Genomic DNA, 115,343 nt, shown 5'->3' with positions numbered 1-115,343 from the left:
AAAGCCAATTCATAAGCTCCAGTGGCAATGCCCAATGCTTGAGATGCAATCCCAATCCTTCCTCCATTTAATACATTCATCGCAAAAGTAAAACCGAAGCCATCCGCGCCAATTCTGTTTTCTTTTGGAATTTTTACATCATTAAATAATAAGGAATGTGTGTCAGATCCACGAATACCCATTTTTTTTTCTTTGGGACCAATATCAAAACCTGCCCATCCCTTTTCTACAATAAAAGCATTGATTCCTTTATGTCCTTTTTCGACATCTGTTTGAGCCATTACTAAATAAGTTGATGCTGTTCCTCCATTGGTTATCCAGTTTTTGGTTCCATTCAATAAATAGTGATCTCCCATATCAATGGCCGTAGTTTTTTGAGAACTTGCGTCACTACCAGCCTCTGGTTCAGACAAACAAAAAGCGCCAATAACATCTCCTTTGGCTAATGGAACTAAATATTTTATTTTTTGTTCTTCACTACAATATTTTTCCATTCCGGCACAAACCAGAGAGTTATTTACCGACATAATTACTGCTGCCGAAGCATCTATTTTTGCAATTTCGGTTATGGCTAAAACATAGGAAATACTATCCAATCCTGAACCACCATATTTAGGGTCAACCATCATTCCTAAAAACCCAAGTTCCCCCATCATTTTTACTTGCTCGGTCGGAAATTTAGAATGCTCATCACGTTCAATTACACCGGGTAACAATTCAGTTTTAGCAAAATCTCTAGCGGCTTTTTCCACCATTAATTGTTCCTCGGTCAGATTAAAGTCCATAATTATTTGAAATAAAAGTTGTGATTTTTGTAATAATTTCAACAAAGATAAATTTTTAATTCTGTAAATTTGGCTAATGAAAAAAAATAACTACAACGTTATCGGAGTTATGTCGGGAACCTCACTTGATGGTGTTGATTTAGCCCATATTAAATTCTATTTAGAAAACAACAATTGGTCTTTCGAAATTATTGAAAGTGAAACCATTGGCTACAGCCAAAGTTGGATTAATCATCTGAAATTAGCTGTAGATTATTCTGAAATTGAACTGGAAAAATTAAACAAAGAATACACAAAACTTCTTGCTTCCATTATATCCTCTTTTATCGAAAAGCATAAAATTGAAAATCTAGATGCTGTTTGTTCTCACGGTCACACCATTTTGCACCAACCTCAAAATGGTTTGACTTTACAAATTGGCAATTTACCTGAAATAGCTACTTTAACAAATCAAACTGTAGTTTGCGATTTTAGAGTTCAAGATGTAAAATTGGGTGGTCAAGGTGCACCTTTGGTGCCCATTGGCGATAGAATTCTGTTTTCGGAATACGATTATTGTATGAACTTGGGTGGTTTTTCGAATGTTTCTTTCGAATTAAATGGCAAACGAATCGCCTTTGACATTTCGCCAGTAAATACGGTTTTGAATTATTATGCCAACAAATTGGGGCTGGATTATGACGATAAAGGGCAGCTTTCCAGAACAGGAAAAATCAATACTGATCTATTGAATAAATTAAACGCATTGGAATATTACCAACAAAAATTCCCGAAATCATTGGGTTTTGAGTTTGTAAAAGAAGTTGTTTTACCAATAATCGAAAGTTACGAAATTCCAATTGAAGACAAATTACGAACTTTTACAGAACACGTAGCTTTGCAAATCGCTTTGGCTTTGCAAGATAAAACTGGACAACTTTTAGCTACAGGTGGTGGTGCTTATAATGATTTTTTAATGGAACGAATTCAATTCCATTTGCCTGAAATGAAACTCATTATTCCGTCAAGAAAAATTCTGGAATTCAAGGAAGCTTTAATCTTTGCATTGCTTGGCGTTTTGAAATTAAGAGATGAAACCAATGTTTTGAGCAGTGTAACAGGTGCAAAAATGGATCATAGTTCTGGGGAAATTTATAAACCATAGCACCTAATGTTTTCTACTTCTAATAATTTTTAGTAATTTTCAACGTTTTACTAAAGTATCTTAAATTTTAAATTTAAATGAGTTCCACCATTTCATCTGACCAAAAGAAATCATTAGCAATATCCGTACTTTTATATGGAACACTATTGATGATTTTATTCTTCATCCGTTTTTGGCCACCCTCAAATTTAGAAGAATTGATTGGTGCCGGCGGCGGCGGCGGTGGCGTTACGGTAAACTTTGGCGATAGCGATTTTGGCTCAGGAGCTAATTATAAAAGTGAAGTTTTGAACGTAAAAAACCAAGCCAAACAAACGCCTGCAAAATCTACACCTGACGAATCTATTTTATCTCAGGAAAATTCCACCGAAGAAAGTGTAGTGATTCCGCAAAAAGAAAAACCATTAAAACCAACACCCGTTTTAAAAGAAGAACCAAAACCAGTTGTGGTAAAACCAAGGGTTTCTAACAATACCAATGATGCTCTGTCTAGTATTATGAAAGGCTCTAATAAAGGCGGTGACGGCGATGATAAAACCGCAGGAAATAAAGGAAAAGCGAACGGGAGTTTAAGCTCAAACGGATATTATGGATCAGGAGGCTCTGGCGGCGGAACCGGTGGAGGAAATGGAACTGGCAACGGAATTGGCACAGGAAGTGGTTACGGCGCAGGAAGTGGCGGAGGTTCTGGAAATGGAAGTGGTTATTCGTTAGGAAACCGAAAAGCTATTTCGAAACCTGCTCCAAAATATACCTGTAATGAATCTGGAAAAGTGGTTGTCGAAGTTTCTGTAGATAGAAATGGAAGAACCATTGATGCCATTGCCGGAATAAAAGGAACTACCAATACTGCAAAATGTTTACTGGATCAAGCGAGAATTGCCGCAATGAATACCCGATGGGATGCCAGCAGCGATGCACCGGAGAAACAAGTGGGCAAGATTGTTTATAATTTCAATTTGAATTAAAATTGGGACGAGGAAGCGGATTGACACAGATTTAAATAGAAAATGCCTCGGAATTTAAAACCGAGGCATTTCCATATAAAAACGCTATGAAATGAAATTATATTGATCGAGCCTATGGCTCTTTTTTTTCTATTCAATTTCATTTTGGACGGATTAAAATCCGTCCCTACAAAATATGTCGAGCCTATGGCTCTTGAAGATAAATATTATAAAAGTTCCGTAGGAACGACACATTTTGTAGTAACGGATTTTAATCCGTTGAAATGGAATATAAAGTTGAGTCCCTACAAAATGTGTCGAGCCTATGGCTCTTGAAGATAAATATTATAAAAGTTCCGTAGGAACGACACATTTTGTAGCAACGGATTTTAATCCGTTGAAATGGAATATAAAGTTGAGTTGAGTTCCGTAGGAACGACAGATCTCTTATCAACGTATTTCAATCCGTTGAGCCCCAAATAAATGACAAATCATTTATTTTGGACTAGTAGCAATCACAAACTTCAAGTTATTTCTAACGCCAATTTGTAACACATCAACTAAATCTTGAACTTGTAAATTGAAGGGAATTCTAACAATAACGGTTTGATCTTTTTCATTGTTCATTTTGGTCATTAAAGTCATTTCTAATTCTTCGAAAGCAACAGCTTGCTTGTCTATGTAGAATTTCTTGTCTTCGGTAACGGATAAACTAATGTATTGTTTGTTGGTTTTCTCGTTAGATTTGGCTTTTGGCAATGTCATCTTAATCACATTTGGATTCGCCAAAGTGGATATAATCAGGAAAAACAACAACAAGAAAAACATAATGTCACTCAGCGAAGACGTGGCGACTTCGGCGTGGAATCTTCTTTTTCGTTTTATTGACATCTCTATGATTTTTGAATAATATTAGCAAATTCTAGTATTTGCTTTTGAATTTTCAAAGCAAAATTATCAATCTTTCCGTTCAATAAATGGTATCCACTGTAAGCAATAATACCTACTAACAATCCAGCACCACTACTAATCATTTTTTCGTACAATCCTCCCGAAATATTGCCAATACTGATATTCTCGGTAACCGAAATACTGTAAAATATTTTGATTACTCCCGAAATGGTTCCGATAAATCCTAATGTTGGCGCAATCCCAGCGATAAGTCCGAGTTGTCCCAAATGTTTTTCCATTTCGCCAATTTCTATATCGGCAGCGCGATCCATATTCGATTCAATTTCTGCTATAGGCCTGCCAATTAATAAAATTCCTTCTTTTATAACATTTCCAGAAGATGTATTATTTCTCTCGACGATTGACAATGCTCTATCCAGCTTGCCAGAATTAAGATTATCTCTGACATCTCGCATCATAAGAGGATCTATTTTTGACGCTTTATGAATGAATAAATAACGTTCTATAATCAAATAAAAAGTGTAAAATAAGAGAAATGCAATTGGAATTAAGAAAAACCCACCTTTTAAAATAAATTCTAAAACGGATATTTCATTATTTGTTGCAATTTTTTCTATAACAACACTTGAAGTGGCATTTGCGATAGTATCGGCTTGTAATTGTATTAAACTAAACATATATTATTATTTTACTCATTAATTCTAAAAATTATTTGAAATTTGCACTAAAGATACTTTTCGATCTACTATTAAACTAAAAAAAACGAAAAATATTTTAAATACCCCTTATTTTATTAGAAAAATGAACTATCAAGAAACCATAAACTGGATGTTTAATCAATTGCCGATGTACCAACTTCAGGGCGCTTCGGCTTATAAAAAAGATTTGACAAATGCCTATTTACTGGCAAATCATCTAAACAATCCAGAGAAAGTCCTTAAATGCATTCACGTTGCAGGAACCAATGGCAAAGGTTCCACTTCGCATATGTTGGCTTCGATATTTCAGGAAGCGGGGTATACCGTGGGTTTATACACATCGCCCCATTTAAAAGATTACAGGGAACGCATCAAAATTAATGGAATTGAAATTTCAGAAAATTTTGTATGTGAATTCATTACTAAAAACAAAACTTTTTTTGAAGCCAATGATATGAGCTTCTTCGAAATGACGGTGGGTTTGGCTTTCGAATATTTTGCCAAAGAAAAAGTGGACATTGCCATTATCGAAGTGGGAATGGGCGGAAGATTAGACGCCACTAATATTATCACACCGCTAGTTTCAGTGATTACAAATATTGGATTAGACCACACTCAATTCCTAGGAAATACACTTGAAGCAATTGCATTTGAAAAGGCAGGAATTATAAAACCTAGAATACCAGTTGTTATTGGCGAATATACGAATGAAACAAAACCTGTTTTCTTGGAGAAAGCAAAATTGAATCAATCGGAAATTTATTTTGCTTCGGAATTAATAACTGTAGATACACCTTCAGATTTATTAGGAGATTATCAAATGCACAATAAGAAAACGGTGATCCAAACCATTGAAATAATAAATTCACAAAAAGAATTTATTATTTCGCAAGAAGATATTATTACTGGTTTATTGAATGTCGTTAAAAACACTGGACTTCTTGGAAGATGGCAACAACTGGGTACGTTTCCAAAAATCATTTGTGATACCGCTCATAACAAAAATGGATTGGAAATCGTGATGAAGCAAATCCAAAAAGAAAAATTTGATACTCTGCATATTGTTTTGGGAGTGGTAAACGACAAAGATTTAAATGAAATATTGCCATTATTTCCAACAAATGCCATTTATTATTTCTGCAAACCCAATATTCCACGCGGATTAAATACTAAAATTCTACAAGAAAAAGCGGCAATATTTAAACTCAAAGGAAAAGCATATAATTCTGTTTCAGAATCTTACACAAAAGCATTACAAAACGCTTCAAAAACTGACTTGATCTTTCTTGGGGGAAGTACCTTTGTTGTTGCAGAAATTTTATAGTTTTTTAATATTTTGCTTGTGAATATAAAAAAGAGATGTATATTTGCACTCGCAATAACGCAAGAAATTGCAACCCGAAAGGGCGATTAGCTCAGCTGGTTCAGAGCACCTCGTTTACACCGAGGGGGTCGGGGGTTCGAACCCCTCATCGCCCACAAAAAACTTCATTAGAAATAATGGAGTTTTTTTTATTTAGTACGTATAGAAGCCATGGTTTTGGATCAATCCCAAAACCTGTTTATCGATTTCAATTAAAGAAATTAAAATATAAAAACCCTATAAATCATAAGATTTATAGGGTTTTCTATTAAAAAGATTGAACTTATTCTAGTTATTTTGATTTTTAAAATCAGCAAAAAAGTTAGCCAAATCAAATCCGTCTTGGCAACAAACAATATCTGAATTGCGGAAAATAGTAAAGTTCAACAGGTTTTATTATTTACTTTCTTCGATGTATTTTAGAATTTCTTTTGAAGCACTTTCAGGATTGAATCCAAATTTTTGATCCAAAACACTTGCTGGTGCCGAATAACCAAAATGGTCTAATCCAATCACTTTTCCGCTATCGCCTATCAATCCTTCTAAGTTTACAGGAAGTCCAGCGGTGAGCCCGAAAACTAATTTCCCTTTAGGAATAACGCTTTCTTGGTATGCTGCTGATTGTTGTTTGAACAACCCTTCAGAGATGATAGAAGCTACATTCACTTTCAAATTATTCTCTTTTTCCAAAATCGCTGCAGCATCCATAAGTGTAGAAACCTCCGAACCGTTGGCAAATAAAGTAATATCTGGATTTGGTGTTGACTTCACTAAATAACCTCCTTTATTAGCTTCTGTTGCCTCTTGATATCTTGAAGCTCCTGTTGCTGGAATGTCTTTAATGTTTTGTCTTGAAAGTATTAAAGCGGTTGGTGTCGTAGTGTTTTTCAAAGCCATATCCCAAGCTACTGAAGTTTCGATAGCATCGGCAGGGCGAAGTGCCAATAAACTTTGGTGACCTGAATGGTTTTTGATTTTTTCCATCAAACGCATTTGTGCTTCTTGCTCAATGGGTTGGTGGGTTGGTCCGTCCTCTCCTACTCTAAATGAATCGTGAGTCAAAACATATTTCACTGGCAATTCTTGAATGGCAGCCAATCTTATAGCTGGTTTCATATAATCTGAGAATACAAAGAATGTAGCCACCACAGGAACTACTCCTCCGTGAAGGGCGATTCCGTTTGCGATAGCAGTCATTGTCAACTCAGCAACTCCAGCTTGTAAAAAAGCACCTTTGAAATTATTTTTTTGCAGAACAGTCGTTTTTTTCAAGAAACCATCCGTTTTATCACTGTTGGATAAATCCGCTGAAGAAACAATTACGTTTTCTAAATTTTCTGCTAAATATCCTAATACTGCCGAAGAAGCTTCTCTTGTAGCCACATTTGCTTTTTGAACTACTTGGCTCAAATCTAAATCAGGAAGAACACCAGAAAGGAACATTTCCATTTTTTGTGACAAAGCTGGGTTTGCTTTTTTCCAAGCAGCAATAGTCTCTTTTTTTATTGCAGCATTCGCCACTTTTTTAGCCAATACTTCTGAATAATACGCTTGAACATCTTCGTAAATATCAAAAGAACTTTCTGGATTGGCTCCTAAATTGATTAAGGTTTGTGTAAAATCGGCTTTAGTGTCACCAATTGGTTTTCCGTGCAATTCGCATTCGCCTTCGTACATATCACCATTGGCCAAAACGCAACCTTTACCCATAATGGTTTTACCAATAATCAAAGTAGGTCTTTCGGTTTCTGCATTGGCATCGTCTAATGCTTTTCGGATTTGCTCGTGATCGTGACCGTCGATATTGATGACTTTCCATCCCCAAGCTTCATATTTCATTGTTGTGTCTTCGGATGTAACTTCGTCAGTCATAGAAGAAAGTTGCACATCATTCGAGTCGTAGAACATGATAAAATTATTCAGTCCTAAATGTCCAGCAATTCGACCAACTCCTTGAGAAATTTCTTCTTGAACTCCTCCATCTGTGATAAAACCGTATATTTTATGTGTAAATAAACTTTCGAATCTAGCATCTAAAAATTTGGCAGCTATTGCAGCTCCAACTCCCATTGCGTGTCCTTGTCCTAGTGGTCCAGAAGTGTTTTCTATTCCTCTCAGAACATCTACTTCAGGATGTCCAGGAGTTACAGAACCCCATTGTCTGAAATTTTGCAAATCTTCTTTTGAATAATTTCCTAATAAACTATATTGTGAATACATCAAAGCCGATAAGTGTCCCGCATCCATAAAGAAACGATCTCTGAAAGGCCAATTCATCTCCGTTGGATCAAAATTTAAATATTCTGAATATAAAATGTGTAAAAAATCAGCGCCTCCCATTGCTCCTCCAGGGTGTCCTGAATTTGCCTTTTCTACCATCGATATGGCTAATGCTCTAATGTTGTCAGCGGCTAAATTGTCAATTTTTTTGTTCATGTTGTTTGTGAAATTTATCGTTTTTAGTCTCAATTTTTGTATGTAATTGTTCAAAAAAAATAGATATATCAATTAGAATATTTTAAATTATTTCTATTATTCATTCTTTGAATATAATTTATTATAAATATTTCTAACTATTTGAAAAACAAAAACCAATTTATTGGAAAGAGATTTATCAAGTCTAATTTATTATAATTCAAATCTTTCTGATAGAAATACTACATTTTTTAAACGGTGCAAAAGTAAGCAAATTAACCATTATAAAAAGTATAAAATACATAAATATTACAGATAGACACTTATTTAAATTGGACATAAAAAAAAACGGTTTAGATTGATCTAAACCGTTTTTTTACTCACTTTTTCTTAGTAGCGGGAACAGGACTCGAACCTGTGACCTTCGGGTTATGAGCCCGACGAGCTGCCTACTGCTCTATCCCGCGTTGTTTCGGGTGCAAAGATACGATGAATTTTAATAAATACAAGGGATTAATAAAAAAAAAATCATATTTAATGTATTTCACTGACTTGAAAGTACTTATACTAAAAAAGAGTTGCAGTTTTTTTAAGCATACACTTGTTATAAGAAATAAAAAAAACCGTAAAGAAGTACTTTACGGTTTGAAAATTATTAACATTATAAAAAAAACTATTCTTCTGAAACAATGGCTGTATTTTTATTTAATGAAACTTTTAAGGCTTGAGCTACTCCTTTATCATTTATCATAGTCATATTTAAAACATCTAATTTGGCTAAGTCTTTAGATACAAATCCGCTAAACTGATTGTACGAAATATTCATTTCTTTTAAATTATTCAACTTTGCAATATCAAATGGAACCAGTCCATTCATTCTATTGTCAAATAAACTTAACTGCTGAAGGCTAACCATATTTGAAATAGAAGGATTTAATGTTCCTGAAAGTTTATTACTATTTAAATACAACACTTTCAGGTTTTTCAATTCATAAATTGAGGAAGGAATTTGACCATCGATATCATTATTATATAAGGACAAGATCTCTAAATTACTTAATTTCCCAATTTCGGAAGGCAGATTTCCAGAAAGAGAATTCATAAACATTGACAATGTTTTTAAAGAACTTAATCCTCCTATGGAAGCTGGAATTGATCCTGATATTCTATTAAAAGATAAATTTAGAAATTCCAAAGATTTCAAATCTCCAATGGAATTAGGAAGAGTTCCAACTAAATTATTATTTTGCAACTGTATTGAAACAACTTTATCCTCCTGAACTTTTACACCATACCACGATGAAACTGGCGCTTTTAAATCCCATTTCGAAGTCCAATTTGCTCCATTTGTTGCATTATACAATTGAGTTAACGCATTCTTTTCAGCAATTGACACCTCTGCTTTCAGTATCAACGAAAACATTAATAGTAAGAATAATGTATATGTATATCTCATGACGTCCTTTATTTGATTAATGTGCAAGCTAAATTAGACAGTAAATAGATAACAAGCAAAAATAAACGATGAAATACACATAATTAATATAAATTATAAATTTATTCTTATAAATATTTATTCATAATAATTTCTATTTAAAAAAAAATGATTCTTTACTAAAACAAAAAAATAGTATATTTGAAATTCTAACCATAAACATAATAATATGGAATTTAACTTCTTAGCAATTTTAACTGCAGCTTTTTCCTCATTTGTAGTAGGATTTGTATGGTACAATCCAAAAGTTTTTGGAACAATTTGGATGAAAGAAGCGGGTTTCACCCAAGAACAGAGTGAGAAAGGGAATATGTTAAAAATTTTCGGCCTCTCATTTGTTTATTCATTTATGATAGCTTTTTTAATGCCCGCAATAGTTATCCATCAAATGGGAGCTATAGGAATGATAGGTGGACCTGCATTAGCAGAAACTGCCAAACCCTCCTATTTAGCTTTTATGGCGGATTATGGCGATGCTTTTCGAACTTTCAAACACGGCGCACTTCACGGTTGTATTACAGGCATTTTCCTAGCTTTACCAATTATTTGCATAAATGGTTTATTTGAACAAAAATCATGGAAATATATGGCTATACAAGCTGGATATTGGATTGTCATTTTGACAATTATGGGATCCGTAATTTGTGGCTGGAAATAATTTAACATTTAATTACAATACAATCCCTCTACATTTGTGAGCGATTTTTTTTATTTGAAAACACCACTATCCATAAAAATATATTCATCGGTTACAGAACTTCCAGCTAATTGGAATGATTTTGCTACTGAGAACATCTTTATGAGCAAAAAATACTTAGAGGTTTTAGAAAAATCAGCTCCATCCAATATGTTTTGCCACTTTATCGGATTGTTTGACAAAGACAAATTGGTTGGCATTTCACTTTCACAATTTTTAGATTTGAACAAATTAGAATCTTTCGGAGAGCGGGATCAATGCGTAAAAAATGCCATTCGAAATACAATTTTAAAAAGATTTTGTTCTCACATACTGATTATTGGCAACAATATGCTCACAGGCGAAAATGCGTTTTCGTTTTCTGATACAATTGAAAAAGTTGAAATTCTACTTTCCTTAAAAACGGCATCGGAAAAGCTACAAACCATTTTCAAAAAGAGAGGATTAAAAGTTCACATAACCACTTATAAAGACTTTCAAGAAGAAGAGTTAAAATCGTTTCATCAAGCTGGATTCAAAGATTATTTTCAATTTTCGGCTCAACCCAATATGTGTTTTGACATTCCAAATCACTGGAAATCAGAACAAGATTATATCGATGCTTTGTCAAAAAAATACCGAGACCAATACAAACGTGCTCGAAAAAAAGCCGATGGTGTAGAAAAACGAAAAATGCATCTGGAAGATATTATAAAGCACGAAGACACTATCTATGATTTGTATTTTCACGTTGCTAAAAATGCACATTTCAACACCTTTTTCTTAGCTAAAAACCATTTCAGAATTTTTAAAGAAATACTCAAAGACAAGTTCCTTTTTTACGGCTATTTTCTTGATAATAAATTAATTGGCTTCAATACAATCATCAAAAATGGAGAGGTAATGGACACTTACTTTTTAGGTTATGATGACAGTATTCAACGTGAAAAAATGCTGTATTTGAATATGCTTTATGACATGGTTGCTTATTCTATCAACAAAGGTTTTAAAGAAATTATTTTTGCCCGAACAGCTTTAGAAATAAAAAGTTCTATTGGCGCTAAGCCTCTGAAAATGTATAGTTTTGCAAAACATAGCAATCCAATTGCCGACTTAGCTTTCGAAAAAGTCTATTGCTATCTAGAACCAGATGTGGAATGGAAAGAGCGAAATCCCTTTAAATAATTAAGGACAAATCAAGGAATTGCTACTTTAATTTTGTTGGGTGAAATGCTGATTTTCAGTACCGATTCAAAGCCACAATATTCGCCATCCATCTGAAAATTTACTGGAAAATTAGTTTTTATGATTGCTTCATCTGTTGAAATAATTTCGAAATCATCAGGATTCAAAGGTGTATTTCCCATAATAAATTCACCGAAAATATATAAATCTAGATTTTTCAAAATCACCAATTCGAACATGCCATCATTCATAATACCGCCTGGATTGATGACAATTCCTGTCCCATATTTCTTAGAATTGGCAACAACAACCATTCTCGCTTCAGATTCAATTATTTGATTGTTTGCAATAATGGTAACTTTAAACGGAACTTCAATATCCAATAATGTATTAATGGATTGCAAAAAGTAACCCCATTTGCCGTGGATTTTGCTTTTTTCGTAGTTTTTAACCAATTCCGCATTCAACCCCAAATCACTCAAGTGAAAACATTTTTCGCCATTGATTACTATTGTATCCATTTCAATATACCGATTATGAAAAGCAATATCTAGATTATCCTCAAGAGTTCTCATTAAATCTAAATTAACCGCCAAACCATTGGACGAACCTGCAGGTAAAATACCAAGAATAACATCCTTATCCTCTGTTGCGTCAGCCACCATCTTTATGGTTCCGTCTCCTCCAATAATGATAATTCTTTTGGGTTTATTGATTTTATAAAGCGCTCTAATTTTTGAAACATCATCCTGTCCAGTAGTTTTATAAAGAATAATATTCAGGTTTTCTTTTGTTGCATAAGTGGCAACAGCATCAATAAAAACAGATTTATCAACAGCTCCAGAAACTGGATTTGCAACCAATAATATATTCTTTTTCAAAGTTTTAATCCTTTTATTGGTTAAAAACGACTAATTTTAACACACTACAAAATTACGACAATAAATGGAGCCTATTCTAAAATTATACCGCGGATATGCCAATGAGGAGGAGTTAATTGTGATGGGACACGTTTTCAAACCCACTAAGATTAAGGATTATGCTTTTGAGAAGAAAAAATTCAAAAATGCAACATCAATTATCCGGTTGTTCAGGTTAAAAACACACTCAAATGCCGATGTGTATTTGAAACACAATAACACCACAATTCACACCAAAACACTAATTGATGGCCATTTTAAATTTTGCATTCCGGTAGATCCAAATGTAGGCCACGGCTGGATTGACTATGAGGTAAGTATCATTCACGACCAGAAAACTATAGCAGTCAAAGAAAGTTACATTCGTCCCAAAAAAGAAAATTTGGGAATTATTTCGGATATAGACGATACTTTTTTAGTTTCCTATACGATGAATCCTTTGCGAAAACTCTACATTTTGTTGTTTCGAAACGTAAATTCTCGAAAAGTATTTGAAGATGTTGTCGCTCATTATCAAGCTTTGAGCAGTTCAGGAAGAACAACTAATGAGGAACAAAATGCTTTTTTTTATGTTTCTAGCAGTGAATGGAATTTGTATCGTTTTATTGTGAAATTTACCGAAATCCATAAATTACCAAAAGCAGTTTTATTGCTAAAAGACATTAAAACTAGCCTAACCGATTTTTTTTGGTCAGGAAGAGGGAACCACAATCACAAATTCGAAAAGATAAAACATATTCTAGAATTTTATCCCAATCTAAAATATGTTTTATTAGGTGATGATTCTCAAAATGATCCTTTTTTATATGAAGCCATTTGTAAAATATTCCCAGTAAATGTGATAGCGGTTTACATCCGAAAAACACGAGCAAATGAAAAAGAAAAGGTCTCAATTGTTATGAAAAACCTAGAAAGTCTGAACGTTTCGACCTGTTATTTCACCCATAGTAGCGAAGCAATTCAACATTCAAAAACGATTGGACTGATTTTATAAACCTGCTTTCTCAATTTCTTCTTGAACAATTTCCCAGTCTAAAAGCAGTTGATCTAAATCGGCTTTTTTCTTGTTGTAAGCCATAAAAAAAGCTGCATCTTCAATGTTTTTATCATAATTAGAAGCCAACATTTTGTCGTCGTGCAAAAGGTCTTTTTCCAATTGTTTGATTTGACTTTCGATTTTACTCAAACGATTCTGCAACGCTTTTCCTTTTTTCTGGTCTTCGTAAGAAGCTTTGCTACTGGTCTTTTGAGATTGAGATTGAGGAGATAATTTATCGATGTCTTTTTTCTCTACTTCACGCATATTTTCAAGGTTGCGTTGTTCTAAGAAATAATTAATATCGCCTAAATATTCTTTTATTTTTTGGTCTTTGAATTCATAAACAATGTTCGACATTCCTTGAAGAAAATCCCTGTCGTGCGAAACTAAAAGCAAGGTTCCTTCATATTTTTGCAAAGCCGCTTTCAAAACATTCTTAGATTTAATGTCCAAGTGATTCGTTGGCTCATCCATTACCAAAACATTGATGGGTTGCAACAGCAATTTACAAAGTGCCAAACGATTCCTTTCACCTCCAGAAAGTACTTTTACTTTCTTTTCGACATCATCTCCACGAAACAAGAAGGAGCCCAACATATCGCGAACTTTCGAACGATTGGTATCTGTTGCAGCATCTTCCATTGTTCGTAGTAAAGTGATTTCGCCATCCAAATATTCAGCCTGGTTTTGAGCAAAATAACCCAATTGCACATTATGCCCCAATTTGATACTACCTTGATATTCAAATTCGTTGACAATAGCTTTCATAAAAGTCGATTTTCCTTGACCGTTTTGTCCAACAAAAGCAATCTTGCTACCTCGCTCGACCAAAAGAGAAATGTCTTTCAAAATGGTTTTGTCACCATATTTTTTAGTCACATCTTCTGCTTCAATAACTACTTTTCCTGGTTCTTTTGAAAGTGGAAATGAAATATTCATAACCGAATTGTCGTCTTCATCCACTTCGATGCGTTCGACTTTGTCTAATTTCTTGATGAGTGACTGAGCCATTGATGCCTTGGAAGCTTTGGCACGGAATTTTTCAATTAATTTTTCGGTTTCTTCAATTTTTTTGGCTTGGTTTTTTTGTGTAGCCAATTGTTTTTCACGGATTTCGCCTCTCAGTTCCAGATATTCTGAATACGGTTTGTTGAAATCATACGCTTTTCCGAGAGAAATTTCGATGGTTCTATTGGTTACATTATCCAAAAACATTTTATCGTGCGAAACAATCACCACAACTCCAGGATAATTACGCAAAAAACCTTCTAACCAAATGATACTTTCAATATCCAAGTGATTCGTAGGCTCATCCAGCAGTAAAACATCATTGGCTTGCAATAATAATTTGGCCAATTCGATACGCATTCTCCATCCTCCCGAAAAAGTATCGGTTTGATCGTTGAAAACTTCTCTTTTGAAACCCAATCCAAGAAGGATTTTCTCGGTATCTCCAATATAATTATAACCGCCCAACAATTCAAAACGATGGGTGTAATCAGACAAATCTTCAATAATTTGACTGTATTCTTCACTTTCGTAATCAGTTCGAGTAACCAATTGATGATTGATTTGTTCTAATTTTTTTTCTACAATTTTAATATCTATGAAAGCTTCATAAGCCTCTTCGAGTACGGTTCTTCCTTGCTCAAAATCAATATCTTGACGTAAAAAACCCATTCGAACCTCTTTTTCTTGAGAAATTACTCCAGAATCTGGAGCAAAATCTTTGGCCAAGATTTTAAGCATCGTAGATTTTCCAGCACCGTTTTTCCCGACAAGACCTACTCGGTCTCCAGCACCCAATCGAAAGGTTACTTCTTCAAATAAATAAGTTCCTCCAAAAGAAACGGACAAATTGTGTATGTTAAGCATGTTTTATTAATAATGTTACATTATGGGAAGTACAAAATCGTACCTTCGCTAAAAATTTTTGCAAATGTTAAAAAAAGGATCCAAACTAAATAGTATTTTAACAGGAAGTTGTCCAAGATGTCAGAATGAGAGTATGTATTTGGACAAAAATCCGTTACATTTTTCTAAAATTCTAAAAATGAATGAAAATTGTAGCCATTGTGGGCTTAAATATCAAATTGAGCCTTCTTTTTTTTATGGAGCAATGTATGTGAGTTATGGACTAAATGTAGGACTAAGTATAGCCGTTTTTGTGATTACATATTTCTTTATTCATTCAAGTTTAAAAACAACTTTTATAGCAATTCTGATATCGAATATTATTTTATTCCCTTTTGTTTTGAGATGGTCAAGGAACATTTACATCAATATGTTTGTGTCTTTTGATAAGAAATATAAAAAATAAATCGTCTATTTTTTATTAAACCTCCGAATGTCAATTGTTCTATCGAGTGGCTTTTGGTATTCGATATTTTCGAACAACGCTTTTGCCATAGCTGGGCCAAGCATTACACCACGTGTTCCCAAACCATTGAGAATATGTATCGAATTGTTGTTTGAGTAAGTTCCAACCAATGGTTTTCTGTCTTTTACTGTTGGTCTAACTCCAGCTAAATGGTCTATAATTTCAAAATCGCATTTGATTATTTCTTTTATCTTTTCGATTAATTCGGCTTTTCCTTCTTCGGTTGGAATGTCGGTTTTATCTTTCCAGTTATAAGTTGCCCCTACTTTGAATAAATCATTACCCAAAGGCAAAATAAACACACTAGTATTCATAATAACATCTAAATCTAATGCTGGCGCTTTGATGACAAAAAGCTCTCCTTTTGTTCCATCCAATGGCAAATTATTAAAATAAGGATTGGCATGCATCCCGAAACCTTCGGCAAAAATGATGTGTCTCGCTTGAAAATCTTTATATCGAATACCATTGATTTCTTCTTGTAAAAGAGCATAATCAAATGATTCTTCCACAAACAATTTATTCGTTATAAGATAGTCTTTGTATTTCCTCAACAAAAATGCCGTGTCAACATAACCGGTTTGTAAAACTTCGCCATATCCAAAAGGTGAATCTATTGCCGAATACTTTCTAGAAATCAAATTCGTTGACAAAAAAGGAGCCAAATTCAATTTATCGGAAGCGGAGAACCAGTTATTTTGCTCTTCTATAGAAAAAAATTTTCTTAAAATAGGTAATTTATAATCTACTTTACAATCAAGCTTTCTTTCTAAATTTGCAAAGAATTCATTCATAATTAACAAATGCTCTTTGGCGTGACCTACTTCGCTAAATCGTTTTAAAATTACAGGATTATACAAACCGCCTGCAATTTTTGATGAATTCTGGGAATTATTATCCATTACCAAAATAGACTTATGGTTTAACAGAGCCATTTCGGAAAACGAAATGCCTGCTAATCCTGAACCTATTATTAAATAATCAACCATTTGAAGTGGGAAGTTAGAAGTGGGAAGTTAGAAGTTGGGAGTTGGGAGTTGGGAGTTTGAAGATTATAAGATTAAATCAATATACCTATAAAAAAAGAACTCTCGCTATTATGGCAAGAGTTCTTTATGTAAAGTTTTAAATGAAATTTAATAATTCCACATATCTTCTTCGAAATCACGAATTTTTTCTTTGACACGTTCCGCTTCAAGCAATTGATTTTGTGCATTATCTTTCATATAACTCACAATTGCTCTATCGCCATAAACATTTTCTTCTTGATAAATAACAGCATTAAAACGCCTTGAATTTAATATCTGGTCGAAAGAGATTGGCATGGCCGAATTTTTATCATTGAATGCTTTAGCTTCATGCAAAACATCCCGTGAAGCTGGGAAAAACACCCAGAACAATTCGATATAATCTTTTTCCTCACTGTTCATAGTATAAACATCTGGAGTTATAGGACAAATCCCCAATAATCTATACTTCAATTCACTTTGTCGTTTATCAAAATACCAGTATCCTTTGATTTTATACTGTGTAACATCTTGAGCGGTAAGATCTTGCTTAACAATATACTCTGGAGAAATTTGTTGACCAGCATTAATTTGTTCTCTACCTGCATCTGTGGTGTCAATTCGAGTCAAAGAAGCTTTAATGTCTTTGTATGATTTTTTTGTGTTGAAATAACTATCTGAATACACCTCTGTAATTTCTCCGTTTTTTATAGCTTTTGTCAAAACATCGTATAATGATCTTCTGTCAGGACCAATGTTTGCTGTATCAATTGGAAAATACAAAGGAAAATTAATTCTTTCGTTTAAATCAATAATTTCCCAAACTGTTTTACCCATCAAAACATCTCTATCATCAACATAGCCATATTCTAGTGGTCTGTCATTGTCTGAAATGAGTTGTGCATCTGACTTTAGTCCGATTTCTTCTGGAATTTTTGCATTGAGCAAATTAGGTTGCGCATAAGAAGCAACACTCCCAAAAAAGGAAATAACAACTATTAAAAAATTTCTCGTATTCATCATAATTTCATTATAAGTTATTGAAGTAGCTTTGTATCAAACTTCCTTATTTATTGTATTTCATAAATTACTGGTGCAGTTCTTGGCAATAAATAACTACCAGCTCCAACCAATTTCGTCTTAATTTCTGAAATAGTAACCTGATCGCCTCTTCCTACTTTTGAAAGAACAGATTTACATTGTTGATTTAATTTATTTCCTTGAACAACCACTGTAGGCATTCCTGTCACTTTAAAATTAAATCCAACAACATCCAAGCCAACCTCAAAATCAAAATCAACTAATTTAGCTCCAACTGTCGAAATTTCTAAACTTGATTTAGGTCCTTTTACGACACCCATTTCTCCTCTAATTGTCCCTGCTGGACTCGGAATTCCTTTAATTCTAAAAGTTTTTCTATCAGATACTTTAGAACCGTCTGGCAATGTTCCTGTTACATTTATTACTGCTTCAGTACCAGTACCTGGACGCATACTATACTTTCCACCTCCAGTAGAACTCAATCCTGGAGCAGATGCTGAGACTTTATCGGCAGATATTCCTGCAAATGAAATCGTCATTGGATTTACAACTCCACGATACACTACATTCATTTTATCGGCAGAAATAGTAGCTGATTTTGGTCTGGCTACAACTACATATTGATCTTTAATTGGCAAACTAATTACTTTTCCATTTTCATCAAAATTGAAAGAACCAGTTATTGGGTGTTCTCCAATATTTCCAGAACCGAAAGAAAAATTAGCTTGTCCAGCTTGTGCTTGAACACTTGTTCCATTAACCACTACTGATTTAGCTTTTAATGACGGATCAAATTTACCCAAAATAATTTTTCCTTTAACTGCTTCTCCTTGAAAGAAAACTGATTTCTCAAGAACAACAATCGGTTGGTAAGCTGTAAGTGAAGCCGCTGCAACCAAATCAGATTGAAACATTCCAGTCATTACATCACTTTCGGTAGTTTTAATATCCGCTTGCAATTGAGATAATTTGGTTACTGTTGCTATAAGAGGAAAACCTTTATAGTTATAATCAATCCAATCTAATTTAGCTCCTGCCTTTTCAGAATACACTTGATTCGTTGCAAATCTTTTCTCTATTTTTTTCATTTCAAACTCAGCAATTGAACTTCCTCCAATAGCTTTTATTTGAGCTGGAAAATTATGGATTTTGTCTAAAAACTCTTTACCTTTTGCAGAAACCTTGTCTCCAGTAAAAAACATTCTGTCAATCAAGTCGCCTTTGTCCATTTCTTCGTAAGGAAGATTTCCTTCGGCATCTCTTTCAAATTTTGTAGTAACGGTCGTTTTGATTCCTTCTATATAATCATTAAATTCTTTAGATAAAGCTCTAATTTTTTCAACTTTTGCTCTTTTCTCGCCAAATTGACCTGGTTGGTCTACTGCTTTTTGGGATAATTGTTGAAATGATGACTCATTTCTACCATCTGTGATTGAATTGGATTCAATAATTTTATTGTTCAAAATTCCAAATGCTGATAATACTTCTTTGGACATATTTAATGCTAACATCGCGATAAAAACCAGGTACATTAGGTTGATCATCTTCTGTCTAGGGCTTAATTTTCCTGCTGCCATATTTTCTCTAATAATTAGTTAATTTTTTTTATATAAGTCTGAACTAATTATCCTTTATTATTCATTGCAGAAAGCATTCCTCCATAAACATTGTTCAATGATGACAAGTTAGAAGTTAATGATTGCATTTGTTCTTTCAATTTTAAATTATTTTCTACAACTTCCTCATTGATTTGAGCATTTCTTGAAGAACTTTGAATTTGTATTTTATACAAACTATTCAAAGATTCCATTTGAGCTGCGGCCAATGATAATTCTTCACTATATTTTTTAGTAGAAGCAATAGAATCTGCTGTAGGCATAATACTTTTTGCAGCACCTTCAAAGTTTTTGATGCTATTACCTAAACTTACCATTAGTTCTCCGTCAATTTTTGCATCTTTAAGCATAGCGTCTAGTTTTTTAGACAATAAGCCTTGAGCATCTTCTGAAGAATCTTCAACTTTAGCTACTTTTTTTCTAGCTTCACCATTTTTAAGTTCAGGATAAACTAAAGACCAATCTAAATCTTTATCTACAGGTTCAAATGCAGAAAGTGCAAAAATACCAGCTTCAACGACAAGACCTATTGTAAGCATTAAATTTCCAGTTATAAAACCCCATTCGATATGGGTAATTTTGAATAAAGCTCCAATAATTACTACTGCTGCTCCCATTCCGTATGCAAAATTCATCGTTTGTTTACTTATCAATGCCATAATGTTTTTTTTTAGGTTAATTTGTTTTAATTTATGTAGGGGTTACTTTTTATTCTTTAATTTTTCAGTTGATTGGGTTCCCATATAATCCTGAACTGTTCTAAATCCGATGAAACTTCTAGCTGAATCGGCATATTCAAAAGTTCTGGTACTTACTTGAAGGAAATAAGCAACATCTTTCCAAGAACCTCCACGAACTACTTTACGTTTGTTTGAAGTATCAGTGTTATTTGGATTCATTGAAGAAACATATTCGTAGGCGTTTGGATCATATGCAGATTCTGTCCATTCTGCAACGTTACCTGCCATGTTATAAAGGTTATAGCCATTTGGTTCATATGATTTTGCTTCTACAGTGTATAAAGCTTCATCTGCTGCATAATCTCCTCTCATTGGTTTGAAATTAGCAAGGAAACAACCTCTATCGTTTTTAGTGTAAGGACCACCCCAAGGATAAGTAGCCGATTCTAAACCACCTCTGGCCGAATATTCCCATTCTGCTTCAGTAGGTAATCTGAAATTATTGGTTTGATCACGACCTTTCTTTTTAGATTTGATATAGATATTCTTATTCAATGTTCTCCAGGCACAAAATGCTTTAGCTTGTTGCCAATTTACACCCACAACAGGATAATCACCATAAGCTTGATGCCAAAAATAATCGTTGTGCATTGGTTCGTTATAAGAATACGAAAAATCTTTAATCCAAGTGGTTGTATCGGGATATACTTTTATTTGTTCTGTTCTAATAAAATCTTTTCTTTTTCCCACTTTTGCTTTAGCAGCAGCTTGAATATCCATCCAAGAATATCTAAATTTTAATTTATCTACGTCAATAGTTCTCAAACCATTATAGGAAGCTTCGAGAGGCAAATACATTGAATCCATAACTTCAGTATAAAATTCGTCTGGATATGATTTTGTATCTTTAATCAGTTTTACTTTTCGGTTGAGTTTCCTACCTGCGTAAATATCGTCAGCTGTACCTATACTATAATAGTTGTCGTACATATATTTATCGTAGGCGGTCATTTTTTCTGGATCTTGATCATTAAAAGCAAAATCACCAATACTTCCAGTATTTTTTCCTTTGCCTTTTGCTGATCCAGCACCCGGTTTTATACCCTGTTCATCGGCTAATATAGCTAAACGAACTCTCATTGTAGAGTCTTTTACCCATTCTACAAATTGACGGTATTCTCTATTTGTAATTTCCGTTTCGTCCATATAAAAAGACCGAACTGTAACAGTTTTTGTCGTTGCATCACCTACATTGGCAACATCCGCATCGGATTTTCCCATTATAAAAGAACCACCAGGAACTAATGTCATACCATAAGGTTTTTCAGGATGCCATTTAGCACCTTTAACTCCGACTAGTTCTCCTTTGTCGGAAATCTTACCACATCCAATTAGTAATGCTAAAATTGCAGCAAAAGCAATAAACTTCTTCATATCAATAGGGTTAATTATTCATTATTATTCAGTTTGTAAACCTATTTATTATTCTTTAATAAAACAATTATTTAGAGTACTATTTATTTCTAAGTCCAAAACTAAAATTAAAAACGGAAAGAAAAAAATATTTTATCGATAAAACACCAAAAATAACGATAAAAAACACAAAAAATTATTTTTTATAAGAATTTACATATCAATAGATCAGAAACTTTTTGAGTTATTTAATCTCTTTTAAAAAATTTGGGAGTCCTTCAACGTTGCTTTAGAGGATATTTTTTCGCTGAGCTTTCCACCATCTTTCAGGAATATCCTGATTACAAGCTCCTAAATATTCCTCATAAGAGCAAGGTAATAACGAGCTTTTCTTTAACTTATTATTGCCATATGAAATAAAAGGTATTTCAATCCACCATCTATCGGTTTTATTGCTTTTATAAAAAATCAACTCTTCCTCTAGAGGAATTATGTATTTTATATAGTTTTCTCGACTTCCAAAAGGATACTCATTCGAACGGTAATGAAACCCTTCGATAAAGTACCAAATAATTTGGGCTATTAAAACGGATTCCTCGTTGGAATTATTATGATTGAAAATACCTAAAAGCGAGACCTTATCACTAATTCCCGAATATCTCGACAGCGCACAAATTTCTTTTCCACTAAAACCATTGGGAGTAAATGGACTATTATTACCAGAATCGGATGATTTCACCGAAGTTAAGTCAATACTCACAATGTCTGCATCTCTAAATACAGGCTCCGCAATTGATATATTGTTAGAAATATCTCCCAAACGATACGCTTCAAAAAATAATTTATCGATTAAATCAATTTCTTCCTGCGAATTATAATAGGTCTGATACCCGATATTGCTAAAATTAAATAGATTATTGGGCTCCTCGATTATTATTTTAGTCAAATAGGAAGTAGCCGAAACAGCATCACTTTCTTTGCCAAAATCAAATTTACTATCAATGGAAACTAAGTTTACCATTTGTTCCAATTCATCATAAGCTCTATAAAGCGCATAAGTCAAATCTTGTGAGCCTCCTATAACAATAGGAATGATTTTCTTTTTAATTAAGCTTGAAACCACTTTCCGCAATGCAAAATGAGTGTCAGTAATCGAATTTCCTGCAAGAATATTACCCAAATCTGCAATCGAAGCATCCCAATTTCCAGGAAACAAACCGTATAATTCTTTGCGGATGTGTGATAAATCTATTTCTTCCGTTTGATTACTTTCTCCTCTGTTTTCTAAAACACCAATGATTGCTATTTTAATTTTATCTAAATCAGGAAAATCATCAGCAGTATGCACTATCACTTTACTTCCCAATTGCTGAGAAGAAACTTCCTCAATAAACTGAAGGATTTCACTATCTAAAGGTTTCAGAAAATCAAATTCCATATTTTTGTATCTTTTTCCTCACCCCGACCTTCTCCGAAGGAGAGGAAGGAGAAACTGGAATTTAGTGTTTTTTTACTTCTTTTTTAACACAGTTTTTTTTGCGGCAGGTTTTTTAGCTGCGGTAGCTTTTTTAGGTACTGTTTTTTTTGCTGGAGTTTTCTTAGCAATCATTTCTTGAACATCAGCTAAAGTCAATTTAGTAGCATCAATATCTTTGCTCAATTCAATTTTGATTTTCCCCTTGGTAATAACCGATCTTCCCCAACGGGCTTTTTCGACTAAAATCCCTTCTGCTGTCCAATTGTGCAAAACTTTGTCTATATTTTTTTGCAATTTATCTTCAATCAATTCAATAATATCAGATTGAGACAAATTATCAAAATTATATTTCTTGCTTACATTAATAAAAATGCCACCCCATTTAATAAATGGTCCAAATCGCCCTGTTCCTTTTTGAACTGGTTCACCTTTGAATGTCGCTATTGGAGCATCTGCTTGTGCTTTTTCATCAATCAATTCTTGAGCTCTATCTAAAGTAACATCTAATGGGTTTTCGCCTTTTGGCAAAGAAACAAAAACACTTCCGTGACGAACATAAGGTCCAAAACGACCGTTGCTCACCTCAACTTCTTCCTCTTTATATGTACCCAAGTTTTTTGGTAACAGAAATAAATCCAAAACTTCTTCCAAAGTGATGTTTCCAATATTTTGGTCATTCATCAAACTGGCAAATTTTTTCTCTTCATCATCCGCTTCACCAATTTGTGCCATTGGACCAAATTTACCTAAACGAACAGAAACTTGTTTCCCAGTTTTAGGATCTTTTCCAAGAATTCTTTCACCACTTTCTCTATCGGCATTGGCTTCTACATCTTTCACAGTAGGGTGAAATTTATCGTAGAATTCTTGCATCATTTTTGTCCATTCGATATTTCCTTCGGCAATTTCATCAAAATCTTGTTCCACTTTTGCAGTGAAATTATAATCCAATATGTTTCCGAAATTTTTGACTAAGAAATCGGTAACAATGGTTCCAATATCTGTTGGAACTAATTTTCCTTTATCAGAACCCGTATTTTCTTTTAGCAACTTCTCGTCTACTTTTCCGGATTGCAATATCAGTTGTGTATAATTGCGTTCCTGTCCGTCAAGATTTCCTTTCTCTACATAATTTCTGTTGATAATTGTGGAAATCGTTGGTGCATAAGTCGAAGGACGACCAATACCTAATTCCTCTAATTTTTTTACTAAAGAAGCTTCGGTATATCTTGCCGCTGGACGAGAATATCTTTCGGTGGCTGTGATGTAATTGTTTTGTAATTTTTCGTTAACCTTCATTGCCGGAAGCATTCCTTCTTGTTCCTCTTCATCGTCATCATTTCCCTCAAGATAAACTTTCAAGAAACCTTCAAAAAGTAAGACTTCACCTGATGCAGAGAATAGTTCACTATGATTATTAGCTGCGATTTTAACGTTAGTTCTTTCCAATTCAGCATCGCTCATTTGCGAAGCTAAGGTTCTTTTCCAAATCAAATCATACAAACGCGCTTGATCTCTATCAATGTTTACGGTGTGTCGCGACATATCCGTTGGACGAATCGCTTCGTGAGCTTCTTGAGCACCTTTGCTTTTATTAACAAAAGTTCTTGGTTTCGAAAATTCCTTTCCGTAGGATTTAATGATTTCGGCTTGTGCTGCTTCCATCGCGTCTTTCGACAAATTCACGCTGTCTGTTCTCATATAAGTAATGAGTCCAGCTTCATACAAACGTTGTGCTAATTGCATTGTGATTCCAACAGGCAAATACAATTTTCTAGCGGCTTCTTGTTGCAAAGTAGACGTGGTAAAAGGGCCAGTTGGTGATTTTTTTGTTGGTTTTGTTTCAAGATCTGAAACTTTATAACTAGAACCAATATTCTTTTTCAAGAAATCTTCGGCTTCTTTTTTGGTGCTAAAATTCTTTGGCAGCTTGGCTTTGAATGATTTTCCAGCTTCATTTGTAAATTCGGCAACAACCGAATAAGAAGCTATTGGATTGAAATTCTGGATTTCGCGTTCCCTTTCGACTATCAATCGAACCGAAACCGATTGTACACGTCCTGCCGAAAGTCCTCCTTTAATTTTCCTCCAAAGAACTGGAGATAATTCATACCCTACTAATCGGTCTAAAACCCTACGAGCTTGTTGCGCATTGACCAAATTATAATCAATTTCTCTTGGATTATCGATTGCTTTTAGAATGGCAGTTTTGGTAATTTCATGAAAAACAATACGTTTGGTTTTGGCTTTTACTAAATTTAATTCTTCGGACAAATGCCAAGAAATTGCTTCACCCTCGCGATCCTCATCACTTGCTAACCAAACCATTTCGGCTTTTTTGGCAAGTCCTTTGAGCTTAGTAACCAATGCTTTTTTATCGGCCGAAACTTCGTATTTTGGTTTGAAACCATTTTCTACATCAACACCAATTTCTTTGGATGGCAAGTCGGCAATGTGCCCATAACTCGACTCGACTTGATAGTCACTCCCTAGAAATTTCTCGATTGTTTTTGCCTTCGCAGGGGACTCAACGATTACTAAATTCTTTGCCATAGTTCTATTTTTCTGGGACAAAAGTAGAAGTTTTTTTTAAATATTGCACTTTTAGTGGTTTTAAAAGTGAATTTTATAAATCTTAAACGAATATATGTTACAACTAATTGCACCTATTTTCAACAATATATTCGAAAAAAAATTACTGTATTTGGCTACAGTTATTATTTGATAATGTTCCAGTCATTTAAGGTAGTTATAGTAAGGATAAGATAGTTATTCTAAAATTCTGCTTTTTACGTCTTTGCTGTAATTTCGCCCAATGGGTATTGCATAGGAATGTATTTGAATTCTATTTCCTTCGATAAATTTTACTTTATCTATGGCGATAGTGTAGGATTTATGGATTCGGATAAACAGCTCTGAGGGCAATTCTTCGGACAAGGAGGTCAAGGATTTATGGGTAATATAGGTTTTATCGATGGTCACCACTTTTATATATTCTTTCATACCTTCGATAAAAAGGATTTCGTCAATATTTATTTTCACCATTTTTTTATCGACTTTGATAAAAATGTGTGAATCAACTCGAAGTGGTTCTATTTTAAGATTATTTTTTAGGCTGAATTCAGTAGTAATTCTATTGATGCACTTTATAAATCGAGGTAACGGAATGGGTTTTACCAAATAATCTAAAACTTCAAGGTCATAACTTTCGGCGGCAAATTCTCTAAAAGCGGTTGTAATGACTACTTTTGGTTTATTTTCCATCAAACTTATTAATTCGAAACCGGTCATCATTGGCATATTGATATCTAAAAATACCGCATCAACAGCGTTGTTATTGATAAAATCCAATCCTTCTAATGAATTGTTAAATGTAGCAATAACTTCAAATTCTGAAAAATTTGCGAAATAATTTCGCAAGACTTTTATAGCCAAAGGTTCATCATCAACCAATACACATTTAATCTTCATTATATATAGGTATTTGCAATTGAATGATGTAATAGTTGAATTTCACTTGATGTTCTAAAGTGAAATTATTTTTAAAAATCAATTTAAGTCTCTTTTTGGTATTGGTCAAACCAATTCCGTTTGAGCTTTTTACACTTTGTGAAAGTACAAAATTATTTATGATTTCAAAATTCAAGAAACCATCAGCAAGTTTACAATTTATCTTTATTATAAGTTTACTATTGTTGTAACCCCCGTGTTTAAAGGCGTTTTCCAGTAGCGAAATAAATAATAAAGGAGGAACTTTTACATCATCAATATTCGATTCTATATTTATAGTTACTTCTACGTTTTCGAATCGGAGTTTTTCAATTTCAATATAATTCTGGATATAATCGATTTCTTTGATTAAAGGAACAAATTTGGTTCCTTCGATGTCGTACAAAACATATTCCATCAATTTTGACAATTTTATAATCACATCCGGAACTTTGTCTGACGATTCAAGTGACAAAGCATACAAATTATTCAGGGTGTTAAAGAAAAAATGAGGCTGAATCTGGTTTTTCAGGTATTTCAATTTTATTTTAAACTGTTCTTCCCTCAAAGCTCTGTTTCGATCTCTTTCTTTTAACCAAGTCAGTGTCAAATATACCGATGACGCCATTGCCAAAACGTACAATTCGCCAATACAAACGGCCACAATATGATTCATTTCGAAAGGTTTGTAATCTCTATTGGCTTCTGGCCAAATATTTTCAGAAATAATATAATAGGTCATTCCTGTTTTCAATAAATAGACCGCCATTAAACTCAACAGTAAAGCTATAGCAAATTTATAATAGTGAGATTTTAACACATAATGCGGAATCAAAACAAATAAATTAAAATAAACCAAAGGAATATGAAGCGCAAATTCAACTAAGTTGGATTTAAAAGAATAACCATAATCGTTAAAATAAGCTCCCCAACGCAAGAAGTTGAGTAAAAAATAAATGCCCCAAAACCAAAAATGGTTTTGAAGTTTTATTTCAAATTTCATGTCCGTTATTTTACTCACTTTTTACCAAACTAATTAATTTCTCTCTGGTGAATTCCTATAAAAACATTTTTACAACTTTAAACAATTTGGCAATTAAAAAGGCTTTTTACAAATATAAAAAAAAGAAAACGTTTTCAAAATACGCATTATGGATTAAATATTGTCGTTGGTTGAAACTTTTAGACAGTTGGGAGAATTTATTTTTTTGGGAATGAGATTAATGTTAAATTTACGCTGTAACTAACTTTAAAAACAAAGCGAAATAAATCTGAATTAGTGGGTTTAAAACCTTTTATAAAAATTTATTCTTTAAATTAGTAAAAAATAAAATAAAATCATGAAAACTGCTTTAGAAATTAAACCTGACATTAGCTATAAAAGCCCTGGTAAATTTGAAGAAACTAGATTTGAAAAAATCCACAACGAAATTTTCAAAAATTCAGCAGAAGCCTCTAAAATTGTTGCACAAGAAATAGCACAGTTAATAAAATCCAAACAAGCAAAAAACAAACCTTGCGTATTGGGCTTAGCAACAGGATCATCTCCAATAAAAGTGTATGAAGAATTAGTTAGAATGCACAAAGAAGATGGGCTTAGTTTTAGCAATGTGATTACTTTTAATTTGGATGAATATTATCCAATGTCAAAAGAGAACAATCAAAGCTATTTTTATTTTATGCACCAGCATCTATTCAATCACATTGATATCGAGGCTGAAAATGTTAATATTCCCGACGGAACTGTAGCTTTTGAAGATTTGAATCAATATTGCATTGATTATGAAATGAAGATTAAAAATGCTGGTGGACTCGATTTTCAATTATTAGGAATTGGTAGGACAGGTCACGTTGGTTTCAACGAACCTGGTTCCCACATCAATTCAGGAACTCGAATTATTACATTGGATCACATTACTAGAGTAGATGCTTCTTTCGATTTTAATGGCATTGATTTCGTTCCAAAAAGAGCAGTTACAATGGGCGTTTCAACCATTCTTCGTTCTAAAAGAATTGTGTTGATGGCTTGGGGACAAAATAAAGCCGACATTATCAAAAGAACCATTCAAGGTGATATTAGCTCCGAAGTTCCAGCTACATTTTTGCAAAATCACAGCAATGCCACTTTTATCTTAGACCAATCTGCAGCCTCAGAATTGACGCGATATAAAACCCCTTGGCTCGTTGGAGAATGTATTTGGACACAGGAATTAAAAAGCAAAGCAATTGTTTGGCTTTGCCAAAAAACAAAACAATCGATATTAAAACTCACCGATAGAGATTATAACAACAACGGAATGTCTGATCTTTTGGCATCTGGCGGTTCTGCATATGATTTGAACATTAACATGTTTAATGTATTGCAACACACCATTACGGGTTGGCCAGGTGGAAAACCCAATACAGACGACAGCAACAGACCCGAAAGAGCCAATCCAGCCAAAAAAAGAGTGATCCTTTTTAGTCCACATCCCGATGATGATGTGATTTCAATGGGCGGAACTTTTTCAAAATTAATAAAACAAGGTCACGACGTTCACGTAGTGTATCAAACTTCCGGAAACATTGCTGTAACGGATGATGAAGCACTCAAATTTGCCGAAGTTTGCTATGATTTTGTGGGAGAAGAGAAAAGCAAAATAAATTTCCAATCCGCAATAGATTTCTTAAATAAGAAATCTGAAAATCAAGTAGATTTACTCGAAGTTCGAAAATTAAAAGGATTGATTAGACGACGCGAATCCTTTGCTGCAGTAAGATACATTGGATTAAAAGACGAGAACATCCATTTCTTAGACATGCCTTTTTATGAAACTGGTCAGGTAAAGAAAAACCCAATTGGTGAAGAAGACATTAAACGGGTATCCGACATTATTGCCAAGATAAAACCACATCAAATTTTTGCAGCTGGAGATCTTGCTGATCCACACGGAACTCATGAAGTCTGTTTAAATGCCATTTTTGCTGCCCTGAAAAAACTCAAACCAAATCCATATATGGATGATTGTTGGTTGTGGCTATATCGAGGCGCTTGGCACGAATGGGACTTACACGAAATAGACATGGCGGTTCCATTGAGTCCAGACGAAGTAACCATCAAAAAACACGCTATTTTGTACCATCAATCTCAAAAAGACAGAGTAATGTTTCTAGGAAATGATCCACGAGAATTTTGGGTTAGAGCCGAAGATCGCAACAAAAACACTGCAAAACTGTATGACGATTTAGGTCTTGCCGAGTATGAAGCCATCGAAGCTTTTAAACGTTTTGATTATTAAAAATCTATCAAAAAACAACATATAAAAAATGAAATACATTTTCATCCTATTTGCCTCTTGCTTTTTAGCAAATTCCCAAGTCAAAACCGACGCCTTAAATCTAATGCCTTGGCCACAATCTATTAGCGTAACAAATGGCAGTTTTGCTTTAGACAAAAATTTTAAAGTAAATATTACTGGAAATCCAAATCCTCGAATTTTTGCCCGAACATCACAGTTCTTAAGAAGATTAGACGGAAGAACCGGACTGTTTTTTAATCAAGGTTTCGTGACCAAAATCAATGAATTCCCCTCTGCACAATTGCAAATAAATTGCTCACAATCTGGAAAAATTGGAATAAACCAAGATGAAAGCTATCAACTAGAAATTCAATCTAACAAAATAACTATCAATGCTAATTCCGATTTAGGAGCTATTCACGCATTGGAAACTCTATTGCAGTTACTTCAAAATAATAGCACTTCTTACTATTTCCCAACGGCTACGATTTCGGATTTTCCAAGATTTACTTGGCGAGGATTGATGATAGATGCAGCTCGCCATTTTCAACCTGTAGATGTTATCAAAAGAAATTTGGATGCGATGGCAGCTATGAAAATGAATGTTTTTCATTGGCATTTAACCGATGATCAAGGCTGGAGAATCGAATTGAAAAATCATCCCAAACTGATCCAATTGTCCTCAGACGGAAATTATTATACGCAAGAAGAAATCAAAAACATAGTGAAATATGCTGATGAAAGAGGCATTATGGTTGTTCCTGAAATTGATGTTCCAGGTCACGGATCAGCTATCCTAACCGCTTATCCTGAAGTGGGAAGCAAACTCAATTTTGATGAAAATACCTATTCTCTCGAAAGAAATTCAGGAATTTTTACCCCAACATTGGACCCTTCAAATCCAAAAACGTATCAACTATTGAGTGAAATTTTCGATGAAGTTTGCCCATTGTTTTTAGGAAATTTTTTCCACATTGGCGGAGACGAAAACGAAGGAAAAGATTGGGATTCGAATCCAAAAATTCAGGAATTCAAAAAGAAAAACAATTTTGCAAACAATCACGAATTGCAAACCTATTTTACGATGCAATTGATTCCAATGTTGAAAAAACACAACAAAACATTGATGGGCTGGGAAGAAATAATGACTAAAAACCTATCAAAAGAGGCCATAATTCATTCTTGGAAAGGTTCAAACGAAGGAATCGCAGCGGGACAATCTCTCGTAAATGCAGTGAAAAACGGCTATAAAACGGTTTTGTCTAACGGCTATTATATTGATTTAATGTTGGGGGTCGAAAATCATTATTTGAATGATCCAATGCCAAAAAACATTACGCTTACTACCGAAGAAAAAGCAAGAATTTTGGGTGGAGAAGCCCCAATATGGAGCGAATTGGTAACTCCAACAACCATAGACTCTAGAATTTGGCCAAGAACAGCTGCCATAGCCGAAAGATTATGGTCTAATGAAAACATCACAGATATGACTAGCTTACGCAAAAGAATGAACGTTATTTCTTTGCAATTAGAAGAGCTAGGAATCACTCATATCAGAAACAAAGAAGTCCTATTGCGACACATCAGCAACAATCAAACGAATACTGCTTTGGAGGATTTTTCCAATATTTGTGAACCGCTGAAACTATATTCCAGAAACAATGAAGGCACAGAATATAAAACTTATTCACCGTTTACCCTTTTTGCCGATGCTAGTACGCCAGACGCCAAAGATGCTTTAGGCTTTGACGCAGCAGTAACTAATTATCTAAAAAATAAAAGCTCAGAAAACCAGCTTTTAGTAACTGATTATTTTAAAAAATGGATTAATGTCAATGCTGAGTTGATCGAGTTGAGTTCAAATGCACCGCTTATTCAGCCTCTTTTACCATTATCAAAAAGTTTAAGCGATTTATCACAACAACTGCTTTTAAAAATAGAAAAAAAACAAATTGTAAATCCAACTTTAGTGAACGATTTATTAGAACAATGCAATTCAAAAAACCACGCCGATGTTGAGCTAGCAGTATATAACAGCCTAAAAAAATTAGTTTCGGCTGAATAAAAATGATTTTAAAAATAGTTTAGTTGATTTAAAATGTAATATTATGTCCTATCCTTTTCGGTAAATGGTAGTTTGAAAATAATAGTATAAACCTAGCAACCCTTTCAGAGTTTTGAACTTTGAAAGGGTTTGGTTTTACAATCATCAACTCGTCAATAAATTTCCAACTGCATACAACGGAACAATTTTTATTTTTTCCATTTCAGAGAAATTCTCTAATGACAGCCGTATTCCAAAGTCTAGTTTTTTTTCTTCAAGAAATAAATACAGACTTTGCATACTGCCTTTAGTTCCAGCTTTTACCTCGATTGGAATAATTTTATCTTGTTTTTGAATGACATAATCTACTTCAGCTTGGCTATTTTTAGCTTCTCGCTGCCAATAATACAAATGCGTTTTTTCGTAGCAAGAAGTGTTTTTTATCAACTCTAAACCCACAAGCAATTCGGCAATATTCCCCTTGTTAATGCTGTTGAAGTCATCTTCGATAAGCAATTGCGCAATATTTAAACCTTGAATTCTTTGGAATATTCCTGTATCAAAAAGCAAAATTTTTCTTTTTTTAGAATTTATTTCCGCTCCAATAGGAATGCCATTACTTGCCGAATGTGTAACAAAATAGACTAACCCAGCCATTTCTAAAAGAACTAATGCTTCCTTAATCTGAACATTGTTTAATGTGGCATTTGGATAGGAATAACTGAATTTATTTCCAACTTGCTTCACTACAGCATCAAATACTTCCCGAATTCTTGCTGGCGAAACCCTAATTTTATATTTTACGAAATCTGCTTGAATCGAAAGTATTAAATCATCTAAAACCCTTTGAACTTCCAACATATCTCCATTAGAAATATAGGTTTTCACAGCTTCGGGCATTCCTCCTATAATTAAAAATTTTTTCAAATAAGTTTTCAACTTTTGATGAAATAATTCGGGGAAAGCTGTTTTTGTTGTTGCCTTATTCAACGCTTCAACTAATCCATTTTCCTTGTTTGCCAATAAAAATTCCTCGAAGGAAAGTGGATACATAAAAATGGAGCGGACTCTTCCAACTCCAAAAGATGGGATTTCAGATAATGCAAACTCCAATAATGAACCCGCAGCAATAAGATGCAAATTGGGCATTTTTTCATAAAAATACCTCAAAGAAGAAATTGCAGGAATACAAGATTGAATTTCATCGAAAAATAATAATGTTTCTCCCTCGATAATTGGCGTATTTGAAATTACCGAAAGTTGTTCACAAATCCCAGCAGGATCTAATCCTTTCTCAAAAATAGTAGCATAGGTAGGATTTTCATCAAAATTTATTTCAATAAAATACTTAAATTTCGTAGATAGATTTTTCACACTAGAAGATTTGCCAACTTGCCTCGCACCTCTTAAAATCAGTGGCTTTCTGTTTGGCAATTGTTTCCAAATTTCTAATTCAACATCAATTTTTCTTTCTAAATACATACACTTTGATAAAAATCCAAGGCAAAAATACTATATAAATGATAAAAATCCAAATCAATAATGTGAAGTTATTGATAAAAATCCAAATCAATACACTTTTCACGCAAACATTAAAACAGGAGATTACTTACGCCACGACAAAAAGGTCCTATTTTGTAATGAAACTTTTCGTAATTCACAACCACTTAAAACATTGTTAATTCTTCATCTGACATCTTGTCATATTCATTCAAATAATTGTACCTTTGCATCCTTAATAAAATCACACTTTTGAAAGTGACTATGGAAAAGATTATAGAAGAAAGCAAGCAAGGCGAAAGTCTAGTTTTAGAAAACAAACCTGAAAATACAAAAAAACTTTTTATAGAAAGTTACGGCTGTGCAATGAATTTTTCGGACAGTGAAATCGTGGCTTCCATCCTATCGTCAAACGGATACAATACCACACAAATCCTTGAAGAAGCCGATTTGGTTTTGGTAAACACCTGTTCGATTCGCGACAAAGCAGAACAAACTATTCGCAAACGTTTGGAAAAATACAATGCCGTAAAACGCACGAATCCAAAAATGAAAGTTGGGGTTTTGGGCTGTATGGCAGAACGTTTGAAAGAAAAATTTCTTGACGAAGAAAAGATTGTGGACTTAGTTGTTGGTCCTGATGCCTACAAAGATTTACCCAATTTATTGGCCGAAGTTTCAGCAGGTCGCGATGCCATCAACGTTATTTTATCCAAAGACGAAACTTATGGCGATATCTCTCCCGTTCGATTGAACTCGAATGGCGTTTCGGCTTTTGTTTCCATTACTCGGGGTTGCGACAATATGTGTACGTTTTGTGTAGTGCCTTTTACCCGAGGTCGCGAACGCAGCCGTGAGCCACAAAGTATTAAGAAGGAAATTCAGGATTTATGGGACAAAGGTTTTAAAGAAATTACACTTTTAGGCCAAAATGTAGATAGCTATTTATGGTATGGTGGAGGATTGAAAAAAGATTTCGACAATGCTTCTGAAATACAAAAAGCAACCGCGGTTGATTTTGATCAACTGCTCAAAATGGCGGCTGTTGGTTTTCCAAAAATGCGCATCCGTTTTTCGACTTCCAATCCACAGGATATGCACGAAAGTGTTTTGCACGTTATTGCGAAACATTCAAACATTTGCAACCACATTCACTTGCCAGTTCAATCAGGAAGCAACAGAATTCTCAAGGAAATGAACCGTTTGCACACTCGTGAAGAGTATATGACTTTGATTGATAAAATCAGAACTATAATACCAGATTGTTCCGTTACACAAGACTTAATTTCAGGTTTTCCAACTGAAACCGAAGAAGATCATCAAGACACCTTGAGTTTGATGGAACACGTGAAATACAGTTTTGGTTATATGTACGCATACTCCGAACGCCCGGGAACATTAGCCGAACGTAAAATGGAAGATGACGTTCCCGAAACCACAAAATCGCGAAGATTACAAGAGATTGTCGATCTACAAAGAAGTCACAGCGCCTTAAGAACTCAGGAATTCGTGGGACAAATCGTGGAAGTTTTGGTAGAAAAAGCATCGAAAAAATCTGAAAAAGATTGGTCAGGAAGAAATTCCCAAAGCATTGTGGTGGTGTTTCCAAAAGAAGATTATAAAATTGGTGAATTTGTAAATGTAAAAATCACGAGTTGCACCAGCGGAACTTTGATTGGGGAAGCAGTTAGTTTGAGTGAGATGAATTAATTTTTTTCACCACAAATTACACAAATTTTCGCAAATTAATTTTAGTAAATACTGTTTTACCAAATTAAACCAAGTATCAAATTTATGGAATATTACAAACAAGAAGAGAATTATATTATAATTGGTATTTGTATGGAAGTTCATCGGATTTTAGGCCCTGGTTTATTGGAAGTTGTATATAAAGATGCTTTGGAAATTGAATTTAAAAATAAAAACATTCCGTTTGAAAGAGAAAAAGAATTTTCAATCGAATACAAAGGAAATATACTTCCTCATAAATTTTACGCTGATTTTATTATTTATGATGAGATAATTTTAGAAATAAAAACAGTCAAAGAAATCAATAACGAACATATTGCACAAACATTAAATTATATAAAACTTGCAAGTTCTCAAATTGGAATTATTGCTAATTTTCAAAATAAATCACTAACTCACAAACGATTAGTTCTATAAATAAATTTGTGAAAATTTGTGTAATTTGTGGTAAAAAAACAAAAAAATGACCAAAAAAAATATAATTATTACCATACTTACTTTCATTATTGGATTTGGTTCGACTTTCTATATCATTAGAACCTATTTTCCAAAAGACAAAGTAGAAAAAACAGCACCAGCAAAAGATACGTTGACAAAAACCAAGAATTAAAAAAGTTTAAATAGTTTAAAATAGTTTAAGATTGTTTAATAGGATTCTACCCAAACAACTTTAAACCTTTAAACAATTAAACCTTTAAACAAAAAAATATGGAAACAGTTCAATCAATAAAACAACGATTCGAGATTATCGGGAACGACCCGAAACTCAATCGCGCGATAGAAAAAGCCATTCAGGTAGCTCCTACTGATATTTCGGTATTGGTCGTTGGTGAAAGTGGTGTTGGAAAAGAAAGTATTCCAAAAATTATTCATTCGCTTTCGCACAGAAAACACGGAAAATATATTGCTGTAAACTGTGGCGCAATTCCCGAAGGAACTATTGACAGTGAACTTTTTGGTCACGAAAAAGGCTCTTTTACAGGAGCAACTTCTACTCGTGAAGGTTATTTTGAAGTCGCTAGCGGCGGAACTATTTTCTTAGACGAAGTGGGTGAATTGCCGTTGACAACCCAAGTTCGATTATTGAGAATTCTAGAAAATGGTGAGTTTTTAAAAGTAGGTTCATCACAAGTTCAAAAAACCGATGTGCGAATTGTAGCTGCCACCAATGTCAACTTATTTGATGCCATCGAAAAAGGGAAATTCCGAGAAGATTTGTACTATAGATTGAGCACTGTGGATATTACTTTACCGCCATTGCGTGACCGAAAAGATGACATTCATTTATTGTTTCGAAAATTTGCGGCCGATTTTGCCCATAAATACAAAATGCCTCCCATAAAATTAGAGGATAACGCGGTGCAATTATTGCAAAAATTTCGCTGGAGCGGAAATATTCGTCAATTGCGAAATGTAGCCGAACAAATTTCAGTTTTAGAAACCAATCGCGATATTACAGCAACAACTTTGCAATCCTATTTGCCTTCGGAAGCGAGTAATTTACCTTCGGTAATCAAGGATAAAAAAGCCGAAAATGATTTTTCGACCGAAAGGGATATTCTTTACAAAGTGCTTTTTGATATGAAAGGTGATTTGCATGATTTGAAAAAATTGACTTTGGAATTAATGAAAAACGGTTCTGCAAAAGTGCAAGATATCAACACGAATTTAATTCAAAAAATATACGGCTCAAAAGAATCCGAAAGCGAAATTTCGTTTGAAGAAGAACCAAGTAATGCTGTTTTTTCACCTGAATTTTCGAATCAAAATGAAAATATAAATTTCGTAGAAAACGATGATGAGTTTCAATTTGCCGAAACTGTAGAGGAAGAAGAAATTCTGAAATTAGAACAAAGAGAAATCGAAATGATTAAAAAATCATTAGAAAAAAACAAAGGAAAACGAAAAGCCGCCGCTGATGAATTGGGAATTTCCGAAAGAACTTTGTATCGAAAAATAAAACAATTTGACCTATAAATAAATTCCAAATTCCAAATTAGTATATTTGAAAAAAAATAGAGTTCACCTTTCAAAAATTGGAATTGACTAAACATCTTATGAAAAAAACATATCCTTTTTTATTTCTAATTATACTATTTTCAATAAACAGTTGCAATGTTTACAACTTCACAGGAACTGGAAAAATTGATGCTAACACATTTCAAGTAAATTTTTTCCAAAATAATGCCGAGTTAGTACAACCTGGAATTGACCGAACTTTTACATTGACTTTGCAGGATCTTATCCAAAATCAAACCAATTTGAATTTGGTGAAAAATGGAGGTGATTTAACTTATGAAGGTGAAATAACAGATTACAGAATTACACCTATGATGGCCACTGCCGATATTCAAGCGGCTCAAAATAGATTGACTATTAGAGTAAAAGTTCAATTTACCAATAAAAATAAAGAAGCCGATGATTTTGATAAAACATTCGATTTTTTTTACGATTATAGAGCAGATAAGCAACTTAGCGGAACTGATTTAGATGCCGCTGTAAAAATTATTTTCGAAAGAATCACACAAGACATATTCAACGAATCTTTGGCTAAATGGTAAACACAGTTTACAGATAGCAGATTTCAGCTAGCAACTGGAAACTGAAATCTGAAATCTGAAATCTGAAATCTAAAATCTGAAAATGAACGTAACCGATTATACTTATTTAATTAACAAACCCGATGCTGTCAACGAGAAGCAAACAGATGCTTTGGGTAGAGTGCTGGATGAATTTCCGTATTTTCAAAGTGCTAGAGCGTTGCGATTGAAAGGACTTTTTAATGAAAATAGTTTCAGATACAATTATGCTCTGAAAGTTGCTGCTTCGCACACCACCGACAGAACTGTTTTGTTCGATTTTATCACATCTGATACTTTTGTGGCCATACAAAAAGGTTTTTACGACAAAAAAATACTCGAACTTCATGACATCAGTGTAACCCATTATGAATTAATTAAGCCCGAAATTAGTCTAGAGCCCAAAATAAATACATTAGAACAATCTATTCTTACTACTATAAAAGGCGCTTCGGCAGTTAAAGAAGAATCAACGACAAAATTGGCAGAAGAAAATCTGGAAATTGGAAAGCCTATAGGGTTTTCTAAAGAGGAAAAACATTCCTTTCAAGAATGGCTTCAACTCGCCAGAACACAACCTATCGTTAGAGAAAAAGAAATAATAGCGCTTTCTAAAACAGCTCCATTAGAAGAAGAAAAAAAGAAAAAAGCCGAGTTGATTGATAAGTTTATTGAAGCCAGCCCGAAGATTCCTCCAATAAAACAAAGTTTAGACTCTGTAATTCAAATTGATCAAAATAAATCAGATAATTCTTATTTAATGACTGAGACTTTAGCAAGGGTTTATTTGGAGCAAAAAAAATATCAACGCGCTATACAAGCTTATGAGATATTAATTTTGAAATATCCAGAAAAAAGTAGTTTCTTTGCAGACCGAATCTCGGATATTAAGATTTTACAACAAAATAATAATTAAACAATGAGCACATTTTCGATTTTTTTAGTGTTAATAACAATAGTTTGCTTCCTACTTGTAGTAGTAATAATGGTTCAAAACCCTAAAGGTGGTGGGCTTTCTTCTTCATTAGGCGGGTCAACACAAATTGGTGGTGTACAAAAAACTACTGACTTTTTAGACAAAAGTACTTGGACATTAGGCGGAATATTAATTTTATTGATATTACTTTCTAGTTTAAGTTTTGGCGGTTCATTAGGAACTGATTCAAAAATCATTGACAAAACAGAAACTGTTACGCCAAAAGCGGCAACTCCTGCCCCAATGACACCTGCTCCTGCGACTGAGCCAGCAAAATAATAAGTAGTACATACAAAATATACTAAATGCCAGCCTGTCAAAGCTGGCATTTTTTTTAAGAAAAAATGTCAGTTTTTCTTTATTGGCATAATTTCTGAAATCCAATTATCATTAAATTAATAATAACATTTATTTTATCATTATGGCGTTAAATATTAAACCGCTTTCAGACCGTGTTCTTATCGAACCTGTAGCTGCTGAAACAAAAACTGCCTCAGGAATTTTCATTCCAGATACTGCAAAAGAAAAACCACAAAAAGGAACCGTTGTTGCTGTTGGTAAAGGCACAAAAGACCACGAAATGACTGTGAAAATTGGCGATTCTGTCCTTTACGGAAAATATGCTGGAACAGAATTAAAATTAGAAGGAAAAGACTATTTGATAATGCGCGAGGATGATATTCTTGCGATTGTATAATTAAAGTATTAAGACAATTAAAAGTTAAAAATAAAAATGGCAAAAGATATAAAATTTGATATTGAAGCACGTGACGGATTGAAACGTGGAGTCGATGCATTGGCAAACGCAGTAAAAGTAACTCTAGGACCAAAAGGTCGTAACGTAATTATTGGAAAATCTTTTGGTGGACCAACCGTTACTAAAGATGGTGTTACCGTTGCTAAAGAAATAGAATTGAAAGACCCATTAGAAAATATGGGCGCTCAAATGGTAAAAGAAGTAGCTTCTAAAACCAATGATTTAGCAGGAGACGGAACAACAACTGCAACCGTTTTGGCACAAGCTATCGTAAAAGAAGGTTTGAAAAATGTGGCTGCTGGTGCAAACCCAATGGATTTGAAACGTGGAATCGACAAAGCTGTTGAAGCCATTGTTGCTGACCTTGCCAAACAAGCCAAAGTAGTAGGAAGTGATTCTGAGAAAATCAAACAAATTGCTTCAATTTCTGCTAATAACGATGAAATTATTGGCGAATTGATTGCTAATGCTTTCGCAAAAGTAGGAAAAGAAGGAGTTATCACTGTTGAAGAAGCCAAAGGAACTGATACTTATGTTGATGTTGTGGAAGGTATGCAATTTGACAGAGGTTATCTTTCACCTTATTTTGTTACCAATGCTGAAAAAATGGAGGTTGAATTAGAGAATCCATATATTCTTTTGTATGACAAAAAAGTATCTTCTTTAAAAGAATTGTTACCCGTTTTAGAACCGGTAGCACAATCAGGAAAACCATTATTGATTATCGCTGAAGACGTTGATGGAGAAGCTTTATCAACTTTGGTTGTAAACAAATTGCGTGGTGCATTGAAAATTGCAGCTGTAAAAGCTCCAGGTTTTGGCGACAGAAGAAAAGCTATGTTAGAAGACATCGCTATCTTGACTGGTGGAACTGTAATTTCTGAAGAAAGAGGATATACTTTAGAAAACACTACTATCGAAATGTTAGGAACTGCAAAAAGAGTAACTATTGACAAAGACAATACTACAATTGTAAGTGGAGCTGGTGATGCCGAAATGATTAAAAATCGTGTAAACCAAATCAAAGGTCAAATGGAAGCTACAACTTCTGATTATGACAAAGAAAAATTGCAAGAACGTTTGGCTAAATTAGCTGGTGGAGTTGCTGTTCTTTATGTTGGTGCTGCTTCTGAAGTAGAAATGAAAGAGAAAAAAGACAGAGTTGACGATGCTTTACACGCTACTCGTGCTGCTGTAGAAGAAGGAATTGTTGCTGGTGGAGGTGTTGCCTTATTAAGAGCTAAAAACGCCCTTGCAGATTTAAAAGCAGACAACCCTGATGAAGCTACAGGAATCAAAATTATTGCCCGTGCGATTGAATCTCCTTTGAGAACTATTGTTGAGAATGCTGGTCTTGAAGGTTCTGTTGTTGTAGCAAAAGTTGCTGAAGGTTCAGGAGATTTTGGCTACAATGCCAAAACTGACGAATATGTAGATATGCTAAAAGCTGGAATCATCGACCCTAAAAAAGTAACACGTGTGGCTTTAGAAAATGCTGCCTCTGTTGCAGGAATGATCTTGACTACCGAATGTGCTTTGGTTGACATCAAAGAAGAAAGCGGACCAATGCCAATGGGCGGTGGGATGCCAGGAATGATGTAATTTGAAGTACGACATACGAAGTACGAAGTAAAATTTAATAAAAAATCCGAAGTTTTAAAGCTTCGGATTTTTTTGTGAAAAGATATTTTAAATATGAACTCTTTTTTTCAACAACTTCCATAAAACCGGGATGGTTGTTACGAGAACAATTCCTATGACGATTAATTCTATATGTTTTTTTAAATCAATACCGAATTTATCCAAAAACAAAGCCGATAAATAATGACCCGCAAAAATCATACTAAAAGACCATAGAACTGAACCCAAAATATTATTGAACATAAACTTCTTTTTGTCCATAGATGCAATCCCAGCAACTATTGGTGCAAAGGTTCTAAAAATGGGCAAAAATCTTGCGAAAATAATCGCTTTCCCACCATATTTATCGAAAAAATCCCTAGCCTGCAAAAGATATTTTTCCTTAAACCAAAAAGTATCTTCTTTTTTATAGAGGTATGTCCCGCCTTTTACTCCAAACCAATAGCCCACCATATTACCAAAAATTCCTGCAACAGAAACTAAAGCAGATAGCAATACTACATTTGCAAAATCATTACCCACTGATATTTGACGAGTCAATAATTCGCTGTAAATCCCTGCCAAGAACAATAAACTGTCTCCAGGTAGAAAAAAACCTGCAAACAATCCTGTTTCGGCAAAAATTATAAAAAGGATAACAAACAAACCAATTTCTACCCCTCCAAACTCCATCAATATATAAAACTCAGGATTTATCAGTTGTTTCCAATCAAAATTATTCATAAAAATGTTTTAAAAATTCTCGGTCGTGAAAGTAATTATAATTTAGCAAAACAGCACTATCTAGACAATGGATTTGCGTTTTTTTAATAAATAATTAATAAAACCCTCTTGATTTGAAAAGTTTCATATATAAATCGAAAAGGTCTTTTGAGCTGTTCAAAAATTACTTATTAGATTCTTCCCTATCGTATTTGCAGCAGCCATGAAGATTGTCGTAATCTTCTTGGGTAGCCTTTTCCCCTTCTGTATCATGACCTACTTTTGCAACAGCTTTTTTTACCTCAGTAATTGAAGTTTTTTCTTCATTTAGAGTAATGTCTAATTTATGAGTTTCAATACTCCAACTTGCCATTTTCACTCCAGTGACAGAAAAAGCCGCTTTTTGAATTCGTCTTTGACATTGTTCACAATTACCATTTACAGCTATTGTATATTTTGCATTTTTATTCTTTTTATCTTGTGCTTGTACAGAAAGTGTTACTACTATTAACATCATTCCTAAAAATAGATTTTTACTCACAATTTTAAAATTGTTTTTTTGGTGTTCGTGAATCGTTGATTTCATAATTTAATTTTTTTATTGTTATTGAAATTGATATTTGCCATTGACATTGTTTTTATTTAATTTTAAATCGAAGCCCTGCATAATACATTTGCCCAAAAACTGGCGCATAGGCAATTGAAGCATCAAATGTGGGACCAAAAGGATTTTCGGTGCCCAAAATTGCTTTTTCTTGTTTGTAATTTCCAATGTTTTCTCCACCAACATACACTTCAAAAACAGATGAAAAAGTTCGAGTAATTTGTGCATTCATCAAAGAAAACGAAGGCGAATACTCCGGAAGTTTATCCTCTATAGGATTCGAAGCTGTTTCAGGTAATTTTTGATCGCCCATCCAATTATAGGTGAAATCAAATTTCCACTGCTTACCCTTCTCTGCGATATGAGTTTCAAATCCTAAATTGGCAAAAAACCGATGTTTGGCTTGCAAAGGTCTTTCGCTTCTTCCACTCAAATAATCGGTTTGTATATCATAATATTTGTAAGCAGTTCGCAAATCAAGATGCTTTACAAATTCTAAATTAAAGTCCAACTGCAAACTATTAGCATATGATTTTCCGTTTAAGTTATAAAACAAAACCTGATGCATTCCTGGAGTTGCTGGCGCAGTATATAAATCGACTACGACTTGTTTTGTGAAATCAGTTTTGTAAAAATCGAAACCAGCATCAGCATTTCTTCCGAAGATTGTAAATTTTTGATTAAAACTCAGACCGTAATTCCAAGCGATTTCTGGATCTAAACCATAAATTTTTCCGTTAGTATCCAAAATATCAAAGGTTCTTGCACTCGCAAAAAGCGGTTGATTTTCGGCAAAAATATTTGCACTTCGTTTTCCTCTTCCTGCCGAAACACGAAGAACTGCTTTCTCCCAAGGATTATAGCGAATGTGCAATCGAGGTGTTATAAATATCCCTAAACGATTGTGATTATCCACTCTTCCTCCCGCTATTAAACTAAAATTAGAATCATTATCATACGTATATTCAAAAAAAGCACCAATCGAATTATCGATTCTACTGTAATCATTTACATGGACAAATTCTTGGTATTTATCGTAAGTAAAGTTCAAACCTGTGGCAAATTTGTGCATCGTATTACTGATAATCGAATTGAAAATCAAGTTCGAATAAAAACTACTTTGCTTGATATTATATTGATTTAAACCAAAATAAGATTCCTGATTGTGACTGTTAAAAGCATTTTGAAAACCAATACTTTGATATGGCATCTCTTTAAAAACATAGCCTACTTTAGACGAAACATCAAAGCGTTCGGTATTGATTTCTGAACCCCAAAAATTTGTTGTCCCTCTATCTACATCGGGGTCAAAGTCGATTTCGCCAGTTTGTTTCTTGTCATTCATATACCTTAAATTGATAAAACTCACCCAGCCAGTTTCGGCATTATAATATTGATAACGATTCAAAATATTGATTTGTTTAGCCAATGGATTGTCTAGAAAGCCATCATCATTCATGTCATTTTTGGCTATTCTTGTATTACCGTGAACAAACAAAGCGCTTGACCATTTATTCGAAATTTTAGCGTTGAAATGAGTGTTTAATTCAAACCTAGAATCAGTAGAGCCATAAGCATTCAGAAAAAAAGGAATATTGCCTATGGGTTTGATTAATTCAGTATTGATTTGTCCTGAAATACTTTCGTATCCATTGACAACACTACCAGCACCTTTTGTAATTTGAATACTTTCTATCCAAGTTCCTGGCGTAAATGACAAACCATACGCTTGCGAAGCACCTCGAACCGAAGGAATGTTTTCTTCGGCAATCATCAAATACGGACTGGTTAATCCCAGCATTTTGATTTGTTTGGTTCCCGTAAGTGCATCCGAAAAATTGACGTCGATGGAGGGATTTGTTTCGAAGCTCTCAGCAAGATTACAACAAGCAGCTTTGAGTAATTCCTTGCTGGTTACCAATGTAGTATTAGCAGTAATCTTAGAAGATTTTTGCAAGCCTTTGCTTTTAGAAATTACTTTTACAGCCTGTAATGTGTCTTGCGAATAGGAATTAAACGCAAACAACAAGCCCAATAAAAGCATTGAAATTTGTTTTTTCATAAATTAATAATTAATGTTTTTTAATAGAAATTTCTAACCAAAAAATAAGGATAGATTTTATAAAAACATTAAAATCAAGCGTAGAAAATGTATTGATGATATAATTTGAAAAGTGGCGGAGCATTAGCATCACAATAATAGGAGATAATGCGACTGTCTTCGAAATTTGAAAATTCAGTAAAAACGATAGGACTCCATTCTTCGAATAGAAATATAAAATCGGATTGAAAAGTGATTGAATTTATGGTAACATTTTCTTGTTTTTTCTCAAAATGAATTACTTTGTCTTTGCAACAACTTTCTTTCTTTTCAACAATACTATAAGATTCAGGAGCACAACAATTTTCTTCTGTTGCTAATAGGGATTCATAATTTTTCCAATAAATGGGCTTAACCGAAGCCACTTTTCCACCGCAATAATGCACATCAATTGCAAATCCCATATTGGAAACCAATAAGAAAATAGCAAGTAAAAAACTGATGTGACTTTTTAATTTCATAATGCAAAATTACGCATAAATACGACTCCATGAATAAAATTTTCATTAAAAGACCAACACACCAAACTACTATAATTCAAACTCTTGATTCATTGCTGGAGCAACACAATCAAACCCATATTTTTCTTTTATTTTTTCACCAAGTTCCTCAAATGCTTCGTTTTCTCCGTGTACTAAAAATACTTTTTTTGGAGTATTTTCCAATTCAGAAAGCCAATTGCACTTTTTGAGAATATTTTAGACGCACCAATTTGCATTTAAAAAGAATACACCCCCTAACCTCTAACTCCATTTTATATTTATTTTGGAGTCGTTAAATTTTCGATTCAAGTGGAGAATTAACAACCAGCAACATTTAGGATTTAGTGGTTAATTATTTAAAGCAAACGGGAATAATTTCCCCTTTGGCCAAACAATATTTCTCCACCAATTCAGGAGCAATTTTATTAGTGTAATCCTCTTCGATAACAGTGAAACCAATGCTTCGCAGTTTATCGAAATAATCGCGACCATAAATACGAACGTGATCGTATTGTCCAAAGATTTTGGCGCGTTCTTTTTGATCGGTAATTGTATCATCGGCAAAAGTCACATCTCTTTTTAAATCTTGTGGGATTTGAAGAATTGCCATTCCACCCGGTTTCAAAACACGATACAATTCCTGCATCGCTTTGGTATCGTCTGGAATGTGCTCCAAGACGTGATTGCAAAGAATAACATCGTATTGATTGTCTTCGAATGGCAAATTGCAAATATCTGCCTTTACATCGGCAAGAGGCGAAAACAAATCGGTTGTAGTGTAGTCGAGGTTTTTTTGCTTTCGAAACAATTTATAAAAAGCTTGTTCGGGTGCAAAATGCAATACTTTCTTTTTTGCTGTAAAAAAATCGGTTTGTTCGTTTAGGTACAACCATAGCAAACGGTGTCTTTCCAACGAAAGTGTGCTTGGAGAAAGCACATTGTTTCGTTGCTTTTCATAGCCATAAGGCAACATTGATTTGAAACTTTTTCCGTCAATAGGATCGGTGAAATTAGTTCCTTTTAAAGTAAAAGCGATAATTGGTCGTGCGACATAACTCAAACGAATTAATAATGGCCGAGGTACCCTGTTAAGGATTTTTTTAAAAAGTTTTTTCATTATAAAACAAGTGGGTTTTTTCTAAACTCATCTTCCTCATTACTCACGATTCCTAGAGCTTGATAAACATAAGCAAAAGTCGAAAGCAATTCTGGTTTTCCATCAATTATGGCTACATCGTGTTCGAAATGTGCAGAAGGTTTTCCGTCGGCAGTAAGGATTGTCCAACCATCTTTGAGTTGTTTGATGTTTTTGGTTCCCATATTGATCATTGGTTCAATAGCGACAACCATTCCTTCGATAAAAAGTTTACCACGACCACGTTTTCCGTAGTTGGGCATTTCGGGGTCTTCGTGCATTTTTTGACCAACACCGTGACCTACAAGCTCTCGAACCACTCCATATCCGTGACTTTCGGTATATTTTTGAATAGCATTCCCAACATCTTCCACACGGTTTCCGGCTTTAAATTCTCGGATTCCAACGTATAGCGATTCTTTGGTAACACGCAATAATTTTTTTACGTCTTCGGCAACTTCACCAATTTCGAATGAATAGGCGTGATCTCCGTGAAAACCATTTTTGAAAGCACCACAGTCAACCGAAATAACATCGCCACTTTCTAATGGTTTGTTGTTCGGAATTCCGTGAACTACCTGAGCATTTGGGCTCATACAAAGCGAGTTCGGAAAGCCATATAATCCAAGAAAACTTGGTACAGCCCCGTGGTCGCGAATAAATTCTTCGGCTCTTTTGTCTAAATATAATGTGGTAACTCCTTCTTTGATTTCGGAAGCTATCATTCCGAGTGTTTTCGAAACGATTAAGGCACTTTCGCGCATTAATTCTATTTCTTCTCTTGTTTTTTGGATAATCATAATTCTGTTTTCTGACGGCAAAAATACAATTTAATACTTATTTAATTCGGATTCGCCATAATTTTATAGAGTTCCGAATTTGAAGTGTAAAATCGGTTTTCTAAAGCGATTTGAGAAAGTTGTGCGCTCACCAAATTGTTTTCTCTTGTGTTAATAAGAAAGAGAGAACTCTCTCCTAATGTAAATAATCGCACCTCGGATTTTAGCATTGTGTCGTAATCCGTGACCAGGTTGTTGATTAATTTTTGTTGTTTGGTCAGAGACTGAATTTCTGTTTTTTGAGCGCTTATTTTGTTTGTTAATTGTACTTTTTCAAGATCTCGTGTAAACTCAGTTTCTTGGATTTTGTATTGTGCTAGTTTCAAACCGCCTCTTTCTTTTCGTAGAAATAAAGGAAAATAAAAATCGACACCTACTTTGTAATTGTCAGTACTGTTAGGTTTAGTCGGATTGGGTTGTGCTAAATACGAATATCCTACATCGATTTTAGGCAATAACATATTGGCTTTCATTTTTTTCTCTACAGTCAACATATCGATTTTGCTTTGTAGTGCTTCAATTTTTGGATGATTAATTAAGGATAATTCTTGATTGACCAAATCGCTAATATTGAGTGTTTCCTGAATGGTTTGCCCTAGTTTTTTTTCTGGGATTATGGCATCTGCCAATTCTAGTGGGATGTTGTTTTCTAGCCAAAGAAAATTGGACAATTCCAGTTTTGCTTTTGTTAATTTTAATTTTGAATCTTCAAGTGCCAGCAATCTGTTTTTAACAACAATTCCTGCTTCAATGCTGTCTATTGCGGGTTTGTCTCCTTGTTTTATTAAAGATTCAATTCCTTCATATCGCTTTTGGGCATTGGTACTGTAATTTTCATAAAGCAAATATTCTTCGTAATTTTTTTTCCAATTAAAATAGGCTACCGAAGCATCATATAGAACAGCAATGGCTTCTAGTTTTTGCTGTGCTTGACTTAATTTGACCTGAATTTTTGCTTTTTGCAAATCGGCCATTCTTTGATTAATTAGTAATCCTTGTCCAAGAGGAACACTAATTCCGAGGGAAGTTAATCCGTTGCTAGGGGTTTTGTTTTGGGGGTCAAGATAATAGCCTTCGTTTTCATCAAATCCTGCTTTTATGTCTATTCCGTACCAAGTTGGGATTTTGAAACTGCTATTCATTATCGAATAATATTCGGTTCCTTGAAATTGTTTTTTATTATAATTCAATTCCAATTTTGGATCAAATCCGCCACGTGCCATCATCAAGTTGGCTTGGGCTTTGCTGATTTCTAAGTTGGCATTTTTCACCAACGGATGATACTTTTTTACAAAACCCAAATACTCGTTATAACTTATTTCTTTGAGATTGGAAGGCAAAGAGGATTCGGCATTAGTCTGACTGTAAACTGTCGTTCCAAATACGATTAGTAATAAAATAAGCTTTTTCATTATTTCTTTTCTTTTGCAGGTTTCTCTTTTCCTTTGTAATAATTAGGCGGAAAGCCATTAAGTGTTCTCCAACATTCAAACCAAACTGGAACGGTATTAAGCAATGCTATGGTTTGTGCACCTGAACCAATACTTAATTGTTTAGGCCAAGAAGCTTCATTTTTGTCTGGTGCTATTAGGATTCTAAATTTCCCATTGTCACTGATGAAGTTTTCTATTGCTACAACTTCTCCTCCAAAAGTCCCATAAGACATATCTGGCCATCCAGAGAAAACGATTGTAGGCCAACCATCAAACCAAACTCTTACTTTTTCTCCTCTTTTAATTAAAGGTAAATCGATTGGATCTACAAAAGATTCTACAGCAATATCATAGTTGGACGGCATAATCGTAGCAATTGGTGTTCCTTCTTTGACAGTTTCTCCAATTCCAGATTGTAGTGTTCTGTTGATGTAACCACTTTGTGGCGCTTTGATGTAGTACATTCCATTTCGGATGCTGTAATTGGCGTATTGATTTTCCAATTTGCTTACTTGTGCTTCGGTATCGTATTGATTACTCAACGCCGTATATTGATCACTTTGTGCTTTGGATGTTTTCTCGGAATATTCGGCAGTTATTCTATTGATTTCTACTTCGGCATTGATAAATTCATTTTTACTGGTATAAAATTTATTCTCTTGCGTGATGATTTTAGCTTCAACTTCTTGCAGTTTTAAACGTTTTTCTTCGACATCAGACAAAGCTTTTAGTCCTTCTTTGTTTAATTGTAAAGAACGATTGAATTGAGTATTAGCAATTTTTAGCTGCGTTTTTACTGCGACTAAATCCATACTATCGCTTTTTATTTTCAAGCTAGCTTGTTTGATTTTATTATCAGCTTGTTTGAGTTTCAAACCTTTTTCTCTTTCAATGGCTTGTATTTGAACAGAGAGTGTTGCTACTTTAAAACCATAAGACTCTAAGGATTGTTTTTTGGCGTTCACTTGATTTTTAGTGTTTTTAACCAAATTAGGATCCATATAATCTTCTTTTATTTCTGAAATAAATAGAATCGTATCTCCTTTATTCACATAATTTCCTTCTTGAACATACCATTTTTCTATTCGACCCGAAATAACGGATTGAATAGATTGCGGTCTCTGATTGGGTTTTAAAGTCGTAACCGCTCCAGAACCCGATATGTTTTGTGTCCAAGGCAAGAAAAGTGCAATTATACCAATAATGGAAACTACAAGTATTATTCTGTTCAAAATTTTATAATGTGGTCGGTTGCTCAAATTCTTGACGGTAGAATATTTTTCAAGAGCCGTATTATTAATTGAATTTTTGTTGGATATATTTAGCATACTCTTATTTTTTGGTGTCTGAAAGAATTGTCCCTTTTTGCATCGTAATTTCTCGGGTACATTTGGTAAGCCAATATGGATTTTGTGAAGAGACCATTACCGTCCATTTGTTTTTTTCGGAAGTAATAAAGTCAATGATTTCATTGGCCACTTTTACATCCATTTTATCGGTCGGTTCTTCATAAAATAAAATATTGGGTTTGTGAATAATACTTCTTGCCAACAATATTTTTTGTGCATTGGAAGAGGATAATTCTTTACCTTCTGGGAATATTTTAGTGTCAAGTCCTTTCGGTAATGTTTTTATAAAACCTGTAAGTTGAACACCGTCAATTGCCCATTTTAAATCTTCGGTACTGATACTTTTATCATTGAAAGTGATGTTTTCAAGAATTGTTCCTTCAAACGGAGTTTCTCCTTGTATAATACTGCCAATTCTGGAACGGAATTGTTTAATGTCTATTTTCCTAAAGGTGTCGTCATTGATAAAAAAGTTTCCAGAAGTAGGGTGTAATAAACCGGAAAGCACTCGAATCAAGGTCGTTTTTCCGGAACCATTTTCTCCATCGATTATAATTTTTTCACCTGAGTCAATTTTTAAATTAATATTATTTAGAATACCAAAATTTGTTCCTGGAAATTGAAACTCCATATTTTCGGTTTCAAGACTGATATTGGTATAGCAACTTTTGTTTTCGACTGTAATTTCTTCCGCTAATTCCATATCAGTCACTTGACCAATTTTCTCTACTGCTGTCAAAACATCGTAGAAAGTTTCTAAACCAAGAATAATTTTTTCAACGGAATTGATTACTAACAAAATGATGATTTCTGCTGCAACAAATTGTCCAATATTCATTTCTTGACTCAAAACCAAGTAACCTCCAATGATTAATAAACTTGCCGTGATGATTACTTTGAAAATAATAAGATGACTGAATTGTCTTTTGATGACATTGAAATGATTTTCGCGACTGTATAAATAATCTTTTACAAAGCCATTATTTTTTTCTAAAGCAAAATCATAGTTAAGCTCATTTCTAAAACTAAAATTGTTTCGAGCAATTTCTTGCAACCAACCTGCTGTTTTGTACTTATTTTTGGATTCTTTTAAGCTGCTTTGAATTCCTTTGAAATATGAAAATCTAAAAATAACATACAAAAGAACTAATAATAAAAGCCCGAATACAATAAAGAAAGGATGATATAAGGATAATAAAACTACACCAAAAACAATTTGCAAAATAGCTGCTGAGAAATCCACCAACAATTTTGAAGTCCCTTTTTGAATCGTTAATGTGTCAAAAAAACGATTGGCTAATTCTGGAGGATAATGACCATAAAGCTCTTTAAATTCAATTTTTGGTAAACGAGCAGCAAACTCGAATGAAGATCGCACAAACATTTTTTGTTGTAAATTTTCAGTGATACGCAATTGCATTAAAGATAAGATCCCTACGAGTGCAACGCCCAATACCACAAAGATTACCAAGACAATCCACGATGCACTTACTCGACCCGATTGAATAAAGTTTACAATAGCCTGGATACCTAATGGCAAGGATAAACTAACGATTCCAGCAAAAATGGCGTAAAAAAAGATTTGTGAAACATCTTTTTTGTCCAATTCTAAAAGGTTGAATAGTCTTTTTAATGAAGTCATAGTTCTATTTTTTAAGTATGTTTTCGATCAGGTTTAAATAAAAATGAGTTGGACTTGTTGACTGACTACAATCGGTAATAGCCTGCATATGATCCTTAAGAAAATGTTGATGCATTGCGCCCTCAACAATACTAGAGGCAAGGCTTTTGGCATACAAATAGTCGGGATTTACCTCTTTTATTATGGATGTCAATCTATTAATGACTCTAATGTAAATGTAATAAAATCCTTCACTGTTTTCTTGATCTACTTCTTTAGTATGAAAGGTTTTAGTATGCTCTGCAATAATGATTTTATTCAAAACAGCTTCATTTATATGTATCGTGTTTTGATCGTCTTCTACTTTTTCAGTGACTATCGAAATTGCTTTTTTTAGTTTTTCAAAAGGATTAGAATAATTTGTCGTGGCAAATACTAGTTTATATTCCATCCAGCTCCAATACCAAGAAGATAAATACACTAATAATTTATGTTTGTTTTCGAAATAGCGATAAATGGAACTTTCATTAGAACCAATTTTTTCTCCCAATTTTTTAAAAGTAAACTCATCAAAACCAACACTGTCGATCAAAAGAATACTCTCTTGAATGATTTTTTTACCTAAAGCCGAGGTTTCAGGGTCTTTGACAAAGAGTTTTTCGTTGACTTGAATTTTGATATTTGATGAAAGTTGATCCATTGTTTATTATAATTCTATTAATTGATTTTTTAACTTATATAATTTTCACAATTACAAACTAATTTTGAATCCAAAATTAATGTTTTCAGGGACAAATAGTGTAGGTGCTATTTTATTGTGTTTTAAATCCAAATATTGCAAATGATCCAAACCTTTAAGTTCTTTTGGTATTTCTTTAAAACTATTTTGATTCAGGTACAAAAATTCTAGATTTTGAAGGCTTTTAATTTCTACCGGAAGAGAATTCAAATTGTCATTCTCAAGATGTAATGATTTTAGATTGGGAAGTTTCCCCAATAGTCTCAGCGTTATTGGCAAATTGATGTTTTTCTCATCATTTAAATACAATTCTTCCAAACTTGCAAGTTTATAAAAATCATCTGAAAGTTCTATAAAGTCATTTCCACTTAAATCAAGTACTTTTAACTTAACAAGCTGGGAAATCGATTTGGGGATTGATTTTAAATGATCGTTCTTTAAATTTAAATATTCTAAGTTTTTAAAAACTCCGAAATTTTGATTCTCTAAATCAATATTTTGACCACTCAAATTCAATCGAACCACCAATTCTGGCTCTAATAATGCTTCTTTTAAGTCCGTGTATTCCTCGTTTTTTTCTTTACTTCCTATTTGAGCCAAACCAAATTGAGAAAATAGTAAACTAAACAAAACTAATGAATATAGATTTTTCATAATTCTAAAATTAAATTATCAATAATAATTATTGCAAATATAATAGTATTACTATTGAATATAGGTTTTTAACTTTTATTTGTGTTTTTAGAATATGAGTTTTATCATATTCTACTTTTCAATATTTCTATACATTTGTTGCAAATATAGCAATTATGGAAAAATATATTACCGCAGAAGAAGCAGTAAAAATTGTAAAATCGGGTGACAGAATATACCTTCATGCGGCGGCGGCAGCTCCAACGATTTTGGCAAACGCACTAACAGAAAGAGCGTCCGAATTAAGAAATGTTGAAATTTGTCACCTGCATATTGAGGGAGAAGCCCGATATGCTGATCCAAAATTTGCTGATAGTTTTCACGTGAATTCTTTTTTTATTGGCTCCAATGTCAGACATACTTTGGCAGCAGGAAATGGTTCTTATACTCCTGTTTTTTTGAGTGAATTGCCTAATTTATTTAGAAAAAAAGTATTGCCTCTTGATGTGGTTTTTATTCATGTTTCACCACCAGATAGCCACGGATATTGCTCTCTGGGAGTTTCAGTTGAAGCAGTTTTAGCTGCAATTGAAAGCGCAAAAACTGTCATTGCACAAGTGAACCCGCAAATGCCACGAACTTTTGGAGACGGCATTCTTCATATTTCCGAAATAGATTTCATGGTGGAAGTTAATACGCCCATTTACAGCCACTCAATAGAAGAAACTTCCCCATTAGAAGACAAAATAGGAAACTATATCGCTTCCCTAATAGAAGATGAAAGCACATTACAAATGGGAATTGGTTCGATTCCAAATGCAGCTTTATCAAAATTAACCAATCATAAAAATCTAGGACTGCACACCGAAATGTTCTCGGATGGGGTGATCGATTTAATCGAAAGCAATGTAATTAATGGCAATTACAAAGGCGTATCAAGAGGAAGAGCCTTAGCCACATTTCTAATTGGTTCTAAGCGATTGTATGATTTTGTAAACGACAATCCTTTTGTCGAAATGAAAGAGTCGTCTTATGTAAATGACACGGCTAGAATTCGAAAAAATTCAAAAATGGTAGCCATCAATTCAGCCATAGAAGTAGATGTAACTGGTCAAGTTTGCGCAGATTCTATTGGGGCAAGAATGTATTCTGGAGTTGGAGGCCAAATGGATTTTATTCGAGGCGCTTCGTTGAGCGAAGGTGGAAAAGCAATTATTGCCTTGCCTTCGATCACAAAAAATGGCGATAGCAGAATTGTTCCTTTTTTGAAACAAGGAGCTGGTATGGTTACCACTCGTTCTCATATTCAATATATTATTACTGAAAATGGCATTGCCGATTTGTACGGAAAAACACTGCGACAACGTGTTGACGAAATGGTCAAAATAGCCCATCCCAACCATCAGGAATGGATTGACAAAGAATATTATAATTTGACCAATTGTAAATAAAAAAGTCCCGCAAATTGCGGGACTCATTATACAAACTCGGTTATAACTATTACAAAAGTGAAAATCTAGTCATAACTACAGGTTTTTCAATTTCCATCAATTCTAAAATAGTTGGAGCTAAATCTCCTAAAACACCGTCTTTTATAGATTTCAATTCTTTGTCAACCAAAATAATTGGCACTGGATTTGTGGTGTGTGCTGTGTTCGGACTTCCGTCAGGATTAATCATCGTTTCGCAGTTCCCGTGATCGGCGATAATTAATGTTGTATAATCGTTGGCCAAAGCCGCAGTAATCACTTTTTCTACACATTTATCAACCGCTTCACAAGCTTGAATTGCTGCACTCATTACGCCAGTATGACCAACCATATCGCCATTGGCAAAATTCAAACAAACAAAATCTACTTCGCCCTTTTCAAGTTCGGGAACTAAAGCGTCTGCCAATTCAAAAGCACTCATTTCTGGTTGCAAATCGTAAGTTGCCACTTTTGGAGAGTTTTTCAAGATTCTTGATTCGCCTTCAAAAGGTATTTCTCTACCACCAGAAAAGAAGAAAGTCACGTGAGGATATTTCTCAGTTTCGGCGATTCTTATTTGTTTTTTGTTGGCTTTTTCTAAGACTTCGCCAAGAGTTTCTGTAACGTTGTCTTTGTTATAAACTACTTTTACGTTCTCGTATGTTTCATCATAATTGGTAAGTGTAACATAATACAAATTGAGTTTGTGCATGTTTTGCTCGTGGAAATCTTTTTGAGAAAGTGTTTCGGTCAATTCGCGACCTCTATCAGTTCTGAAGTTAAAGAAAACAACAACATCACCTTCTTTTATTGTAGCCAACGGTTGATCGTCTTCATCTACGGCAATAATTGGATTGATAAATTCGTCGGTTACGTTATTTTCATAACTTTCTTTGATGCTTTTTACAACATTTTTAGAATGTGTTCCAGTTCCGTTTACCAATAAATCGTAGGCAATTTTCACTCTTTCCCAACGCTTGTCACGATCCATTGCATAATATCTTCCCACCACCGAAGCAATTTTTGTTGAAGTATTTGCAATATAATTTTCTAAATTTTGGATATAAGTTGCTCCCGATTTTGGATCCACATCACGACCATCGGTAAAAGCGTGAACGAATACTTTTTTCAATCCGAAAGCTTGTGTTGCATCGATCAAACCGCGTAAATGTGAAGTATGAGAATGCACACCACCATCAGAAACCAATCCAAGAAGGTGTAGATTTACATTTTTGTCTTTAGCATATTGAAAGGCATCAACAAGCACTTGTTCTTGTGCCAAGGAATTATTGGCTACAGCCAAATTGATTTTGGCTAAATCTTGATACACAATTCTACCAGCACCAAGGTTCATATGTCCCACTTCGGAATTTCCCATTTGACCTTCAGGCAAACCTACGTTTAAACCATCTGTTCGAAGTTGCCCAACAGGATATTTTGTATATAAACTTTTGATGAAAGGGATATTGGCATTATCTATTGCAGATACTTTTGGATCTGGAGAATTTCCCCAACCATCAAGAATCATAAGGATTACTTTTTTGCTCATTTTGTTATATTTTTATGCAAAGATAAAGTATTTATGAAAAAACAGTGTGTTACTAAAACTACTATTTTACACAAATAAAGTAGAAATAAACTAATAAATAATGAATGTAAATTATATGCAGAATTTTCTTAAAACAATAACGTTTTAGTGCTTTCTTTTCAAGGAATTATAGTCAATATAATACCTAAGGCTAACCGAGAAAATGGAAGTCAGATTAGTATCAAAAACATTGTTTAAGTTTGTTTGCATGTTTTTTTGCACAAGATTGGTACTTTCTACAGCATAATTTCGATACAAAACTGATATTTCGCTTGCGGGAGCAAACCACCACGAATACGAAAAATCGAAATTCCAAGAGTTAAAATTCCTGTTTTTATTTTCGGAATAAGTTGAGTTAGTCGTTAATTTACCATTGTCTTCCAGCGTAAAAAATTCGTGGTTCTCGGCATACGACCAGTAGTATCGTGCTACTAGATTAAAGGACATTTTATTTGTTATCGAATATTTCCCTGTAAAATAATGATCCACTATTTCACGATTGCGCTCTGCAAAAATTACATCATCACCAACATATCCTACCCAACCACGATCATTAACTCTTCGTGTGTAGATTAGATTATAAGACAACGAAAATTTATCACTGAAACGGTTACTAATTGCCGGTGAAATCATGTATATAATTCTGCCTTCCTCATTAAATTTTTCAATTGAGCCATCAATATCGATAGTGAACTTTTTGTTATCGTTTGAGGCAAAGTACAAATAAGAAACGATGCTCTGGGGCACAAAAACATATTTACCCTGCACTCTTGGTTCATAAAAATTATACCTATCAAATGGACTTACCTGTACTTTCCCTTCCCAAATTTGATTTTTTTTATTAATAGCAGCAAACACAGCCTGATACCAAGCTTCTTGGGTTTTTCCAGTAGTGTTATGTATTTCAACGTTTATATTTTGGTTGATCTTTAGTGAGTTAAAAGTCTTAGTTGGATTAATAATTCTATAGGTCATTTCTCCATAACCCGAACGGTAATTATTAACAAAAATAATTCCTAAGTCATTGACGTCATAATTTTCGGATAGGTATTTTCCAGAAAACATATACCTGTATTTTCCGCTAGTTTTGGCAAAGTTCAATTGGGTTTTGAAACCATTATAATTTTCTAAACCATTATTCAAAAGAGTATAAAAATCATTGTCTTTGATACTGCTGTATTTAAAATCACCCGATAATTTATAGGCGTTTTTTTTGGTGTTCAAATCAAATAATAATGCTGAAACATTGGCATCTCGAAAATCTACGTTTCTAATGGTATTTGTGTTTATAAAAGAAACCGATGAATTCTGATTAAAACGCTGATCGAGGACAAAAACATTATAGTTTGTCAAAGGTTGTACAACTTCTTCTCGAGTGGTTTCTGTAGTTGTTGTCGCTGTTGAGTTTGTAATCGGGTCAACACTTGTATTTGTAATTGTTTTTAAAATTGTGGCTTCCGTTTTAGCAGTGACAGCATTCAAAAAGCCTATCCCAAGGCCTTTTTCTGTTCGACCTGAAATTTTCACAGCATTTATTAAATCGACAGTGCTGGGAAAATTTATGATTTCTTCATTTGCTGCTAATTCATCCTGAAGAGTATAAATGTCTTTTATGGGACTCCCACCAATTCTTCTGGAATAAAACAGGTTTCCCTTAGAAAACAAATCGGTCGCTTCAGTAAAAAAGGATCTATTTTCATCAAATTGTTGTTCGAACGGCTCTAGATTAAGAATGGCTTTATCAAATTTTGTTTGACCAAAATCGGGCACTAATATAGCATCTAGCGTAAAGGCGTCATTAATGCCGTATTTAATATCCATTCCAACTTTAAAAGTACTATCCGAGGCAAAATCATCTTTCTGATAATAAGCAGATGAATAAGGAATAAAGAAGAGACGTGTTGGTGTTTTTATGTTCTCGATTCCCTCTAAAATCCCCGCTTGAACAATCACAGCACCTATTTTGGTGTCCACAAAATTCCAAGTATAACTTTGATCTATCGCACCACGTAAAATATCTCGCTTAAAATTTATACCCCAGGTTTGTTTGATCTCTTTTGAAAAACGAAGCGCAGCATATGGGATTTTCATTTCGACTACCCAGCCAAAATCGGTTATTTTTACTTCGCTATCCCAAATCGCATCCCAATTAAAATCTTCACCTCCTTCTGTAGCCAAACAATCCATTTGAACTCCAGCTGCACTTACAAAAAATCGAAAATCTTGTTGTCCGTCATTATTTCCGTTGATTGAAACCGAAAAAACATCAGCAACACCAAACTCATCTCTATTGGTTAATTCACGAGAAATTTTATTGGGTTCGTCATCGTATAAAACGGCCAAAACATAAACTGCATTATTATCATACAGAACTTTAACCTCTGTTTTTTTACTTTCGCTAATTGGCTTGCCGTTATCAGGCTCAAACATTATAAAATCAGTGGCAATTGGCGCTGTTTTCCATATCTCTTCATTTATTTTGCCATCTATAGTAATGTTTTCTGCAGAAAATTTAGCCTGAATGGTCTTCTTTTGACTATAAGTATCAAAACTTATAAAAACGAGAAGAAGGAAAAAAGAAGGGTAAATTTTCGGCATAAATTAAGATAATAGTTAAGCAAAAATAGTAAAATTAACACAAAAAACAAAAAAATACATATATTATAAGTTATAAACACCTCTAAATTAGCATCTAATTCATATTTATTTCTTAAAATTGGTCGGTAAATTATATTTCTGTTGTATATTTGCAGCCCCAAGTCCAATATCTAACCCAAACGTTATCAATGATTTATAAGATATTTCCCCATATATTTTTTTTGATTTTTTCAATGTTTTCAAGTGAAATAATTATTACTGAAACCGTAAAACCAAAAAAACCAGAAATCGCAAGTGTTTTAAGCCCAAGTTCAGATTCAAACATCGAAACAATTTATAACCACCTGAATTCCAATAATTTCAACCTTCCGAATCTCGAAAGTTTTAAGGAAGCCTTAAAAGGATATTATTCACTAAAGGAGAGAGGATTAATCCAAAAGGACATTTTGACCTTAGTGGATTTTAGCTTATCATCAAATATCAAAAGGCTTTGGGTAATCGATTTGAGTACCAATACTATTTTATACAATTCCTTAGTTGCCCACGGAAGAAATACTGGAGAGGAATATGCAAACAGCTTTTCGAATACCAACAGCTCTTACAAAAGCAGTTTGGGTTTTTATCTTACTGGTGAAGTTTACCAAGGAAAACACGGAATGTCGCTCAAACTTGACGGTATAGAAAAAGGTATTAACGACAATGCTAGACAAAGAGGCGTAGTTATACACTCGGCAAATTATGTGTCAAATTCTTATATTAAATCCAACAAAAGATTAGGAAGAAGTCAAGGTTGTCCTGCCATTCCACATGAATTACTTTCAGGAATTGTCAACACAATAAAAAACAAATCTTGCCTTTTTATTTACCATCCATCAAGAAGTTTCGAGAAAATTGCTGTCTTATCGTCCTAATTTTTGAAACAAATCGGCATCAAGATTATATATGTCGTCTCTAAAAATTAAAGTATTGTTTTCACTCCAAGCGGTCCAATATAAAACATGAACGTTAACTTCATTGTTTATTTTAATAGCCTTTGTCTTTCCGTTTTTCAGAGTTTCGGTAATTCTTTCTATATTCCAATTAGCTTCATCGGCCAATAGATATTGTGCCAATTTCAACGGATTTTCCACTCGCACACAACCTGAACTCAAGGAACGCTTTTGTTTTCCGAAAAAATCTCTATGGTTAGTATCGTGCAAATAAATCGAAAACCTATTTGGAAAAGAGAATTTAACCATCCCCAAGGAATTAAAAGTTCCTGGCGTTTGCACATAACGATACCCCTTAGCATTTGAAAGTTTCCAATTATTGAAAGAAACTTCATTTCCATTGCTGTCATAAACTTTCATATTGGTTTGAGCTAAATAGTTTCTATTTCTAGAAATAGAAGGAATCACGTCTTCCCGCAAAATTGTAGGCGGCACAGTCCAAGTAGGGTTCAAAATCACATTACTTAATCTTGACGAAAGCACAGGAGTTGCCCTTTTAGCTCTTCCAACAATGACTTTATGAGTTCTCAAAGTATCATTATTTTTGACCAGAATCAATTTGTAATCTGGAATATTTACAATTATATATTCCTTTCCCATTTGTTTTGGAAACCATCTCCAACGTTCGAGATTGGCCAGAATTTGTTCTTTTCGCTTCCTTTTTGAAAAATTTAGAGCTTCAACTGTTCCTTTTCCAATGATTCCATCAGCGGCTAAACCATGACGAATTTGGAATTTTTTCATCGCCTCTTTGGTTATACTGTCGTAAATACTAGAAAGACTGTCTATTGGCTTCATCTGTTTCCAATAAATCAATCTTTTTTTAATCTCAATTAATGATGGGTTTGTATCGTTCAACACAATTTTATTGGCTATTTCAATCGCTTTAAAATCATCATTTGGAAAAGAGTTAATGATTTTGAGTGCCTTTTTCAAACTTTTATAAACAATATAATTGGGTTTTAATTGTTCGATTTTATACTGAACCGAATCACTTTTTAGCATTAAAGCTATCGTTTTGTTAATGTCAATTGCATTTTCCTTTAAATCCCAATCTCTATAATAATTTCTGGGATTCAATTGCCCATTGCTCAAATGCAAGATATATTTTTGAAGGCAATGAGTAAGCAAAACATCATAACTTGCTCTTTCTTTATCTTTTAAAGTGGCATATTTTTTTTCGAATTTCTTTAAAATATTTACTTTATAATTATCCGAATTTAGACCTTCGTCATCGGAATTAGAAAGTTGTTCTAAAATAGTTGCCCTGTTTTTATTTGATTGCCAAACAGACTTATAACCTGCAGCTAAATAGAACTCTTCTAGCACTTTACTATGGAAAGGTTTTAGCAAAAGACTGTCAATTGTTACCACTTTACCCACGGCTAGAATTACAGGAATTGAAGTAGGAATTGGAGCCACAATTTTTTTTTTCGGCTCTTTATCACAACTAAAAAAAGTAAAAATTAATAGAAAAAATAAAAATTTATTCATTTTTATATATTTTTAAAATTAAATTGTTTTTGTGCTTTGGTTTTACAAAAGTTGAAATTATTAGAAAAATTGAATTGTCTATCAAATAAGCATCTGTAGTCACTGAATAATTTAAGAATGATGTTAAGATATAAAAATAATGAATTTATAATGATTTAGTTTTAAAATGGTTATAAAAAAATAATGCCATTTAGTAAGAATTTCAAAAAAAAACTTGCAAAGAAGCTAACTTGTTATGTATATTTGCACCGTTGTACTGCGAAAGTAGCTCAGTTGGTAGAGCTCCAGCCTTCCAAGCTGGTTGTCGCGAGTTCGAGCCTCGTCTTTCGCTCTAAAAACCTCAAACGAAAGTTTGGGGTTTTTTATTTTACATAACTTATGTCTGTTTCGCTTTCAATTTCGACCGGAATTTGATTTTGTAAAAAGAGGCGAGCGGTCAAATTTCCTTTTAAAACCACTTTGTCTCCTGTCACTTTTAACCAACTTCCCTCTCGTAATCCTAAAACAGGAACATTGTTGAACGAATGATATTCGTTTATTCTTGTTTCTCTAGTTTCTCCCATATGTTTGGATAGCAAATCAGCATCTAGATAATGTGGATTTATATTAAAAGAAATCACTCCTAATGTTTTAAAACTTGGCGGACAAACAATAGGCATATCATTAGTTGTTTGCATTGATAGTCCGCAAATATTACTTCCTGCACTTGTTCCTAGATAAGGTGTGCCATTTTTGACAGCTTCAGTAAGCGCAATCATACAATCCTTTTTATACAATTGAGCAACCAATAAAAAAGTATTTCCACCACCCGTAAAAATCCCTTCAGCATTTTTGATTGCAATAGAATAATCATCAAATTGATGAATTCCTTTTACTACCTTTCCTATTTTGGCGAAAGCCAATGCTACTTTAGCAGTATATTCCTCGTGAGTTATACCGCTTGGTCTTGCAAAAGGAATGAACAAAATCGTTTTGCAATTCTCGAAATGGATTTTTAATTCGGGTAATAAATACTCTAAATAATCACCATCGTGAAGCGTAGATGTACTGGCTATAATTATATTTTTACTCATAGTTTCAACAAAATAAGTTTGGGTTAAAGATATGAAATAGTGCTTTTAGTGTGGCAATTCAAAAATTATAATTAACATTTTCTTATAAAGTCCTTAATATTTAATTTGGAAGACATTGGAATAATTTTACAACTTTATAATATATGATTCATCCAATTAATGAAATTAGGAATCTGTGTGTTCTTTGTTTTTATTGCCAACACAGTTTTGGCTCAAGAATCTCCTAGAATTGTAATAAACGGTAAAATCAATGCCAATAGTATGGATCTCGAGGGGGTTTATGTCATCAATCTAAAGACAGAAAAATCGACGATAACCCTAAAGGACGGCTATTTTTCGATAACTGCAACACCAGGAGATACTCTTTTATTTTCGGCAATTCAGCTCAAAGAAAATTGCATTGTTTTGGAGTCAAACCATTTTCAAGAAGAATTATTTCTTGTAAAAATGGAAGCGAACATTACTATATTAAAGGAAGTAGTCATAAAAAGATATGACAATATTAATGCCGTTACTCTAGGGATTTCATCAATAGGCATTAAACATTTAACTCAGGTAGAAAAAAAATTATACACTGCTAAATCCACAGCTGGTGATGCTCTTTTAAATTTTATGTCTGGAAGAACTGCGATGCTCAAAAAAGAAGTTAAAGTGGAAAAAAAATGGTCATATATACAACTCATAGACAATATGTTTGACCAAAATCATTTTGTAAGCATTTTAAAAATACCTTTGGAATATGTAAAAGGTTTTAAATACTACGCCGTTGAAAACGATAAATTTACAACAATATTAAAAACGAACAACAAAACAACAACTGAGTTTTTGATGGGCGAATTGGCAACAAAATACATTGAAATTATTGCTAGTGAGAACGAATAATACACTGATACTTTTTTTGCTATTTCTACATCAAATTACTTTTGGTCAAACTGCTGGCGAGAAATTAATTCACGGAAAAATAATTGTAGAATCACGCACTATAGCTGGAGTTAGTATTATTAATTTGGTGAATGAAAAGAGCACTATTAGCAACAGTAATGGAGAGTTTTTTATTCTGGCGAAAGCCGATGATTTATTGGTATTCACTTCAGTAAATTTAGAATATCACCGAAAGATAATCGAAGAAGAAGATTTGAAACCAGACATTATAATCATTAAAATGGTTTCAAAAATCACAGAACTAGATGAAGTAATTATCAATAAAAATCCTGAAATAAATGCAGTTGCATTGGGAATTTCTCCCAAAGGCATAAAAAAATACACCCCTGCCGAAAGGAGACTAAAAACTGCTGGAGATTTCAAACCTATTCAATTATTAGGGATTTTGGGAGGTTCAATGCCTGTTGATCCTATTTTGAATGCTATCAGTGGAAGAACCACAATGCTCAAAAAAGAACTCGAAGTTGAAAAGAAAGAGCGTTTATTAGTGCTACTGGGTTCGCTTTTTGACGACACTTATTTTACAAAAACACTAAAAATCCCTTCGGAATACGTCAAAGGATTTCAGTATTACTGTGTGGAAGACAGCAGAATTTCAGAAGTTTTAAAATCTAAAAACAAAACAAAAATAGAATTTGAAATGGGAGAACTGGCAGTCAAATACAACGAAATTATTACAGATAAAAAACAAGGTTTTGAAACAAATTAATTTTTGATTCAAAAAATGATAAACCCATAAGTTTCACTACTTTTGAAAAATGAAAAAACAAATTATATCTATTTTATTACCAATACTTTTATTTACATTAACTGCTTCTACTGTCCATAAATTTCACATGGCTTTGTATCAAATAAATTATGCTTCGGACAAGAAAATGCTACAAATTACTTCTCGAATACACATCGACGATTTGAACAAAGCGCTTGAAAAAAAACACAAAAAGAAAATCTCTGTCGAAAACGAAAATAATAGTTCTGAAGAATTGTTATTAGAAGAATATTTATCCAGTTGCTTTTCAATAAAAGTAAATGGACAAGTTAGATCTTTAAGTTTTTTGAGTAAAGAAATAGATGGTGAAGAACTTGTTTGCTATTGGAACATTAGAAATATTTCTAAAATAAATTCTCTTGAAATTTACAACACTGTCTTAGTTGATTTGTTCTCTGATCAACAAAATATGATTAATGTTACTGTTTTGGAGGTGAAAAAAAGTTTTCTTTTAACCAATTCAATAACTTCCAAATCGTTAAAATATTAATTCCCAATCAATAATTATGGCTCAAATCACAAAGAACTTTCTTTCTATGAAAAATACTATCATACTACTGTTTATTTTTCCAATGCTTGCTTGGTCACAAAACATTCCTGAACAAAAGCCAACAAAAGAATCAGGAAGTTATGACGCCAATAAATTCAGTCAAATGTATGATATATTGGCAACTCCTAATATGTTTCGCACAGCATCAGGCGCTCCCGGACCTGCCTATTATCAGCAACAAGCCGATTATAAAATTGACATTGAGTTGGACGACAAAAATTCTAGATTAAGTGGCTCAGAAACTATCACTTATTACAACAATTCGCCAGACACTTTGTCGTATTTATGGGTACAATTAGACCAAAACCAAGCTGCAAAAAATTCACTATCTCCACTGGCAGAAAACCAAAGAACACAAGAGGTATTTACCCCAAATAATTTTGCTAATAAATTTTTAAAAAAAGAATTAGAACGTGGATTTAACATCGAATATATTAAGGATTCTAAAGGAAACCCGATGAATTACACCATCAATCAAACGATGATGCGTATCGATTTACCTGCGGCTATGAAGTCAGGCGAAAAATTATCTTTTTCTATAAAATGGTGGTATAACATTAATAATTACCGACAAGACGGAGGCAGATCTGGTTATGAATTATTCGAAAAAGACGGAAATAAACTTTATATAATCGCTCAGTTTTATCCGAGGATGGCTGTGTATAACGATGTTGAAGGATGGCAAAATATGCAGTTTTGGGGAAGTGGAGAATTTACACTACCCTTTGGGAATTTTGATGTGAATATTACTGTTCCAGCTGACCATGTGTTGAATGCAACTGGTGAATTGACGAATAGAAACGAAGTGTTTACTGCTGCTCAAGTTAAACGATATGAATTAGCTCAAAAAACATTTGACAAACCCGTTGTTATTGTCACACAAGGGGAAGCAGAAATTACTGAAAAAGGATTTTCAGACAAGAAAAAAACTTGGAAATTTAGCGCTAAGAATGTTAGAGATTTTGGAATTGCAACTTCCAGAAAGTTCATTTACGATGCAATGGCTGTGCAATTGAATGGAAAAATAGTAATGGCAGAATCGGTTTATCCAAAAGAAGCCAATCCACTTTGGGGAGAAACTTCAACTTTAACCGTAGCACACACTTTAAAAAGTTATTCATCTCATACTTTTGATTATCCATATCCAAAAGCAGTTTCGGTTTCGGCTGAAGATCAAGGCATGGAATACCCAATGATTTGTTGGAATTTTGGGCGACCTGACGAAAACGGCGTGACGAGTACACAAATCAAAAACGGAATGATTGGAGTTATAATTCACGAAGTGGGACATAATTTTTTTCCAATGATAGTCAATTCAGACGAGCGTCAATGGTCTTGGATGGACGAAGGAATCAATACTTTTATGCAATATATGGCTCAGCAAGAGTTAGGAACTAACTTCCCTTCTAGGCGTGGTTCCCCAAAGGGCATAGTTCCTTATATGAGTTCAGACAAAAAATTCTTAGAACCCATTATGTCTAATTCAGAAAGCCTTATCGATTTTGGGAACAACGCCTATGCAAAACCAGCAACAGGTCTAAATATTTTGAGAGAAACCATTATGGGAAGAGAATTATTTGATTATGCGTTTAAAGTATATGCAAATCGTTGGAAATTCAAACATCCCACTCCCGAAGATTTTTTTAGAACTATGGAAGATGCTTCGGCAGTAGATTTAGATTGGTTTTTTCGTGGTTGGTTTTACACTACAGACTATGTTGATATTGGCATTAAAGAGGTGAAACAATACTATGTTACAGAGAATGCACCAACTGAATTGAAAGATGTAACCATCAACAAAAGACGTTTTGGCAAAGAAAATGGACCTTACATCTACTTGATTTCTGAGAATAATGTAGATTTAAGTTTTGGCAAAAAACAAGCTTTCCAATTGGATTCTGCTAAATTACTTTCGGATTATGTGAATCAAAATTTTTCGGCTGAAGAAAAAGCAAGTATGAAGACTCCTAAATATTTCTATGAAGTAGAGTTTAACAAACCTGGAGGAATGCTAATGCCTATCATAGTAGAGATAACTTATGATGACAATACCAAAGAAAATTTTAAATTTCCAGCACAAATTTGGAGAAAAAATAATGAGACCGCTAAACGAGTTTTTGCAACCGAGAAAGCAATTAAAACGATTCAGATAGATCCAAAGCTAGAAACAGCAGATATCGATCTGACAAATAATACTTGGCCAAAGGCAGAAGTAAAATCAAAATTTGATTAATGTTAATTTATTTAAAATTACACTATTTTGTATCTGTACATCTTTGTAACTTTGCAACTTAAAAAATAGATTATGTTTGGAATTGGTGGAGGCGAATTAATTTTTATAATGTTTGTTGTTCTAATGCTTTTTGGATCTGATAAAGTTCCAGAAATGGCGCGTACAATGGGAAAAGCGATGGCACAATTAAAAAATGCCACCAACGACATCAAAAACGAAATTCAAAAAGGTGCAGAAGCCAATGGTTTCGACCAAAATATGTTGAGCGATTTAACCAACAATATCACAAAAGAAATCAATAGTGCCAAAACAAATTTGCTCGGAGACTCGGATCCTTTAAAAGGAATTTCGGATAATTTTTCGTCAGAAATTGACAAAGTAAAAAGTAGTATTGTTGACGAAAATCCTACTGCTGTAAAAGAAAATTTATCTCCATCTTCAGTTGAAATCGACAAACTCAAAACGGATTCAGCAACAGACGAATCCCATAAGGAGGATGAAATTGAAGAGGCTATCGGACCTATAAAACGTAAAAAATAATGTTGGATAAAATCCTATCGCTCGACGAAAAATTATTTATTTATTTAAACAGTCTAGGTTCAAATACTTATGATGAACTTTGGTTAATTATCACCAAACAAACTTCTTGGATTCCGCTTTTTTCACTTCTGTTATTTCTGATTTTCAAGGAATTGGGGACAAAGAAAACGTTGCATTTACTTTTATTTGTGGCTGTTTTATTGGTTTTTACTGACCAAATTACCAACTTGTTCAAAAATGGATTTCAAAGACTTCGCCCGTGTAACAATCCCGAAATAAATTCCATTATTCGAATAGTACAATCCCGTAATTCTTTTAGTTTTTTCTCTGGACACGCATCCAATACAATGGCAGTTGCCACATTCTTATACCTGATTTTCAAGACGAATTTCAAATACTTTTGGCTGCTTTTTTTATGGCCGTTAATCTTCGCTTATAGCCGGATTTACTTAGGATTACATTATCCTTTAGATATTATTTTTGGGTATTTGTTTGGTGCAATATTTGGGTTTTTGACATTCAAATTGTATCAAATTTTCCAAAAAAGAAATTTTACAGCTTAATTTTCCGGAGCTATTCCCGCTGTACACTATATCTTTTCCTGGCTAAAGGAGCCAGAAAAAGGATACCGTTTCCATCAGGGCTAGGGCATTCGTTTTTAACTATAAATCTGTTATTTTACAAAACCCTACTCACCGTCAAACCATCACGAATGGGCAACAAAACCGTTTCCACTCTCGGGTCATTTTTCAATAAAAGGTTGTACTCCAATACTATTTTGGTACTGATGTCTTTTGGATTTAAGGGTTCGAGCACCTTTCCGCTCCACAAAACATTGTCCGAAAGAATAATTCCTCCTTTGTTCATTTTTGGCACAATCAATTCAAAATAGTTGATATAATTTTCCTTGTCGGCATCAATAAAAACTAAGTCAAATTTGAGTTCCAAAGTTGGAATAATATCTAAAGCTTCGCCAAGATGTTGTACGATTTGATTTCCCCAAGGTGATTTGTCAAAATGTTTGCGCTGAAAATCGACCAATTCTTCCTTTATGTCAATCGTGTGAAGCGTTCCGTTTTCCTGCATACCTTCGCACAAACACAAAGCTGAATAACCCGTATAAGTACCTATTTCAAGAATATTTACGGGACGTATCAATTTGGACAACATACTTAAAACACGTCCTTGAAAATGACCGCTGAGCATTCGTGGCAACAAAACTTTTTGATAGGTTTCTTTGTTTAAAGCGGCCAACAATTCAGGTTCTTTTTCAGAATGTTGTTCGATATAATTTTCTAAATCTTGGGAAATGAAGTGCATTAAAGTAAACTTTTTATTGGATCGTGAAGGGAGTTGAAAATTTTGACTATTCTGATTTCATTGTTTTTAAATTGATATAAAATTTTGTAATTGCCTACGATTATTCTTCTGCAATCCTTTCGATAGTCATCAATTTGAAATTGTTCTCCAAAGATTATTTGTTTAGGCGCTATCGAAATGTTTATCAATTTAGATTTTGAAACATTATTTTTAATTTTTTTTAAATCTTTTTTTGATTCTGATGACCAAATTATTTTAAATTTACTCATCATACCAACTATCTATTTCTTTTTCTAAATCTTCCTGAGAAATATATCTTCCATTTTCAAAATCAGCAATTCCTTTGTCGATTTCCTCATTGTATTGTTTTAATGTCAAAGGTTTTCCTGACACATCATATGCAACAGTTGGTTCAGAAACACTATCAATAGTAGTTTCAACAAACTCATCTACATTCAAATAATTATCAAAAACCGAAGAAACGATACGCAATAAACGTTCATCCGCATTTTCGATTTGCATTTGAATTTTCTGTTTTAATTCTGGAAGTCCCATAGCATTTCATTTTTACAAAAACAAAGTTACAAAATAAAATTTTGAGCGTCAGAAAAATTCAAAATTATTCAAATTTGTAACTAACTTTGCACGATGATGGAGAAAAAAGACATTCGAGCCTTGTCAAAAGAACAATTACGTGATTTTTTTGTTACCAATGATGATAAAGCTTTTCGTGGAAACCAAGTCTATGAATGGCTGTGGAGCAAAGGTGCGCATAATTTTGATGATATGACCAATGTGGCAAAAGCGACTCGAACGATGCTCGAAAACCACTTTGTTATCAATCACATTAAGGTCGATACGATGCAACGAAGTGAAGACGGAACAGTAAAAAATGCAGTTCGTTTGCACGATGGTCTTGTAGTCGAAAGCGTTTTGATTCCAACCAATACTCGAACAACAGCTTGTGTTTCTAGCCAAGTGGGTTGCAGTTTGGATTGTAATTTTTGCGCCACAGCACGCTTAAAAAGAATGCGAAATCTGGAACCTGCTGAAATTTATGACCAAGTAATTGCTATCGATAAAGAAAGCCGTTTGTATTACAATCGTCCTTTGTCGAATATTGTTTTTATGGGAATGGGCGAGCCGCTTATGAATTACAACAATGTGATGAAAGCCATCGAAATGATTACTTCAAACGAAGGTTTGGGGATGTCGCCAAAACGCATCACGGTTTCGACTTCAGGTGTTCCAAAAATGATAAAAAAATTGGCCGATGATGATGTGAAATTCAAATTGGCGGTTTCTTTGCATTCTGCAATCGATGAAATTCGTTCTCGAATTATGCCTTTTAGTGAAAACTTTCCTTTGGCTGAGTTGAGAGAATCATTAGAATATTGGTATAAGAAAACTAAAAGCAAAATTTCCTACGAGTATGTCGTTTGGAAAGGAATCAATGACACTAAAGAATCTATAGATGCTTTAGTGAAATTTTGTAAATATGTTCCTTGTAAAGTCAATTTAATAGAATATAATCCGATTGATGATGGCGAGTTTCAACAAGCTTCTGAAGAGTCAATCAATGCTTATATCAAAGCACTTGAAGCCAATGGAATCGTTGTAAAAGTAAGAAGAAGCCGCGGCAAAGACATAGATGCAGCTTGTGGTCAATTGGCCAATAAAGAAGCATAAAAAAAAGGAGTTTATTGCGGTGAACTCCTTTTTTTATCGAATATAAATTTGGTCTTCTTTCCAAGCTCCCTCTCCTTTACTTGGCCAGTTCGCTGTCGCTCGTGTGAAGAGGGCTGTTGGGTCAGGATTCTATTTTCTCAGTACTATTTCTTTTGAAACACCTTGTGCAGTAATGGTTGCGAGTTTATCACAATCTCCATTTCCAAAATCTAACGTTGCTGTAGCATCATTTTTTACAATTTCAACAACACCAGAAACTGGGTAAGGCATTTTGCAACTCATTTTAATTAGAAGTGGAGTTGTTTTTTGAGTAGTACAAGTGTATTTTGAACCATTAGGAAAAGCAGTAATATGGTATCCCCAAACTTTGAAAACATAGTCTTCCCAATTGGTCATTGTCGCAAATCCCTCAACCATTTCACGAACTCTTGTTCCAATTCTTGAATAAATTTTTCCGTCAGGAAAAGTAACTTTCACATCTATAGAATGGGTAGTTACAGGATGAATATCAGATAATAAATCAGAAGTTTTTAGTTCGTGAGTAATTGTTTTGCTGCCTTCAATTAATTTATCATTGTGATAAAACCCTTCCAATTTATAAGAAATCGTTCTTATTGGAGTTGCAAAATTTTTAGAAAAACTAATGATAATTTTTCCTTTTACACTATTTCCGTTTGGCAATGCACAACCTTGTGTGCCAAAATCAACGGTTCTTGTCCAAGTATCATTTGCCAAAACTGATGTGATTGTTGCACAAAGTGGCAACATACTTTTCATTCCAGCACTAGTTTTGGCACCCGAACTTTTTTGCATATCAAATTGGTCTTCAGCAATGATAGAAACATCATCAACTGTGGCATCGATTTCGGCATTTATGACTGTCTCATCAGCTGTAATTGCTGCTGAAGTGGTAGTTCCATCAACAGATTCATTGGAATTACAACCAATAAAAACAGCAACGGATAACATTGTAACGAATAATAAAAATTTTGTTTTCATAATAAATTAAGATTTTAAAGGTTCATTTCTTTGATAAAGGAATCATTATAAGGTTTAATTAGGGGTATTAAATTTTTACTAATAAATGTCAAAATATTTAAAAATGGAAAATCATCAATGAACTTCACTTTCTGAATCAACATTAATTAACATATATTCAATAACGTAAGAAATATAAGCCTAAAATATTTTTTTGAAATTTAGCTATTTTAGTACATTATAACCAAAAGCGGGACTTTAATTGAAATCGTTATAAATCAAAAAATAATCAAACAAACATTTTCATTTACATAAAATAGATAACGTTATTTTAACCGAAAATAGTATATTTGGATTCTAAATGAATATCACTTCACAAATAAAGCAGCCCATTTTTAACGAGATGGAACTTTTCGAAAAAAAGTTCTATGAATCGATGATTTCTAAAGTGGCTTTGCTCAACAGAATCACGTATTATATCGTCAATCGTAAAGGAAAACAAATGCGTCCGATGTTTGTTTTCTTGACTGCCAAAATGGTTTCGGCGGGAATTGTAAACGAAAGAACGTACCGTGGGGCTTGTGTTATCGAATTAATTCACACCGCAACATTAGTTCACGATGATGTGGTCGATGACAGCAATCGTCGAAGAGGTTTTTTCTCTATTAATGCGCTTTGGAAAAACAAAATTGCAGTACTTGTTGGCGATTATTTACTTTCAAAAGGCTTGTTATTATCCATTGATAATGGCGATTTCGATTTACTTAGAATTATTTCGGTTGCCGTTCGCGAAATGAGTGAAGGCGAATTACTCCAAATCGAAAAAGCCCGAAGACTAGACATTACCGAAGACGTTTACTACGAAATCATCCGTAAAAAAACCGCTACTTTAATTGCGGCTTGTTGCGCCTTGGGAGCAAAATCAGTGATTGAAGATGACATTCAGGTAGAGAATATGCGCAAATTTGGAGAACTTATCGGGATGGCTTTTCAAATCAAAGACGATTTATTCGATTATACGGATGATGCCATTGGTAAACCAACAGGGATTGACATTAAGGAACAAAAAATGACTTTGCCTTTAATTCATGTTTTAAACAGTTGTACTTCCAAAGAAAAAACGTGGCTTATCAATTCCATCAAAAATCACAACAAAGACAAGAAACGGGTGAAAGAAGTTATCGCTTTTGTAAAAGACAATAACGGATTGCTTTATGCCGAAAAAAAAATGGCCGAATTTCAGCAAGAAGCATTATTACTTTTAAATAATTATCCGAAATCCGAGTTTCGAGACGCATTGATCTTGATGGTAAACTATGTTATCGAAAGGAAAAAATAATTTTTTTAAATAAAATTATACCTCCGCAAGTCCTGATTATATTGAAGTTTTTATTTTCTATCTAAAAACTTTCATTGTCTATGCAACCTTTTTGCAGTCAAACTCGTCTTACTTATAGAAACACTTTATAAAACAAAATTGAAAGTAATTCACTTTAACCAGGAAGAAAATGAAAACATTCGTTTGGCAATCGAGAACAATCGATCTGCCCAACAAAAGATTTACGCCAAATTTTCCCCGAAAATGTTAAGTGTGTGCCGGCAATATATAAAGGACATTCATCAAGCCGAAGACATAATGATTACCGCTTTTATGAAAGTGTTTACCAATTTGAAAAATTTTGAAAAAAAAGGAAGTTTTGAAGGTTGGATTAGACGAATTATGGTCAACGAATGTATTTCGCAAATCAGAGTTCATAAAAAAGTTAGTTTTCTGGAAGAGGAACATTACTTTGAGGACAGTTTTAACAACATTGAAAGTCAATTTTCTGTCGAAGATATTCAGTTTTTAATAGACAGTTTACCCGACGGATACAAAATAATTTTCAATTTGTATGCGATAGAAGGCTACAAACACAAGGAAATTTCGAGTATGCTAGGCATTAACGAAGGAACGTCGAAATCGCAATTGTCACACGCTCGAAAAATATTGAAAGAGCAAATACTGACGCTAAAAAATTATAGCAATGGAACAGCATAAATTAGAAACACAATTCAAGGAAAAATTGAATTCTCGTGAAATCAAACCAACAGAAATGGCTTGGGATAAGCTGGATTCAATGCTTTCAACAGCAGACTCTACCGATAGCGAACAGGCGTTGCAAAAACCTAAAAGCAAGTTCAGTTGGCTTTATATTGCAGCCAGTTTTATTGGGTTTTTATTGATTACAACAATTTTTTTTAATCAAAAAGAAAATGCAATTGACATTAAAAAAAATACTGTTCTAACTGATAACACAAGCCAAAAAGAAAGTTCAAAAACTGAAATTAAGTCAATAAAAATAGAGCCTAATTTTTCTAAAACTATATTAAAGTCAGAAACAAAACCATTGGTTCAAACTCAAAAAAATACTAAAAGCAATGTTGAAAATCCAACATTTAAAACTCAGGAAAATGCTGTAGCTGAAATTCAACTCAATAATCTAAACTTACAAATTGAAGAAAATAAAAATGTAATCCACGAAAACATTGACAATTTACTAGCTTCGGCAGAAAAAACCCAAAAATCAGAATTAAAAACATCTACATTAAAAATAAATTCAACCGATTTATTAAATCAAGTTGACGGAGAATTGCAGGTTTCATTTAGAGAAAAAGCATTAAACACCATAACCCAAAAATACAAAGAAGCCAAAGAAGCTTTGGTCAACAGAAACAATCAATAATCATCATCATCAATCAAAAATCGAACAATTAAAATCTTAAAATCATGACAAAAATTATCTTTTACATTACAGTATTTATCCTTCTTTGCATAAGCAAAATGCAAGCACAAGACTCGAACCAGAAAGGCGAGCAGGCGAAGAAAACCTTTGAATCAGAAGTGAAAATAATCTCGACCAAGATTGAAAACATTACAAAAGAAGAAAAATCGGCTTTAAAAATCGAGGTTGAAGCTGTAAATGTAGCATTGGAAAATGGCGAAATCACTAAAGAAGAAGCTGAAACTAAAAAACAAAAATTAGCCGAAACTAGAGCTAAAAACATCGAAGATAGAGTGGCTAAAGAGCAGGAAAATCTTAAAAATTTAGTCCAACAGAAAGTTGACGGACAAATTACAGGATTAGACACCATAAAAAAACCAACTAAATTAATCCTAAAATGGGAAAAAGGAGATAAGGATTTTGTTAAGGAATCTAAACCCGAAAAAAGAACTACTTCACAGTTTGTCCTTGCTTTTGGAGCCAATAATCTTGTGACAAATAAAGCCGTTGCCAACTCGGATTTCTATTATTGGCAATCTCATTTCTTCGAATGGGGATTTACTGAGAATACCAGAATTTTCAAAAACCATAATTTATTGCATCTGAAATATGGGTTTTCGGTAATGTACAATAACATTCGCCCTACCGATAATCGCTATTTCGTTTCGGCTCCAAATAGCCAAACCAATCTTGAAGTTTTCCCTTATGAATTAGAAGATTCAAGTTTCAAAAATGTCTATTTGGTTGCTCCATTACATTTAGAATTTGATTTTTCGGGCAATAAATCAAACTACGGAAATTCAAGTTTTTCTTCTCACAAAGGCGTTCGTTTCGGAATTGGAGGTTATGGCGGTTTCCGCATCAAATCAAAACAAAAAATGTATTATAACATTGATGAGGATAAAGTGAGGATAAAAACCAAAGGCGATTTTAATACTAATGATTTTATTTATGGCCTGAGCACATACCTTGGCTACAAAGAAACCAGTCTGTATTTGAAATACGATTTAAATCCATTATTCAAAAATAATGCAGTAGATCAAAACAACATTTCGCTTGGTGTTCGCTTTGATTTCAATTAGGCTCTACCAAATGTTATTATAAATTCAAAATTAGGCTGTAATCATAGTTTTACAGACTAATTTTGAATTAATTATTGAACGGGAATATCGGTTTGACTAATGTGTAACGGAAAAAATAATTTGACTGTTGTGCCCACATTTTTTTGAGATATGATACTAAAAACGCCACTTGTTTTTTTCATAAAGGTCTTGCTCATAAAAAGGCCTAAACCCAATCCCTGCTGCTCTCTCTTGTCACGATCGAATTGTTGATATGCATTGATTTCTTTTAGTTGTGTTTCATTAAATCCAATTCCATAATCTTGTATAGTCAATTCATAGAATTCGGAATTATATTTTTTGCCAGAGACTATAATTTTCTCCTCCATTTTTGAGAACTTCAAGGCATTATCCAATAATTCAAAAAGAATGAAATGCAAATATTCTTCTTTTATTTTAATATCAGATTCATCAATATCAAATTGGATTCTTTCCAGCTGAGTTTCATCAATTTCGGTAATTTTTTTCTTGACCTTTAAAAATTCATTTAGTATTTCAGTATATGAATCATTTATAAAATCAAGTTTATCGTTGTTTAAATTATCATAAAGAATAGAATTTTTTAATGTTCGGTTTAGCCTAATACCGGATGTTTTAATTGAATCGTAAAACATATTGATTTCATTCTCTTTGAAATTTTCTTTGTGTTTGATTAAAAGTTCTATCGAACCTAAAATTCCATGAAGAGGAGTGTTTACTTCATGTGAAAAGTATTTGTTATTGCTAAAGTTTGGATTACTATTCCCATTTTTTATTTTAAGGAATCTTTCAATTTTCACTTCAATAATTTTTATTAGATCATCGATTTTAAAAGGTTTAGACAAGAAATGATCCACTCCCATTAAGGTACATTTCTCTACTTCATCAGAATTGTTTTTTGCGGTCAAAAAAATGAAAGGTATTTGATTCAGAATCTTGGTTTCTTTGACTATTTCGTGAAATACATAGCCATCCATAATAGGCATCATTATGTCGCTTATTATTAAATCTGGAATCCATTCATCTAAAATTTTTAATGCTTCGTGACCATTGGCAGCACCTTTTACGTTGTAATTGTTGTGAATAAGTAGTTCTGTAATAGTCTCTCTTAGATCCTGTTCATCGTCAACAATGAGTATTTTATTATTGTTCATAAGGGAGTATCAATGTTATAGTTGTTCCAAAATTCTCTCTGCTTTTTATAGATATTTTTCCGTTAAGTAGATCGGTGAATTGTTTTGCTATCGTTAACCCCAATCCCGATCCCACAATTGTGCTAGTATTTGTAGCCCTGAAAAAGGAAGTAAATAAATGTTGTTTTTCCTTTGCTGGAATTCCAATACCAAAATCTATTATTTCGAGTTTGATTTTATTTTCCAAATAATTTATGATTAGTTCTGGTTCTGGTTTGCCTGCCGAATATTTAAAGGCATTTCCTATAATGTTAGTAACAATTTGAATCAATAAGGTTTCGTCGGTACTAATTTTTTGTTTTTCTCCTTTAATTGAAATTTTTATCTTACGTCCATCAATTTCATTATTAAAATAAGTTTCAATTATATTCTTTATAAAGATAACAAAATCTATTTCTTTTAAATCTTTCTTTGTTTCTTCTAACTCATATTTTCCATATATTAGAATATTATTCATCAATTCGGTAAGTCTATCTACTTCATTTTTTATTCTTTCAGTATTTAGCTCTAAGTAACTGGTGTCTTTTCTTAGATTTGTCTTGCTTTTAATATCAATAAGTTCTGCATTAGAATATATAATTGTTAATGGAGTTCTGAATTGATGTGATGCCATAGCAACAAACTTCGTTTTTAATTCGCTGAGTTCCTTTTCTTTTAAAAGGTTTAATCTCATTTCTTCGGCAGCATTTATTCTTTCACTAATATCTCTGGAGGAAGATTGTATTCCTATAATTTCTTGTTTGTTATTAAGGATAACTTTTGAGGTGCTTTCTAGCCAAATATAGTTGTTGTCTTTTTTCCTGAATCGATAAGTTGTGGCTATTAGTTCTAATTTTATTGGAATTTCTCGGCTAGAATCTTGCATTAGGCCCAGATCATCTGGGTGTATGAATTCATAAGGACTACGGTGAATCAATTCTTCGGGATTATATCCAATGATATCTTTAGAAGAGTTCGAAACATAGGAGAAAGTTCCATCATTATAGCGTTGGGTAATTAGATCAGTCGTGTTTTCAGCAATAAATCTAAATTTTTCCTCGGATAACTCTAGTTGGCGTTCTTTTTCTTTTATCTCGCTAATGTCTATATGTGTTCCAATAATCTTAATGGGGTTTCCAATAACATTTCTTATAGCCAAACCGGAATATTTTATCCACACATAATGGCCTTGTTTGTGTTTCATTCTTTTTATTCCACCATAACTGTTGGTTTTGCCATTTATGTAATCTCTTAGATCAAGTTCAATTTGGATAATTTCATCTGGATGAACATTTTTTCTCCAAAATTCGAAATTTTGGTCTATTTCTTCTAAACGGTAACCTAGCATTCCTGCATAATTATAAGAAAAAGTAGCTATATTTGTTATAATATTCCATTCCCACATACCTTGATTAGAGCCCTTTAGATAAAAATCAAATAAGTCTAAATGAGCTTCTAATTTTGCATTGGTTTGATCTTGATTTAATCGAATCCCTATATTTTTAGCAACAGTATGCAATGCACTAACCTCTTCATCAGCCCACTCTCGTTCTGTTTTGCAATCGTCATAGCCAATCCAACCCCAAAATTTGTTTTCAGAAAATATAGGCGTAAAAAGATAGGATTTTATTCCTTGCATTTCCATCGTTTCTACGAATAATTTGTTGTCGCTATTTTTGACCAGTCCATATAATGGTATATCGTTACTCAAAGGTTGATATAGTCCCGGAAAATTGTCATAAGAAAGCCCATTTAAGTCTGGACTGCCCAAATAGGAATCAATACCTTCATTGCACCATTCGTAGATGTAAAATAACTTCACTTTTTCGTTCTCGGTCTCATTTTTAAAAATATAACATCTGTCAATATCCTGACTTTTACCAATTGCAGTAATACACAAATTTAACGCTTCGTCAATCGAAATTTCTTTTAAAAGATGATTATTAGCATTTGAGATCCCTAACAGAAGATTTTTCATAATAATTGCGTAACTTTATGGAGTAATTGTATACCTCCAAAGATATTTTGATATTAATAAGCATAAAGAGTAATTACTTATGATTTAAAAATATAAACTTATAATTTAAAATATGGTAACTTATTTTCGTATAATGAAATTTAAAAAAAGTGAAATACTGCTAATAGAAGATGATCTAGCTTTGGGTAGTTCAATTTCAGAGGTTTTGCAGTTAAGTGATTTCAAAGTGAATTGGTTTACTAATGGCTTGGAAGCACTTGATTATCTGCAAAATTATTTGCCAGATATCATAATTAGTGATTTGATGATGCCGCATATGGACGGTGGAGAATTGTTTACAAAAATTAGAAAAAACAGCAAATTCAACGCTATTCCTTTTATAATAATTACTGCAAATATGGATGACGGAGTCAAGTACAAGCAGCTTGAAAACGGGGTTAATGACTATATAATGAAGCCTTTCAAGGCAAACGAATTGATTTTTAAAATCAAAAATTTACTAGTTCTTAGGAATAATATTGAAAAAAAATACAAACCGGATCCGTTTTCTAAAGTAACAATAAAATTATCCAAAAAAGATTTTCTGGAATCTGTAGATGACTTCATCTTAAAAAATTTAAAATCAAAAATTAGTATTGAGGAAATATCAATTCATCTTTTTATTAGCAAATCAACGTTAGATAAAAAAATTAGAAAACTTACCAATAAAAATATTACTCAATATATAAGAGAGTTTAAATTGGAATATGCGATTAAACTTATTGATTTAGGGGAAAGGAATATTCAGTTTTTAGTTGATGAAACAGGGTTTAACTCATTTTCTTATTTTTCTACAAGTTTTAAATCTTATGTAGGTCTTACAACACGAGATTATATAAAATCTTTACAGGATTAATCTTTTAACCAATCTTTGATATTGATTAGGGCTTGTTCGAATTGTTTTCGGGCATATAAATAACTTATGAGTATTTTTTTTTAAGATATTAATTAATTGTTAATTTTTTTCAATGTGAAATTATAGTTTTGTCCCAAGATGTTTAAATAATCTTGTCATATTGCAGCTTATTAAATTGTTTTTCGGGGGAAAAAGTATTTAGGTAACTAATAGGCTGCTTTATGCAAGATTTACTTTGTATTATTTTGTAATAGTCATGAGTATGAGTTTAGTTTTGGGAAGCGCGGATAAAATCGGGGATGACGTTCTCAAAACGCCTTTATTTACATTATATAATAGCCACATAGTCATTAAACTCAAAGACGAAAAAAAAGTTTTTAATTTGAGTGAAATTACAAATGTGAGACTTCAAAAAAAAAGAAATTTCTTCAAAAATATCTTGTTTTTGTTATTCACACTTCTTATTTATTCTTTTATATCCGACTATTGTGTTAGAGATTTTGTTAGCAATATTTTATTATTTGTTTTAACTATAGTATTAAGTCTAGTTTCTCTTTCGATCGAGAATTATACATATGTGTTATTTATTAATATGAACCACCTTGCTTTCAGAAAATTGAGATTGTCCAAAAAAGATGTGCCTTATGCCTTGTATTTTGTTTCGGTTTTTAAAAGTGGTTATTTGAAAAAAAATTGTTAAATACTTGATTTTACAATAATAGCGAAACGATTATGGCGTCAAGATATAATAATTTGAAAGCTTGCTTCTTTTTAAGTTATTATTCAAGAAGTAAATGAGTTTTCCAGTGTTTATTAATTTATTAAAATCAAAAATCATCACTGACTAATTACCTTTCCTTTTTTTAGCAAATCAACGTTAGATAAAAAAATCAGGAAACTTACCCATAAATAATATCTCATTAAACTTATTGATTTAGTTGAAAGAAACATCAATTTTTTAGTGAATGAAACTGGATTTAATTCGTTTTTTTATTCTTCGGCAACTACTAATACTTATATTGATCTTACTAGACGAGATTATATAAAATCCTTATAAAATATAAAACATAATTACTCTATATGACTCTTAGTTATGGGGATTAAATCTTTTCAGAATTGTTTTATGTATGGCATTTTAACTTATGTGCATTTTTTTTTAAAGCATACGTTAAAATATTTTTTTTATCATTTTACATTATATTTTTGAGTCAAGATATAGAATATATGCCTTGCCATTTTGCAGTTTATTGAATTATATTTTATTATTGTTATTTGGAGATAATGACGAAGAAATTAATGAGCTGCTTGAGTCCAGAATAGAAATAAATAATATTTCCTAAAAATTATGAATACAATTTTTGAAAATAAAGCTCAAAACACGAAGTATGGCATGTTAAAAACGTCACTCTTTAGTCTGTATGAAAATCATTTTGTTATGAATCATAAAGAGGGAGAAAAAGTTTTTAGCTTGAATGAAATTTCAAATGTTAGATTTCTAAAAAAAAGAAACTTTTCGATAAACATCTTTTTATGCCTATTAACCATATTAATTTATTCCTTTTTAACTGATTATTTTGAAATAAATTCTCTCTGGAATATTTTTTTATTTATAATTACTATAGCATTAAGTATAATTTCTCTTTCGATAGAAAATTACAATTATGTATTGTATATTAATATGCGCCAATTAGGTTTTAAGAAATTGAGATTGTCAAAAAAAGACGAACCCTATGCCGTATATTATGTCTCTTTTTTTAAAAATGACTATAAAAAAGTTTAATTAATTTCTTAATTTTCATGTAATCTAATTAGAAATATTACAACATTCGTTTTATACGACTTACCACTTCTTTATCAACTATTTTTGACTATTACACTTATTTTAAACCAAAAATAAACTTCTACAACATTTTGAATTGGCCAAAATAAAAGTTTCATAAAATACACTTTGATTCGGAATGAAGCGCCTCTTTATCGATTCACTAGTTCAATTCTTACTGCTAAAACACCCCAGCAACATTTGTTCCATCAGTCTTTTTTGCTGTTCTATAAATAAATCCACAACACTATAATTTGATCATATTTACATCAGAAACAGTCTCATTTTTCTGTATTTATAGAACTTTTTAACACTTTCAATCCGCCTTTGGAATCAATCATTTACTTCAAATTCAGAAATCGCAAACAATTTCACTAATTGTTTATTTTAATTTATTTCACCATCAATAATGAATGACTTAACCCTTTTTTAAGGTTTCTGCAAAGGGAATTGCAAGCTTACTTTAGTTCCTTTTCCTAAATTGCTTTCTAATTTTATATTTCCTGAATTTTTTTCGGTGAAGGTTTTGACAATATAAAGCCCTAAACCTGTCCCTGATATTCCATTGGTGTTGCTTGCTCTAAAAAAAGTATTAAATAATTTAGGTTGGTCTTCGTCAGGTATTCCTATTCCAAAATCAATAATTTCAAGAACAACTTTTGATGAGGTCGTCAAAAGGTTCATTAGGATATTTCCAGAACCTACAGAATATTTGAAAGCATTATTTAATAAATTGAAAATTGAGTATTCCATCAAATTTTTATCTGCAAAAACACGAAAATTAGTTCCCTTAAAAAATGTTTGCACTTTGCTTCCATCCTTCTGATTATCAAAACTAGTTTCAATTACATCAATACAAAGTTGTTTTAAATCAACTGAAACAGGGTTGAAGTTAGTTTTTCCAGCATCATCTCTTGAAATGGTTAACACTGAATTCATCAGTTCAACTATTCTATCAATTTCTCCAGTAATCGTCATTAATTGTTTCTCTAATCGTGGTTTTTTTTCAAAAGTTTGACCTTCAAGATAAATAGAAATCAGTTCAGCACTTGTTCTTATGGTAGTCATTGGAGTTCTGAATTCGTGGGAAACGGTAGAGACTAAATTTGATCGTAATTCATTGAGTTCTCTTTCTTTTTCCAAGGTTTTTTTAATAATTTCTTCTTCAATTTTCCTTGTCGTTACGTCACGGCTACTAGACTGAAATCCTGTATTTACACCTTTTTCTTTTATAATATTGGCTTTGGTTTCCAGCCATATATATTTTCCATCTTTATTCAAAAATCTTGCAATCGTGAAGTCGTTTACTTTCTCGTCAATAAAACCCATAAAACTGTCTTGGAGGTGTTTTAATTCTTCAGGATGAGCATAATCCATAGGGGATTTTCCAACCATTTCTTCAGGAGTATATCCCAAGATGTTTATGACAGAAGGAGAAACATATTGAAATGAAGTGTCTAAATTATGTAAACATATTAAATCAACTGAATTTTCTGCTAAAAAACGATACATATTTTTAGCCTCATTAAGTTGAATGGTTCTGTTTTTATTATTCTCTTCGATTAATAATTTGTTTTGAAGCTCTATTTCTTTTCTTTTTGTGATGTCAATGATTTGAACGATGTAGTAGGTTTCATTTTTACTATTTTTCACCAATGAAACAGAATTGTATGTCCATACAAGAGAATTATTTTTTTTAATAAACCTTTTTTCAGAGTTGAAGTTGGTAGTGTTGCCCGAATCTAAACTTTTTTTATGTTCTAAGTCAACTTCTAAGTCAATATAATATGTTATTTCTTGAAATGTTAATGATTTCATTTCTTGGTTAGAATAACCTAGCATTTCACAAAGTATATCATTTACTTCTGTATAATATCCTTCAATGTCAACTAATGCCATTCCTACTGGCGAATGTTCAAAGGCTCCTTTAAACTGCTCTTCACTTTGCCTCAATTCATCTTCCAGTCTTTTCTTGTTAGTGATGTCTTGCATTGCTCCAATCATTCGGATTGCTTTACCTTTTTCATCTCTAATTATTATTGCTTTATCATGAACATAAGCATAACTTCCATCTGATTTTAAATAGCGATATTCATCAGACCATTTAGTAATAGTTTTATTTCTTAAAGTATTCTCTAAGTTTATAAAACAGGATTTTCTATCTTCTGGATGCACAAAATTTTCGCATACTTGACCTTTAATCATATTGTCCTTAAACTTGTGCCCAAATAGATTAGAATAGCTGGCTCCAACAAAAATATCGTCATTTAATATATTCCAATCCCAAATAGCATCCGAAGTAGCTTCGCTAGAGTATGTAAAGCGCTCATTGCTTATTTTTAATTTGTCTTCAATCTTTTTAAGTTCAGTGATATCATTAAACGAGCATACAACATATAGCAATATTCCTGAGTCATCAAATACCGGTATGGCATCAACTAAAAGCCAAACCATATCCATAGAAATGGGGCGATAAACACCCATAACTACATTTTTTACCGGTTTCAATAATTTAATTGCCATAGGCACAGGATTATCTTCAGGAAGAAAATCGGAACCGTCAAGGTGAATTATTTTCCAAAGTTTATCAAACGAGGTCTTGCCAATCAATTGATCATTGGTAAGACCTAGCATTTCACAAGCGGCTTTATTGTTCTCCAAAATTTCAGATTCAGGCCCTTGCACCAATATTCCGACAGCAACATTATCCATAATGCTACTCAGAAGTTGCTTGCTTTTAAGGATTTCTTCTTGTGCTTTTTTGCTTTGGGTGATGTCAACTCCAAATCCAATCATCATTTCAAAAGTACCATCTTTATGGAAAACCGGATTCAATTTTCGGGTGTGATAAGAAGTCAAGCCGGTATATGGACTAGTGATGCAGTCCTCCCATTGAATCAAATTTTTAAATTCCATAGCTTGCAAGAACTTTGCACGTCTTTTTTTTGCCGAGGAATCATCCCTTCCAGTGTGTTTTGCATATTCAAAATCATCTTTTCCTATAATGAATTTTCGAAGTTCATTGTCTTTTATGGCAGCTTGATTCAGATATAGGTATCTGTGATCTTGGTCAAAAGCAGCTACATCTGTTGGGACTTGATCTAGTATTTTTTCATAAAATTCTTTTTGTTGCAATATTTTTTGTTGTATTTCAATGTGTTCCGTAATATCTCTACAGTTTCCAATGTAAATAATTTCCCCATTTTTTTCTGATAATTTAAAACTAGAAGTGTGCCAGGTGTACTGACCCTCTTTGTGCAAGATTCTATAGGTAATTTTATTTTCCCCTATTTCAATTTTATTATTTAAAAAAGCAGTAACTATTTCCAAATCCTCAGGATGCAAAAACAAGCTGATGCTTTTACCTATCACTTCGTCGAGTTCATAGCCAAGAAAAGTAGTCCAATTATTCGACACATAGATGATGACTCCTTCTGTATTAAGTTCGTAAAAAATTTCTTTTGAATTGTCAATAAATAATTGAAATTGGGTTTCTTTTAGTTTTAACAGTTTCAGAAGATCTTGGTTTTTCTGAAATTGACTTAAAAAAGATTGAATTTGTTTTGCAGCAATACTTAAAGTTTTTAATTGGATTGAGGAAAGTTTTCGGGATTTTACGTCAAAAAGGCAAAGGGTTCTTACAGGTAGATTGTCATCATTACATAAAGGGAAACCAATAAAGAATTCGAAGGATTTTTTTGTAGAAACTTTATTTTTTGAAACTGTTATAATTGTATTTTGTTCAATAACAGAAATGATATTTAATACAATTTCTTGAGGAATAGATTTGAGTTCCAGACCTATTTGAGCCTTAATAATAGGGACTTCATTATCTACTTGACTTATTAATACATGAGGTACTTCGCATATTTCAGAAATGAATGATAAAATATCATTGAATTCTTGCTGAAAATTTATTGCATCAGACAATTTATATGCTTCTGGATTCATTTTAATATTGATTATAGGTTCTGCTCATATAATCATTTTAGGGGGCAATAAAGTGATTATTGTAATTTGGAAAACAATTATGCAAGTTAATATTTATTTCGTTATAAATTAATACTTTGAGAGTCGTAAAACTATGAAACATTAGGTATAAAATCAAAAGAATAATTTCTTGTGAGATGTATCTAAAAATAGAATCAATATTTTTATGTCTTTATCTCTACAGATTTAAATTTAATTAAAGTTAAGTTTTTATTTGTTACAATAGATAATTTAGTAAAATTAAACTTTGTAACTTTGGCTTTCAAAAATATATAAATTGATTTCAAAAGCATCTATAGACATCGTTTTCGAAACTGCTCGAGTTGAGGAAGTTATTGGTGATTTTGTACAATTGAAACGCGCTGGGAGTAATTTCAAAGGCTTGAGTCCGTTCTCAGATGAGCGTTCTCCATCGTTTATGGTTTCGCCTGCAAAAGGAATCTGGAAAGATTTTAGTTCTGGAAAAGGCGGAAATGCTGTAGCTTTCCTAATGGAACACTCGCATTTTACCTATCCCGAAGCTATTCGATATTTAGCCAATAAATACAATATCGAAATCGAAGAAACGGAACAAACCGACGAAGAAAAAGCCAATACCGATGTTCGCGAAAGTATGTATTTGGTTTCTGAATTTGCCAAAGATTATTTTCACAATACACTTTTACACTCCGAAGAAGGCAAAGCTATAGGTCTTTCCTATTTCAAAGAAAGAGGTTTTACAAGCGAAACTATTAAGAAATTTGTGCTTGGATATTCACCCGAAACTTGGGATGCTTTAACCAAAGAAGCCTTAGGAAAAGGATATAAATTAGAATTTTTAGAAAGCACAGGATTGACAATTCCTAAAGATGACAGACCATTCGACCGTTTTAAAGGACGTGTAATGTTTCCTATTCAAAGTATGTCGGGAAGGATTTTGGGTTTTGGAGGAAGAATTTTGACCAACGACAAAAAAGCTGCAAAATACCTCAATTCGCCCGAAAGTGATATTTACCACAAGAGCAAAGTTTTGTATGGAATCTTCCAAGCCAAACAAGCTATTGCCAAACAAAATAATTGCTATTTGGTCGAAGGTTACACGGATGTAATCCAGTTCAATCAAGCCGGAATAGAAAATGTAGTTGCTTCATCTGGAACGGCTTTGACGCCAGACCAAATTCGATTAATCAACAGATTGACGAAAAATATTACAGTTCTTTTTGACGGTGATGCTGCTGGATTGCGGGCTTCCGTTCGGGGAATAGACTTGATTCTGGAGGAAGGAATGAACGTGAAAGTATGTTCGTTTCCTGACGGAGAAGATCCTGATAGTTTTGCCAAGAAAACCCCTTATGAGGAATTAGTTAAATATTTAGATGAAAATGCTAAAGATTTTATCCAATTCAAAGCATCTATGTTGATGAATGATGCCAAAAATGATCCGATAAAAAAAGCCGATTTAATTCGGGATATGGTGGTGAGTATTTCCAAGATTCCAGATAGAATACAACGCGAAATCTACATTCAGGAATGTTCTCGAATTATGGATATTTCGGAGCAGGTTTTGGTAAGCACTTTAGCACAATTGGTTCAAAAAGATGTTGCTGAGGTTGGAAAAAAACAAAAACAAGATCAAAAAGCTTTTGAAGTAGTAAAAAATGAAGCGCCAGCCCAGGTACAAAAAATTGATATTCTCTATGGTTTAGAACGTAAAATCATTGAAATTCTTTTGCTTTATGGAAATAAAACGGAAGTGTTTGAAGATGTTCTTTTAAAAGCAAATGAAGTAGGCGAAATAGAAAATGTAATTGAAAAGAAAGAATACAAAGTTTTTCAAAGAATCTATTTGAGCTTGCAGGAAGATGAAGTCGAGTTGGCAAATCCTTTATTTAGGGATATATTTAATAATTTGATAAATTATTACCTTCAAAACGAAAACTTCAGTATAGAGTTGTATTTAATGCACTTACAGCCTGACTTTGCACAGGAAGTAACTGATATTTTAATGGAAGATGAACGCGTAGTTTTGCATAATTGGGAAGGGCAAAATATTTTTCCAAAAACTAAAGCCGATTCAATTAGTCAATATGTTTCTGAAACCATCTTGACTATGCGTTGGTATTTAGTAGATAAAATTATAGAAGAAATAAAAAGCTCTATATCTTCTGAACCGGATTCAGATAATATAGAGCCTTTATCTATGGCAATGGATTACTATAAACTAATTAATTCTTTTTCAAAAAAATTGGGTAGAGTAATGTCTCGCTATAGTTAAACTATTTCTAGGGTTTTTGCCTTGTTTACTAAATCTACTAGGTTCGTAACGTTTAATTTTTGCAACAATCTTAATTTATAAGTACTTATTGTTTTTTCGTTAAGTCCAAGGATTTTAGAAATTTCATTATTCTTTTTACCATCACTTAAATAGCGTAAAACCTCAACTTCACGATTGGAAAGTTTACGGTATAAACGCTCGCTCTTGTTTTGTTTAGCAATCAGCGCAAGGTTTTTCTTAACGGTTTCGTCAATTATTATTTTACCTTGATTCACTTTTACAATTGCCTGACCTAAGGTTTCTAATTTTTCTTTTTGAGAAACAAATCCAGAAACACCCGCTTTTATAGCATTTGGCGCATAAATTTGTTCTGAAAGATCACTAAATATAATGATTTTTGTTTTTGGAAAATTTTTCAAAATATTTTTAACTTCAAAAATACTAGAAAGACCCTCTAATTCAAGATCCAAGATTAACACATCAATCTCCTTAGTCAGGAGTATGTCTCTTACCATTAAAAAATTCCCTACATTGGCAACTATCGAAATAGTATCGTGATCTTTAAAATACGATTTTACCCCGAAATGCACTACTGGATGATTATTTGCTAAACAAACTTTTATCATAATATTAATTTTTAGAGTTACCCAATTTTACGAATTAGTAAAGTTAATGAAAATTTTATTAAACTCACAAAAAATATTAGGAAAATACTACTTAATATCGTTTGACACAATACAAACTGGGATTTCATTCATTTTGTGTTGATTTATAGTGTTCAATTTTTTGTAAATATCGAAAACGGTTTTTTCTCTTCCTGAAAAATTTTCGCTGATTTTGCCCTTTTCTTCCTCAAGCATGGCCCACTCCAATTCATCATAACTAGCACCCAATTGATCTTCATCTGTTCTATCATCACCAAATAATCCATCGGTTGGTGACGCTTCTAATATTGAATTTGGAATTTGCAAATATTTGCCCAAAGCATAAACATCCGACTTCATCAAATCTGCAATTGGACTCAAATCTACTCCTCCATCACCATATTTTGTATAAAAACCAACTCCAAAATCTTCTACTTTATTTCCTGTACCAGCTACCAAAAGACCGTGAATTCCAGCAAAATAATACAAAGTCGCCATTCGCAACCGGGCACGAGTATTGGCCAAAGACAAATTTACCTTATCCGAATCGGATACTATTGGAACAATAGTTTTGAAACCATCAAAAATAGTTGTCAAATCTGCTTCAACATTTGTAACATTTGGAAATCTTTTTTTCAATTGTTCTATATGTTCACGACCTCGACTTACGTGACTTGGCGCCTGATGAATAGGCATTTCTACACACAAGGTTGACAATCCAGTTTGCGCACAAAGTGTTGAGGTAACAGCCGAATCTACTCCTCCAGAAATTCCCACAACAAAACCATTAACTTTTGCGTTTTCAGCATAGGTTATTAACCAATTGACAATATGCGTATTTACTTTCTCGACTTGAAGAGTACTTATTTTAGACATAATAGTTTGGGTTTTTAAAATGTAGGTATTGTATATTTGCAAAAATAATAATTTTCAGGAGCTATTTCCGATATCCATTTTAATCTTTTCTTTTTTATGAAAAGTAAAGGATTTACATCGTTATAGTTAACAAAAAATAAAAATGAAAAGAATAATTCTAATATTTGCTATAACAATCTCTTTAGTTTCTTGCGATAAGAAAACAAAAGTAGAAAAAGCGGTCGAAGAAATTCCGTTAGAAATCAAAGTAGAACGTTTCGACAAGCTATTTTTTGAAACTTCACCAAAGGATATAGCCCAATTAAAAAAACAATTCCCTTTCTTTTTTCCACCAGGAAATCCAGACAGCGTTTGGTTAAACAAAATGCAAAATCCTCTTTGGAGAGAATTATATACCGAAGTTCAAAAAAAATACTCCAATTTTGAGCCTGTCCAAAAAGAACTCAACACCCTCTTCAAACACATAAAATATTATTTCCCAGAGACAAAAACTCCAAAAGTAATCACAGTAATTTCCGAAATGGATTATAACAGCAAGGTTATTTATACCGATAGTTTAGTCATTATTTCGCTGGAATTGTATTTGGGTAAAGACCATAAATTTTATCAATTTCCCAACTATTTAAAACAAAATTTCGAGCAGAAACAAATCCTTCCCGATGTAGTCTCGAGTTTTTCGACACAACAAATTGCTCCTCTTACAGATACCTCTTTATTGAGTCAACTGGTTTATTACGGAAAAGAATTATATCTAAAAGACTTGCTTTTACCTGGTTATACTGATGCTGACAAAATAGGATATACACTAGAACAAAATAAATGGTGCGAAGAAAATGAAGGTTATATGTGGCGGTATTTTCTAGAGAATGAATTGCTGTATAGCGACGACCATAAATTGGGCAATCGTTTTATAAATACAGCTCCATTTTCTAAGTTTTACCTAGAAATTGACAATGAGTCTCCCGGAAGAGTGGGCACTTGGATAGGCTGGCAAATGGTGCGCTCGTATATGAAAAATAATGATGTGCCACTTAAAGAAATGTTAAAAATGAATGCAAAAGAACTTTTTGAAAAATCTAAATACAAACCCAAAAAAAATGGCGAATAATAATACACCCGACCCGAGCAATAGCGAACGGGCATCACAAATTAAAATAAACATCCAATTAGACGAAAACCGAATTCCTGAAAAATTATCATGGGCTGCAGTTGAAGGAGGTGTTGAACTAGAAGAAGCAAAAGCCTTTATGCTTTCGGTTTGGAACAGTGACGAAAAATCAACAAAATGCATCGAATTGTGGACAAAAGATATGTCTATGGATGAAATGAAAATCTTTTTTCACCAAACCTTGCTTTCGATGACTGAAACTTTTCAAAGAGCTACAGGCGACGAAAAAATGTCGGCAACAATGCAAGATTTTTGCGATTATTTTGCAGAGAAATTAGAATTGAAAAAATAGAAAAATCACCAAAAATGAGAAATCTCAAATTCCAATTTTAAATATTGGGATTTGGGATTTTTTATAAAATTTTGTATTGCTTATTTTAAAATGGGTTATTATAATTTTTTGTAATTTTTTTACAATCTAAATTAATTTCCAACTATTTAATTTATATTAGCTTATTCTTTTAAAATACTTTATGAAAAAATTAATTGGTTTTATTCTTGTGACACTATTATTAATGTCACAAATAAAGGTTGACGCTCAAAATCTGAAACTTCATCCTAAAGGTTATTTTTCTGCTAGAGGAATTGATGTAACGGTCTTTGATGATATATATCCCGACGGTCATCAAACTGGAGTTACAATGATTCAGCACGGAGAGCGTGTTATGGCTAATGGAGATTTGCGTTTAGAAATTTCACCAGGTCAATGGTCTCCTGTGCCAAAAGAGGTAGAAAAAAAAATAGATATTGCAACACAAACTATTTCTCAATCATTATCTTACCCAGATGAAACTAAAAATCATATTGGTTTTAACCCGATAGACTATCCCGATTTGAATTTAAAATACAAAGTAAACGTAACACCTACTGAAGGCAATAATTTTCGTATTACAGTAGATTTAGAAAATGATGTTGATATAAAATGGCTAGGAAAAATTGGTTTTAATATCGAGTTATTTCCAGGTGATTTATTCGGTAAATCTTACTTATGTGATGGGAATTTTGGAATTTTCACTCATTCTCCCTACGGACCTCTTGAAGCCCAAATTGATGGTCAAAATCTGGGAACGCCACTATGTAAAGGGAAAAAAATCACAATTGCTCCCGAAAGCGATTTATCAAGAGTGACTATTGAATCTAATTTAGAGGATATTGCTTTGTGGGATGGACGAATCAATCATAACAACGGTTGGTTTATTATCCGTGCTCCAATTTCTTCAACATCCGGAAAAAGAGTTGTAGATATTGTAGTTTCTCCAAATGTAATTCCAAATTGGACATACAAACCTGTAGTTCAGGTTTCACAAGTTGGCTATTATCCAACACAATCTAAAGTCGCTATTTTAGAAAATGATCCCAATGATGAAGAACCATCAGAAGTGATTTTGATAAAACACGATGCGCTTGGTAAAAAAAACATCAAAACCATAAAACCTAAAAAATGGGGAGACTTTTTAAGATATAACTATTACCAAATAGACTTTTCTGAAATAAAAGAGGAAGGAATGTACACGCTAAGTTATAGAGGAAATGAAACATCCCCTTTCCAAATAAGTAAAAAATTATATGACAGAAATGTTTGGCAACCTATTCTAGAATATTTCTTGCCTGTACAAATGTGTCACGTTAGAGTGAATGAAAAATACAGAATTTGGCATGATTTCTGTCATTTAGATGATGCTCAAATGGCACCCACAAATATCAATCATTTTGATGGTTATGTTCAAGGGCCATCAACACTAACAAAATTTAAATCTCATGAAATTGTTCCCGATTTAAATCAAGGCGGGTGGCATGATGCTGGTGATGATGATTTAAGGGTAGAATCTCAAATTGGCACGGTTTGGAATCTCGCACTAATGTTAGAGGAATTTAACATAGAGTCCTATGATGCAACAAGTATTGATTATGATAAAAAAATAGTTGAAATTCACCAACCAGACGGAAAATCGGATGCCTTACAGCAAATGGAACATGGGCTTGCTTCAATTTTGGCAGGATATCGTTCTATGGGTCGCTTATATAGAGGGATAATTACAAACAGTTTGAAACAATATGTGCTTCTTGGTGATTTTGGAGGAGTTACAGATGGTCTTTGGAATCCAAATCCAAGTGCAAAAGATGATGATCGATGGGTTTTTACGGAAGATAATCCTGATCGGGAGTTGTATGTAGCTGCGGGACTTGCCGCTTCTTACCGTGTTTTAAAAGTGAAGAACCCAAAATTAGCAACAGAATGTTTAGAAACAGCAAAAGCCCTTTATCAAACTTCTTTTTTGAAATCAAAAAGAATAGACAGCAAAGTAACATTGCTAGTTGAATTGGCATTGGCAACAAACGAAGCAATTTATACTAAAGAAATCGTCAATTCACAAGCAGAAGTATTAAAAAATTTCGAAAATTTAGGCTGGAAAGTCGGTAGGATGAAACATCTTATTAGTGATAAATCTTTCCTTAATAAATTAAATTCTGAGGCTAAAAAATGGAGTGACAAAACTAAAAATAATTCGCTTACTGATTCTCCTTATGGAGTTCCTTATAAACCCAATATTTGGGGAGCAGGTTGGACTTTGCAAGAATTTGGAGTTGAACAATATTATTTTTCGAAATCTTGGCCGGAGTATGCTAATTATGAAGTGTATAGTAATGCTTTGAATTTTATACTTGGAGTTCATCCGGGCAATAATACAGCCTCTTTTGCTTCGGGAATTGGATCAAATTCATTGTTAGTAGCTTATGGTATGAATCGTGCAGATTGGTCGTACATTCCAGGAGGAGTAACTTCTGGCACAGCACTAATTAGACCTAACTTGCCTGAGCTTAAAAAATGGCCTTACTTTTGGCAACAAACAGAATATGTTATGGGAGGCGGCTCTACGGATTTTATGTTTTTAGTGTTGGCGGTACAAAAACATTTTGGAAAATAAATTTTACAAAAAAAGGGATAAAATATAGAATTAGTTCTGCATTTTTTATCCCTTTTTAATTATATGTTTTTAAAACTCACTATTGTTCTTGAAAACTTCCTGATTTACTTCTTCGATGTAATTTAAAACATCTTCTTTTCCCGTAGATTCTGTTGCAGAAGTCACAAAATACTGAGGCATTTCGGCCCAGTTGTTCGCAAACATTTTCTTTTTGTATGCTGCAATATGGGAATCTATTTTCACTTTGCTAATTTTATCGGCTTTGGTAAAAACAATACAAAACGGAATTTCACTTTCGCCCATATACGCCATAAATTCGATGTCGATATTTTGTGCTTCGTGGCGAATGTCAATTAGAACAAAAGCACAAACGAGTTGTTCTCGTGTTTCAAAATAATCAGTGATAAACTGTTGAAAAACCGATTTTGTTTTCTTTGAAACTTTGGCATAACCATAACCTGGCAAATCGACTAAAAACCAATTGTTATTGATTTTGAAATGATTTATCAACTGAGTTTTTCCTGGTCTTCCTGATGTTTTGGCCAAATTTTTATGATTGGTCAACATATTAATCAATGATGATTTTCCAACATTAGATCGGCCTATAAAAGCATATTCTGGCAAGAAGTCTTTCGGACATTTGTCTACTTCTGAGTTGCTTACAATAAATTCGGCTGTGTTAATTTTCATAAGTATTTAGAACTTAGTGTGCTTTTAAATGAGTATGAGAAAGCCAGTCTTCAAGCAAACGATTAAACTCATCTGGACTTTCCATCATTGCTGCATGACCACATTTGTCAATCCAATATAATGACGCATTTGGCAATAATTCATTAAATTCTTCGGCAACAGAAGGTGGCGTTACAAGGTCATTTCTTCCCCAAATCAGGCAAGTTTGAACATGCATTTTTGGCAAATCTTTCGCCATATTATGCCGTATAGCACTTTTAGCGATAGTCAACGTTTTTATCAGTTTTATTCTATCGTTTACAGAAGCAAATACTTCGTCTACTAGTTCCTTGGTAGCCATTTTTGGATCATAAAAAACATCTTGTGCTTTCTTTTTTATGTATTCATAATCGCCTCTTTTAGGATAACTATCACCCATAGCACTTTCATAAAGTCCTGAACTTCCTGTTAATACAAGGCCAGCTACTTTTTCAGGATACATCTTAGTATGGTATAAAGCGATGTGACCTCCTAATGAATTTCCCAACAAAATTACTCTATCAAATCCTTTGTAAGTGATGAAATCCTTCACATATCTTGCAAATGCTTTAACATTAGTTTTCAAAATACTCTGAGTGTAAATCGGCAAATCGGGTATCACTATTTTGTACCCTTTTTCAGAAAAATGACTGGCGACAGCATCAAAATTACTCAAACCTCCCATTAAACCATGCAATACAACAATTGGAGTTCCTTCACCAGCTTCATAATAGCTGTATTTGCCTTCTTTTTTATAGTATTTTTCCATACTTTATATAGCGAATTTTCAATTGCAACAAAGATAGGTTTTAATAAATTAAAAAAAATTCTTAAAATCAAATTTTATGCATTATAATCTTAATTTGTAAAAAAGCTATCGATTTTGGCTCTACTATTTTTCGTTTTTAATTCATTCCAATTACAGTTTGAAAAACAATGTTTTTAAATTTTTCCTGTAGAATCGTTTCTAAAATTCAATGGTTCTTAACACGGTATTAAAAAACAGCTAATACCCTGATCCACTCAAAACTAGTCGTTTTTATTGGAAAGTGGTAAAACTTATTAACAAAGTGGGGTATTGTGGTAAATTGTGGTAATAATTTTTATATTTTTGCTCTACATCAATTAAAAATTTTATCTTGAATACAATTGTCGGAACTTATGAATGTAAAGTCGATGCCAAAGGAAGGCTGCTTCTGCCTGCGCCTTTGAAAAAGCAGTTGACTTCGTCACTTTTAAACGGCTTTGTTTTGAAGCGTTCCGTATTTCAACCCTGTTTAGAATTGTATCCAATGGAAGAATGGGATTTGATGATGCAAAAAATCAATAAACTCAACCGATTTGTCAAGAAAAACAATGACTTCATTCGCCGATTTACAGCTGGTGTAAAAGTGGTTGAAATCGATGCTTTAGGAAGATTATTGGTGCCAAAAGATTTGGTGATTTTTGCCAATATTTCGAAAGAAGTTGTTTTCTCATCAGCAGTGAATATTGTAGAGATTTGGGATAAAGATTTATACGAAAAATCGATTAACGGTGAAGATGTGGATTTTGCAGATTTAGCCGAAGAAGTAATGGGAAATACAAATAACGACAATGGAATATCATAATCCAGTTTTGCTTCAAACATCGGTAGATGGTTTGAACATAAAACCCGACGGAATCTACGTTGACGTGACTTTTGGCGGTGGCGGGCATTCAAGAGAAATTTTGAGTCGATTAGGACCAAACGGTAAATTGTTTGCTTTTGATCAAGATGAAGATGCATTAGCTAATGCTTTGCGTGACGATAGATTTACACTAATCAATGAAAATTTCAGATTTATAAAAAGGTTTTTACGTTTTTATGGCGTGAAAAGTGTCGATGGGATTTTGGCTGATTTAGGCGTCTCCTCTCATCAATTTGACGTTGCTGAAAGAGGCTTTTCGACTCGTTTTGATGCCGAATTAGATATGAGAATGAGTCAAAAAAATGATTTGAATGCCTTTAGAGTGGTCAATGAATATGATGATGCCAACCTAAGAAGAGTGTTTTTGGATTATGGAGAATTGAAAAATGCTCCTGCATTGGCAAAAACTATTATAGAGGCTAGGGAATATCAACCCATAAACACTACAGATGAACTAAAAGACATATTGGCAAAATATTTACCTGAAAAAGTTCGAAATAAAGTGTTGGCACAAATTTATCAAGCCATACGAATTGAAGTCAATCAGGAAATGGATGTTTTAAAAGAATTTCTGGAACAATCATTAGAAATATTAAATCCAGGTGGCAGATTAAGCGTGATTTCTTACCATTCATTAGAAGACAGACTGGTTAAAAGATACATCAAAAACGGAATGTTTGAAGGGGAACCAGAACGCGATTTTTTTGGTAATTATTCGGTTCCATTCAAAATCATTGAAAAACTGATTGTTCCAGATAATGCCGAAATAAAAATCAACAATAGAGCTAGAAGTGCCAAATTAAGAATAGCCGAGAAAAAATGAAAACTGGAGTATACGATATATTAAAAGCGCGATTTCTTATTGAAGATGATGCTATAAAAAGCTGGCGTTTTATCGTTTTTTTGATTGTTCTTGCTATAATAATGATTGCAAACACACAGCGTTTTGAACAAAAGGTGTTTAAAATAGCTGAACTGACAAACCAAGTAAAAGAACTTCGTTCAGAATTTGTAGATAGGCGTTCGGAATTAATGAAACTAAAAATGGAATCTACTGTTTCTGAAAAAATGGCAACAAAACAAATTTTTCCATCGACAGTACCACCAACAAAAATAAAAGTCAAAAAAACAGTAGAAAAGAAAAATTTCTTTCAAAAATTATGGCAATAGAAGATAAAAACATTTCTTACAGAATATATCTGGTAGCGTTCGTCATCTTTATGATGGCATTGGCTATTGCTATAAAATTAACCAATATTCAATGGGTCGAGGGCGATTATTATAGAAAATTAGCTAAAGACAGAACAGTAAAGAATTTTGTTATTCCTGCCAATAAAGGAAATATTTATTCCGCCGACGGAAGTCTTTTGGCAACTTCAATTCCAAATTACGAAATACGATTTGATGCTATAGCACCAAAAGCAGAAGCTTTCGAGAAAAATGTAAAACCATTGGCCGATTCTATATCACTCCTTTTGAAGAAACCAAGTGGTTTTTACTTAAATGAATTGCGAAAAGCGAGAGCGAACAAAAACAGATATTATTTAATAGCTCGGAATTTGAGTTATACCGAGTTTGTAAAAATAAAGGGATTTCCATTATTTAAATTAGGCCCTTACAAAGGGGGAATTATTGTAGAACAAGAAACCGTTAGAGAACATCCCATTGGCGAAATTGCCGAGAGAACTATTGGATACGAAAGAAAAAATCCTGACGGTACTGCAACAGGAAAAGGAATTGAGTGGGCGTACAGAAAATTTCTTGATGGTAAAGACGGTAAAATTTTAAAACAAAAAATTGCCAAAGGACAATGGAAACCGATAAGTGATGTTAACCAAGTAGATCCGCAAGATGGTTATGATGTACTCTCTACAATCGATGTTTACATTCAGGATATTGCACACCACGCTTTGTTAAAACAATTAGAATTATATCAAGCGGATCATGGCTGCGTTGTAGTTATGGAAACAAAAACCGGAAATATAAAAGCTATTTCTAACTTAGGAAGGCATAATGATGGTACTTATTTTGAAACTACAAACTATGCTTACACCGAGTCTCACGAACCAGGCTCCACTTTTAAACTTGTTGATTTAATGATTCTTTTGGAGGATAAAAAAATAGATACGAGTGCCGTTTTCAATACCTATGGCGGAGTTATTAAATATTCCGGAAAATCAGTAAGAGATTCACACGAAGGAGGATATGGAAAAATATCATTAGCACGTGGATTTGAAGTTTCTTCCAATACGGTAATGGTTCAGGCGGTGTATAATAATTACAAAAATAATCCAAGTCAATTTGTAAATCACATCAACGCAATTGGTCTGAACAAAAAATTAGGCTTAGAATTCAAAGGCGAAGGCGCACCATTTATACCTCAACCAAGCGACAAAAACTGGTCAAATATTTCTCTTCCTTGGATGGCTTTTGGATATGGTGTTTCGGTAACACCGTTGCAAACGCTCACTTTTTATAATGCTGTTGCCAATGACGGAAAAATGGTCAAACCACAACTTGTTTCCGAAATAAGACAATGGGATAAAACCATAAAAAAATACAACACAGTGGTTCTAAATCCTAAAATATGCTCTACGGAAACCATCTTGAAATTAAAAGCTGTTTTACAGAATGTTGTCAAAAAAGGAACCGGTGCAAAGTTGTATTCCAAAGATTTTTCAATGGCAGGAAAAACTGGAACAGCCGCAGTAAATTATGCTAAAAATGGTGGCTCCGAGAAATATTATGCCTCATCATTCGTAGGCTATTTTCCGGCTGAAAGTCCCAAATATTCTTGCATTGTTGTGGTTCATAAGCCTAACACTTCGAATAACAATTATTATGGTGCCGATGTTGCAGGCCCAGTTTTTAAAAGAATTGCACAAAAGATCTTTACAGATGCTCCTTCGACAAATGAAATAAATAACATCAATAAGAAAATATTAAAACAGGAAAAAGATTATGACTCTTATTATGCAAAAACACAGAAAGAGCAATCGTCAACAATCCCTAATGCAAAAGGAATGGCAGGAATGGATGCTGTGGCATTATTTGGAAATCTTGGATTGAAAGTAAAAATTATTGGCGTTGGAAAAGTAAAAAAACAATCCATACAAGCCGGACAAACATTAGATAAAAACGCAACTATAATATTAGAATTATCGTGATTATTTTAAAAGAAATAATATACAAAGTCGCAATCGAAGCTGTAAAAGGTTCGACAGATATTGCTATCGATAAAATAGAATTTGATTCTAGAAAAATCGGAGCCAATGATGCTTTTGTAGCTATTCGAGGGACGATTTCAAACGGTCACGATTATATTGAAACGGCAATTTTGAATGGTGCTATTGCCATTATTTGCGACATTTTTCCAGAAATCATAACACCCGGAATTACTTATATTCAAGTGAAAGACACCAATAAAGCTTTAGCTTTTGTGGCTGCCAATTATTTTGGAAATCCCTCGCAAAACTTAAAATTAGTTGGTATAACTGGAACAAACGGCAAAACAACAATTGCTTCTTTATTGTTCCAATTATTTAAAAAAGCAGGTTTTAAAGTTGGATTATTATCTACAGTAAAAATATTGGTTGATGAATTAGAATATAAAGCGACACACACTACACCCGATTCAATTACAATCAATCATTACTTGAAAGAAATGGTTGAGGCTGGGGTCGAATATTGTTTTATGGAAGTGAGTTCCCACGGGATTCATCAAAAACGCACCGAAGCCTTGTGTTTTGTTGGTGGGATTTTTACCAATTTATCGCACGACCATTTGGATTACCACCCCACTTTTGCCGAATATCGAGATGTGAAAAAATCATTTTTCGACAATTTGCCAAAAACTGCATTTGTATTATCAAATATTGATGATAAAAATGGTCCCGTTATGTTGCAAAACACGGCTGCCAAAAAATTGACTTATGCACTAAAATCTTATGCAGATTATAAAGCACAGATCTTAGAAAATCAACTATCTGGGTTATTGTTAAAAATTAACGGCAATGAAGTTTGGGTAAAACTAATCGGAACTTTCAATGCTTATAATTTGTTGGCAATCTATGGAACTGCTGTCGAATTAGGACTAGAAAGTATAGAAGTCCTAAGATTATTATCCGTATTAGAAAGTGTTTCGGGTCGTTTTCAATTTATAGTTTCAAACTCGAATATCACGGCGATTGTAGATTATGCGCACACTCCCGATGCTTTAGAAAATGTACTAAAAACGATTAATGACATTCGAACTAAAAACGAACAATTGATTACCGTTGTGGGTTGTGGAGGCAACAGAGACAAAGCCAAACGACCAATTATGGCAGGAATTGCTACTGAATGGAGTGACATAACAATCTTAACATCAGACAATCCGCGTAATGAAGATCCAGAGGTAATTATCAACGAAATGGAACAAGGGGTTGAACCTCAGAATTTCAAAAAATCATTATCCATTACTGATAGAAAACAAGCCATAAAAACAGCTTGTCAGCTCGCTCAACCCAATGATATTATTCTAATTGCAGGAAAAGGACACGAAACATATCAAGAAATTCAAGGCGTTCGTCACGATTTTGACGATATGAAAACAGTAACTGAATTACTAAACCAACTCAACAAATAGAAATATGCTATACTATTTATTTGAATATTTAAACAAAACAATGGATATTCCTGGGACAGGAGTTTTTCAATATATCACATTCAGATCAGCATTGGCATTTATTCTTTCTTTGCTTTTATCTACCATTTATGGAAAGAGAGTGATTGCTTTTTTGCAGAAACAACAAATAGGAGAATCCGTTCGTGAACTAGGTTTAGTAGGTCAAAAAGAAAAAGCAGGAACCCCAACAATGGGTGGATTAATTATCATTTTTGCTACTTTAATTCCCGTATTTCTACTCGCAAAACTTCAAAATATTTACATTGTATTGCTAGTTGTGACCACTTTGTGGATGGGAATCATAGGTTTTATAGATGATTACATCAAAATTTTCAAAAAAGATAAAGAAGGTCTAAAAGGAATATTCAAGGTTTTTGGACAAGTGGGTTTAGGTCTAATTGTGGGCTCAGTTTTATATTTCAACCCCGATGTAACCATAAGAACAGATACCTCTACAAGTAATATTATAAAAGAAGCATCCTTAAACGAAATTAAACCAGTACCTGTTTACGAAAAATCGACCGCAACAACGATTCCTTTTGTAAAAAATAATCAATTTGATTATGCTGAAGCATTATCCTGGATGGGTGAAGGCTATGAGAAATGGGCATGGTTGATTTTTATACCAATGGTAATTTTTATTATAACTGCGGTTTCAAACGGAGCCAATTTAACCGATGGAATCGACGGTTTGGCTGCTGGAACCTCAGCCGTCTCGGTGCTTGCGCTGGGTATCTTCACATTCGTTTCGGGGAATATTATTTTCTCTAATTATTTGAATATTATGTACATCCCCTATTCTGGTGAAATGACGGTATTCATTTCTGCATTTGTAGGATCGTTAATCGGATTTCTATGGTATAATTCCTATCCAGCATCTGTATTTATGGGAGATACGGGAAGTTTAACTATTGGTGGTGTAATTGCTGTATTAGCTATCGCCGTCAGAAAAGAATTGCTAATCCCATTATTATGTGGAATATTCTTGGCTGAAAATTTCTCAGTTGTCCTGCAAGTTGCTTATTTCAAATACACTAAAAAACGTTTTGGCGAAGGCAAAAGAATATTTCTAATGGCGCCTTTGCATCATCATTATCAAAAGAAAGGTTATCACGAAAGTAAAATTGTGACCCGATTTTGGATTGTTGCAATTTTACTAGCAATACTTTCAATAGTTACTTTAAAATTAAGATAATGAGATTTGACAACTTTAAAAAAGCTGTCAAATCTAAATAAAATAAAAATGAAAAGATTAGTAATTCTCGGTGGTGGAGAAAGCGGAGTTGGAACAGCTATTCTAGGAAAGAAAAAAGGATATGATGTTTTTGTGTCCGATTATGGAAAAATAAAAGAAAATTACAAAGAAGTTCTTATTAATAACGGCATTGCTTGGGAAGAAGAAAAGCATACAGAAGAATTGATTTTAAATGCTGATCTGGTAATGAAAAGTCCCGGAATTCCTGAAAAAAAATCAACAATAGTAATTAAACTTGTCGAAAAAGGAATTCCAGTAATTTCAGAAATTGAGTTTGCAGCACCATTCACAAAAGCATTGACAATAGGAATAACAGGAAGTAACGGAAAGACAACAACGACAATGTTGACTTATCATTTACTAAAATCAGCGGGGTTAAATGTGGCTTTGGGAGGCAATATCGGAAAGAGTTTCGCATGGCAAGTTGCCGATGATAAATACGACAATTATGTGCTAGAGTTGAGCAGTTTTCAGTTGGACGGAATCCTAGATTTCAAGCCACATATAGCCATAATCACCAATATAAGTCCAGATCATTTAGACCGATACGATTACAAATATGAAAATTACATTGCATCAAAATTTAGAATAACAATGAACCAAACTGAGGATGATTACCTTATTTATGATGCCGATGATGAAGCAATCTCAGAATGGTTAAAAAACAATAAAACAAAAGCTCAATTAATTCCTTTTTCGCTAACAAAAACATTCGAACTGGGAGCCTTTATAAAAGAAAAAACAATGGAAGTAAACATCATCAACGAGGAAGAATTCACAATGGAAACCGAAACTATGGCACTTGAAGGAAAGCATAATATGAAAAATGCAATGGCAGCAACTTCTGTAGCAAAATTGATGAAAATTAGAAATGCAACAATTAGAGAAAGTTTATCCAATTTTCAAGGTGTAGAACACCGTTTAGAAAAAGTGCTTAAAATTCAAAATGTGCAATACATCAACGATTCAAAAGCAACTAATGTAAACGCAACTTTCTTTGCATTAGACAGCATGAATACCCCAACTGTTTGGATTGTGGGTGGCGTTGACAAAGGAAATGATTATAACGAATTGATGTCATTAGTTCGCGAAAAAGTCAAAGCCATTATTTGTTTAGGTGTTGACAACAAAAAAATTATTGACATGTTTGGAAATGTAGTCGATATAATGATTGAGGTTAATACTATGGAAGATGCTGTAAAAATGGCTCAAAGATTGTCTGAAAAAGGAGATACCGTTTTATTATCCCCTGCTTGTGCGAGTTTCGATTTATTCGAAAATTATGAAGATAGAGGAAATCAATTTAAGCAAGCGGTAAAACATTTGTAAAAATGTTTAAGGTTTTAAAGTTTAAAGTTATTTAACATTAAACTTTAAAACAAATTAAACTTTTAAACAATAAATAAAATGAAAGAACTAGTAAACAATCTTAAAGGTGACAGAGTAATATGGACATTCGTGGCTTTATTAGCTTTGTTTTCGTTTATGCCTGTTTTTAGTGCCAGTAGTAATTTGGCTTACATAGGTCAAGGAACAGGCAACACCATTAGTTATTTATTAAAACATTTAGCTCATATTTTTATTGGACTAATAATTATTTTTTGTGTGCATAAGGTGCCATTTCATTATTATAGAGGACTTTCAAAGTTTGCTTTACCAATAGTTTGGATTTTGCTAGGCTACACCTTAATAAAAGGAACTGTAATCGCAGGAGCGAACGCAAGCCGATGGATACAAGTACCATTTATTGGAATATCATTTCAAACATCTACATTGGCAACATTAGTTTTATTAATTTTTGTTGCGAGGTATTTGTCGAAAAAACGAGAAGAAGAAATAGGATTTCAAGGGTCACTTATAGAACTTTGGTTACCAGTATTTACTACCTTATCTTTAATATTACCGGCCAATTTTTCTACCGCAGCTTTAATATTTTCAATGGTATTGATGTTGACATTTGTTGGAAAATATCCAATAAAATTTTTAGGTGCTATAATTGGTTTTGGCGTTGCAGCCTTATTATTATTCATTTTATTATCCAAAGCATTTCCTGATTCACATTTGTTTAGTAGAGTCGATACTTGGGAAAGTAGAATTGAAAACTTTAGCACCGACAAACCTGGGGAAGATGATTATCAGATAGAAAAAGCTAAAATCGCAATAGCTTCGGGAGGAATATACGGACTTGGGCCAGGGAAAAGTGTTCAAAAACATTTTTTACCGCAATCCTCCTCCGATTTTATTTATGCAATTATTGTCGAAGAATGGGGCTTAATCGGTGGTTTTGGAATATTGCTCTTGTATTTATTATTGTTTTTTAGATTCGTCATTGCGGCTCATAAAGCAAATTCCTTATTTGGCAAACTTTTAGTCGTTGGTTTAGGATTTCCAATGATTTTTCAAGCCATGATCAATATGGCTGTTGCAGTAGAATTATTACCCGTAACAGGACAAACTTTACCCCTAATAAGTAGCGGAGGAAGTTCTATTTGGATGTCTTGTATCGCTCTAGGAATAATCATCAATGTAACTAAAAAAGATGAAGAAATCGCTCAAGAATTAAGTGATAAAGCAAAACGTGAAGCGGCTTTACAAAAATTAATTGACAAGCAATTAGAAGAAGAAAATGAAGATGCAATGAATGCAAATGAAAACTATTCTATCGAAGATAACACCAATATTCCAATGAATGCAGTTCTGAATAAATAAGAACTTGATTGGTTAAAATAAATTTTAGGAAAAATGGAAAAATTAAAATTCATATTAAGTGGTGGCGGGACTGGTGGACATATCTACCCAGCCGTTGCGATTGCCAATGAACTAAAATCTCGTTTCCCTAATGCCGAATTTCTTTTTGTGGGAGCCAAAGATAAAATGGAAATGCAAAAAGTACCTCAATCTGGATATAAAATCGAAGGTCTTTGGATTGCCGGTTTACAGCGAAAATTGACTTTTCAAAACGCAATGTTTCCATTCAAATTAATCGATAGTTTATGGAAATCAAGAAAAATAATTAAAGAATTCAAACCCAATGTGGTTATTGGAACTGGAGGTTTTGCATCGGGTCCGCTATTGCAAGTGGCCAATATGTTAACTATTCCAACGGTGATTCAGGAACAAAATTCATACCCAGGAATAACCAATAAATTATTAAGTAAGAAAGCCAATAAAATTTGTGTAGCCTATGAAAATTTAGAACATTTTTTTCCAAAAGAAAAAATGATTTTAACCGGAAATCCAGTTCGTCAGGATTTAATCGACATCGAAAGCAAAAAAACAGAAGCCATTCATAATTTAAATTTAGATACCAATAAAAAAACGCTCTTAGTCCTTGGCGGAAGCCTTGGAGCGAGAAGAGTCAATCAATTAATTGAAAAAGAATTGGATAATTTGAAAGCGCTAAATGTTCAAGTAATCTGGCAATGCGGCAAATTATATTTTGAAGATTACAAAAAGTACAATAGCAATGGCAATGGCAATTTCAATGTTCAAGTCGTTGCATTTATAGACCGGATGGATTTGGTTTATGCAGCAGCAGATATTGTGATTTCTAGAGCAGGAGCTTCATCAGTTTCAGAATTGTGTATTGTGGGGAAACCAGTGATTTTTATTCCGTCACCCAATGTCGCCGAAGACCATCAAACGAAAAATGCTAAATCGATTGTCGATAAAAAAGGAGCTTTAATGCTAAAAGAATCAGAGTTGGATTCGCAATTCAGTATTGTTTTTGAAGCCTTATTAAAGGACAGCGGAAAACAAGAACAATTGAGCAAAAACATCAAACAATTGGCTTTGCCAAATGCAACCAAACAAATAGTTGACGAAATTGTGAAATTGATATAGAAGCTACGCAAAGTCACTGACCAACTTGAATAGAATAATGTATATGCGTTCTGAGACCGTCCAACGCTTCCGCAAAGTCAGAGACTTTGCGGAGCGAAAAACATAAAATATGTATAATCAATTAATTTTAGGAAGTATTTTTGTTATAAGTGGGATAAGTATTTATTTCTATATTATGAATACGGAGATAGAGAAACCGGAAAGTTATTGGATAGGCTATTTTTGTGGAATTGGATTTGTTATTTTTGGATTAATCCTAATTATTCTACAGATATTTAATTTTTCAATTTATAAGTGGGTCTTTTTTTTTATGAGTAATAATAAATAATAATAATTTTAAAATAACCCTTTCCAGTTTCGGCTCCCCTCTCCTTTGGAGAGGGGTTGGGGGTGAGGAAAAAAAATGAATCTAAACCAAATACATAACGTTTATTTTATAGGAATCGGAGGAATTGGGATGAGTGCTTTGGCACGTTATTTCAAAGCCATTGGCAAGAATGTGTCTGGTTATGACAAAACCGAAACCGAACTTACAATAGACTTACAGCAGCTAGGGATTGACATTCATTTTGAGGATAAAATCGATTTAATTCCTGCTGATTACTATCCAGAAAACACCTTGGTAATTATCACTCCAGCAGTTCCAAAAACACATTCGGAATGGAATTATTTCTTGGAGAGAGATTATGAAGTAAAGAAAAGAGCCGAAGTTCTTGGAATTATAACAAAAGATACGTTTTGTTTTGCGGTAGCTGGAACACACGGAAAAACAACAACTTCTAGTATTTTAGGACACATCTTATACGAAAGTGGCGTAGATGTAACCGCTTTTGTTGGCGGAATTGTCGAAAATTATAATTCAAATTTAATAGGAAACGGAAAAACCATAACCGTTGTCGAAGCTGATGAATTTGACCGTTCTTTTTTGCATTTACATCCCGATATTGCTTGCGTAACCTCAATGGATGCAGACCATTTGGACATATACGGAGACAAATCGGCGATTGAAGCTTCCTTTACAGAATTTGCAGATAAAGTAGAAGACAAAAGCAAGCTTTTCGTCACAAAAGGATTGCCTTTAAAAGGAATTACTTGTGCGATAAATGAAGCTGCTGATTTCTCCGCTTTCAACATAAGAATCATTAATAGTCAATACGTTTTTGATGTAAAAACACCAACAGAAACTTTAGAAAATATTGAATTCGGCTTACCCGGAAAACACAATTTAATGAACGCGTTAATGGCATTGGCAATGGCAAAAACTTTCGGTCTCCCAACTGAAGACATTACTAGTGCTTTGCGCTCATTTAAAGGAATCAAGCGCCGATTTTCGTATCAAATTAAAAGCGAAAAATTAGTTTATATTGATGATTATGCGCATCATCCAACCGAAATAAATGCGGTTCATCAAGCGGTTCGAGAATTGTATACAAACCAAAAAGTTTTGGCTATTTTTCAACCCCATTTGTTTAGCAGAACTAAAGATTTTGCCGATGATTTTGCCAAAAGCTTAGCTGCTTTTGATGAAATAATTTTATTAGATATTTATCCCGCAAGAGAATTACCAATGGAAGGAATAACTTCGAGTTGGTTAATGGATAAAATCGACAACTTAAATAAAAAATTAGCTACAAAAAAAGAATTAATTCAAACCGTTTTAGAAAGTGAGGCAACGGTTATTGTAACAATCGGTGCAGGAGATATTGGAGAAATGGTATCAACAATTAAAAAAGCATTAAATGAAACTCTTTAATTGGACAAATTTTCGATTAATACTAATGTTTTCATTGGTAATTTTTTTGTATTCGTTTACTTCAAATCGAAATAATAACAAAAAATTGACGAAAACAACTGTTGTTTTTGTAGGAGAGAACGCACCATATATCAATCAAGAAACGGTTAATAAATTGTTAATAGAAAATAATAAAGACGCTAAAAGTATAGGTAAAGATAAATTAGATTTGAATAGATTGGAAAAACGGCTGAACTCACACGAAATGATAGAAAAATCTGATGTGTTTGTGAGCATTGATGGAGTAGTGAAAGCAGTAGTGAAACAAAAAACTCCAGTAGCAAGAGTTTTTGATGGAGACAATTCTTTCTACATTGATTATAAAGGAAATAGAATGCCTTTGTCGGCAAATTATACAGCTAGGGTTCCACTTGTTTCGGGGGTAATAAATAAAAAAAACAGAGAAAAATTAGCCGAATTATTTCGTGTAATATACGACGATGAGTTTTTGAAAAAAAACATCATTGGTGTTCAGATTATGCCAAACGAAAGCTTAAAAATGCTAAACAGAAATTATAATTATCAAATAGATTTTGGTGGAACAAAAAGAATGAACGCTAAATTCAATAATTATAAAGTTTTTTTTCAAAAAGCAGTTTTAGATAGTTCGTTATATAAATACAAAACAATCGACCTGAGATTTGAACAGCAAGTGGTATGTACTAAAAAATAGAAAATGGAAAAAGAGAATATTGCAGTAGGTCTAGATATTGGGACAACAAAAATAGTTGCCATGATAGGCAAAAAAAATGAGTACGGAAAACTAGAAATTTTAGGCGTTGGGAAATCAAAAAGTCTCGGTGTTGCAAGAGGTGTTGTAAACAATATCACTCAAACCATTCAGTCCATTCAGCAAGCGGTGCTTGAAGCAGAAACCAAATCAGGATACAAAATAAATAATGTAGTTGTCGGAATTGCAGGTCAACACATTCGTAGTATTCAACATAGCGATTATATCATAAGAAATAATGCAGAGGAAGTAATTTCCGGAAATGATATTCAACTTTTGATAGACCAAGTAAACAAGTTGGCTATGTTGCCAGGTGAAGAAATTATACACGTTTTGCCACAAGAATACAAAATTGACGGACAATCCGATATAAAAGAACCTATAGGAATGTATGGCGGCAGATTGGAATCGAGTTTTCACGTCGTAGTAGGACAAGCTTCATCCATTCGCAACGTTGCAAGATGTATTCAAAGTGCAGACATTGAACTTTCTGGTCTAACCTTAGAACCTTTAGCTTCGGCAAATGCCGTTTTAAGCCAAGAAGAAAAAGAAGCAGGTGTCGCATTAATAGATATTGGAGGAGGAACAACAGATTTAGCCATTTTCAAAGACGGTATTATTCGACATACAGCAGTAATCCCTTTTGGTGGAAATGTAATCACAGATGACATAAAGGAAGGCTGTTCTATTATCGAAAAGCAGGCTGAATTATTGAAAGTTAAATTTGGATCAGCATGGCCGGGAGAAAATAAAGACAACGAAATCGTTTCAATTCCAGGATTAAGAGGAAGAGAGCCAAAAGAAATTTCGTTAAAGAATTTATCAAAAATAATTCACGCTCGTGTAGTAGAAATTATTGAACAAGTTTTTACAGAAATCAAAGAGTATGGACACGATGATCCGCGCAAAAAACTAATTGCTGGAATTGTTTTGACTGGTGGTGGCGCTCAATTGAAACACATCAAACAATTAGTAGAATACATCACCGGCATGGATACAAGAATTGGATATCCAAATGAACATCTAGCTGGAAACTCTGACGAAGAAATATCTTGCCCACTTTATGCAACAGTAGTTGGTTTAGTGATGAATAGTATTGAAAACAAAACACAAAGCGCTGTTAGAGTTGAAAAATACGCGGAACAAAAAATCGCTAGACCACCAAAACTAGAAATTATAGCAGAGGAAATTATAAAAGACGACATTCAGGATATAAAAACTCCTCCAATGGCTCCTTCAAATAAAAAAAACTTTTTTGATTTAAGTGGTTACCTAGGAAAAATAAAAGAATTTTTGGACAACGCAGAATAAAGAATAAAAATATATTAATAAAATAATAAAAACCATAAGATGATGAGCAACTCAGAATTTGGCAGTATTTCGTTTGATTTACCAAAAAACCAATCAAATGTAATAAAAGTTATAGGTGTAGGCGGCGGCGGGAGTAACGCTATAAACCATATGTTCAAGCAAGGTATCAAAGGCGTAGATTTTATCGTTTGTAATACCGATTCTCAAGCATTAGATAACAGTTCTGTACCAAATAAAATTCAGTTAGGTGTTAACTTGACCGAAGGACTTGGAGCAGGAGCAAATCCAGATGTAGGACAGCAATCAGCGATTGAAAGTATTGCTGAAATTGAAAAAATGCTTGACAGTAACACCAAAATGGTTTTCATAACCGCAGGAATGGGTGGAGGAACTGGGACAGGTGCAGCGCCAGTAATTGCTCAATTGGCCAAAGAAAGAGATATTTTAACCGTTGGAATAGTGACTTTGCCTTTCTCATTTGAAGGAAAAGTGCGTCTTGAACAAGCGCAAATAGGGATTAATAAATTGCGTAAACAAGTTGATTCTTTGATAGTAATCAACAACAATAAATTAAGAGAAGTATATGGGAATCTTGGTTTTAAAGCTGGATTTTCGAAAGCCGATGAAGTTTTGGCCACAGCCTCAAGAGGTATTGCCGAAGTAATTACACATCACTATACTCAAAATATAGATTTAAAAGATGCCAAAACAGTATTGGCCAATAGTGGAACTGCCATTATGGGATCAGCTGTTTCTACAGGTGAAAACAGAGCCAAAGAAGGAATTATTTCAGCCTTAGACTCCCCTCTTTTAAATGATAATAAAATCGCTGGAGCCAAAAACGTATTGTTGCTCATCGTTTCTGGATCTGACGAAATCACAATTGATGAAATTGGAGAAATCAACGATTATATTCAAGCCGAAGCAGGACACAACGCCAATATTATTATGGGGGTTGGTGAAGACGAATCTCTAGGCGAATCAATTTCTATAACCATTATTGCAACAGGTTTTGACATCGAACAACAACGTGAAATTGTAAATGTTGAACCCGCTAGGATCATACATACACTTGGTGACGAACAAAAAAATGAGTATGATTTAACAAAAAAATCCGTTACAGCATTTAACCACGAAACAGAAACACCTCTTGCTAAAACCGAAGACAGAATTGTTTTTGAACTATTAGAAGAAGAAAAAGTACTTGTTGAAGAACCAGCAAAAGTTATTCTTAAAAGCGAAGAACTTATGGGTATGAATGAGTTTATTAGAAATTTAGATGTTACTTTCGAAATCGTTTCACCTATCAAAGACTTGGATTTTGTTGTTTCATCAACAGAAGTTAAACAGATAGAAGTCGTTGAAGCAAAAATATACCATAAAGAAGAACAAGCCACTTTATCATTCGACTTGCCACTATTTAAGTCTGAGCCAGTAAAAAAGGAAGAAACCAGAACTTTATTTGAACTAAGTAATGAAACAAGAGATATTAAAGTAAATGAGCCTGTTCAATTTGTTCCAGTAACAGAATTAATTGACAATGGAATCATAAGATATTCTCTAGAAGAATATACCGAAGTTGAGAATGCCTTGTTAGACTCAAAACCTACTGTAGCAGTAGTAGAGGAAATAATTCCAGAAGAGTTGAACATCACCATGAAAAAGATTGAGGTCGTTGAAAACACAACCGCTACTTTCGAAAATATTTCTCCAATGGATATGACCATTCAAGAATCAATGAAATTAAGAACTGAAGAAAGAAGAAAAAAATTAAAAGATTTCAATTATAAATTTCACAATACGATTTCAAAAGTTGATGAATTAGAAAGAGTACCAGCTTATAAAAGACAAAACATAGAGCTTTCAAAAGGACAAATAACTGGAACGAATTCTAGAATTTCAGTTGGGATGGACAGTAATGATGACCTCCAATTGAGGTCAAACAATTCATTCTTACACGATAATGTTGACTAACTGATTATAACCAAAGTTGCCTAGCCCGAAAATTCATTTAATTTTCGGGCTATTTTTTTCAATTTCATTAATGAACACCACTAGAATCAGTTGCTAATTTCATTAAAAAAACATAAATTTGTGCTCCAGATTGCTACTAAAACCTTTTGGATAAAAGGAGGTTTCAATCTGAAAACAAAAACATAACCCGAGCGTCAGCGAACTGGCGTAGCAAATAATAAATTAATATGAGCTTATCAACACAAATCATGGAGGAAATAAAAACCGCCATGAGAGCCAAAGATACTATAGCATTAGAAGCCTTAAGAGCAATTAAATCTGAAATCCTTTTAGCTCAAACTGCCACAGGATCCAAAGAAGAAATCACTGAAGCAGACGAAATTAAATTACTTCAAAAATTAGTAAAAACCCGTAAGGACAGCGCTAAGATTTTTACAGAACAAAATAGGTTGGACTTAGCTGAACCAGAATTAGCTCAAATTGCAGTAATCGAAAAATTCTTGCCAGCACAACTTAGCGAAGCCGAAGTAGAAGCTATTATCGCAAAAATTATTGCAGAAACTGGCGCAAACGGAATAGCATCAATGGGCAAAGTAATGGGATTAGCCTCAGCGCAATTAGGCGGAACAGCCGAAGGAAAAACCATCTCATCGATTGTCAAAAAACTATTAGTATAAATTATTACAAATTTTAAATTACCAAATAAGTTCACATAATTCGTAATTTAAAATTTGTAATTATAAAATGGCTGCGTAGTTCAACTGGATAGAATTTCAGATTTCGGCTCTGAAGGTTGCAGGTTCGAACCCTGCCGCGGTCACCATAAAAAAAATCCAAAGATTTTGTCTTTGGATTTTTTATTAAAGTTATTTTATAGTCAATTTAAAAAAAAAACAAACCCTCGCCTTAGACTCAGGCGAGGGTTTGTGTAAAATAATTAATTTTCTTATTTCTTAATCACACGAAGTGTTTTAGTTTTCTCACCTTGAGTTATTATAACATTATAAATGCCAGATTTAAAATTACTTCCCGCTTTTTGATTATTCATTTCAGTCGCATCGAACTTACAAACTTCTATAAGTTTTCCAACCATATCATATACTTTCATTTCTACTGTATCATTGCTAGATGTTTTGAAATTTAAATGAAATGCTGAATCAAAAGGATTTGGATAAGCAATTACATCAAAAGCAGCGTTCAGGTTCATAAAAGTATTCGTTGATAAACTACCACTTGATAAGATGAAAGTTCCTGGCGAACCAGTTTCGGTAGCGCTGTTTGCTGCTACAAAAGCACCGTTAACACCAACGGAACTCAATTGAGTTATGGGAGTTGTGATACTGTTAAGTCCTGCAGAGTTATCAAAAGTTGCAAAGGACGTAATCGATGAAGCTCCGAATAATACCGATGTTCTTGGAGTTGCACTTGTCGCGTTATATAAATTTACTTGATCACCTCCTGAACTCAAACCTGCGCCACTTCCTGTATAATTTCCTATTCTTAAACCCAATGGAGGATTAGCACCAAACCAATTGTTTAGGAAAACAGCAGTTTTTCCAGCCAAATCATTAGTTTCTATAAAAATTACAGATTCACCAGCATTGATACTGGTTATTCCGTTTAATGCTAAAGCTGCTATTGGAGATTGTGAATTGTCATCTATTTTCCATCCAGTAATATCAACCGCCACAGCTTTTGAATTGGTTACTTCGAACCAATCGGCACCCACTGGGCTACTACCGCTAGACCAAGGAGCTACTTCGGATATAAAAAGCTTTCCTATAGAACCTGGAGAGCCAATTTGATTAGTATCATTTACTGCGGCAAATGCTTCATTAACGCCTACTTGACTCAATGTTGTTATTGCAGTATTGTTAAAACCTGCAGCATTATTAAAGGTGAAATTTGTAGTAGCTGCCCCAAAAGTTACTTTGGCTTTTACAGCTCCACTAGAATCGAATAGGTTTACTGCATCGCCAGATGAACTTAAACCTATTCCGCCACCTGTATAAGAACCTACTTGTAAATTTGCAGGCACATTAGACCCAAACCAAGCAGATTTGAAATTAGCAATAATAGTTGCTGAATTTGAAGCACTTGTTTCTAAGAAAATTACAGATTCACCCGCAGCAATACTTGTGATGCCTGTTAAAGCTAGTGCTGAAGTAAATAAATTAGAACTATCATCTACTTTCCAACCCGTAATATCAAGAGCGGAGGTTCCATTATTGGTAATTTCAAACCAATCCGCAGCAACTAGAGTGTTCCCACTAGACCAAGAAGCTATTTCTGTAATACTTACCTCGGCAACTGGAACTGTTTCAACAACAACATCTGTAACAGATAACACAAAATTAACAGAAGCATCTGGAGTAGTGCCAACCGTTGTATCGTCAACATTGATGGTAACGCTGTAACTTGTTTTGGTTTCATAATCAAGTACAGTTCCAGCTTTGATATACAAACTTGAACCTGTAATTTGGAAAAAATTGGAGTCAGCTCCTGATAAAGATAAAATGTTTGTGCCTAAACCATCATCTGTAACAACAATATCTGATACTTTAACGGCTGTAGAGGTATTAGAGTTTTCTAAAATGGCATCAGTGGTATTTGTCAAGGCAATTGCTGTTGGAGCAGCATTTGATTTAGCAGTAGAGGTATAAACCCAAAGTTGTGGATGATCAATATCTCCGCCACCGTTTTCGCTTACAATATATAAAACACCATCACGATCCATCGTAAGTCCTTCGTGTTGTTGGTTAGCTACGTCTAAAATATTTCCAGGATCTGATACAATAGTTAACGAGCTGGAAATAACACCATTTCTGTCGATATTCAAAACCTTAGCATTTTCTTGACTTAAAACCAATAAATTGTTATATAAAGGCTGGCCGTTAAGAGAAGGTAAATTTGACAATGCAAAAACATCAGCAACATCATTAACTAACATTAAAGATGGATCAAAAAGGTTAACTGAATTTGTTGTTGTTGCCGAACCATTTGTTCCCGTTCCAGCTGTAAAGTCAACAGCTGTTTGGAAAATTCCTATCGGCGTTGTTTCTTTTAAAACAATATATCCAGAAGTTATTGGGTCATATGAAAGCCCTTCTGTTCCAACATTACCAATAAATGTTCCCAATGTTACAGTTTGTGTATTACTTCTGGTAAGAGTAGTTCCGGCAACATAAGTAAATTTAACTACCTTTCTGTCACGTTCTTCACATAGTACAAATTGACCGCCACCAATATAGGTAATCCCTTCGGTATCATAAAACTCTGTGCCTTGAGGACTCGACCCTTGAGCCAAAGTCATCGTATTGATTAACTGACCCGTTTTTGAAACCTGAACCACTGAAGTACTTCCATCACCAATAAGAAAAAGAGTGTCTGTATCCCAATTGTAAGTCACTCCCGAAACTTCTTGAGCTAATAAATTATTAGCTGGAGCTGTAGTTCGAGTAGGTTCTGGCAAATTATAACGACCTACCCTAACGTAAGTAGAAAGATCTACAGATTGAGCCATTGCATTTTGATTGAAACCCAATAAAATAAAATATAAAAACAATCCCAGATTAGAAATAGTTTTTAATGATTTGGTTTCGATATTTTCAATTAATGATCTTGAACGATGCGTCAAGTCAAAATTTAAAGAAGCTGAAAAATTCATTTGTTTTAATTGTAAAAATTCTTTCATAAAGTAATTGTTTTAATTCTTTACAAAAGTATCTTACAATCAACCTCTCCATTTGATGTAAAAGTTATTTTATTATTATCTCTTTGTGTTTTGTAGTTTAAGGTAATGTTGCTAAATGTTAATACAAAAGAAATATGCTTATACAAGAAATCCGAAGTTTATGGCTTCGGATTATCTTTATAATAAGAGTTTTGATTTTAGAAACAAGTCAACTTTTTCAAATCAGCAATTGTTGTAGTCGGATTTTCAGCTTTAAAAACAAAACTCCCAGCGACCAAAACATCAGCACCAGCATTTATTAATTGTACTGCATTTTTATTGGTAACACCACCGTCAATTTCTATAATTGTATTTGCACCTTTTCGAGTAATCAATGCTTTAAGTTTTTCAACTTTAGCATAGGTGTTCTCGATAAACGATTGTCCTCCAAAACCAGGATTCACACTCATAACACAAACCAAATCGATATCGTTGATAACATCTTCCAATAAATCAATGTTAGTATGTGGATTTATGGCAACACCAGCTTTCATTCCTTCGGCTTTGATGGCTTGTAAAGTTCTGTGAAGATGCGGACAAGCTTCATAATGAACCGATAAAATATTTGCTCCTAATTCAGCAAAAGTTTTGATATATCTATCGGGATCAACAATCATCAAATGGACATCGATGGTTTTCTTGGCGTGTTTGGCTATGGCGGCTAAAACGGGCATTCCAAAAGAAATATTGGGAACAAAAACACCGTCCATAATATCAATATGAAACCAGTCGGCCTCACTATTATTAATCATTTCGATGTCTCGTTGTAAATTGGCAAAATCAGCAGCAAGAACTGATGGTGCGATAAGTGTATTCTTCATTTTATGCTGAATTTATTCCAGCATCTTTTAATACTGAAAGTAGTTAGTGTTATTTGTACAAAAGTAAATTATAATTAGAGAACCTGAAACAAGTTCAGGTTAAAAATAAAAAACTCCGGAAACCCGAGCATTTCTGCGAACAGACCGGAAGTTTTGTTTGAAAAATAAAAAACTCCGGA

97 protein-coding genes, 4 tRNA genes and 1 pseudogene (1 of these 102 running past the window's edge) are annotated in these 115,343 nt (G+C 33.4%); 55 read left to right on the top strand and 47 right to left on the bottom strand.

Annotation, left to right across the window (positions count from 1 at the left end):
- Positions 1 to 785 carry the 5' portion of an acyl-CoA dehydrogenase family protein gene (locus FNW17_RS03650; protein ID WP_144070897.1) on the bottom strand. It extends 355 nt beyond the left edge of the window, so only the first 785 of its 1,140 coding nucleotides appear in the window; its start codon is at positions 783 to 785; its stop codon lies beyond the left edge, outside the window.
- A gap of 76 nt (positions 786 to 861) precedes the next feature.
- Here FNW17_RS03650 and FNW17_RS03645 point away from each other — a divergent pair, with 76 nt between their 5' ends.
- The 3 genes from FNW17_RS03645 (at position 862) to FNW17_RS03635 (ending at position 3,212) form a co-directional block, all read left to right on the top strand.
- Positions 862 to 1,929: an anhydro-N-acetylmuramic acid kinase gene (locus tag FNW17_RS03645; RefSeq protein ID WP_143391105.1), complete on the top strand. Its 1,068-nt coding sequence runs from the start codon at positions 862 to 864 to the stop codon at positions 1,927 to 1,929.
- A 77-nt stretch (positions 1,930 to 2,006) separates the two neighbouring features.
- On the top strand, positions 2,007 to 2,897 hold the full coding sequence (locus tag FNW17_RS03640) for an energy transducer TonB (protein WP_144070896.1): 891 nt from the start codon (positions 2,007 to 2,009) through the stop codon (positions 2,895 to 2,897).
- A 114-nt stretch (positions 2,898 to 3,011) separates the two neighbouring features.
- Entirely contained in the window at positions 3,012 to 3,212 is a 201-nt protein-coding gene (locus tag FNW17_RS03635) for a hypothetical protein (protein ID WP_143392110.1), read from the top strand.
- Between the two features lie 159 nt (positions 3,213 to 3,371).
- Here the strand turns inward: FNW17_RS03635 and FNW17_RS03630 are convergent, their stop codons facing one another.
- Both FNW17_RS03630 and FNW17_RS03625 read right to left on the bottom strand, forming a co-directional pair.
- Positions 3,372 to 3,767: an ExbD/TolR family protein gene (locus FNW17_RS03630; RefSeq protein WP_126563123.1), complete on the bottom strand. Its 396-nt coding sequence runs from the start codon at positions 3,765 to 3,767 to the stop codon at positions 3,372 to 3,374.
- A gap of 2 nt (positions 3,768 to 3,769) precedes the next feature.
- A complete protein-coding gene (locus FNW17_RS03625; RefSeq protein ID WP_144070895.1) occupies positions 3,770 to 4,465 on the bottom strand; it encodes a MotA/TolQ/ExbB proton channel family protein in 696 nt (231 codons plus the stop codon).
- Positions 4,466 to 4,589: 124 nt separating this feature from the next.
- Between FNW17_RS03625 and FNW17_RS03620 the strand changes: the two genes are divergently transcribed.
- Entirely contained in the window at positions 4,590 to 5,810 is a 1,221-nt protein-coding gene (locus FNW17_RS03620; RefSeq protein ID WP_144070894.1) for a bifunctional folylpolyglutamate synthase/dihydrofolate synthase, read from the top strand.
- A gap of 80 nt (positions 5,811 to 5,890) precedes the next feature.
- A tRNA-Val gene (locus FNW17_RS03615) sits at positions 5,891 to 5,965 on the top strand.
- 280 nt (positions 5,966 to 6,245) lie between these two features.
- On the opposite strand, the gene FNW17_RS03610 is transcribed toward FNW17_RS03615, so the two are convergent.
- The 3 genes from FNW17_RS03610 to FNW17_RS03600 form a co-directional block, all read right to left on the bottom strand.
- Positions 6,246 to 8,285: a transketolase family protein gene (locus FNW17_RS03610; protein ID WP_144070893.1), complete on the bottom strand. Its 2,040-nt coding sequence runs from the start codon at positions 8,283 to 8,285 to the stop codon at positions 6,246 to 6,248.
- Between the two features lie 373 nt (positions 8,286 to 8,658).
- Positions 8,659 to 8,731: transfer RNA gene (locus FNW17_RS03605), tRNA-Met, on the bottom strand.
- A 206-nt stretch (positions 8,732 to 8,937) separates the two neighbouring features.
- Positions 8,938 to 9,720 (bottom strand): leucine-rich repeat domain-containing protein, encoded by a 783-nt coding sequence (locus tag FNW17_RS03600; protein ID WP_144070892.1) that lies wholly within the window; start codon positions 9,718 to 9,720, stop codon positions 8,938 to 8,940.
- Between the two features lie 208 nt (positions 9,721 to 9,928).
- On the opposite strand from FNW17_RS03600, the gene FNW17_RS03595 reads away from it, so the two are divergent.
- Positions 9,929 to 10,417: a DUF1761 domain-containing protein gene (locus FNW17_RS03595; protein WP_143391351.1), complete on the top strand. Its 489-nt coding sequence runs from the start codon at positions 9,929 to 9,931 to the stop codon at positions 10,415 to 10,417.
- A 36-nt stretch (positions 10,418 to 10,453) separates the two neighbouring features.
- Complete coding sequence (locus FNW17_RS03590) at positions 10,454 to 11,620, top strand: 8-amino-7-oxononanoate synthase (RefSeq protein WP_317129764.1); 1,167 nt, start codon at positions 10,454 to 10,456, stop codon at positions 11,618 to 11,620.
- A gap of 11 nt (positions 11,621 to 11,631) precedes the next feature.
- Here FNW17_RS03590 and FNW17_RS03585 read toward each other — a convergent pair whose 3' ends face one another.
- Positions 11,632 to 12,501, bottom strand: coding sequence for a diacylglycerol/lipid kinase family protein (locus FNW17_RS03585; protein ID WP_144070891.1), 870 nt, complete (start codon positions 12,499 to 12,501; stop codon positions 11,632 to 11,634).
- Positions 12,502 to 12,565: 64 nt separating this feature from the next.
- On the opposite strand from FNW17_RS03585, the gene FNW17_RS03580 reads away from it, so the two are divergent.
- Positions 12,566 to 13,534 (top strand): App1 family protein, encoded by a 969-nt coding sequence (locus FNW17_RS03580; protein WP_143391348.1) that lies wholly within the window; start codon positions 12,566 to 12,568, stop codon positions 13,532 to 13,534.
- On the opposite strand, the gene FNW17_RS03575 is transcribed toward FNW17_RS03580, so the two are convergent.
- Positions 13,529 to 15,454 carry an ABC-F family ATP-binding cassette domain-containing protein gene (locus FNW17_RS03575; protein ID WP_143391347.1) on the bottom strand — a complete coding sequence of 642 codons (1,926 nt, stop codon included), beginning with the start codon at positions 15,452 to 15,454 and terminating at the stop codon, positions 13,529 to 13,531. The two genes, FNW17_RS03580 and FNW17_RS03575, sit on opposite strands and share 6 nt — an antisense overlap.
- Before the next feature lie 64 nt (positions 15,455 to 15,518).
- Between FNW17_RS03575 and FNW17_RS03570 the strand changes: the two genes are divergently transcribed.
- On the top strand, positions 15,519 to 15,899 hold the full coding sequence (locus tag FNW17_RS03570) for a DUF983 domain-containing protein (protein WP_143391346.1): 381 nt from the start codon (positions 15,519 to 15,521) through the stop codon (positions 15,897 to 15,899).
- Between the two features lie 5 nt (positions 15,900 to 15,904).
- Here FNW17_RS03570 and FNW17_RS03565 read toward each other — a convergent pair whose 3' ends face one another.
- From FNW17_RS03565 to FNW17_RS03525, 9 genes are all read right to left on the bottom strand, one after another.
- Positions 15,905 to 16,948: an NAD(P)/FAD-dependent oxidoreductase gene (locus FNW17_RS03565; RefSeq protein WP_143391345.1), complete on the bottom strand. Its 1,044-nt coding sequence runs from the start codon at positions 16,946 to 16,948 to the stop codon at positions 15,905 to 15,907.
- A 147-nt stretch (positions 16,949 to 17,095) separates the two neighbouring features.
- Entirely contained in the window at positions 17,096 to 17,986 is an 891-nt protein-coding gene (porN, locus tag FNW17_RS03560; RefSeq protein ID WP_143391344.1) for a type IX secretion system ring subunit PorN/GldN, read from the bottom strand.
- A 50-nt stretch (positions 17,987 to 18,036) separates the two neighbouring features.
- Positions 18,037 to 19,584: a type IX secretion system motor protein PorM/GldM gene (gene porM, locus FNW17_RS03555; RefSeq protein ID WP_144070890.1), complete on the bottom strand. Its 1,548-nt coding sequence runs from the start codon at positions 19,582 to 19,584 to the stop codon at positions 18,037 to 18,039.
- Positions 19,585 to 19,631: 47 nt separating this feature from the next.
- Entirely contained in the window at positions 19,632 to 20,282 is a 651-nt protein-coding gene (porL, locus tag FNW17_RS03550) for a type IX secretion system motor protein PorL/GldL (RefSeq protein WP_143391342.1), read from the bottom strand.
- A gap of 42 nt (positions 20,283 to 20,324) precedes the next feature.
- Positions 20,325 to 21,737 (bottom strand): T9SS ring complex lipoprotein PorK/GldK, encoded by a 1,413-nt coding sequence (gene porK / locus FNW17_RS03545; protein WP_144070889.1) that lies wholly within the window; start codon positions 21,735 to 21,737, stop codon positions 20,325 to 20,327.
- Positions 21,738 to 22,005: 268 nt separating this feature from the next.
- The gene (locus tag FNW17_RS03540; RefSeq protein ID WP_143391340.1) at positions 22,006 to 23,154 is read right to left on the bottom strand and encodes a formimidoylglutamase; all 1,149 of its coding nucleotides are present in this window, start codon (positions 23,152 to 23,154) and stop codon (positions 22,006 to 22,008) included.
- A 72-nt stretch (positions 23,155 to 23,226) separates the two neighbouring features.
- The gene (gene topA, locus FNW17_RS03535; protein ID WP_144070888.1) at positions 23,227 to 25,746 is read right to left on the bottom strand and encodes a type I DNA topoisomerase; all 2,520 of its coding nucleotides are present in this window, start codon (positions 25,744 to 25,746) and stop codon (positions 23,227 to 23,229) included.
- A gap of 216 nt (positions 25,747 to 25,962) precedes the next feature.
- Positions 25,963 to 26,664 (bottom strand): LytR/AlgR family response regulator transcription factor, encoded by a 702-nt coding sequence (locus FNW17_RS03530; RefSeq protein WP_143391338.1) that lies wholly within the window; start codon positions 26,662 to 26,664, stop codon positions 25,963 to 25,965.
- A complete protein-coding gene (locus FNW17_RS03525; RefSeq protein WP_394344361.1) occupies positions 26,654 to 27,685 on the bottom strand; it encodes a sensor histidine kinase in 1,032 nt (343 codons plus the stop codon). Before FNW17_RS03525 ends, FNW17_RS03530 begins: the two co-directional genes overlap by 11 nt.
- Positions 27,686 to 28,022: 337 nt before the next feature.
- On the opposite strand from FNW17_RS03525, the gene nagB reads away from it, so the two are divergent.
- Positions 28,023 to 29,960 carry a glucosamine-6-phosphate deaminase gene (gene nagB, locus FNW17_RS03520; RefSeq protein ID WP_144070887.1) on the top strand — a complete coding sequence of 646 codons (1,938 nt, stop codon included), beginning with the start codon at positions 28,023 to 28,025 and terminating at the stop codon, positions 29,958 to 29,960.
- Positions 29,961 to 29,988: 28 nt separating this feature from the next.
- Positions 29,989 to 32,025, top strand: a complete 2,037-nt coding sequence (locus FNW17_RS03515; RefSeq protein WP_143391335.1) for a beta-N-acetylhexosaminidase — start codon at positions 29,989 to 29,991, stop codon at positions 32,023 to 32,025.
- 144 nt (positions 32,026 to 32,169) lie between these two features.
- On the opposite strand, the gene FNW17_RS03510 is transcribed toward FNW17_RS03515, so the two are convergent.
- Positions 32,170 to 33,486: an ATP-binding protein gene (locus FNW17_RS03510; RefSeq protein WP_143391334.1), complete on the bottom strand. Its 1,317-nt coding sequence runs from the start codon at positions 33,484 to 33,486 to the stop codon at positions 32,170 to 32,172.
- A 282-nt stretch (positions 33,487 to 33,768) separates the two neighbouring features.
- Between FNW17_RS03510 and miaB the strand changes: the two genes are divergently transcribed.
- From miaB to groL, 9 genes are all read left to right on the top strand, one after another.
- Complete coding sequence (gene miaB, locus FNW17_RS03505; protein ID WP_143391333.1) at positions 33,769 to 35,214, top strand: tRNA (N6-isopentenyl adenosine(37)-C2)-methylthiotransferase MiaB; 1,446 nt, start codon at positions 33,769 to 33,771, stop codon at positions 35,212 to 35,214.
- Positions 35,215 to 35,298: 84 nt separating this feature from the next.
- On the top strand, positions 35,299 to 35,670 hold the full coding sequence (locus FNW17_RS03500) for a GxxExxY protein (protein ID WP_143391332.1): 372 nt from the start codon (positions 35,299 to 35,301) through the stop codon (positions 35,668 to 35,670).
- A 46-nt stretch (positions 35,671 to 35,716) separates the two neighbouring features.
- A complete protein-coding gene (locus FNW17_RS16260) occupies positions 35,717 to 35,863 on the top strand; it encodes a hypothetical protein (RefSeq protein ID WP_185964835.1) in 147 nt (48 codons plus the stop codon).
- Between the two features lie 98 nt (positions 35,864 to 35,961).
- A complete protein-coding gene (locus FNW17_RS03495; RefSeq protein ID WP_143391331.1) occupies positions 35,962 to 37,230 on the top strand; it encodes a sigma 54-interacting transcriptional regulator in 1,269 nt (422 codons plus the stop codon).
- An 80-nt stretch (positions 37,231 to 37,310) separates the two neighbouring features.
- Positions 37,311 to 37,814 (top strand): LptE family protein, encoded by a 504-nt coding sequence (locus FNW17_RS03490; RefSeq protein ID WP_143391330.1) that lies wholly within the window; start codon positions 37,311 to 37,313, stop codon positions 37,812 to 37,814.
- Positions 37,815 to 37,896: 82 nt separating this feature from the next.
- A complete protein-coding gene (locus FNW17_RS03485; protein WP_143391329.1) occupies positions 37,897 to 38,748 on the top strand; it encodes a tetratricopeptide repeat protein in 852 nt (283 codons plus the stop codon).
- Positions 38,749 to 38,751: 3 nt separating this feature from the next.
- Positions 38,752 to 39,087 carry a preprotein translocase subunit SecG gene (gene secG, locus FNW17_RS03480; protein WP_144070886.1) on the top strand — a complete coding sequence of 112 codons (336 nt, stop codon included), beginning with the start codon at positions 38,752 to 38,754 and terminating at the stop codon, positions 39,085 to 39,087.
- A 142-nt stretch (positions 39,088 to 39,229) separates the two neighbouring features.
- Positions 39,230 to 39,505, top strand: a complete 276-nt coding sequence (locus FNW17_RS03475) for a co-chaperone GroES (protein ID WP_143391327.1) — start codon at positions 39,230 to 39,232, stop codon at positions 39,503 to 39,505.
- A 36-nt stretch (positions 39,506 to 39,541) separates the two neighbouring features.
- Positions 39,542 to 41,167: a chaperonin GroEL gene (gene groL / locus FNW17_RS03470; RefSeq protein ID WP_143391326.1), complete on the top strand. Its 1,626-nt coding sequence runs from the start codon at positions 39,542 to 39,544 to the stop codon at positions 41,165 to 41,167.
- An 87-nt stretch (positions 41,168 to 41,254) separates the two neighbouring features.
- On the opposite strand, the gene FNW17_RS03465 is transcribed toward groL, so the two are convergent.
- The 12 genes from FNW17_RS03465 to FNW17_RS03410 all read right to left on the bottom strand — a co-directional run bounded on the left by FNW17_RS03465 (position 41,255) and on the right by FNW17_RS03410 (position 52,865).
- Positions 41,255 to 41,929, bottom strand: a complete 675-nt coding sequence (locus FNW17_RS03465; protein ID WP_144070885.1) for a DedA family protein — start codon at positions 41,927 to 41,929, stop codon at positions 41,255 to 41,257.
- Positions 41,930 to 42,092: 163 nt separating this feature from the next.
- Positions 42,093 to 42,494, bottom strand: a complete 402-nt coding sequence (locus tag FNW17_RS03460) for a heavy-metal-associated domain-containing protein (RefSeq protein WP_144070884.1) — start codon at positions 42,492 to 42,494, stop codon at positions 42,093 to 42,095.
- Positions 42,495 to 42,546: 52 nt separating this feature from the next.
- Positions 42,547 to 44,574 carry a TonB-dependent receptor plug domain-containing protein gene (locus FNW17_RS03455; RefSeq protein WP_144070883.1) on the bottom strand — a complete coding sequence of 676 codons (2,028 nt, stop codon included), beginning with the start codon at positions 44,572 to 44,574 and terminating at the stop codon, positions 42,547 to 42,549.
- Positions 44,575 to 44,648: 74 nt separating this feature from the next.
- Positions 44,649 to 45,074: an HYC_CC_PP family protein gene (locus FNW17_RS03450; RefSeq protein WP_144070882.1), complete on the bottom strand. Its 426-nt coding sequence runs from the start codon at positions 45,072 to 45,074 to the stop codon at positions 44,649 to 44,651.
- A 69-nt stretch (positions 45,075 to 45,143) separates the two neighbouring features.
- Positions 45,144 to 45,278 (bottom strand): MBL fold metallo-hydrolase RNA specificity domain-containing protein, encoded by a 135-nt coding sequence (locus FNW17_RS03445; RefSeq protein ID WP_235892998.1) that lies wholly within the window; start codon positions 45,276 to 45,278, stop codon positions 45,144 to 45,146.
- Positions 45,279 to 45,447: 169 nt separating this feature from the next.
- A complete protein-coding gene (locus FNW17_RS03440; protein ID WP_144070881.1) occupies positions 45,448 to 46,212 on the bottom strand; it encodes a class I SAM-dependent methyltransferase in 765 nt (254 codons plus the stop codon).
- Positions 46,212 to 47,030: a type I methionyl aminopeptidase gene (map, locus tag FNW17_RS03435; protein WP_144070880.1), complete on the bottom strand. Its 819-nt coding sequence runs from the start codon at positions 47,028 to 47,030 to the stop codon at positions 46,212 to 46,214. The genes FNW17_RS03440 and map overlap by 1 nt, the downstream gene beginning before the upstream one ends.
- Positions 47,031 to 47,071: 41 nt before the next feature.
- A complete protein-coding gene (locus FNW17_RS03430; RefSeq protein WP_144070879.1) occupies positions 47,072 to 48,481 on the bottom strand; it encodes a TolC family protein in 1,410 nt (469 codons plus the stop codon).
- Positions 48,481 to 49,830, bottom strand: coding sequence for an HlyD family secretion protein (locus FNW17_RS03425; RefSeq protein WP_144070878.1), 1,350 nt, complete (start codon positions 49,828 to 49,830; stop codon positions 48,481 to 48,483). Before FNW17_RS03425 ends, FNW17_RS03430 begins: the two co-directional genes overlap by 1 nt.
- Positions 49,831 to 49,834: 4 nt before the next feature.
- Positions 49,835 to 51,493: a peptidase domain-containing ABC transporter gene (locus tag FNW17_RS03420; protein ID WP_143391317.1), complete on the bottom strand. Its 1,659-nt coding sequence runs from the start codon at positions 51,491 to 51,493 to the stop codon at positions 49,835 to 49,837.
- 4 nt (positions 51,494 to 51,497) lie between these two features.
- The gene (locus tag FNW17_RS03415; protein ID WP_143391316.1) at positions 51,498 to 52,172 is read right to left on the bottom strand and encodes a TetR/AcrR family transcriptional regulator; all 675 of its coding nucleotides are present in this window, start codon (positions 52,170 to 52,172) and stop codon (positions 51,498 to 51,500) included.
- A gap of 51 nt (positions 52,173 to 52,223) precedes the next feature.
- Positions 52,224 to 52,865, bottom strand: coding sequence for a leucine-rich repeat domain-containing protein (locus FNW17_RS03410; RefSeq protein WP_144070877.1), 642 nt, complete (start codon positions 52,863 to 52,865; stop codon positions 52,224 to 52,226).
- A gap of 155 nt (positions 52,866 to 53,020) precedes the next feature.
- Between FNW17_RS03410 and FNW17_RS03405 the strand changes: the two genes are divergently transcribed.
- Positions 53,021 to 54,295 carry an acetyl-CoA hydrolase/transferase family protein gene (locus FNW17_RS03405; protein ID WP_144070876.1) on the top strand — a complete coding sequence of 425 codons (1,275 nt, stop codon included), beginning with the start codon at positions 53,021 to 53,023 and terminating at the stop codon, positions 54,293 to 54,295.
- A gap of 49 nt (positions 54,296 to 54,344) precedes the next feature.
- Here the strand turns inward: FNW17_RS03405 and gpmI are convergent, their stop codons facing one another.
- Both gpmI and FNW17_RS03395 read right to left on the bottom strand, forming a co-directional pair.
- The gene (gene gpmI, locus FNW17_RS03400; protein WP_144070875.1) at positions 54,345 to 55,862 is read right to left on the bottom strand and encodes a 2,3-bisphosphoglycerate-independent phosphoglycerate mutase; all 1,518 of its coding nucleotides are present in this window, start codon (positions 55,860 to 55,862) and stop codon (positions 54,345 to 54,347) included.
- A 144-nt stretch (positions 55,863 to 56,006) separates the two neighbouring features.
- A complete protein-coding gene (locus FNW17_RS03395; protein ID WP_143391312.1) occupies positions 56,007 to 58,499 on the bottom strand; it encodes a DUF5916 domain-containing protein in 2,493 nt (830 codons plus the stop codon).
- A gap of 188 nt (positions 58,500 to 58,687) precedes the next feature.
- On the opposite strand from FNW17_RS03395, the gene FNW17_RS03390 reads away from it, so the two are divergent.
- Positions 58,688 to 59,410 carry a murein L,D-transpeptidase catalytic domain family protein gene (locus FNW17_RS03390; protein WP_144070874.1) on the top strand — a complete coding sequence of 241 codons (723 nt, stop codon included), beginning with the start codon at positions 58,688 to 58,690 and terminating at the stop codon, positions 59,408 to 59,410.
- On the opposite strand, the gene FNW17_RS03385 is transcribed toward FNW17_RS03390, so the two are convergent.
- The gene (locus tag FNW17_RS03385; protein ID WP_235893236.1) at positions 59,399 to 60,910 is read right to left on the bottom strand and encodes a L,D-transpeptidase family protein; all 1,512 of its coding nucleotides are present in this window, start codon (positions 60,908 to 60,910) and stop codon (positions 59,399 to 59,401) included. The two genes, FNW17_RS03390 and FNW17_RS03385, sit on opposite strands and share 12 nt — an antisense overlap.
- Before the next feature lie 330 nt (positions 60,911 to 61,240).
- Between FNW17_RS03385 and FNW17_RS03380 the strand changes: the two genes are divergently transcribed.
- Positions 61,241 to 61,313, top strand: a tRNA-Gly gene (locus FNW17_RS03380).
- Between the two features lie 31 nt (positions 61,314 to 61,344).
- Here the strand turns inward: FNW17_RS03380 and pepE are convergent.
- Positions 61,345 to 62,055, bottom strand: a complete 711-nt coding sequence (gene pepE / locus FNW17_RS03375) for a dipeptidase PepE (protein WP_144070872.1) — start codon at positions 62,053 to 62,055, stop codon at positions 61,345 to 61,347.
- A 159-nt stretch (positions 62,056 to 62,214) separates the two neighbouring features.
- On the opposite strand from pepE, the gene FNW17_RS03370 reads away from it, so the two are divergent.
- The 6 genes and pseudogenes from FNW17_RS03370 (at position 62,215) to FNW17_RS03345 (ending at position 67,652) form a co-directional block, all read left to right on the top strand.
- Entirely contained in the window at positions 62,215 to 62,937 is a 723-nt protein-coding gene (locus FNW17_RS03370; RefSeq protein WP_144070871.1) for a hypothetical protein, read from the top strand.
- A complete protein-coding gene (locus FNW17_RS03365) occupies positions 62,924 to 63,706 on the top strand; it encodes a hypothetical protein (protein ID WP_143391307.1) in 783 nt (260 codons plus the stop codon). Before FNW17_RS03370 ends, FNW17_RS03365 begins: the two co-directional genes overlap by 14 nt.
- A 49-nt stretch (positions 63,707 to 63,755) precedes the next feature.
- Positions 63,756 to 64,256, top strand: coding sequence for a DUF6702 family protein (locus tag FNW17_RS03360; RefSeq protein ID WP_235892996.1), 501 nt, complete (start codon positions 63,756 to 63,758; stop codon positions 64,254 to 64,256).
- A gap of 46 nt (positions 64,257 to 64,302) precedes the next feature.
- Positions 64,303 to 66,549 carry a M1 family metallopeptidase gene (locus tag FNW17_RS03355; RefSeq protein ID WP_143391353.1) on the top strand — a complete coding sequence of 749 codons (2,247 nt, stop codon included), beginning with the start codon at positions 64,303 to 64,305 and terminating at the stop codon, positions 66,547 to 66,549.
- 72 nt (positions 66,550 to 66,621) lie between these two features.
- Positions 66,622 to 66,942 (top strand): annotated as a pseudogene (locus FNW17_RS16765) (Sec-independent protein translocase subunit TatA/TatB); the annotation flags it as partial.
- A gap of 146 nt (positions 66,943 to 67,088) precedes the next feature.
- On the top strand, positions 67,089 to 67,652 hold the full coding sequence (locus FNW17_RS03345; RefSeq protein WP_143391305.1) for a phosphatase PAP2 family protein: 564 nt from the start codon (positions 67,089 to 67,091) through the stop codon (positions 67,650 to 67,652).
- Between the two features lie 115 nt (positions 67,653 to 67,767).
- On the opposite strand, the gene FNW17_RS03340 is transcribed toward FNW17_RS03345, so the two are convergent.
- From FNW17_RS03340 to FNW17_RS03330, 3 genes are read right to left on the bottom strand one after another with little or no spacing between them, the layout of a single operon-like run.
- Positions 67,768 to 68,409, bottom strand: coding sequence for an O-methyltransferase (locus FNW17_RS03340; protein ID WP_143391304.1), 642 nt, complete (start codon positions 68,407 to 68,409; stop codon positions 67,768 to 67,770).
- The gene (locus FNW17_RS16760) at positions 68,409 to 68,678 is read right to left on the bottom strand and encodes a type II toxin-antitoxin system RelE family toxin (protein WP_218043781.1); all 270 of its coding nucleotides are present in this window, start codon (positions 68,676 to 68,678) and stop codon (positions 68,409 to 68,411) included. The genes FNW17_RS03340 and FNW17_RS16760 overlap by 1 nt, the downstream gene beginning before the upstream one ends.
- Positions 68,671 to 68,964: a hypothetical protein gene (locus tag FNW17_RS03330; protein WP_143391302.1), complete on the bottom strand. Its 294-nt coding sequence runs from the start codon at positions 68,962 to 68,964 to the stop codon at positions 68,671 to 68,673. The genes FNW17_RS16760 and FNW17_RS03330 overlap by 8 nt, the downstream gene beginning before the upstream one ends.
- A gap of 93 nt (positions 68,965 to 69,057) precedes the next feature.
- On the opposite strand from FNW17_RS03330, the gene rlmN reads away from it, so the two are divergent.
- Positions 69,058 to 70,098, top strand: a complete 1,041-nt coding sequence (gene rlmN, locus FNW17_RS03325) for a 23S rRNA (adenine(2503)-C(2))-methyltransferase RlmN (RefSeq protein ID WP_143391301.1) — start codon at positions 69,058 to 69,060, stop codon at positions 70,096 to 70,098.
- Positions 70,099 to 70,227: 129 nt separating this feature from the next.
- On the opposite strand, the gene FNW17_RS03320 is transcribed toward rlmN, so the two are convergent.
- Positions 70,228 to 71,097, bottom strand: a complete 870-nt coding sequence (locus FNW17_RS03320) for a hypothetical protein (RefSeq protein WP_144070870.1) — start codon at positions 71,095 to 71,097, stop codon at positions 70,228 to 70,230.
- Between the two features lie 340 nt (positions 71,098 to 71,437).
- On the opposite strand from FNW17_RS03320, the gene FNW17_RS03315 reads away from it, so the two are divergent.
- From FNW17_RS03315 to FNW17_RS03300, 4 genes are all read left to right on the top strand, one after another.
- On the top strand, positions 71,438 to 72,415 hold the full coding sequence (locus FNW17_RS03315) for a polyprenyl synthetase family protein (protein ID WP_144070869.1): 978 nt from the start codon (positions 71,438 to 71,440) through the stop codon (positions 72,413 to 72,415).
- Positions 72,416 to 72,553: 138 nt separating this feature from the next.
- The gene (locus FNW17_RS03310) at positions 72,554 to 73,114 is read left to right on the top strand and encodes an RNA polymerase sigma factor (RefSeq protein WP_143391298.1); all 561 of its coding nucleotides are present in this window, start codon (positions 72,554 to 72,556) and stop codon (positions 73,112 to 73,114) included.
- A complete protein-coding gene (locus FNW17_RS03305) occupies positions 73,101 to 73,799 on the top strand; it encodes a hypothetical protein (protein WP_144070868.1) in 699 nt (232 codons plus the stop codon). Before FNW17_RS03310 ends, FNW17_RS03305 begins: the two co-directional genes overlap by 14 nt.
- Positions 73,800 to 73,843: 44 nt before the next feature.
- A complete protein-coding gene (locus FNW17_RS03300; protein ID WP_143391296.1) occupies positions 73,844 to 74,920 on the top strand; it encodes a hypothetical protein in 1,077 nt (358 codons plus the stop codon).
- A 71-nt stretch (positions 74,921 to 74,991) separates the two neighbouring features.
- On the opposite strand, the gene FNW17_RS03295 is transcribed toward FNW17_RS03300, so the two are convergent.
- The gene (locus FNW17_RS03295; protein ID WP_143391295.1) at positions 74,992 to 76,092 is read right to left on the bottom strand and encodes an ATP-binding response regulator; all 1,101 of its coding nucleotides are present in this window, start codon (positions 76,090 to 76,092) and stop codon (positions 74,992 to 74,994) included.
- Positions 76,082 to 78,088 carry a sensor histidine kinase gene (locus tag FNW17_RS03290; RefSeq protein WP_144070867.1) on the bottom strand — a complete coding sequence of 669 codons (2,007 nt, stop codon included), beginning with the start codon at positions 78,086 to 78,088 and terminating at the stop codon, positions 76,082 to 76,084. The genes FNW17_RS03295 and FNW17_RS03290 overlap by 11 nt, the downstream gene beginning before the upstream one ends.
- 133 nt (positions 78,089 to 78,221) lie before the next feature.
- Between FNW17_RS03290 and FNW17_RS03285 the strand changes: the two genes are divergently transcribed.
- The gene (locus FNW17_RS03285; protein ID WP_143391293.1) at positions 78,222 to 78,983 is read left to right on the top strand and encodes a response regulator transcription factor; all 762 of its coding nucleotides are present in this window, start codon (positions 78,222 to 78,224) and stop codon (positions 78,981 to 78,983) included.
- Between the two features lie 1,345 nt (positions 78,984 to 80,328).
- Positions 80,329 to 80,763 carry a hypothetical protein gene (locus FNW17_RS03280; RefSeq protein ID WP_144070866.1) on the top strand — a complete coding sequence of 145 codons (435 nt, stop codon included), beginning with the start codon at positions 80,329 to 80,331 and terminating at the stop codon, positions 80,761 to 80,763.
- 468 nt (positions 80,764 to 81,231) lie between these two features.
- Here the strand turns inward: FNW17_RS03280 and FNW17_RS03275 are convergent, their stop codons facing one another.
- Positions 81,232 to 84,753, bottom strand: a complete 3,522-nt coding sequence (locus tag FNW17_RS03275; RefSeq protein WP_144070865.1) for a PAS domain-containing sensor histidine kinase — start codon at positions 84,751 to 84,753, stop codon at positions 81,232 to 81,234.
- 316 nt (positions 84,754 to 85,069) lie between these two features.
- On the opposite strand from FNW17_RS03275, the gene dnaG reads away from it, so the two are divergent.
- On the top strand, positions 85,070 to 87,046 hold the full coding sequence (dnaG, locus tag FNW17_RS03270) for a DNA primase (RefSeq protein WP_144070864.1): 1,977 nt from the start codon (positions 85,070 to 85,072) through the stop codon (positions 87,044 to 87,046).
- Here dnaG and FNW17_RS03265 read toward each other — a convergent pair.
- The gene (locus tag FNW17_RS03265; RefSeq protein WP_143391868.1) at positions 87,043 to 87,672 is read right to left on the bottom strand and encodes a response regulator transcription factor; all 630 of its coding nucleotides are present in this window, start codon (positions 87,670 to 87,672) and stop codon (positions 87,043 to 87,045) included. The genes dnaG and FNW17_RS03265 overlap by 4 nt on opposite strands.
- Positions 87,673 to 87,759: 87 nt before the next feature.
- Positions 87,760 to 88,566: an NAD(+) synthase gene (gene nadE, locus FNW17_RS03260; protein WP_144070863.1), complete on the bottom strand. Its 807-nt coding sequence runs from the start codon at positions 88,564 to 88,566 to the stop codon at positions 87,760 to 87,762.
- Positions 88,567 to 88,708: 142 nt separating this feature from the next.
- Here nadE and gldB point away from each other — a divergent pair, with 142 nt between their 5' ends.
- The 3 genes from gldB to FNW17_RS03245 all read left to right on the top strand — a co-directional run bounded on the left by gldB (position 88,709) and on the right by FNW17_RS03245 (position 92,661).
- Complete coding sequence (gldB, locus tag FNW17_RS03255) at positions 88,709 to 89,674, top strand: gliding motility lipoprotein GldB (protein ID WP_144070862.1); 966 nt, start codon at positions 88,709 to 88,711, stop codon at positions 89,672 to 89,674.
- Positions 89,664 to 90,026: a gliding motility protein GldC gene (gldC, locus tag FNW17_RS03250; protein WP_144070861.1), complete on the top strand. Its 363-nt coding sequence runs from the start codon at positions 89,664 to 89,666 to the stop codon at positions 90,024 to 90,026. The genes gldB and gldC overlap by 11 nt, the downstream gene beginning before the upstream one ends.
- 181 nt (positions 90,027 to 90,207) lie before the next feature.
- Positions 90,208 to 92,661, top strand: a complete 2,454-nt coding sequence (locus FNW17_RS03245) for a glycoside hydrolase family 9 protein (RefSeq protein WP_144070860.1) — start codon at positions 90,208 to 90,210, stop codon at positions 92,659 to 92,661.
- Between the two features lie 69 nt (positions 92,662 to 92,730).
- Here FNW17_RS03245 and yihA read toward each other — a convergent pair whose 3' ends face one another.
- On the bottom strand, positions 92,731 to 93,351 hold the full coding sequence (gene yihA / locus FNW17_RS03240) for a ribosome biogenesis GTP-binding protein YihA/YsxC (RefSeq protein ID WP_143391863.1): 621 nt from the start codon (positions 93,349 to 93,351) through the stop codon (positions 92,731 to 92,733).
- Positions 93,352 to 93,364: 13 nt separating this feature from the next.
- Positions 93,365 to 94,138 carry an alpha/beta fold hydrolase gene (locus tag FNW17_RS03235; protein ID WP_143391862.1) on the bottom strand — a complete coding sequence of 258 codons (774 nt, stop codon included), beginning with the start codon at positions 94,136 to 94,138 and terminating at the stop codon, positions 93,365 to 93,367.
- Between the two features lie 370 nt (positions 94,139 to 94,508).
- On the opposite strand from FNW17_RS03235, the gene mraZ reads away from it, so the two are divergent.
- The 15 genes from mraZ to FNW17_RS03160 all read left to right on the top strand — a co-directional run bounded on the left by mraZ (position 94,509) and on the right by FNW17_RS03160 (position 111,433).
- Positions 94,509 to 94,979, top strand: coding sequence for a division/cell wall cluster transcriptional repressor MraZ (gene mraZ / locus FNW17_RS03230; RefSeq protein WP_143391861.1), 471 nt, complete (start codon positions 94,509 to 94,511; stop codon positions 94,977 to 94,979).
- The gene (gene rsmH / locus FNW17_RS03225) at positions 94,966 to 95,862 is read left to right on the top strand and encodes a 16S rRNA (cytosine(1402)-N(4))-methyltransferase RsmH (protein ID WP_143391860.1); all 897 of its coding nucleotides are present in this window, start codon (positions 94,966 to 94,968) and stop codon (positions 95,860 to 95,862) included. The genes mraZ and rsmH overlap by 14 nt, the downstream gene beginning before the upstream one ends.
- Entirely contained in the window at positions 95,859 to 96,209 is a 351-nt protein-coding gene (locus FNW17_RS03220; RefSeq protein WP_143391859.1) for an FtsL-like putative cell division protein, read from the top strand. Before rsmH ends, FNW17_RS03220 begins: the two co-directional genes overlap by 4 nt.
- The gene (locus FNW17_RS03215; RefSeq protein ID WP_144070859.1) at positions 96,200 to 98,206 is read left to right on the top strand and encodes a penicillin-binding protein; all 2,007 of its coding nucleotides are present in this window, start codon (positions 96,200 to 96,202) and stop codon (positions 98,204 to 98,206) included. Before FNW17_RS03220 ends, FNW17_RS03215 begins: the two co-directional genes overlap by 10 nt.
- Complete coding sequence (locus tag FNW17_RS03210) at positions 98,203 to 99,666, top strand: UDP-N-acetylmuramoyl-L-alanyl-D-glutamate--2,6-diaminopimelate ligase (protein ID WP_185965260.1); 1,464 nt, start codon at positions 98,203 to 98,205, stop codon at positions 99,664 to 99,666. The genes FNW17_RS03215 and FNW17_RS03210 overlap by 4 nt, the downstream gene beginning before the upstream one ends.
- Positions 99,667 to 99,670: 4 nt before the next feature.
- Positions 99,671 to 100,900 carry a phospho-N-acetylmuramoyl-pentapeptide-transferase gene (mraY, locus tag FNW17_RS03205; RefSeq protein WP_143391857.1) on the top strand — a complete coding sequence of 410 codons (1,230 nt, stop codon included), beginning with the start codon at positions 99,671 to 99,673 and terminating at the stop codon, positions 100,898 to 100,900.
- A gap of 48 nt (positions 100,901 to 100,948) precedes the next feature.
- Positions 100,949 to 102,289, top strand: coding sequence for a UDP-N-acetylmuramoyl-L-alanine--D-glutamate ligase (gene murD, locus FNW17_RS03200; protein ID WP_144070858.1), 1,341 nt, complete (start codon positions 100,949 to 100,951; stop codon positions 102,287 to 102,289).
- A 78-nt stretch (positions 102,290 to 102,367) separates the two neighbouring features.
- Positions 102,368 to 103,669 carry an FtsW/RodA/SpoVE family cell cycle protein gene (locus tag FNW17_RS03195; protein ID WP_144070857.1) on the top strand — a complete coding sequence of 434 codons (1,302 nt, stop codon included), beginning with the start codon at positions 102,368 to 102,370 and terminating at the stop codon, positions 103,667 to 103,669.
- Between the two features lie 33 nt (positions 103,670 to 103,702).
- The gene (gene murG, locus FNW17_RS03190) at positions 103,703 to 104,803 is read left to right on the top strand and encodes an undecaprenyldiphospho-muramoylpentapeptide beta-N-acetylglucosaminyltransferase (protein WP_143391854.1); all 1,101 of its coding nucleotides are present in this window, start codon (positions 103,703 to 103,705) and stop codon (positions 104,801 to 104,803) included.
- Positions 104,804 to 105,206: 403 nt separating this feature from the next.
- The gene (murC, locus tag FNW17_RS03185) at positions 105,207 to 106,556 is read left to right on the top strand and encodes a UDP-N-acetylmuramate--L-alanine ligase (RefSeq protein WP_144070856.1); all 1,350 of its coding nucleotides are present in this window, start codon (positions 105,207 to 105,209) and stop codon (positions 106,554 to 106,556) included.
- A complete protein-coding gene (locus FNW17_RS03180) occupies positions 106,543 to 107,268 on the top strand; it encodes a cell division protein FtsQ/DivIB (protein WP_144070855.1) in 726 nt (241 codons plus the stop codon). Before murC ends, FNW17_RS03180 begins: the two co-directional genes overlap by 14 nt.
- Positions 107,269 to 107,271: 3 nt before the next feature.
- Positions 107,272 to 108,636, top strand: coding sequence for a cell division protein FtsA (gene ftsA, locus FNW17_RS03175; RefSeq protein WP_144070854.1), 1,365 nt, complete (start codon positions 107,272 to 107,274; stop codon positions 108,634 to 108,636).
- Positions 108,637 to 108,675: 39 nt separating this feature from the next.
- Positions 108,676 to 110,610, top strand: coding sequence for a cell division protein FtsZ (gene ftsZ / locus FNW17_RS03170; protein ID WP_144070853.1), 1,935 nt, complete (start codon positions 108,676 to 108,678; stop codon positions 110,608 to 110,610).
- 227 nt (positions 110,611 to 110,837) lie between these two features.
- Complete coding sequence (locus FNW17_RS03165) at positions 110,838 to 111,287, top strand: GatB/YqeY domain-containing protein (RefSeq protein ID WP_144070852.1); 450 nt, start codon at positions 110,838 to 110,840, stop codon at positions 111,285 to 111,287.
- A 69-nt stretch (positions 111,288 to 111,356) separates the two neighbouring features.
- A tRNA-Arg gene (locus tag FNW17_RS03160) sits at positions 111,357 to 111,433 on the top strand.
- Between the two features lie 123 nt (positions 111,434 to 111,556).
- On the opposite strand, the gene FNW17_RS03155 is transcribed toward FNW17_RS03160, so the two are convergent.
- Both FNW17_RS03155 and rpe read right to left on the bottom strand, forming a co-directional pair.
- Positions 111,557 to 114,304: an SdiA-regulated domain-containing protein gene (locus tag FNW17_RS03155; RefSeq protein WP_144070851.1), complete on the bottom strand. Its 2,748-nt coding sequence runs from the start codon at positions 114,302 to 114,304 to the stop codon at positions 111,557 to 111,559.
- Positions 114,305 to 114,501: 197 nt separating this feature from the next.
- Positions 114,502 to 115,164 (bottom strand): ribulose-phosphate 3-epimerase, encoded by a 663-nt coding sequence (rpe, locus tag FNW17_RS03150; protein ID WP_144070850.1) that lies wholly within the window; start codon positions 115,162 to 115,164, stop codon positions 114,502 to 114,504.
- Positions 115,165 to 115,343 lie beyond the last annotated feature (179 nt).

Source organism: Flavobacterium franklandianum (assembly GCF_007097365.1).
GTDB lineage: Bacteria > Bacteroidota > Bacteroidia > Flavobacteriales > Flavobacteriaceae > Flavobacterium > Flavobacterium franklandianum.
Note: the sequence above shows the minus strand (reverse complement) of the source record. Positions and strands in the feature narration are given on the sequence as shown.

Bases quoted from the DNA above. Each gene is read 5' to 3' on its own strand.
- FNW17_RS03540 (WP_143391340.1), bottom strand. From the start codon at position 23,154: ATGGAATTTGATTTTCTGAAACCTTTAGATAGTGAAATCCTTCAGTTT.
- murG (WP_143391854.1), top strand. From the start codon at position 103,703: ATGGAAAAATTAAAATTCATATTAAGTGGTGGCGGGACTGGTGGACAT.
- FNW17_RS03195 (WP_144070857.1), top strand. From the start codon at position 102,368: ATGAAAGAACTAGTAAACAATCTTAAAGGTGACAGAGTAATATGGACA.
- FNW17_RS03595 (WP_143391351.1), top strand. From the start codon at position 9,929: ATGGAATTTAACTTCTTAGCAATTTTAACTGCAGCTTTTTCCTCATTT.
- topA (WP_144070888.1), bottom strand. From the start codon at position 25,746: ATGGCAAAGAATTTAGTAATCGTTGAGTCCCCTGCGAAGGCAAAAACA.
- FNW17_RS03275 (WP_144070865.1), bottom strand. From the start codon at position 84,753: ATGAATCCAGAAGCATATAAATTGTCTGATGCAATAAATTTTCAGCAA.
- FNW17_RS03415 (WP_143391316.1), bottom strand. From the start codon at position 52,172: ATGGATCAACTTTCATCAAATATCAAAATTCAAGTCAACGAAAAACTC.
- yihA (WP_143391863.1), bottom strand. From the start codon at position 93,351: ATGAAAATTAACACAGCCGAATTTATTGTAAGCAACTCAGAAGTAGAC.
- FNW17_RS03635 (WP_143392110.1), top strand. From the start codon at position 3,012: ATGGCTCTTTTTTTTCTATTCAATTTCATTTTGGACGGATTAAAATCC.
- nadE (WP_144070863.1), bottom strand. From the start codon at position 88,566: ATGTCTAAAATAAGTACTCTTCAAGTCGAGAAAGTAAATACGCATATT.
- FNW17_RS03300 (WP_143391296.1), top strand. From the start codon at position 73,844: ATGACAAAAATTATCTTTTACATTACAGTATTTATCCTTCTTTGCATA.
- FNW17_RS03620 (WP_144070894.1), top strand. From the start codon at position 4,590: ATGAACTATCAAGAAACCATAAACTGGATGTTTAATCAATTGCCGATG.
- FNW17_RS03345 (WP_143391305.1), top strand. From the start codon at position 67,089: ATGTTGGATAAAATCCTATCGCTCGACGAAAAATTATTTATTTATTTA.
- FNW17_RS03600 (WP_144070892.1), bottom strand. From the start codon at position 9,720: ATGAGATATACATATACATTATTCTTACTATTAATGTTTTCGTTGATA.
- FNW17_RS03515 (WP_143391335.1), top strand. From the start codon at position 29,989: ATGAAATACATTTTCATCCTATTTGCCTCTTGCTTTTTAGCAAATTCC.
- porK (WP_144070889.1), bottom strand. From the start codon at position 21,737: ATGAAGAAGTTTATTGCTTTTGCTGCAATTTTAGCATTACTAATTGGA.
- FNW17_RS03320 (WP_144070870.1), bottom strand. From the start codon at position 71,097: ATGAAAACAAAATTTTTATTATTCGTTACAATGTTATCCGTTGCTGTT.
- FNW17_RS03420 (WP_143391317.1), bottom strand. From the start codon at position 51,493: ATGACTTCATTAAAAAGACTATTCAACCTTTTAGAATTGGACAAAAAA.
- FNW17_RS03425 (WP_144070878.1), bottom strand. From the start codon at position 49,830: ATGCTAAATATATCCAACAAAAATTCAATTAATAATACGGCTCTTGAA.
- FNW17_RS03490 (WP_143391330.1), top strand. From the start codon at position 37,311: ATGAAAAAAACATATCCTTTTTTATTTCTAATTATACTATTTTCAATA.
- FNW17_RS03155 (WP_144070851.1), bottom strand. From the start codon at position 114,304: ATGAAAGAATTTTTACAATTAAAACAAATGAATTTTTCAGCTTCTTTA.
- FNW17_RS03475 (WP_143391327.1), top strand. From the start codon at position 39,230: ATGGCGTTAAATATTAAACCGCTTTCAGACCGTGTTCTTATCGAACCT.
- murC (WP_144070856.1), top strand. From the start codon at position 105,207: ATGAATCTAAACCAAATACATAACGTTTATTTTATAGGAATCGGAGGA.
- miaB (WP_143391333.1), top strand. From the start codon at position 33,769: ATGGAAAAGATTATAGAAGAAAGCAAGCAAGGCGAAAGTCTAGTTTTA.
- FNW17_RS03645 (WP_143391105.1), top strand. From the start codon at position 862: ATGAAAAAAAATAACTACAACGTTATCGGAGTTATGTCGGGAACCTCA.
- FNW17_RS03440 (WP_144070881.1), bottom strand. From the start codon at position 46,212: ATGAAAAAACTTTTTAAAAAAATCCTTAACAGGGTACCTCGGCCATTA.
- FNW17_RS03530 (WP_143391338.1), bottom strand. From the start codon at position 26,664: ATGAAGATTAAATGTGTATTGGTTGATGATGAACCTTTGGCTATAAAA.
- FNW17_RS03330 (WP_143391302.1), bottom strand. From the start codon at position 68,964: ATGGGACTTCCAGAATTAAAACAGAAAATTCAAATGCAAATCGAAAAT.
- FNW17_RS03450 (WP_144070882.1), bottom strand. From the start codon at position 45,074: ATGAAATTAAAAAGTCACATCAGTTTTTTACTTGCTATTTTCTTATTG.
- FNW17_RS03525 (WP_394344361.1), bottom strand. From the start codon at position 27,685: ATGAAATTTGAAATAAAACTTCAAAACCATTTTTGGTTTTGGGGCATT.
- FNW17_RS03265 (WP_143391868.1), bottom strand. From the start codon at position 87,672: ATGATAAAAGTTTGTTTAGCAAATAATCATCCAGTAGTGCATTTCGGG.
- rlmN (WP_143391301.1), top strand. From the start codon at position 69,058: ATGATGGAGAAAAAAGACATTCGAGCCTTGTCAAAAGAACAATTACGT.
- FNW17_RS03430 (WP_144070879.1), bottom strand. From the start codon at position 48,481: ATGAAAAAGCTTATTTTATTACTAATCGTATTTGGAACGACAGTTTAC.
- FNW17_RS03465 (WP_144070885.1), bottom strand. From the start codon at position 41,929: ATGAATAATTTTGATTGGAAACAACTGATAAATCCTGAGTTTTATATA.
- groL (WP_143391326.1), top strand. From the start codon at position 39,542: ATGGCAAAAGATATAAAATTTGATATTGAAGCACGTGACGGATTGAAA.
- FNW17_RS03315 (WP_144070869.1), top strand. From the start codon at position 71,438: ATGAATATCACTTCACAAATAAAGCAGCCCATTTTTAACGAGATGGAA.
- mraY (WP_143391857.1), top strand. From the start codon at position 99,671: ATGCTATACTATTTATTTGAATATTTAAACAAAACAATGGATATTCCT.
- FNW17_RS03630 (WP_126563123.1), bottom strand. From the start codon at position 3,767: ATGTCAATAAAACGAAAAAGAAGATTCCACGCCGAAGTCGCCACGTCT.
- FNW17_RS03625 (WP_144070895.1), bottom strand. From the start codon at position 4,465: ATGTTTAGTTTAATACAATTACAAGCCGATACTATCGCAAATGCCACT.
- gldB (WP_144070862.1), top strand. From the start codon at position 88,709: ATGAAAAGAATAATTCTAATATTTGCTATAACAATCTCTTTAGTTTCT.
- ftsZ (WP_144070853.1), top strand. From the start codon at position 108,676: ATGATGAGCAACTCAGAATTTGGCAGTATTTCGTTTGATTTACCAAAA.
- FNW17_RS03455 (WP_144070883.1), bottom strand. From the start codon at position 44,574: ATGAAAAAACAAATTTCAATGCTTTTATTGGGCTTGTTGTTTGCGTTT.
- secG (WP_144070886.1), top strand. From the start codon at position 38,752: ATGAGCACATTTTCGATTTTTTTAGTGTTAATAACAATAGTTTGCTTC.
- FNW17_RS03510 (WP_143391334.1), bottom strand. From the start codon at position 33,486: ATGTATTTAGAAAGAAAAATTGATGTTGAATTAGAAATTTGGAAACAA.
- FNW17_RS03305 (WP_144070868.1), top strand. From the start codon at position 73,101: ATGGAACAGCATAAATTAGAAACACAATTCAAGGAAAAATTGAATTCT.
- FNW17_RS03570 (WP_143391346.1), top strand. From the start codon at position 15,519: ATGTTAAAAAAAGGATCCAAACTAAATAGTATTTTAACAGGAAGTTGT.
- FNW17_RS03390 (WP_144070874.1), top strand. From the start codon at position 58,688: ATGATTTATAAGATATTTCCCCATATATTTTTTTTGATTTTTTCAATG.
- FNW17_RS03610 (WP_144070893.1), bottom strand. From the start codon at position 8,285: ATGAACAAAAAAATTGACAATTTAGCCGCTGACAACATTAGAGCATTA.
- FNW17_RS03405 (WP_144070876.1), top strand. From the start codon at position 53,021: ATGGAAAAATATATTACCGCAGAAGAAGCAGTAAAAATTGTAAAATCG.
- pepE (WP_144070872.1), bottom strand. From the start codon at position 62,055: ATGAGTAAAAATATAATTATAGCCAGTACATCTACGCTTCACGATGGT.
- gpmI (WP_144070875.1), bottom strand. From the start codon at position 55,862: ATGAGCAAAAAAGTAATCCTTATGATTCTTGATGGTTGGGGAAATTCT.
- FNW17_RS03165 (WP_144070852.1), top strand. From the start codon at position 110,838: ATGAGCTTATCAACACAAATCATGGAGGAAATAAAAACCGCCATGAGA.
- FNW17_RS03370 (WP_144070871.1), top strand. From the start codon at position 62,215: ATGAAATTAGGAATCTGTGTGTTCTTTGTTTTTATTGCCAACACAGTT.
- FNW17_RS03290 (WP_144070867.1), bottom strand. From the start codon at position 78,088: ATGAAAAATCTTCTGTTAGGGATCTCAAATGCTAATAATCATCTTTTA.
- FNW17_RS03395 (WP_143391312.1), bottom strand. From the start codon at position 58,499: ATGCCGAAAATTTACCCTTCTTTTTTCCTTCTTCTCGTTTTTATAAGT.
- nagB (WP_144070887.1), top strand. From the start codon at position 28,023: ATGAAAACTGCTTTAGAAATTAAACCTGACATTAGCTATAAAAGCCCT.
- FNW17_RS03215 (WP_144070859.1), top strand. From the start codon at position 96,200: ATGGCAATAGAAGATAAAAACATTTCTTACAGAATATATCTGGTAGCG.
- FNW17_RS03340 (WP_143391304.1), bottom strand. From the start codon at position 68,409: ATGCACTTCATTTCCCAAGATTTAGAAAATTATATCGAACAACATTCT.
- porL (WP_143391342.1), bottom strand. From the start codon at position 20,282: ATGGCATTGATAAGTAAACAAACGATGAATTTTGCATACGGAATGGGA.
- FNW17_RS16260 (WP_185964835.1), top strand. From the start codon at position 35,717: ATGACCAAAAAAAATATAATTATTACCATACTTACTTTCATTATTGGA.
- FNW17_RS16760 (WP_218043781.1), bottom strand. From the start codon at position 68,678: ATGAGTAAATTTAAAATAATTTGGTCATCAGAATCAAAAAAAGATTTA.
- FNW17_RS03355 (WP_143391353.1), top strand. From the start codon at position 64,303: ATGAAAAATACTATCATACTACTGTTTATTTTTCCAATGCTTGCTTGG.
- murD (WP_144070858.1), top strand. From the start codon at position 100,949: ATGAAAAGATTAGTAATTCTCGGTGGTGGAGAAAGCGGAGTTGGAACA.
- ftsA (WP_144070854.1), top strand. From the start codon at position 107,272: ATGGAAAAAGAGAATATTGCAGTAGGTCTAGATATTGGGACAACAAAA.
- FNW17_RS03500 (WP_143391332.1), top strand. From the start codon at position 35,299: ATGGAATATTACAAACAAGAAGAGAATTATATTATAATTGGTATTTGT.
- FNW17_RS03280 (WP_144070866.1), top strand. From the start codon at position 80,329: ATGAATACAATTTTTGAAAATAAAGCTCAAAACACGAAGTATGGCATG.
- FNW17_RS03235 (WP_143391862.1), bottom strand. From the start codon at position 94,138: ATGGAAAAATACTATAAAAAAGAAGGCAAATACAGCTATTATGAAGCT.
- FNW17_RS03285 (WP_143391293.1), top strand. From the start codon at position 78,222: ATGAAATTTAAAAAAAGTGAAATACTGCTAATAGAAGATGATCTAGCT.
- FNW17_RS03245 (WP_144070860.1), top strand. From the start codon at position 90,208: ATGAAAAAATTAATTGGTTTTATTCTTGTGACACTATTATTAATGTCA.
- FNW17_RS03565 (WP_143391345.1), bottom strand. From the start codon at position 16,948: ATGGTTGATTATTTAATAATAGGTTCAGGATTAGCAGGCATTTCGTTT.
- FNW17_RS03575 (WP_143391347.1), bottom strand. From the start codon at position 15,454: ATGCTTAACATACACAATTTGTCCGTTTCTTTTGGAGGAACTTATTTA.
- gldC (WP_144070861.1), top strand. From the start codon at position 89,664: ATGGCGAATAATAATACACCCGACCCGAGCAATAGCGAACGGGCATCA.
- FNW17_RS03180 (WP_144070855.1), top strand. From the start codon at position 106,543: ATGAAACTCTTTAATTGGACAAATTTTCGATTAATACTAATGTTTTCA.
- FNW17_RS03485 (WP_143391329.1), top strand. From the start codon at position 37,897: ATGAACGTAACCGATTATACTTATTTAATTAACAAACCCGATGCTGTC.
- FNW17_RS03460 (WP_144070884.1), bottom strand. From the start codon at position 42,494: ATGAAATCAACGATTCACGAACACCAAAAAAACAATTTTAAAATTGTG.
- porM (WP_144070890.1), bottom strand. From the start codon at position 19,584: ATGGCAGCAGGAAAATTAAGCCCTAGACAGAAGATGATCAACCTAATG.
- FNW17_RS03220 (WP_143391859.1), top strand. From the start codon at position 95,859: ATGAAAACTGGAGTATACGATATATTAAAAGCGCGATTTCTTATTGAA.
- FNW17_RS03640 (WP_144070896.1), top strand. From the start codon at position 2,007: ATGAGTTCCACCATTTCATCTGACCAAAAGAAATCATTAGCAATATCC.
- FNW17_RS03295 (WP_143391295.1), bottom strand. From the start codon at position 76,092: ATGAACAATAATAAAATACTCATTGTTGACGATGAACAGGATCTAAGA.
- FNW17_RS03495 (WP_143391331.1), top strand. From the start codon at position 35,962: ATGGAAACAGTTCAATCAATAAAACAACGATTCGAGATTATCGGGAAC.
- rsmH (WP_143391860.1), top strand. From the start codon at position 94,966: ATGGAATATCATAATCCAGTTTTGCTTCAAACATCGGTAGATGGTTTG.
- FNW17_RS03580 (WP_143391348.1), top strand. From the start codon at position 12,566: ATGGAGCCTATTCTAAAATTATACCGCGGATATGCCAATGAGGAGGAG.
- FNW17_RS03410 (WP_144070877.1), bottom strand. From the start codon at position 52,865: ATGAAAAATCTATATTCATTAGTTTTGTTTAGTTTACTATTTTCTCAA.
- rpe (WP_144070850.1), bottom strand. From the start codon at position 115,164: ATGAAGAATACACTTATCGCACCATCAGTTCTTGCTGCTGATTTTGCC.
- FNW17_RS03360 (WP_235892996.1), top strand. From the start codon at position 63,756: ATGAAAAAACAAATTATATCTATTTTATTACCAATACTTTTATTTACA.
- porN (WP_143391344.1), bottom strand. From the start codon at position 17,986: ATGAATACGAGAAATTTTTTAATAGTTGTTATTTCCTTTTTTGGGAGT.
- map (WP_144070880.1), bottom strand. From the start codon at position 47,030: ATGATTATCCAAAAAACAAGAGAAGAAATAGAATTAATGCGCGAAAGT.